The following is an 85,568-nucleotide window of genomic DNA, read 5'->3' on the forward strand; positions in this document are numbered from 1 at the left end:
AATAAAATAATGCAACATAACATCAATAGGTTATGTTTATTTCAGCGTCGACTACCTAGCAATGTACCCCATGTATAAACAACAACTCATTGAACCCATTCACCAGTAATTGGATCCGCTACATCATTTGACCAAACGTATCTAAGTGCACCATAAAAAATCCCCCTTTGCTTCAACACAAAGGGGGATTCCGTAGAACAAACATTATTATATATACGGATCAATAATATCTAGGTAACCTCATGATTGTTCATTCACACCATAGTTATGATACTTTTTAACATCAACAACCCTTGAGAGCCACATAAACGAATCAGCCTGCCAGTACTTTTTGCGCCGCAGCTACTGCCACGCCATGCTGAACCGGTGCTTTCAGCCTGCCTAATACGTCATCCAGCGCGCCGAGGCATATCAAAATATTGCTCTGATTGCTGGCGTAACCCATTAAGCCAAAGCGCCATACCTTGCCTGCCATTACGCCCAAGCCGGCACCAATTTCCAGTTGATAATCGTTTAGCAAAGTAGAACGTACTGCAGCATCGTCCACGCCATCTGGAATGGAAATGGCATTCAGTTGAGGCAGACGTTCAGATTCTGGCACCACAAATTTCAATCCCATTGCTTCCAAGCCGGCGCGCAGGGCGAGGTGGTTTTTCGTGTGGCGAGCCCATGAATTTTCCAGGCCTTCTTCTTGTAACATCACCAATGATTCATGCAAGCCATACAGCGCATTAATCGGCGCGGTGTGATGGTAGGCACGTTTGGCTGAACCGCCCCAATAGCTCATGACCAGATTCAGATCCATGAACCAGCTTTGCACTTTGTGCTTGCGGTTTTTGATTTTCTCCAGCGCGCGCGTACTGAAGCTAACAGGGGAAAGCCCAGGTGTGCAGGAGAGGCATTTTTGTGTGCCGGAATATATTGCGTCTATTTCCCACTCGTCGACCTTCAGTGGCGAACCGGCGAGAGACGTGACTGCGTCAACGATGACCAAACAACCATATTTGTGAGCAAGTGCCGTCAATGTTTTGGCGTCAGACATGGCGCCTGTAGAGGTTTCTGCATGTACAAACGCAACGACCTTGGCATCAGAGTTCGCTTTGAGTGCATCTTCCACTTTTTGCGGGTCAACTGCGCGTCCCCAATCGTCCTGCACCATCACTGCAATGCCGCCGCAACGCTCAACGTTTTCCTTCATTCGTCCACCGAACACACCGTTCTGACATACGATGACTTTATCACCGGGTTCGATCAGGTTGACGAAGCAGGTTTCCATTCCAGCCGAACCTGGGGCTGAAACGGGCATAGTCAATTCATTTTTAGTCTGAAAAGCGTACTTCAACAGCTCTTTCATTTCGTCCATCAAGCTAACAAACATTGGGTCAAGGTGGCCAATGGTAGGGCGCGCCAAGGCTCCCAGTACACGTGGGCTGACATCCGAAGGGCCTGGGCCCATCAAAATACGCTGCGGGGGATGGAACGATTTTACTGCCATACTTTTTCTCCTTGCGGGTTGCGATTCTTTAATTTTACATTTTAACTTTTTTCACTGCTGTCAGTCGCCCCTTGTTGGGAAATAATTGAAGTACACCTCTAAACATCCAATTTTGCGAGCAATCGCATTGCGGCTTGCCTGCTTACCCCGTTTCTTCAACACATTGCTTACTTGTAAAAAATATCGCTTTCATATCGAATATATGCTGCGCTCAAATTTTTTACTTATGCCTTGTCTTGCTTAGGAACTTGAATTTTTAGCGCCGCTCTGCAATAGCTCGATCCAATGTTTCACCGGCAAACGGGCTGCGCTTTCCAAATGTAGCTGGCAACCGATGTTGGCGGTAGCGATGACCTCAGCTGCGCCCTGTTGCAGCGCATTTAATTTATTTTCCAGTAGCTGCTGCGACAGCTCAGGTTGCATCAGGGTATATGTGCCCGCAGCGCCACAGCACAAATGGCTGTCAACGATAGGAGTCAGCGTGTAACCGCATTTTTGCAGGATAGCTTCAACAACGCCAGACAATTTTTGACCATGCTGCAAGGTGCAAGATGATTGGTAAGCGACGTGCACACCTTTGCCGACATCGGCCAAGGCACTCAAATCTTCGCAAATCAAAATTTCGCTCAAGTCGCGTGTCAGTTCGCTGATGCGTGCCGCCTTCGCGGCATAATCTGGATCGTGTTTCAGTGCTTCACCGTATTCTTTCACCATCAGCCCGCAACCACTGGCGCTCATAACAATAGCTTCTGCACCTTGCTCAATATATGGCCACCAGGCATCAATATTGCGGCGCATCATTTCATGCGCCCCATTTATATCAGCCAAGTGCTGGTTCAGCGCGCCACAGCAGCCAGCCTTGGTGGCGCTGATTAAAGATATACCCAGTTTATCCAGCACACGCGCAGCAGCAAGGTTGGTATTCGGCGCACTCAGCGATTGCACGCAACCTTCTAATACCAGCATGCTGCGTTGATGAATCGTTTGCGGACGAGCTGACTGTACCCGTCGTTGAGGCGGGATTTTACGTTGCAAAGTGAGTGGTAACAATGGACGCACCACACGGCTAAGGTTAAGCACCAGCGAAAAACGCTTGGGATACGGTAGCACTGCCAGCAGACTGCGCCGCATAATTTTTTGCCACAGCGGACGCGGTGCGCGTTCCTCAATTATCTGCCGTCCGATATCAATCAAACGGCCATACTGAACACCGGATGGACAAGTAGTTTCGCAGGCACGGCAGGTCAGGCAACGATCCAGATGCAATTGCGTCTTCTCGCTGGATTGATTGTCTTCCAGCATTTCCTTGATCAGATAAATACGTCCGCGCGGGCCATCCAGTTCGTTGCCGAGCAATTGATAGGTGGGACAGGTGGCGTTGCAAAATCCGCAATGCACGCAAGAACGCAGAATTTCATTGGCTTCGGCGATGTCCGGATTAACTAGGTGTTCAGGAGAAATGGCAGTTTGCATATGGTTTACAAATTGGCGTAAATGCGCCCCAGGTTAAAAATTCCGTGCGGATCAAAACTAGCCTTGAGGCGTTGATGAATGACAAGTAAGGGCGCGGCAAGCGGCTGAAATATTTCGCCATTGTTTGCTCCGCCTCGGAACTGGGTGACATGCCCGCCTACTGCAGCGACGCGTTCGCGTATCAACGCAATGGGTTCATCACTCACTAGCCAACGCTGTGCACCACCCCAATCAAGCAACCATTCGCCGGCAATTTCTAAAGGTGGCACGGCGGGCTTTACCATTACGCGATACAGCGGATTCGCAGAACCAAGAAATGGCAGCTGATGTTCGCGTAAGGCGTGCCAGAAAAGCTCTGACTTTTCTATGACTTCGCCGCCTAAATGCTCATGAGCATACTTGACTGCTTGTTCGCTGCCGGACAGGCGCAGGTAGAAATGTCCCGCATGATAACAGGCCGCATCCACCGGCACGGGCTGGGACAGCAAATGACTCATTTTGCTTATAGCTTCTGCTGGAGTGCATTCCTGCATCGAAGTGTGACTCGCCGCTGGGCGCGGCAGCACTTTCAAGCTGATTTCCAACAACACGCCCAGCGTGCCATATGCACCAACCATCAGGCGCGAAACATCGTAGCCCGCCACGTTTTTTATCACCTGACCACCAACACGCAATATCTCGCCCTTGCCATTGATCAGTTTGCAACCCAATACAAAATCACGGGCGGAACCATAAAAAGGACGACGCGGCCCGGATAAACCGCAGGCTATGGTGCCGCCCAAGGTGGCGTTGACACCAAAATGGGGGGGCTCGAATGCCAGCATTTGTCCAGATTCTGCCAACGCAGCTTCAATTTCTTTGAGCGGCGTGCCGCTACGTGCAGTCAAAACCAACTCACGCGGATCATGTTCAACAATGCCGCAATGGGCACTGATATCGAGAGTTTCGCCGTGCGACTCTCGTCCTAAAAATGCTTTGCTATTTCCGCATTCGATCTTGAGCAGTGTCTTATTACCAATAGCCTTTTGCACTTGCTGTTGCAGCGTCTCGCTGATATCGCGCTCTAACATCAGAAACGCTCCAGCTCGGGATGAGACAACTGACCGTGATGAACGTGCATGGCGCCAAATTCTGCACAGCGTTGCAAGGTGGGTATGGCTTTCCCGGGGTTGAGTAAACCGTCGGGATCGAAAGCGGCTTTAACCGCGTGAAACTGGCTAAGTTCAGCCGAATTAAATTGAATACACATCTGATTAATTTTTTCCATGCCGACGCCATGTTCACCGGTTATCGAACCGCCCATTTCAACGCACAGTTGCAAGATACGCTGACCGAATTCTTCGGTGCGTGCCAATTCGCCATCCTTATTGGCATCGAACAAAATCAACGGATGCAGATTTCCATCTCCTGCATGAAATACATTCGCCACCGGCAAGCCATACTCTTCCGACCATAAGCTGATCTGGCGCAATACATGCGGCAATTGACGACGTGGAATCGTCCCATCCATGCAGTAATAGTCTGGTGAAATGCGGCCCACTGCGGGAAAGGCTGATTTACGCCCCTTCCAGAACAGCTGTCTTTCTGCTTCGTTAACGGCAGTGCGCACCTCGGTCGCACCGTTCTGATGTAATATTTTGCGCACTTTCATGACGTGCTCGGAAACTTCCGCATTGGTGCCATCCAGCTCGCACAGCAAAATCGCTTCTGCGTTACAGGGATAACCGGCATGCGCAAAATCTTCTGCCGCTTGAATGGCTACTTTATCCATCATTTCCAGACCAGCCGGAATAATTCCAGCAGCGATTATGGCTCCGACCGCCTCCCCGGCTTTGAAGACATCATCAAATGCCGCCAGCAAAACTTGTGCGCGCTCCGGCTTGGCCAGTAACTTTACAGTAACCTCAACGATTACCGCCAGCATGCCCTCCGAACCAGACATCAATGCCAGCAGATCATAGCCAGAAGAATCCAGTGTTTCAGCACCGATAGTCAGCAATTCCCCCTCTATCGTCACCACTTTCAACATCAGGATGTTGTGAACGGTCAGGCCATATTTGAGGCAATGTACTCCGCCGGAGTTTTCCGCGACATTGCCACCAATGGTGCATGCAATTTGTGAGGAAGGATCAGGCGCATAATACAAGCCATACGCAGCAGCAGCCTCGGAAATTGCCAGATTGCGCACACCCGGTTGCAAAGTGGCCATCGCATTTTCTGGATCGATATGAAGTATGCGTTTAAATTTCGCCAGACTCAGCAGCACGCCATTAGATAAAGGTAGTGCCCCACCGGACAAACCGGTACCTGCGCCGCGCGCCACGACGGGCACCTGCAATGCATGACATAGGCGCATGATGGCCTGCACTTGCGCGACAGTTTCAGGCAACGCAACTACCAAGGGCAGTCGGCGATAAACCGATAGCCCGTCGCACTCGAACGGACGTAGATCTTCTTTGTCGGTGAGTACGGCTTCTGGCGGCAACAGCTTTCGCAGTTTACGGATCAGATCTTCATGCACGTCGCGATTACATGGCAATCCATCTTCTGATACTGACATGAACAATTAATATAAAAAATTAGCAAGATACGGGATTTCATCAGAGTTTGATTCGAAAAGCAACTGGCAAGCAGGTAGTTGTAACCAGATAAAACATTCAAGTGAGGAAGTTCATGAGTTCAGCGAACAACATTTTGCCGATGTTTATGACAGCCTTCGGAATAATGCCAGAACCGAATTCCGCCGTTCAAATAGAAGACACCCTCATTACTGTGGCATTTTGCGTCAATCATGGCTGTCAGCAGCTCGCCTCTCAATTAACCGGACAGTAGTGCTGGCACAATGTGCCCTCATGATATGATCGTTTGAAACATATAGGGGGTTGTATGGCTTGTACACATTTCGATAGTATTCACGAAGTTACACCCTCTGCAGAGGGCTGCGAAGATTGCTTGAAAACCGGAGATTCATGGGTGCAGCTTCGCCTATGTCGCCAGTGTGGCCATGTCGGCTGTTGTGATAGTTCGACAAACAAACATGCAACCAAACACTATCATGCGACCGGCCATCCGATCATGGAATCCTTCGACCCCCCGGAACCGTGGGGCTGGTGCTACATCGATCAGGAGAAGCTTGATCTCAGCGGAAATCAGACCGTACACTTCCACCCTTCTTCGGTTTCTTTCAAGACTCCCGTGATGAACGAAGGCTCTGACGATTTGCTCTCACCAGGGCTGGATCAAGTAGACGACATCTCATCCACCGCGGTAAATAAACCATTGTCTCCCAGCCTAGCATCGCGAAGCGAGCAAACGCATTTCAAACTTGTCCCCGCAGAAATTAATCGCTTACGACGATTTGGCACGGTGCACACTTTGCAGCCCGGCGAAATATTATTCGATCCCAGCACACCCAAACCGGGCATGTGTGTCTTGCTGAGTGGACGCGTTCTGATAACGCGCAAAAATGCCTTGGGTATTGAGATTCCCATAGTTGAAAACGGGCCGGGCAACTTCACGGGAGAAGTTGCCCATCTTTCGGGTCTTCCCGCGCTTGCTACTGGGCGCACCCTTGAGGTAGTCGAAGTATTGGCGATAGATCCGCCTTCCTTGCGCGCAATGGTCGTGGCTGAAGCCGAGCTTGGGGAACGTATTATGAGAGCCTTGATCCTGCGGCGCTTGGGTTTAATCGAAACCGGTGGAGGCGGACCGCTGCTGATTGGCGCCCCCGGCAGCGCCGGTATGGTGCGGTTGCAGGGCTTTCTTTCAAGAAACGGCCATCCTCATCTTGTATTGGATCCGGCACGAGATAGCATCGCGGAAGATGTGATGAAGCTCCACCAGCCGCGTCCAGACGAATTGCCGCTGGTTGTTTGTCCCGATGGAACGGTTGTTAAGTGCCCTACCGAAAGGGAGCTTGCACGTCACCTCGGCTTGTATGTCGAGCTGAGATCTGATCATGTCTACGACATAGCGATCGTTGGCGCCGGCCCCGCTGGCCTCGCCTGTGCGGTATATGCTGCATCTGAAGGGCTTTCCGTGCTTGTGCTCGACGCTCATGCGTTCGGTGGTCAGGCTGGCGCGAGCGCTAGAATTGAAAATTACTTCGGTTTCCCGACCGGAATTTCCGGCCAGGCGCTCGCCGGACGCGCTTATGTGCAGGCGCTGAAATTCGGAGCTGAAATGGTGGTACCCGTTGAAGTGATGTCGCTCGATTGCACACGCTTTCCTCGCGCGCTCCAGCTTGATTGTGGCGGACAGGTTTTGGCAAAAGCCGTGGTTATCGCGACAGGTGCAAAATATCGGCGTCCTGGCATACTCGAACTCAAGAAATACGAAGGTCGCGGCGTTTATTACTGGGCTTCGCCGATCGAAGCCGCGTTATGCGGACAGGAGGAAGTCGTGGTCGTGGGTGGCGGCAATTCGGCTGGTCAAGCCATCGTATTCCTGGCCAGCCACGCAGCACACGTTCATCATTTAATTCGCGGCTCCGACCTGGCAAAAAGCATGTCGAAATATCTCATTGACCGTATCGGATTGCTGGCGAACGTTACGCTACATACAGACTCAGAGATTGTGGCAATCGAAGGTTGTGATGAAGGCGTGAGCGGCGTGCAGTGGCTCAATCGTAAAGACGGCAGCAAACAGACTAAATCCATCCGGCGCATATTTCTGTTCGTGGGTGCCGATCCAAACACCAACTGGCTCGAGAATTGCGGTGTAAAACTTAATGATAAGGGATTCGTCTGTACCGGAATCGATCTATCGCCGGCCAACTACGCGCAGTCCCTGTCGCTTGAAACTTCGATAGCGGGAGTATTTGCAATCGGCGACGCACGTGCCAGCTCAACTAAACGTGTCGCTGCGGCCGTGGGTGAAGGTGCCGCAGTGATCGCCCAGATGCACGCCTGGCTTGCATCGCATGAAAGTGTTCCGGCGCAAGCCACCGAAGATGACAAACCCTTGAGGAGTATTAACTGAATTCAGCCCAGCTTGCTGAGCTGATTCGTTAGGAATTTTACTTGTGAGCTATTGGTTTATCCGTAAACAAATAATCTTTTAACTCTTTATCCAATCTAGGATCTTGTCTTCTGATCCATTCAAGCACCATTGCTGCATGTTCTTTTTCTTCGTCTCGATTATGAGCAAGAATCGCTTTCAAATCCTCATTTTTGCACGCATCAACTCTTTGGTTGTACCAGTCTACTGCTTCAAGCTCTTCCATGAGTGATGTAATTGCTCTGTGCATATCTCTCGTTTCATCTGTCAGTTCATTTATGGGTTCGTGATAGCCTTCATTAGACATTTTTATCTCCTTGAGAAATTATGTTGGGATTGCAATACATATTATATAAGCCATAGTCAGCATGCTGTGCAAGCTACGAGAAACAGTATTTGACACCAAACCAGCAGACTGTCGGGCTTAAAGGAAATCAGCGCCTCTAAACACTCAAGCTTCAAGGTACGTCACGAGTGAAAAATTTTAGCACGGCATATTATGCTGATATGTAGGTGTTAATTTTTTGGAGTAACGCCGTACCATGACAAATTAAAGCAATAAATAACTTATCGAGCAGCCAATCAATGCTAACAATCCCGACAGACACCAAAGTAGCTTGCCTTTGCCAGGCCGATATTGGATGGGAACATCTTTATTAAACATTGCCAGTGTATTCAATATAGCCAGAACGGGTGCCGCTACAAAGGCAATAACCGTTGCTATTTTTACCATTTCACCCATTGATGTCAGATAAAAAAATAATATTGACAGGGTTCCTGCGATAGTGACAAGCAACCAGACCAAATAGGTTGTTTGATTGTTACGATGTGCTACCCACTTGGGAAATAACAATTCAAAGGTTGTGCTAATCGTACGGGGAAAAGCATCTAGCAAAGTAATTGTCGTACTGAACATTGTTGCCAGTGCGGCAACTGCAATAATTGGATAAGCCCAGTTGCCAAGTATTTGTTGGTACATGCCTAAAAACTGTCCGGCAAATGCTGCGCCATCGGGTTCGAAAGATTCGCCGCTGCCATACATGACTAAAGCGCCTAATGTGAGAAAGCACATTGCCAATAAGGCCGTACCGATAAAACCCACTCTAAAATCAAATAATGCCGTCTGCATACTGGTTCGTTTGCCGTCACTTTCATTTTTGCTTTCTGACCATACAGAGTGCCAAACTGATACATCCATTGGTGCCGGCATCCAACCAAGAAACGCTACCAGAAATATCAAATGCGTGGTGTCAGAAAAGGAAAAATCAACAGTTCCTGATGCATAGTGCCCAGGATTGTCAAATAATAAGGTTATGATAGCGGCAACCGATGTAACCGTTAGTACTAAAATAATAAGCTTAACCAGTTTATCCAGCAAAATATAATGCCCACTAACCAATAACGTGAAGCAAAGCAGCAGTAAACCGCTACTGATAATTGCCGCAACAGTTTGAGGGCCATAGCCACCCAGTCCTTCCAACCCAAAGATATTAGTGACTAATCCTGCCGTGACAACGGTAACGGCCGCCTGAATAATGAACATGGTTGATAATGTCATTAACAGGTAAACCCACACGGCCCATTTACCCAATTTTCGGTAACCGTGCAGTATGTTTTTTCCAGTAGCAGCTGTATAACGCGGACCAAATTCAAAAAATGGGTATTTAATTAAATGGATAATGACGATAGCGATCATCAAATCGAATCCAAATATACCGCCAGCTCGTGTTGATTGGACTAAATGTGATACGCCAACGGCCGCACCTGCATACAATAACCCGGGCCCAAGACGGGGAAGCAAGTTATTAACAATATTATGATATATGCGCATCTTCTATTCTTTCGTCAGCTGGTAACATTCTTTTTGTAAGTCCAACCACTCACCACTGCCGACATGCCGACGCACTTCATTTTTTTCACAAGGGCTCACATTTCTGCCCCAGATGCACGGACGGGAATTTCATAAACTTTATTGGCAATACTTGAGAACACCTTGAACAGTTTCAGATCGAAGTAGATACCTGATTCAATCAGCGGGAGCGGGTTTTTGCAGGGGTGTTTTAACAATAGTCAGGTCATGCGGCATTAATCGCGCAAGCACGTCAGAAAATTGGCCCGGTTGCAATGAGGGATTAAATAGCTGAAGCGTCCCCACCTTCACTTGGCTCAAGGCAAAATAAAAGCGTTCGAATACACGTTCGCTATTTTAAAATCAAGCTTTCGCAAGGTTTGGTAAGTCTCTAGCACTTTGTCCTGCTGACCATTGCGGAAATAAGCTTCACCTAAGTTATACCAGACACTTGCATTTTCCGGTTCGATGCGAATAGCTTCTCGAAAGGCGGAAATCGCTTGTTTGTATTGCTTAAGATTGCCGTGAGCGATGCCCAAATTATTCCAGGCAGAGGCATGCTCTGGATCAATGCGTAGCGCCTCCTGATAGGCCTGAATTGCTTGACTGTGTTGTTTGATGTTGTTATGAATATTACCCAGATTATTCCAGGCATCGGCATATTCAGGCTGAATACGTAATGCTCTTCGATAGGCTTTAATTGCCTTCTCATATTGTTGAAGGTTTTTGTGAGCGATGCCCAAGCTAAACCAAGCGTCTGCACTTTCTGGTTCACTTTTAACCCACTTCTGCGAAAGCTTCAACATTCCGGACCAGTTTTGTTTGTCTTCCAAAGCAACCACCCGGTTGAGCCAAGCCAACCCGTTTTTTTTTCCCGCCTCCGGAACACCTTGAGCCCGTTTCGGCAGCTCCCCTATCCAATCTACAGGTAGGGCGAAGTTCAGATTCTGTCCATCCGCGTGATAAAACGTGGTGATACCGATTAATTGACCTTGATCATTGAATAACCCGCCACCACTGGAACCAAGAGAAATTGCGGCGGAGGTCTGGATGTATTCCGCGCCGTCATGAGGGCGCAAACTGGAGATAAGTCCTTCGCTCAAGGTTAGCTCCAGATCTTCCGGTGCACCAATTGCATAAACACGCTGGCCCACCTTGAGCTTTTTGGCAGTGCCCAGGACAGCGGGCGGCGCTTGTAAATCGGGCACATTTAACTGACACAGATCGCGACTTGGATCCGAATATTGCAAGGTGGCTGAGAATTTACTGCCGGATTGCCGTACTCGTTGACTTTTTCCTCTTTTCACAACATGACAATTGGTAATTACCTGGCCAGTGCTTATCACTACGCCACTGCCCTGTCCTATGACTTTATTCTTCGCATCGAAGATATCCACTACCACAACGGAAGGCGACACTTGTTCAAAAATTTGTTCTGGTGTTTTGGCAGCGGCAAGCGAAGAAAGCAAAGCAAGTGATACACCGGCAGTAATCACAGAGTAAAAATATTGAAATCTCATGATTTTCTCGTTTTAAATTCTAAACAATCACATATACAGGAATTGGGCCCAATGATCGCAGTTTGTTTACTTAGCATAAGTTCAGTTTTACCCCTGAAGTTTTTTCGTTTCAACAAATATTGTATAAATTACTAAATTTACGAGCACTCTTAATTATCAACAGCTTGTAGCATTCAGTTTTTTTTCATAGAGCCAAACTCTAATAATTAAAGGCTTAAAAATGAAGTCGTTATTTTAAGTTCATTAAGAGCACAGGCTCTCCCTACGATATATCACTTTAAGACTAAAAGACTCGGTGTTAGTTTAAGCACAACAGGTGGATAAACATTAACACAATCGAATCAGCCACAACCTTTGATTACAAGTCATTAATCATCCCTAATTTTGTCTCTTGCTGGGTATCGCTCAGTAATGCGGGGGCCTTAGCGAGGTTCAATTTTCCATAAATGCTGGGCGACGGACAGCCAAGCGCCTAACCAGCCAAGGTAAGCCGATAACAGCAATAATGTGGTGCTGTCGCCTACAGAGGGCAACAGCAGGGCAAAGTTGCTGGTATATAAATGCGTCAACTCTGAGAGGCTGCTATTAAGCAAATACAAGCTGACAGTAATGAGAACCCACGCTACGGCACCACCCATGAGCCCTTGCAGAAGACCGAAATACAGAAATGGTCGGCGAATGAAAGCGTTGGTAGCGCCAATCAATTTGGATACTTCGATTTCTTCGCGTTGAGTGAGAATTTGCAAACGGATGGTGTTGAAGGTAACGGCCACTAGTGCAACACTGAGCAGTACAGCTAGAAAAAGTACGGCCAACAAACCGAATTTGAGCATAGCTTCAAGTTTATATGCCCAAGCTGAATCCAATTGCACATGCTCAAAGTTAGGCCATTTTTGCAACTCATCGCGCAACGCTTCTAATGCCTCCGCATCAGATGTTTCAGGATAAATAATATAGGCATCCGGCAGCGGGTTCTGCTCCATTCCGCCGATTACATCAGTCAGTCCGGTGGTCTGTTTCAGCTGTTCCAGCGCTTGATCACGCGGCACAAATTTCACCTCATTGATGCCAACGTGCTGCTTTAATTGTTTGCCGATCTGGGTGACTTCGTTCCTACTGGCATCCATACTCAAGAATATGCTGATCTGCTGCGTCCCAACCTCTTGTTCAGCCAGACTTTGTACGCTTTTCAGCAGTAAATACATACCCGCCGGCAAGCTAAGTGCAATGCCGAAAACCAGAATATTCAGGAGGCTGGACAACGGTGTAGTGAGGAAACGGCGCAGAGTAAGCCGCAACACGTGAACATGCGATACCAGTAAGTTTTTCATGGGCACAACATCCCATTTTTTAATGCCAGCACGCGTCCTTTGAACTGGCGCAAAATACTTTCGTCATGAGAAGAAATCAACAGCGTAACGCCAACCTGATGAAACGAGTTGAAGATATTCATGATGTCTCGGGCATAGTCCACATCCAGATTACCGGTCGGTTCGTCTGCCAACAGGATAGAAGGACGGTTCACTATGGCGCGTGCGATGCACAAAAGTTGTTGTTCGCCGCCTGACAGAGCGATCGGGCTGGTTTTTTCATGTTTGAGCAAGCCTACCTTATCTAGCGCAGCTCGTACGCGTTTGGCGCTTTCGCGGTGATCGAAGCCGCAGATTTGCAGTGGCAGCATTACGTTGTCAAACACACTGCGGTCAAACAGTATTTTATGATCCTGGAAAATCAAGCCAAGGTTGCGACGCAAGTAAGGTAATGCCCCACCCTTGATCGAACTGACGTTCTGTCCTTTTACTACAATGCTGCCCGAGTTAGGTCGTTCAATGGCAGCAACAAGTTTGAGCAATGTGCTTTTTCCTGCGCCAGAGTGACCGGTGAGGAAGATCATTTCACCTTCGGTGATCTCAAAACTGACATTCTTGAGTGCTTCATAGCCTCCGGGGTAACGCTTGCATATTTTGCTGAACTGGATCATTCATCCAGCCCCAGTAGTGCCGTAACGAAGTCTTCCGCTACAAATGGGCGCAGGTCATCCAGCCCTTCACCCACGCCGATAAAGCGCACAGGGATGGGATGCGCTTTGGCGATGGCAGCAATTACGCCCCCTTTAGCAGTACCGTCCAGCTTGGTCAGTATCAGCCCAGTGACGGCCAACGCATCATCGAATGCCTTGACTTGGCTCAGTGCGTTTTGCCCGGTGTTTGCGTCCAGTACCAGCAGCACTTCGTGCGGTGCACCAGGTAACGCCTTGGCAATAACGCGCTTGACCTTTTTGATTTCTTCCATCAGATGAACCTGCGTAGACAGGCGGCCGGCGGTATCTGCCAGCACTATGTCTATTTTACGTGCCTGAGCTGCTTGTACAGCATCGAAAATCACCGCTGCGGCATCGCCGCTCTGCTGGGCGATAACCGTAACATTGTTGCGCGCACCCCATTCCATTAACTGTTCGCGTGCAGCGGCACGGAAGGTATCACCTGCAGCCAATAACACGGACTTACCTTGCCCTTGAAAATATTTTGCCAGCTTGCCAATAGAGGTTGTTTTGCCAGCGCCGTTTACCCCGGCCATCATAATGACACAGGGGTTATGTAAGTCGGTTTCCAAAGGCTGAGCCAGGGGTTTAAGCAGTTTAATCAGGTCATGAGCTAATGCGTTCTTTAGCTGAACCACTTCAGTGAGTCGCTGCGCTTTGACTTGCCTGCGCAACTCAGCCAGCAAAAATCGAGTGGCGTCCATTCCGACATCTGCGGTAATCAGGATGGTTTCCAGCTCTTCATACATCTCGTCGTCGATCTTGCCGCCACGGCTAAACAAATCAGACATCTGACTTGACGTACGCGCCAGCCCGCTCTTAAGCCGGCTGATCCAGCCACTTTTTTTAGGCGGCTCTTCGACAGGGTTGGATTTACTTTCGGAAGGGGATTTTTTTAGGAAGCCGAACATTGTAATGAAATTTTTGGAGGTGGCAGAAAGATAGCTAAATAGAGCATAATACACATTCAGTCGTAACGGCTTTAGCCGCCACCGATATTCTATTCTGATTGAGTTGTTTTGGGCTAAAAAAATGCGTATACAAATATCAAAATACCTGCTGACGATTACTATTTTATTGCCTGCGGCACTTTTATTCTCTGCTGAAGCACAAGCGGAGGTATTTGAGAAGACACTCGACAATGGCCTGAAGGTAATAGTGAAGGAAGATCACCGTGCTCCTGTTATCGTTCAACAATTATGGTATCGCGCCGGCAGCATGGACGAAAATGTTGGAATCACCGGGATCGCACATGTGCTGGAACATATGATGTTCAAAGGAACCAAAACCGTGCCGGTTGGGCAGTTTTCCAAGCGCATAGCCGCTGCGGGTGGACGCGAAAATGCCTTCACGAGCAACGATTACACGGCATATTTCCAACAGTTGCACAAATCCGAGTTACCTCTTGCTATGCAACTCGAATCCGATCGTATGGTCAATTTGTTTCTGACGGAGACTGAATTCAGCAAAGAAATTAAAGTCGTTATGGAAGAGCGGCGCATGCGCACGGATGATGAACCGCACGGCCTGATGAACGAAAAATTGATGGCCACGGCTTACCAGGAGCATCCCTACCGTACTCCAATAATTGGCTGGATGAACGATTTGCAGACACTTACAGTTAATGATGCCAAGACCTGGTATAAAAATTGGTATGCGCCAAATAATGCAACATTGGTAGTGGCAGGAGATATAAAGGCAAGCGAGGTATTCGCGTTGGCACAGCGTTTCTATGGCCGCATTCCATCGCGTAGCTTGCCCGCGCGCAAGCATTTCAGCGAACCGCCGCAGTTAGGCTTGAAGCGCATTGTAGTTAAAGCACCAGCAGAACTACCGCATCTGGTAATGGCTTATCACGCTCCTTCGCTACGCGACCCAGAGAATGATTGGCAACCGTATGCCTTGCAAATACTGTCCGGCATTCTCGATGGCAATGCTTCGGCGCGCTTGAACAAAATATTGGTGCGAGAAAAGCAACTGGCCAGTAATGTTGGCGCTGGATATGACGCCACCTCGCGTGGACCAGGCATGTTCGTGATAGAAGGCACCCCCAGCGAAGGCAAAACCGTGACAGAGTTGGAAGAGGGTTTGCGCGAGCAAATAGCGATTCTGAAACGAGACGGCGTGAACGACGAGGAGCTTAAGCGTGTCAAGGCACAGGTGACTGCCAGTGAAGTATACAAACTCGATTCACTGTTTTATCAGGCGATGCAAATTGGACAGCTTGAAAGTATAGGGCTGTCATACAAAGCTATTCCTACTATGCTCAAAAAAATACAAGCAGTAACCGCGCAGCAGGTGCAGGATGTGGCACGGAAATTTTTGCAGGACGACGAGCTGACCATTGCCGTGCTTGAACCACAGCCACTTTCCGGCAAACCGAAAAAAACGAATAAAGAGGTAACACATGCACACTAAATTCTTTGCCGCTGTGATGTTGTTGTTGGCTGGCATCACATCTGCACTCGCCGCACCTCAGATTCAGCATTGGCAATCGTCAAGTGGCGCACGTGTGTATTTCGTGGAAAACCATGATCTGCCAATGCTGGATTTAACCGTTACTTTTGGCGCAGGAAGTAGCTTTGATGTGGCGGAAAAATCCGGATTAGCAGGGCTGACTCATGCAATGCTGGACCTGGGTGCAGAAGGTTTGAGCGAGAACGACATCGCACGAAATCTGGCCGATATTGGTGCACAATTGGGAATGAGTTTCGATGCAGATAGTGCTGGTGTAAGTTTGCGCACATTGAGCAGTCATGCAGAACGCACTCAAGCGCTGGATATTCTGGCGAGTGTATTGCAACATCCGCTATTCCCAGAAAAAGTGTTGGCACGAGAAAAGGCGCGCTTGATCGCGGGTCTGAAAGAAGCTGAAACCAAGCCGGAAAGCATCGTTGCAAAAGCCTTCGGCAAGGCCGTCTTCGGTACCCACTCTTATGGTTTACCGGCGCCGGGTGAAGTCGCAACTGTGGGGAAAATTCAGCGTGCTGACATTGAGGCATTTTATCGTAAACATTATTTTGCCAAAAATTCCGTGATTGCCATTATGGGCGATGTGACGCGTGCCGAAGCTGAAGCTATCGCGCAAAAGCTCACCGAACAATTACCACAAGGCGTTGAGACGGCGCAAATTGCACCGGTGACTATGCAAATTAAAGCGAGTGAGCAGCGCATAGCTCACCCGGCTAGTCAGAGCCATATTCTGATGGGCGCACCCGGAATGGCACGTAAAGACCCGGATTACTTCGCCCTCTATGTGGGCAATCACATTCTCGGCGGAGGGGGGTTTGTGTCCCGACTGATGCACGAAATCCGCGAAAATCGTGGCCTTGCCTATAGTGTCTACAGTTATTTCATGCCGATGAAGCTGCCAGGCGCGTTTCAGATCGGGCTACAAACCAAAAAAAATCAAGCCGATGAGGCGCTGCAACTCGTGCGCGCTACGCTACGTGACTTTATTGAAAAAGGCGTGACAGAAAAAGAATTAAAAGCATCCAAGCAAAACATCATTGGCGGTTTCCCGCTGCGCATCGATAGCAATAAAAAAATCGTTAACTACCTGAGTGTTATTGGATTTTATAACTTACCTTTGACCTATCTAGATGATTTTGTCGAAAATGTTGATAAAGTTACCATCTCACAAATTCGTGCAGCCTTTAAACGTCGAGTCAATCCGGATGCGATGGCCACTGTCATCGTTGGTGCACCGGAAACCAAACAGCCAGATAATAAAGCAGGAGCGGTGCAATAAATCGGGTACGCATTATCGGCGGCAGCCATCGCAGTCGTTGGGTTGAGTTTCCGGACGAGGAAGGTTTACGCCCCACGCCGGATCGCGTGCGAGAAACTTTGTTCAACTGGCTGGGGCAAAATCTTAACGGCATGCGCTGCCTGGATCTGTTCGCTGGTAGCGGGGCATTAGGATTTGAAGCAATGTCACGTGGTGCGGCAGAGGTAGTAATGGTCGAACGTAATCGTACTATCATTCGCGCCTTGCAAAAAACCATCATAAAATTAGACTGTTCTAATGTGTTGCTGCGTTGTGAAGATGGGCTAGAATTCGCGCACCAAAAAAATGGGCTATTCGATGTGATTTTTCTGGATCCTCCATTTCAGAGTGATTATCTGCAAAAATTGCTTCCACTACTTACTGACAAACTAACACAAGACGGGTTGGTATTCGTTGAGAGCGGTCAGATCTTTGAACCTGACCAAACTTGGCAGGTGGTGAGGCATGCTAAATCGAGTACTGTGCATTATCAATTATTGAGATGCGAAAGTGCGCTAAAACATGATTAAAGTTGTTTATCCTGGTACTTTTGATCCAATCACGTGTGGACATGAAGATGTAGTCCGCCGTGCCGCAGGACTATTCGATGAAGTTGTAGTGGCTGTGGCCGAAAGTCGCAGCGTTACATTGTTCTCATTGGATGAACGTGTCGCCATGGCGCGTGAAATTTTCGCTGACTTTGTCAATGTACGAGTAGAAGGTTTTTCTGGATTATTGATGAATTATGTGCGAACGCAAAATGCACGCGTAGTATTGCGCGGTTTGCGCGCAGTATCAGATTTTGAATATGAATTTCAGATGGCGGGAATGAACCGCAGCCTGCATCCGGATGTCGAAACCCTGTTCTTGACGCCAGCGGAGCATTACACCTTTATCTCAGCAAGTATGGTGCGTGAGATTGCCCGCTATGGCGGCGACGTCAGTAAATTTGTGTCTCCATTGGTGGCGATCAAATTGACTGAGAAAAACTTAACTTAATTTTAAAGAGGAACAGTGTGGCTCTGATTATTACCGACGAATGTATTAACTGTGACGTATGCGAACCGGAATGCCCGAATGATGCTATTTCGCAAGGCGATACTATTTATTACATAAATCCTAACAAATGCACCGAGTGTGTAGGACATTATGAAACACCACAGTGTGTGGAAGTTTGCCCAGTAGACTGCATTCCGCTCGACCCAGACCATAAAGAAAGCGTGGAGCAACTTCAAGCTAAGTATGAAAAACTTATGGCGGCGAAGGGTGAGTAGTTGGCAGCCGCCAATAGTTTGTGTGTAACGCGGAAAAATACTAAGGATTAAAAATGAACCAGTTGAATGTATCCACGCTGAACCAGCAATTCGCCATTCCTGGACAACTTGAGTTTACTGAAGATGTAGGCGGATTAATTCTTGCGTGCATTACCAACAAACACGCAAAATCTACCATAGCATTACAGGGTGCGCATGTTATGACCTTTGAGCCGGTGGGCGAAAAACCAGTCATTTGGCTTAGCCCTGCAGCCAAATTAGCACCTGGAAAATCTATTCGTGGCGGCGTGCCAATTTGTTGGCCGTGGTTTGGTGCCCACGCAACCGACAGCACTTTCCCAAGTCATGGATTTGCCCGTACCGCTCCCTGGCAAGTTGTGGCCAGCGAAGCATTATCAGATGGCAGCACGCGTATCACCTTTGAATTTCCTCAGAGCTCAATTCCTCCTGCGCAATGGCCGCACGCTTGCCGAGTTCGAAACATCATTACGGTCGGCAAAGAGATGAGCGTGGAGCTGATCACTGAAAATACCGGCCAAACCATGTTCGAAATTGGCGAAGCGTTGCATACTTACTTCGTTATCAGCGATGTAGATCAAATTCACATCACCGGTTTGGAAGGCTGTACTTATCTTGACAAAGTAGGTGATTGGCAACGCAAAACACAATCGGGCGCAATTACGATAGCCGCAGAAGTAGACCGTCTCTATGTGGATACCGACTCGGACTGTTTGATTGATGACAGCGGCCATAAGCGCAATATTCGTATTGCCAAGCGCGGCAGTCGTTCCACAGTAGTGTGGAACCCATGGGTGGAAAAAGCCGCGAAAATGGGTGATTTCGGCAGCGACACAGGCTATCGCGGCATGGTCTGCGTGGAAAGCGCGAATGCAGCGGAGAATTGTGTTGAAGTCGCAGCAGGCGCAACCCACTCGTTGCAAGTAACCTACAGTATTGAGAAATCACAATAGACAAGATACTGTGATGGGGTCAAGCGATGAAGGCAGTTTATATAACAAATGCTAACTTTGTCCCCATCGATACTTTGTGACGGCGTAATATGATTGATCTTACGTGAATAGCCGACCACCTGAAAATTGTTTGACGTTAAAGACGGTACCTACCACGCTTTCCTTTCAATTCACTAAGTTTGCTCTGACCCGAATGCCACTAAGTTAAGCCCTTTTAGCAAGGTCAGACTATTGTGAAACCCGCGCCAATACTGGCTTAACTTATTGTTTTAGCAATGCCGAAGCCCCTTAACTTAGTGGCATTCGGTTCAGAGTAAATTTAAAGTTTTTGTTATGAAATCTTAAAATTAATCACTTCATTAAATTTACTCTGCCTCCAATTACACTGCGCTTTGTGATTGATAAGGAGCCAGTCCATGAAAATATTGATAACAGGCGGAACTGGGTTTATTGGCCAAACATTATGCCCAGCATTACTGACAGCAGGTCACTCATTAACGGTTTACAGCCGCCACCCTGATAAAGTCAATGCCGTACTTGGCGATCAAGTTACGCCACTCAATTCCTTGAAGACGCTATCTGAGTCTGATTCTTTCGAAGCCATTATTAATCTTGCTGGCGCACCGATTTTTGGTAAACGCTGGACGGATGAGCGCAAACAAGTCCTTCTACATAGCCGCATTGATGTTACTCAGGATCTGGTGAAATTTATTGCGTGTGCGCATATTAAGCCTGTTGTTTTCTTGAGTGGCTCAGCCATTGGCTTTTATGGTGACCAGGGCGACACAATAGTCGACGAAACATCACCTGGCCAAGATGATTTTGGCCGCCAGCTTTGTGTCGAATGGGAAAACGAGGCAGTGGAAGCCAAGGAGCATGGTGTTCGAGTATGTCAATTACGCACAGGCCTGGTGGTTGGCAAAAATGGCGGTTTCTTGCAACCGATGATACTGCCGTTCAAATTAGGGTTGGGTGGGCGACTGGGTAGTGGCAAACAATGGATGCCCTGGATTCATATCGACGACCATGTGGCCATTTGCTTGGCATTACTTAATAGCGCTGAGCTTAATGGCCCATTTAACCTGACCGCACCTAACCCAGTTACTAACCAGGTATTTGCCCAAACACTAGCAAAAACCCTTCATCGCCCCGCTTTTCTACCTGCACCAGCATGGGTTCTTAAGCTCTTACTGGGCGAAATGTCTGAATTGCTACTAGGCAGTCAACGTGTTATTCCCAAGCGGATGTCAGGTACTGGTTATCAATTCAAGTTTACTGAATTGGGTGCAGCGCTACATCAAGTTTTGTGTGAATAGATTATTAACCCAGATAAACCATTAGACCTGATTCGTGCGATGATTTCGCATTCCCCCCTTTAAGAAAGGGGGGCTAGGGGAGATTTGAGCATTGCAGGGACACAAAAACCCCCCTCAATCCCCCTTTTTCAAAGGGGGAGGCTGGTTAAATTGCCTAATGGATTATCCGGGATTAACACAGTGTGGGGGCAGGTTTTCACACAACAACATAACGTAAATCCACTGTGACGGTATCAAACGATGCAGGTAGTTTATATATGTAGGGCACCTCTAAAAAATCAATCCGGTAACGAAATTCAATTCTGTTATAATTCAATGAGTGGTGTTAGGTTCTAGTCTTCTTGCCGCTGTCCATACTGGTTTAAAAACCCATCTATCTGCCTAAGACTGGCGCCATCAACGGCGACAGGCCGATTTTTTTCTAGGAATAATTTATGAATTTTTCAGATCTCGGCTTGTCCGATGAACTCGTTCGCGCTGTTACCGAGCGTGGTTACACTGAGCCAACGCCCATTCAGGCGCAGGCTATCCCTGTTGTTCTGTCCGGCGGCGATCTGCTGGCTGGTGCACAAACCGGCACCGGCAAGACTGCCGGTTTCACCCTGCCTATCCTGCAACGACTTACTGCGCCTGCGAAAGCTGCAACCGGTAAGGCACCGATTCGCGCGTTAGTTCTTATCCCCACGCGCGAGCTTGCTGCGCAGGTAGAAGAAAGCGTGCGCGATTATGGCAAATACCTCAAACTTAATTCGATGACTATGATTGGTGGCGTTAACATCAATCCGCAAATTCAGCGTTTGAGAAGCCGTGTGGACATTTTGGTTGCCACACCTGGCCGACTGCTCGATCACTTGCAGCAGAAAACGGTGGATCTGTCGCATATTGAAATTCTGGTGCTGGATGAAGCCGACCGTATGCTAGACATGGGTTTCATCCGCGACATCAAAAAAATCCTGGCGATATTGCCCAAGCAACGGCAAAACCTGTTGTTTTCCGCCACCTTCTCCAATGAGATCAAGTTGTTGGCCGATGGGCTGCTCAACAAACCGGCGATGATAGAAGTGGCGCGCAGAAATGCGACTGCAGAACTGATTACGCAGAAAATTTACCCGGTGGATCGCGAAAGAAAGCGTGAGTTGCTCATCCATCTAATCAAGGAATACAACTGGCATCAGGTGCTGGTATTTACACGCACAAAACACGGAGCCAACAAGTTAGTTGAACAACTCAACAAGGATGACATTCCAGCGCTGGCCATTCATGGCAATAAGAGCCAAGCAGCGCGCACCCGTGCATTGGCAGAATTTAAAACCGGCAAACTGCAGGTGCTGGTGGCAACTGACATTGCTGCGCGTGGTATTGATATCTCCGAGTTACCGCACGTAGTTAACTTTGAGATGCCTAATATATCGGAAGATTATGTCCACCGCATTGGACGCACCGGGCGTGCGGGTAGCGAAGGTGAAGCAAGTTCTCTGGTATGTATTGACGAGCATAAGCTGCTGCATGACATTGAGCGATTGACCAAGCGTGAAATTCCAGTTGTGCAAGTGCCAGGTTTCGAACCTGATCCGCGCATTAAGGCAGAGCCTATTTTAAACGGCCAAAATCGTGGGCAAGGCAGTAGTAGTGGGCGCGGGCAAGGACAGGGACAAGGGCGTGGTGGTCAGAGCCGTACTCGTGCAGCACCGCGTACGGGCAATGCTCCAAGCCGCACTAATGGTAAGCCTGCAGCTCGCGCATCTGCATCGCACCGTTCCGGTGGATACGGTCGTTAAACAATGTATTCGCCAAGATCTGGAGCTAGCAGTCTGTCCAGCAATTAACCGACCCCGACCAGGCTGATCAATTTTTTTTAAGAAGTTATCAGCCGTATTGGAGAGCATGACTCAACTTTCTAGAACGCCTGAAATGAATATCACAACAGACGAAACAATCATAGCTGCAACCAAACTGTGGTTGGAGCGGGCCGTCATTGGTCTTAACCTGTGCCCGTTCGCCAAGAACGTTCACGTAAAAAATCAGATACGCTATGTAGTGAGCAATGCGACCACACATGAGGACTTACTAAGAGACCTCATGCGTGAACTGGAAGTGTTGGCCGAAACGCCAGCAGTCAAGATCGACACAACTTTGCTTATTCACCCCTATGTGCTGACTGATTTTTTTGAATACAACGATTTTCTCGATATAACTGATGCTGCGCTGGAAGACATGGATCTGGAAGGCGCGTTGCAAGTGGCCAGTTTTCACCCACAGTATCAGTTTGATGGGACGCAACCTGACGATATCGAAAACTACACCAACCGGTCGCCGTACCCCATGATGCATTTGCTGCGTGAAGCTAGTATGGTGCAGGCGGTGTCTGCTTTTCCTGAAGCCGAAAAAATATTCGACAAAAATATTGAAACACTACGATGTTTGGGTCACGCAGGCTGGAATGATTTGGGGCTGGTTCAGCCCACTCCTCCCCTAAAAAATAATGCCTGAAAAAAACAATTTGACGGTAGCATCACCCAATTTCTCTTTACTTACCCCCGATTGTGTCATGAACGCATTGGATAGCCTGAACTGCCGCAGCGATGGCCGTCTGCTCGCGCTTAACAGCTACGAGAACCGCGTCTATCAAGTAGGTATGGAAGAAGGTGCGCCGCTGGTCGCAAAATTTTATCGGCCAGAACGCTGGACAGACCTTGCCATACTCGAAGAGCACGCTTTCGTGCAAGAGTTGGTCGAACGCGAAATTCCAGTGGTACCTGCTTTGGTGCTGGACGGCAAAACACTGCACACCTTCGAAGGGTTCCGCTTCGCAGTTTTTTCCAAGCATGGCGGACGGGCACCTGAGCTTGAAGATCGAAACACGCTGGAATGGATGGGACGTTTTCTTGGTCGCATCCACGCCATTAGCGCGCTCAAACCGTTTCAGCATCGCCCTACCCTTGGTATAGACAGCTTTGGTGTAGAACCACTAGGTTATTTATTGACCAATAATTTTATCCCTGCTGATCTTGAGGCTGCCTATCAAAGCGTAGCCGAGCAGGCACTGGCGGGTGTGCGTCATTGCTATGAGCATGCGGGTAGCAATGTAAAATCACTACGCCTGCATGGAGATTGCCATGCAGGCAATGTACTGTGGACAGATGACGGCCCGCACTTCGTTGATTTTGACGATAGCCGCATGGGGCCTGCCGTGCAGGACTTGTGGATGTTGTTGTCGGGCGAACGTGCTGACATGACGCGACAGTTGAATGATGTGCTGGCAGGATATGAAGATTTTTACGATTTTGACTCACGTGAATTGCATCTGATTGAAGCACTGCGCACCTTGCGCCTGATTCATTATTCCGCTTGGCTGGCACAGCGGTGGGACGATCCAGCCTTCAAACAAGCCTTCCCGTGGTTTAATACTCAACACTATTGGCAAGATCGCATTCTAGAATTGCGTGAGCAGATCGCGCTGATGGAAGAACCGCCACTATTGTCGGCTTGATTGATATGCAAACTCATTGCGCTTGCGACAGCAATAAAAACTTCACAGACTGTTGTGGGTGTTATATCGAGGGCAACGCGTCTGCCCCCAGTGCTGAAGCATTAATGCGTTCCCGCTATGTTGCTTACACATTGGGACGCGAGGATTATTTACTAGCAACTTGGCACCCCTCTACACGCCCCACCACATTGGATATGGTTGATAATATAGAGACCAAGTGGCTGGGATTGAAGGTGAAGCGCCATGAGTACAATCCTCAGGAACCAGACCGCGCGGTAGTGGAGTTTGTGGCACGCTACAAAGTGGGTGGCCGCGCACATCGATTGCACGAAGTAAGTCGCTTCGTGCGGGAAGACGAACAATGGTTTTATGTGGATGGCGACATTCGCTAAATTCAGATTAAGCACCTAGTAGTCTGTCGGAATTGTTTATTTTTTGTAACACTATATTTTCACGAGAACATTCATCATGGAAACGGATTCTGTAACACAGCCTGTACTACAAGCGGTCGACGCACCTGCACCTGTCTCACGTGATTTAAACACGCGCGAAGTGGCGCGCCGTCGCACCTTTGGCATCATCTCCCACCCGGATGCGGGCAAAACCACGCTGACCGAAAAATTATTGTTATTTTCTGGCGCGATTCAATTGGCGGGTACCGTGAAGGCACGCAAGAGTGGTCGCCATGCAACTTCCGACTGGATGGAAATCGAGAAACAACGCGGCATCTCTGTAGCCAGCTCAGTGATGCAGTTCGAATATCGTAACCATGTGGTTAATCTCCTCGATACCCCCGGCCACCAAGATTTTTCCGAAGACACCTACCGCGTGCTCACCGCTGTAGATTCCGCGCTTATGGTTATCGACGCGGCCAAGGGTGTGGAAACACAAACCATAAAATTACTTAACGTGTGCCGCATGCGCGACACGCCCATCATAACTTTCATTAACAAGATGGACCGTGAAACACGCGACCCAGTGGAATTGCTGGATGAGGTTGAGTCTGTTCTTAATATCCAGTGCGCACCGGTGACTTGGCCGCTGGGGATGGGCAAGACTTTTCGTGGTGTCTATCATTTATTGCGCGATGAAATTCTGCTGTTCGCGGCGGGCGATGAACACGCCAATCAAGATGTTGAAATAATTAAGGGTATCGATAACCCACGCCTTGTAGAAATGTTCCCACTGGAAATAGAGCAACTTAAAGCAGAAGTTGAGCTACTGCATGGTGCTTCTCACCCTTTTGATCTTGCCGCGTTTCTGGCCGGCACTCAAACACCCGTATTCTTCGGCTCCGCCATTAACAACTTCGGCGTGCGCGAAATCCTCAACGCCCTCTTGGATTGGGCGCCAGCGCCGAGTGAACGCGATGCGACCGCGCGTGTTGTCGCACCTAACGAGGCGCCGTTTACTGGCTTCGTATTCAAGATACAAGCCAACATGGACGCGAATCATCGTGACCGCATCGCCTTCTTGCGTGTTTGCTCCGGGCACTTTGAACGTGGCATGAAGATCAAACACCTGCGTATTAACCGCGAAATTCGTGTGTCTAACGTTGTCACCTTCATGGCCTCCAACCGTGAGCAGGTAGAAGAAGCCTACGCTGGCGACATCATCGGTTTACCCAACCATGGCAACATGCAAATCGGCGACAGCTTTTCCGAAGGTGAGTTATTGCAGTTCACCGGCATTCCTTATTTCGCGCCAGATTTCTTCCGCTCCGTGCGCATCCGGAACCCAATCAAGGTTAAGCAGTTGCATAAAGGCTTGCAGCAACTTGGTGAAGAGGGTGCGGTACAAGTATTCAAGCCAGTTAGTGGAGGTGATTTAATTCTAGGCGCGGTCGGTGTACTGCAGTTCGATGTAGTTGCCAGCCGTTTGATGGGCGAATACGGCGTGGATGCCGTATTCGACGGTACCAATACCACGAGCGCACGTTGGGTTACTTGTAACGACAAAAGAATGCTCGCCGATTTTGAGAAAGCCTTATCGCACAACGTCGCCTACGATGCCGCTAACAATATGGCCTATCTCGCACCGAACAGCGTCAATCTCAAACTCACCCAGGAACGCTGGCCACAAGTGGTTTTCCACACTACCCGCGAACATGCGGTGAAACTGTAATTAATTTCCGACCATGACAACGTCCATACAACAATTTGAATTTAAACTTAACGGCGAATTTATTGAGCTAAACCAATTACTTAAAATAGTTGGCGTGTGCGATAGTGGCGGCGCGGGCAAGACGCTGGTCGCGGAAGGTGTCGTATCGGTGGACGGGCACTTGGAATTGCGCAAAACCTGCAAAATACGTGCAGGATCAGTGGTAACACTGGGCGATGTACGCATCACAGTGCTTACATAATTTTCATGCTGTATATCTCCCACAACGTTACTATTGCTGACCATGAGATCGAATTAACCGCCGTGCGTGCGCAGGGAGCGGGCGGACAGAACGTCAACAAAGTTTCCAGCGCTGTGCATCTGCGTTTCGACATCAATGCCTCATCGTTACCAGAATCCTTTAAAGCACGACTCCTTGAACTACACGATCACCGTATCACCAAAGACGGCGTGGTAATTATCAAGGCACAAGAATTTCGCAGTCAGGAGAAAAATCGATATGAGGCATTGCGACGCCTGAAAGGGTTGGTGCAGAGCATCGCGGTGTTGCCCACCGTCCGCCGTGCAACAAAACCTACTCGCAGTTCGCAGAGAAAGCGTATGGACAGAAAAGCCAAACATGGCGCAACTAAAAGAATGCGTGGTCGGGTAGTGGAATAATTTGACAGGAGCAAACATGACTCATTTCTGCGTGAGATGGATTCAGGAGTTATATGGCTATTAAAGCAACCATATTCAAAGCCAATCTGCAAATCGCAGACATGGAGCGTCACTATTACCAAGATCACGCGCTTACCCTTGCACAACACCCTTCTGAAACAGATGAACGGATGATGGTGCGGATGTTGGCCTTTGCACTGCATGCTCATGAATATCTGGAGTTTGGCCAAGGAATGACCGCTGATGATGAGGCGGATTTGTGGCGTAAAGATTTAACGGGGGCGATTGAATTGTGGATAGACGTCGGGCTGCCCGACGAAAAACTAATACGTAAAGCCTGTGGCCGCTCTAATCAGGTAATTGTTTACACCTATGGCGGCCACACCGCAGATATGTGGTTCGCGCAACACAGCAGACAATTCGAACGGCTCAAAAATTTGAGTGTAATTAACCTGCCCATTGAAAGTACGCGCGCTATCGCCAAACTGGCTCAGCGCAACATGCAGTTGCAATGCACAATTCAAGATGGACAAGTATGGTTGAGCGATGGGAATGACATCGCGCAGGTGGAACGGGTGCTGCTCAAAGTGCCGTCTACTCGTAAGCATTGAACGCAACTAACAGCCTGTTGGATTTAAAGACTGACTTAATATCAATCACTGCCGCCACAACACTGCACTTTCCCAACTCAACACGGCAAACTTAACCACGCCACCAATCATCAGCGCCAGTGCAAACTAGTGCTGAGCTTTAGGCACTCAGGTAGAAAACTTGACGCATTACCGACAAGCCAGCAACAGACCTGCCGAAAGCTACGTTGTATTGATTTAGGTGGACGGACTTTCATCGTTAGAACGATCGGGCGGATCTGAGGAAGGCGGGTTTTTCTCTTCTAATTTGCGTTGTTTTTTTTCTTCTTGCTTTTTTTTCTTAGCTAGTTCTTTTTGACGCTTTTCGAATTGAAAATTAGGTTTTGCCAATTTGTCGCCTTTTTAATAAGATTGATTTAAATGCCCAATTTACAGCCTCTATTTTCACACATTTACGACTATACATGGGAGTGCTTTTGGAAGTGCCGTGCAAACCGTAAAACTTGACCAAACAAATTTACGTAATAAGAGCGTTCTGCCACAAGCATCGCATGCTAAAAAACACTTCTAAACATTCAATTTTTTGTGCAAGACAAGGCGCGAAACAGTTGCCCACAAAATTGCGACTTGTAGAGGCACCCTGAATTTCAGGTACATTTTGCCTTTCACTCGCATATTGCACAGCGCGAATGCTCTCCAGGTATCAGGAACAAGAACTCAATGCCAGCGCTTGAAACCTGCTCACATTATTCAGCGCAAATGCCTGCGTCCTTCCTTAGGATGATCCAACATCTGGCAAGCGCGACGATAGGCGAGCAAAGTTTTCTGGGCACGGCCCAGTACGCTGTCATATGGATAATTGCCTGTTCCGTTCGCGATACCGATCGGGAAACCGGTAAGCAATTCTATGCCTTCGCTCGCGTGTTCTGCAGTGTAGATATGGAATAAGCCTTTAGCGACGGCCTCGATGACCTTGTGTTCCAGCATCAGGTGTCGGCGGTTACGGTGTGGAATCAACACGCCTTGGCTGCCATCCAGTCCGGCCGTTTCGCAGACACGAAAGTAACCTTCTATTTTTTCGTTAATACCACCGACTGGCAACACTTCTCCATGCTGGTCGACTGCGCCGGTAACCGCTATACCTTGCTTGAGAGGCAAGTTTGACAAGGATGAAAGTAAAACATAAAGTTCGGCACAGGAAGCAGAATCACCTTCTACACCGTAATAGTCCTGTTCGAAAACAATTGATGCATTAAGTGCAAGCGGTGCAAGATGGAAAAATAAGGCAGACACGTAGTTCTGCAAAATGAACACACCCTTGTCATGGATTGGCCCGGACATTTCTACTTCACGTCCAATATTGAGCAAACCGTCTTCACCGGCAAAGGTGCGCGCCGTGATTCGCAAAGGAAAGCCAAAACGGTAATCTCCCAGATCTATCTGGGAAAGACCATTAATTTGGCCTACTTTCTCGCCATGCACCGTAATCAACACATCACCTTCGGCAATGGATTCATGCAAGCGCTGGTCGGGATAATCGTGGCGTGAGATGCGCGCACGAAGTGCATCCTCCACATCCGCTGCCTCGACTATAAGAGCGGAACGAGCACGGCATAGCGCAGCACTTTCCATTACCAGCGCCTCGACACGAGAGAAAATTGCGCTTTGACGAAACTGATCGTCCGTTTCTCGGTGGGAATCCTCTAACAGACGAGCTACGGCAGCGGCGGAAAAATGAGGTAGCCCAAGTTCCAGGCATGTGTGGGCGATAAAAATTGACGAAGCGCGGCGGGTATCAGCACTGGCTATAAAGTTTTCAGCAAAATCGACCTTGACCCGAAAGCGGCGCGCAAACTCCGGGTCGCCCTCCTGTAACTCGTAATACTCTTCACGCGAACCGATCAAAATAATTTTGACGTTAACATTCACGGCTTCTGGTTCGAGTGAAATGGCCGCAATCGGTGTAAGCGCTGTGCTCGGCTCTTCCATTTGCAGCTTGCCACTACGCAACAAGCGCCGAAGCTTCGCCCACACCACTTCATCGGTCTGCAGATCGCGTAACTGCAGCATAAGGAAACCTCCATGCGCCTTGTGCAGGCTACCAGCGCGGATGCGGGTAAAATCAGTTACCAACATATCGTTTTCGGTCTGACATTCAATGCTGCCGAACAGTGAGCGGAATAGTGGATTATCTTCAACGATTATCGGTGCACCGCTCAGGCCACCATTGTCCACTATCAAATTGACCCGGTAACGGGATAATACTTTTCTTAACGCCTCCTGCCGACTTTCCTCATCGTTATTGGAAACCTTGAACAACTCCAGATTTTCGAGCACATCTTGCATGATCTGTTCCAGATATGCACTAAATTTGACGTGATCTTTAATCTCCTTGTTCAATCCATCTCTGATTCCTTGTAATTCATGATTCAATAGCGGCTTCACTACTTGACGCAATAACGCCGCCAAGGCATCGTTCATCACTCGCTCCAGCGGCCGGGTTTTCTCGAAATAGCTGGCAATCTTCTCACGCAATTCCTGCTCGGCCTGCTCTATCTCGGCACGGTGTTCTTTTGGCAAAACAAGCACTTCATCTTCGGTCAACAAGTGCTTTTTTTTACCCAGCAAAGTAAAAACCATGCGCCCGTCCTCACGCTGAATAGCGAACTTGCGGGCTTCGGCAAAGGCTTCAAGTTCAGCGTAACTTTTGCTTTCTTCTTCCTTGTAAGTTTTTTCAATGCGCTCGCTTTCGGCTTTAAAATCCTGACCCACCAAGCATTGCGGAATTTCCGTCTGCAGGGATTTCACCATCCGCAGCATGAGTTGGCGCAGCAGGCGTCCCTGCCCGGCAGGCAAATACAAAGCCTGCGGTTTTTCTGGCACATCAAAATTGTGCAGATAGCATAAGTCGGGTGGCACCGCTTTATTTGCAGCGGCCGCCTGCATTGCTTGCCTGAGCAGCGAAGAGCGGCCACTGCCGACTTCACCCAGCACAAACAGGTTGTAGTCTGGCTGATTCATTCCAAGACCAAAGCGGGCGGCCATTTCCGCACGCTCCTGACCGATCCAGGATAGCGGATACTGTAGCAATTCTGAAGTATCAGAGAACCCAAGCGAATCGGGATCGATAGTGAAGCGAAGATCGGCAGGAGACAGATTTGAGATCAGCATATTTTAACCAAAGAGTTACACAGGATTTCGAATTGTAACCATTAATCTAGTTTACTTAACGCCTGCGTCGAAGTGTTGTTCTGCCACTAACGTGGTTGACAATCTAGTTTAGTGTGGTTCCCGTTCCAGCGCTGTAGCTTCGCTGCTTTATAGACGATGGCGCGCTACTTTATCATCGAGATCAAATGTAGCGAGGTAAAGTAGAAAGCGGGCGAGAGTCTATACTGTACTCTACCCAATTATTATGTAACCACATTGATTAGGAAAGCGACTCGCGATGTAAAGCAAAGTCAGACGCGAGTCGCAGCTTACCGATTTCTTCCGATACTTTCAGCGCATTTTCGGCATGCGCAAAAACAAAATTGGCACGCCCTAATGCTGCCTCTTTCATCGTAACGCTACCCAAATCCGCTAACGTCGACAGGGATTTTTGTAATTTTATTACAACTTCAATGGTTCCTGCACCATCACGTGCAACAGGATTATACGCATCGTCAAACATGTCACTTAACGAAATTTCTGGAATAGCCACTCGGTCAAAATCTACTTGCTTTGGTTCAGCTTGCGTTGAATTCTGAGCGCATTGTGATAGCAACCGGACAAAAGCATCTACAATCCTGATTGCAGTTCCCGGGTCGTTAATGCCAGGTGACAAAGCTCGGCTCGCAATTTCTGACAATACAACAAATCCGAATCGAGGGTCTTCATCAAAAGTTCTGCTACTGCCTATAAAAAAACATTTGGAAATAGCTTTGGTATCAACTTTTTCTGCTAAAACTATCTGTGGCGGTCGGAGATAAGCTACTGGCTTATCCGGAGCTGCAAATTTACCTGGTAAGGATGCAACCTCAACAAATATATCATTTTCCTTAGCAATATTCTGTATTGCATCAACGTCAATTCGTTGAATATAACCAATAGTCTGCGCATATATCGCCACTCCGTCTATGCGACCTTCAGCCTTTAGGGCTCCCAAGGTTGGTTTATTTAAATGACGGCACAGTGCTTTTTCAGTAGCGTCTTCTGTTTTTTTGATAATGGTATCAAGACGCCCTAAGCGAGCAATCCTATCCACCCATCTTATAAAACTAAAAATGACTAACGCAAAAACAAAGATAGTCATAACAAACAAGGTCAATCGTCCGGCCCTTTCGTAGTAACCATTTGTTAAAGCAACTTGAGCAACGATACTAAAAATGAATGCACCAATAAAAGTGGAAAGCGCATTTTGTGATACATCGTCAGCTAGCACTAGCGTGAAAGCACGTGGTGTCGCAGCACTACTGGCCGACTGGTAAGACGACAACATAGCTCCAACGGCAAATACTGCTATCACTAACATGCTGGAGGAAATTGTCGACAACAACATCTTGATTGATTCTGAGGTTACTTCCGGAGCCTTGGGAAATAATCCCATTTGATCGGTTACTTGAGCTAAAAATGCAGCTGCAATGGAAAGCAAGCAAATAAACAGTGGCTTTACCCACAACTTCTCTTTGATACGACTTAGCATAAATCTAATCTGAGCTTGCATTTATCAACCTCCGTCTTCGTTAAATAACGCAATAGGTTTAGTGTGATGGATTAAAACTATGCCGCAATAAATTGTTTAATTTAGCCTTAAATATTACTAAACACCTATAAATCATGGGGTTGGATGTCCAATAGTTAACTAAAAGTCGTTCATAATTACATGATTACCAAGAATCAATAGATAACGACGACATAGCCTAATCTAATCCGTAATTATGAGTGTCAAAAAACTGCATATTATTCACTCCTGACTAACCACTCATCTTGTGAATGAACTACATTTCATAATTTAGATTATGTGGTTACAACAACAGAAGCACTTTCATAATTGATGAAAAATCACGCCACCCTATCTCGATTCTGAATTGACAGTCAAATTCAATCGTAATATCTTTATGCTGCGGGGGCAGCTCTCATGTTGCCCTCCTTTTTGGACTTTGTTGCCACAAAAAACCAAGCACCATATTGGAGGGAAGTTATCTTGAAATATAACTCAGGCCTCACAATTTCTCTTTAACTTCATCGAGTAATCTTAAATATTTTTTACTTAAACCCAGTCTTTAATTCTCATTAAAAAAGGCTGTGCGAAGATATATCAAGTGCAGATCAGGATTAGAAGAACTCCCAGCTTACCAAGTGGATATAATGTTGACTTGAGAATCCACAAGTCTGCCCATATATGTTATTTATGGATGTAATGAACATAATTTGGACATAGCATAATTAAATCTTAGACAAATTCATTAACTTTTAAACTGCTGATATTCGAACCGGATTTGCCTATCGATCAGCCACAAAGACAATAAACACTTATTAAAAAACAACGTTACTACTTCTAAATCAGATTACATGTCAACAATTCTTAACAGCCGTGCACAAGTTTTGCTTAAGACATTGGTGGATCGCTATATTAACAATGGTCAGCCGGTAGGTTCACGCGCGCTACTCGAGTTTTCTGGCTTGGAAATCAGCTCTGCCACTATTCGCAATGTAATGGCCGGTCTCGAAGAAATGGGGCTGGTGAGCAGTCCGCACACTTCCGCAGGACGCGTGCCTACAGCGCGAGGTTACCGTTTGTTTATCGACACATTGATGGTAGCGCAACCGCTGGACAGCGCACATGTGCAACAGCTCGAACACCAATTACAACCGGACAACCCTTCGCGCTTAATAACCCAGGCATCTAATTTGCTGTCAGAGCTCACCCATTTTGCCGGCGTGGTCGCCACGCCCAAGCGTGCCACAATCACAGTGAGCCATGTCGAATTTTTACGCCTATCCACAAAAAGAGTTCTGTTGATCATTGTGATGCCAAATGGCGAAGTGGAGAACCGCGTATTGCTGACTCACAAAGATTACACTCAATCTCAGCTCACTGAGGCCGGCAGTTTTTTAAGCCAGCACTATGTTGACTGCCCGCTCCAGGATATCCACCAACGCGTGCAGTCCGAATTACATCAATTGCAGCACGACCTGACATCGCTGATGAGCGCGGCGATGGCAGCAGGTGATGCGGTAATTGCTCGAAAAAATGAAGACTATGTGATCAGCGGCGAACGCAATCTTCTATATATAAATGATCTTTCTTCAAACATGCAACAGCTGCGTGGACTGTTCAAAGTGTTCGAACAAAAAACAGAGCTACTGCAGTTACTTGATGTCAGCCGTCATGCACCTGGTGTGCATATTTTTGTCGGTAACGAATCCGGGTTACCTGGATTGGGCGAGTGCAGCGTAGTTAGTGCACCTTATACTGCTGACGGTCAGGTTATTGGCACACTGGCGGTGGTCGGCCCCAAGCGCATGGATTACGAAAAAGTCGTCCCGATTGTGGACATTACCTCCAAATTGCTCAGCAATGCGCTGTCTCAAAATTAGCAAAAAACCTCAACATTAGAGGCACCACAGAGAAAAACAATCCAAAATTTTTCAATTGGTATTTTGTTTATTTTTTCTCAGTAGAAAATTTTTTGGATAAAACTTTATGACTTACTCAACTGAACCCACTTACACCCACGGCACTCCTGAAAAATGCGCTGTATTATTGTTTAATCTTGGCACGCCGGACGCGCCCACCGCCCAAGCAGTCAAACCTTACCTGCGTGAATTTTTGAGCGACCCGCGTGTAGTGGAAATTCCAAAAATTGTTTGGTGGTTTATTCTGAACGGCATTATTCTAAACACTAGACCAAAGAAATCTGCCGCTAAATATGCCAGCATTTGGATGCCGGAGGGCTCCCCCCTGAAAGTGCATACCGAACGTCAGACCAGTATGCTAAAAGATTGCCTGGAGGAACGCACCCAAGGTATACCACTGGTAGTGGACTACGCCATGCGCTATGGCAACCCCTCAATTCCCAGTGTGCTGGACAAACTCAAGAAGCAAAACTGTCAGCGTATTCTACTTGTTCCAATGTATCCACAATATGCCGCCAGTGCAACCGGCACTGCATGGGATGTAATTTGTAGTGAACTGACCAAACAACGCAACATGCCCGCACTACGCACTATTAAGCACTTCCACGACAACCCCGGCTATATTGCTGCCACTGTGCAAAACATACGCGATTATTGGACTCTGCATGGTCGTCCGGATAAGCTTGTGATGAGTTTTCACGGTTTACCGCAGTACACACTGGAAAAAGGCGACCCTTATCACTGTGAATGCCAAAAAAGCGGACGGCTGATAGCTGAGGCACTGCAACTTAATGCAGAACAATACGCTGTTTGCTTCCAGTCACGCTTCGGCCGCGCTGAATGGATCCAACCTTATACCACCTCCATACTTAAAGAATTAGGCATGAAAAAAACTAAGCGAGTTGATGTAGTCTGCCCTGGCTTTGTAGCAGACTGCCTGGAAACGCTAGAAGAAATTGCAATGGAAGGTAAAGACGATTTTAAGCATGCAGGCGGCGGCGAATATCACTACATTCCTTGTCTCAATGAACGGCCAGACTGGATACATGCCTTGGCGGATTTAGTGTTGGATAACCTGCATGGCTGGCTGGATAAACCGCAAACCTCTCAACTGGAGCAGAGTCGTTTAAGGGCACTGGCAATTGGCGCTAAGAATTAACTTGTAAGGATGCCTCTTAAAATTCAAGTTTCCAGAAAGGGCAAGGCACAAGAAAAAAATTTGTTCGCGGAATCTAATGCTGAGCTGTAGCGATAATTTTTTGGCGTTACGCACGCCGAATTATTGCGAAATTAAGGTTAGCTGCCAAACGGCTGCTGGCAAAACTGAATTTTAGAGGCGCTTTTTATAACTGGATAAAATGCTCGCGATAATACTTCATCTCATCGATTGATTCGTAAATATCGGCCAGCGCTTCATGCTTACCGTGTTTCTTTATTCCCTGAGCGACCTCAGGCTTCCAGCGTTTAGCAAGTTCCTTCAGGGTGCTTACATCCAAATTTCGGTAGTGAAAATAGCTTTCCAATTGCGGCATCCAGCGCGCGAGAAAGCGTCGATCCTGGCAGATGGAATTGCCGCACATCGGTGAAATACGAGCGGGCACATGTTCCGTGAGAAACGCCAGCATTTGAGCTTCCACTGCCGCAGCGTCCAGCGTAGACGCTTTTACCTTGTCGATGAGGCCAGATTTGCCATGAGTGGATGTATTCCAGCTATCCATACCCTCCAAGACGGTATCTGTTTGGTGAACTACCAAAACTGGTGCTTCAGCAATAGCATTCAAATCGCTATCAGTAATAACCAGCGCTACCTCAATGATGCTATCAGTTTCCGGAACCAGGCCGGTCATTTCCATGTCTATCCAAATCAGGTGGTTTTTATTTTGTGCCATAATTCGCTGCGTTTGTTTATTGATATAACTATCGGGCAGGTATTGTGCCATACCAATACTACAAGCCAATTATTTTTAATTAATAGTACATTTCCCGCACATGTTATAAAATACAATATAAGCAACTAATATCAATTAGTTATTTATATTTGTCTAAACAATCAGAATAAATGAATCCATTCCAATTTTCCGCGTTATTTATCAGTGCACTGTTGTTGACTACTGTCGCCCAAATGTGGCTGGCACGACGTCATCTTATCCACATCCACGCGCATCGTGCTGAAGTGCCTTCTAATTTTAGCAAGCAGATTGATCTTTCAGCACATCAAAAAGCGGCAGACTACACAAGCGCTAAAACGCGGTTAAGTTTGCTGAGCACTCCATTTAATGCGTTACTACTGCTCATATTTACTCTCGGTGGTGGGATACAGTGGATCGCTGACTTGTGGTTGAACATCTTCACCAATTCACTTTTACAAGGCTTAGCAACCATCCTAACGGTGCTGCTACTTTCATCACTGTTAGAAATGCCATTCAGCCTGTACCGTACATTTGTCATTGAAGCACGCTACGGCTTCAATAAAATGACATTGGCAATGTATCTGGCTGATGCCGCGAAAGGGTTGTTGATCGGCGCCATATTCGTCCTGCCATTATTATTCGGTGTACTGTGGCTGATGGATCGCATGGGCGAAAATTGGTGGCTGTATGTGTGGGGAGTATGGGTAACGTTCAATCTACTGCTGCTATTCATCTATCCCTCTTTCATCGCACCGCTGTTTAATAAATTCTCCCCTCTGCAAGATGAGACGCTTAAAATGCGTATTAAGACACTCCTACAGAAATGCGGATTCACCGCACAAGGGCTATTTGTAATGGATGGCTCCAAGCGTTCCTCACACGGGAACGCCTACTTCACGGGCTTCGGAAAATCAAAACGGATTGTATTCTTCGACACTCTGCTGGAACGCCTCGCGCCACCAGAAATTGAAGCGGTATTAGCGCATGAGCTGGGGCATTTCAAGCGTCACCACGTGCTGAAACGCATCGTTTTCACCTTTGCCTTAAGCCTGGGATTTTTATGGCTGCTAGCACTATTGATGGATGCAAACTGGTTCTATGGCGGACTCGGTGTTACCACTCCATCGACAGCACTGGCGTTATTACTGTTCTTTATGGTATTGCCGGTGTTTAGCTTTTTACTACATCCATTTATGAGCTACTACTCACGCAAACATGAATTTGAGGCCGATGCCTATGCCGCGCAACAAACCAGCGCGAATGATCTGTCCAGCGCACTGGTAAAAATGTATCAAGACAACGCTGCAACGCTTACACCGGACCCGTTGTATTCTACGTTTTACGACTCGCACCCACCTGCTCTGATGCGTATTGCACGTCTACAATCATTACAAGGAAATTAATCATGAAGATTTTTTTTGCTATATTTTTATTACTGTGCGGTACAGTACAAGCCAAACCATTTGCCGATGGCCAACCTGAAGCAGGTAAGAAACTGTTCGACAAACACCAATGCAACAGTTGCCACAGCGCCAAAATGGGCGGCGACGGCAATGTCATCTTCACGCGCCCCAGCCACAAAGTAAAAGATTCGCTGCAGCTAGAGGCACAAATTAATGCATGCAGTCTTAATGTAAGTGATGCTCTTTCCGCACAGGACAAACTAGACCTAGCAGCTTATCTCAACAAGCATTTTTATAAATTCAAATAAGCGATATGACAACACTCTGTGATTTAGCAATTAAGAAATGCAAACCTTGCGAAGGCGGTGTTCAACCGTTATCTCAAGATGAAATTAACGCTCTGCTAAAGCAGCTGGATAGCTGGGTGCAGCGCGATCAAACTATCGGTAAAATTTTCGAGTTCAAAAACTATTATCAGACCATGGCATTCGTAAATGCAGTTGCATGGATTGCGCACCGCGAAGACCATCATCCCGATCTGAACGTTAGTTACAACAAGTGCCATGTAGAGTTTTCCACGCATGCCATTCAGGGTCTATCAGAAAATGACTTCATCTGCGCCGCCAAGGTGGATGCCTGTTTTAAAGCTTGAACTCACCTATTCAAGGACAAGTAGTCGCTGCCTTCAGCCGCCAATATACGGTTGAATTGTCTGATGGAAAATTGCTGCCATGTCTTACACATGGCAAAAAAAGTGAAGTGGCATGTGGTGATATCGTACAAATTCAGCGTATAAGCGATGCGCAAGGGGTGATAAAACATATCCTGCCGCGGCAGACCCTGCTGTACCGTTCTGACGCCTACCGCCAGAAACTCATTGCTGCCAACATTACACAAATTATTGTGGTCGTAGCCAGTAGGCCTTCGTTCAGCGACGAACTTCTGGCACGCTGCCTCATCGCCGCGCACGACCAGCAACTTGAAACCCTAATAGTGCTGAATAAGAGTGACTTACTGGAAGCAGCAACGATTGCTCGTGCCCAACTAGCGCCCTACCGCGCCATCGGCTACCGCATACTTGAACTTTGTGCCCAAGAGAGCGCTGCCCCTCTGCGTCCCTTTCTACAAGACCACACCAGCATATTGGTAGGCCAATCTGGCATGGGTAAATCTACCCTGATCAATGCATTACTGCCAGATGCACAAGCACCCACACGCGAAATATCTACCGCACTTAATTCAGGAAAACATACCACCACGCATGCACGTCTTTATCACTTAAATACGGAAAGTCACCTAATCGACTGTCCTGGTGTACAAGCATTCGGGCTACACCATCTTGATTTTGGTGCCATCGAAGCTGGCTTTGTGGAATTTGCAGCATTTCTCGGCCAGTGTCGCTTCCATAATTGTCGTCACACGCACGAACCTGGTTGCGCACTAAAAGAAACAGAACAAAATGGAAAGATAAATACACGGAGACTAAAGCTGTTTCAGGAGATAAGCCAGAATAAGAGTTGACCTTCATCTTTGAAAAAACAGGAGAGGGTGTTTAGCTTATGGGTGCTTTTAAAATTCAAACTTCTAATAGTCTGTCGGACTCAAAAATTGAAGCTAAAATTGAGCTGAGCGAGGGATAATTTTGCGAGCTTTAACCTTGCGGTGAAATGCCTGCTTACCCTACTTGACGATTTAGCAGGGTAATAGTTGTTCTATTGTTAAAACAGTGGAAAACCGCTTTTCGCAAAACTGGATGTAGAGGCGCCCTTATGTGACATCTATCACAAAAAGAGCCAGTGTAGCGGATACGTCAGATCCTCCCTAACGTCGCCAATTGCAGGAGGAACAACAACGCGATCCAGAATACCAGTGCACGCCACACCAAACCTATAGTGCTTTGCATGAAGTCCTCGTCAGCCTCATCCCCTGTTCCCAACTCGGGACGGTCCAGCGGCAAATTTCCCTGCGAAATTGGCGATCCAAGTCTTACGCCAAGTGCGCCTGCGCCACTTGCCAACACAACGCCCGCTTCTGGATCAGGCCAAGTTTTTGCCTGTGTGCGCCAGCAATAAAGGGTGCCTTCAAAATCGCCGACAATAGCAAAAACCATAGCAGTAAGACGCTGTGGAAGCCATTCTATCCAATGATAGGCTTGTCGCGCGAACGCGCTGAATTCGCTGAGTTCGGCGTCATTCTGCTTATCCCAACTCGTATAAATGAACTGTGCCATACGATACAATATTGCGCCGATTGGCCCCAGCCCAAGTGCCATTGTAATCACAAACCACACTATTACACCGAACACATGACGATGCGAGGCCAGCAGTCCTTCTTCGATAGCGACCCGCGCAACTTCCTTGTCATTAAGTTCATCACATGGCATTTCACGCCATGTGGAAAGGATGCTACGCGCTTTGTCCAAATCATTATCAAGTAGCGCTTGATGAATGTCATTGTAGTAATGACTAAACTGGCGGAAACCCATGGTAAGGTACAGCACCAGCACACAGAATGCCCAGGCGAAAACCGGATAATAGAGAAGGGTCGACAACCAATACAGCGCAAATGTACCGCATAACGGTAATAACACCGCAAGTAGCCAAGCAATCTTGCCATGCTTATGCTCACCAGCGTTTAAGTGACGCTGAAAAAAATTGACATAGTCTGTTAGCCAGACGAACAAGGATTTGCGCGAAGTAAGCGGGTGTAATTGTTCCAGCAACAAAGCAGCGATCAAGGAAAACAGGCTCATGGCATCTCAGGGTGCGTAGGCTAAGTTAGCCTGCAAGATACCACACACAGGATTAAGCGACACAATTAACCCTACCGCTTCATTTATGGCACGTACACTTGCTGTCATTTGTTTGTCCGAAACATTTTGTTCAGTCTGATGTACATATCTACACTGCTTCTTTCTAGTATTGAATATCCAACAAATGAAATTCTCCAGAATGGATAGACAGGTTCCTTACCTGATTTTGGCAAGAGCAGCAACCTTTACTCCTTGGGACGGAATCATCGGGGTAGGCAAGGTGACCCGCGTGGATGCGGTCAAGCTTTGCTCTTTCCGCTTAGGGCAATGATGGCGCGGCAGCACGAGTGATACTGTCCCATATAGCTCAACCAGTTCGACCTGCCCAACAATGCCTATGCTGTAATAGATGCGTGTTCATGATCTGCTCTCCATTCCAAACTAACGAAGTAATTTTAGCGCGCTTCATACCCTATGTCGCGGCATTTCTACATGGTCAAACTCTCATCACACTTGATTAAGGCGAATGTTATTAAAATTACTCTAAATACAATTAGGCTGGTCAAATGGATGACAACGTAGATAGTTAAGGAGAGCCGTAAGATGTTGGGCTTCATTGCATTCAGCCAGGCCTACCGAACCTATGAAGACTCGAAATATTCTTAATCACAGATGTCCTACCTTAACAAAAATTACAGTCTCTTTTTCAACATAAGGATCGTGCTGACTCAAATGAGGGCTTCTGAGCCATGTCCCTGTTGGATATCGTCCATGTTCATCGATAAACTCCCCGCTAATTACATAAATTTCCTCTCCGCCAAAATGAGTATGTGGCTGAAAATGTTCTCCCGCTGGCCATTTAACTAGTGCCACTGATTCAGTACCAAATTGGTGGAGTGGCATGACCTGCAATCCACCAACTCCTGGTTGCCAAAGCGATTTATTTGTATCGATACAGACTCGCTGATCATCACCCTGTTGAAACTGATATAGTTTAACGAATATTACACAACCCGCTTTACTGAATGGCGCGTGGCTAAATCCTTCTGGATTTCTAAAGTAAGTACCCGCGGGATAGTCACCTGTTTCATCAGAAAAAATCCCCTCCAGAACAAAAATTTCCTCACCCTTTGGATGGTTATGGCTGCTAAAGTTGGCCCCAGGCATATAACGAACAATACTGGTCGCATGGCCATGTTCTGCATTTTCCCTAGCAAGAGGTTTACGTTCGACACCCGGCATAGGACTATTAACCCAAGGCACTTTAGCTGTATTGATTACTACATATTTTGAAAAATCCATGTTTAACATTATTTTTCCTGGCAGCCTGGCGGACTTAAAGAATCGTAGCAAAAAATGAGCTGAGCGCGGGCAGATTTTGTAATCATGCATTTTTGCAGCGAAGTTTTATCGAGCGCCCTGCTGACAGTGAAAAAATGCACCCCTAAATCGATTGTCGACATCTTTACACATCAGGCTGTCACACTTAGTATGCGCACAATACATACACATGATAGCCAGGGGACAGCTACCATGCTCCTGATTTTTGATGAAGCAGCTTCAAAAAAAGGCAAACAAAAGCTTATGCGGCAAGTGCTTAACAGCTTTGCTATACTTTAATTTTCATTAGCATAAGATAAATCAATATGAAAACAGACGAACAGCTAAAAAAAGACAATCCTGAGCTGTACAGAGTTGCTCGACAAGGAGGTACAGAGCCATCCGGCTCCAGCGACTTATTGCATGCAGACAAAGAAGGTGTGTTTCGCTGTGCTGTATGCAATGCAGCACTTTTTAGTGGAGACACTAAATTTGAGTCAGGCACAGGATGGCCGTCATTCACTGATCCGATCAGTAAAGATGCAGTGAAACTTATCAGCGATAACAGCCACGGTATGCGCCGCACTGAAGTACAGTGTGCAAGCTGCAATGCACACCTTGGACATGTTTTTCCGGACGGGCCAGACCGTAACAAAGATGGCGAGCGAGATTTGGGTCGACACGATCGCTACTGCATCAACGGTATTTGTCTTGACCACAAAGCCACATAGCGGTAGCTCACTAACGGTACATAACTATGCCTACACACAAAAAAGCAGTTCTAGCGGGAGGTTGTTTTTGGGGATTAGAAGACCTTATTCGAAAGCAGCCAGGAGTTGTCGATACTGAAGTCGGCTACACTGGCGGCCAGAATAAAAACCCGACCTATCATAACCATTCCGATCATGCCGAGGCGGTTGAAATCACGTACGATCCAACTCAAACAAACTACAAGAAATTGCTCGATTTCTTCTTTCAGATTCACAATCCAACGACGGTTAACCAACAAGGTAACGACCGCGGCCCTTCGTATCGATCAGCTATTTTTTTTGCTAATGATGAAGAAAAAGCGATCGCTAAAGAAATGATTGGCATTGTTGATAAATCTAAACGTTGGTCTAATCCTGTGGTTACTACTCTTGAACCACTCGAACTTTTCTGGATAGCTGAAGACTATCATCAAGACTATTTGGTTAATAATCCAGGTGGCTATACATGTCATGCGGTGTACTTCGATAGCTATTTAACCGCTGAAGAGACATAGGAAAAAAAAGCTCGGTTATTACCCGCTAGAGAGGAGGACTTGCAGTAACACATATTGCAATGCGCAAAGTTGCCCTTTCCGTTTATTACTGCGATAGATAACGAGCAAAGGCTGGTTGAGTAGATATAGGGGCGCATCTAAAAATTTAATTTTCTATGCAAGACAAGGCGCGAGTCAAAATTCAAGCTAAGAGTAACGCAATATTTTGACGAGACGGGGTAAGCAGGCGAGCCGCAAAGCGGCAGCTCGCAAAATTGGATTTTAGAGCTGCCCATAAGCGAAGACGAGCCATCCTGCAATTTCTGGCTCTGAGATGAAGTCAGTTCGTCAAATCAAATCGAATTCGACCAAAATTTATTTGATTAGAGAGGACTTTCAATAAAAACAAAATATTGTAAATAAATGTAGAGGATATTTACTTGACGCGGATACGCTCCCAGCCTCGAGCGTACATACATTGTTTGGCTAATTTGTTTCTGTTGTGTTTATTTACATCTTTGGTTGAAGTAACACCTGAGGCTCGCCGACCAGTCTTTGTGGTGCAGTTAGTTTGACTGTCGTCGTGGGTGTTTCCTGCGCTTTCGTAAGTCGTCTTGCTGCCGGAGCAGCTTGTGGTTGATGGACCAGAAGATGGTTGTTGTTGAACAATTTGTGTCGGATAAATCATGGCCGCCTCAGCTTGGCACTCGTAGTTATCTTGGTTTAACTCAAGTTGAGTACTGCCTGGTCTTTGCCACTGATGCTGAGCACACCCAGTAAAAAATTGACATAACGCAATACCAAAAACTAAATACGAGATTTTCATTTAACTATATCCTCCAGATGAGTATGGTGCATTGGCCTAACGACTTCAGTTGTATAGCAATATGACTCACGCTTCGCGCAGTATCATAATTTTTAAAATATTGTACAACTAGAGGAGTTAAGTCCTTTAAATATTCAATGACAATAGAAAGGCAGTATGATCCAGCGCGTAACAGCAGGCGTCACTCGTCAGGGCTGGGAATAGAACGCCCTCTGTAGCGTCCAGACAGTATCGAAGATGCCGATACTAAAGCCCAATTAAAATCGTTTGCCTGATACCACACTCATCATATAAATTACATTGAGCGAATGAGCTAATTTAACGTAAAAACTTATATAAATAAAGCAATACAATCAGCACTGTGTGCTTTTTTTTTACGCTGGAACTAATGGCAAATGCCAACAGGCTTGCTTCACTTTCTCAACAACAACGCAATTTGATCGACATGGCAAAAAGAAAAGAAAAAATTGAGGTGACTGAGAAAAAGAACATCCCGAATCCATCTGATGCGTTGGTTTTATTCGGTATGACAGGTGATCTCGTTTACAAAAAAATATTTCCGGCTCTCTATGCAATGGCGAAGCTTGGTGTCCTGAATACACCAGTGGTCGGCGTCGCATCCTCGAAATTGAGTCTGGCACAAATCCGAAAACGGGCAGCAGAGAGTATAAAAAAATCTGGCAAAATAGATGATAAGCAAGCTCTTAGCCATCTTCTCTCTCTGCTCAACTACGTAGTGGGTGACTATAACGATCCGGCCACGTACAAAGCTATCAAGTCGGCGCTGGGGTCCGCCAAACGTCCAACCCATTACCTGGCCATTCCACCCTCGCTATTCGCGGTAGTCATAAAAGGACTCGGTACAGCTGGCCTGGCTGAGAATGCACGCGTCATTGTGGAAAAGCCGTTCGGCCGTGATCTGGAATCTGCGAATAAGCTTAGCGCAATTGCAACATCAGTCTTTCCAGAAGATTCAATATTTCTGATCGACCACTACCTTGGAAAAGAGGCGATCATGAATATCCTTTATTTTCGCTTCGCCAATTCTTTCCTGGAACCAATCTGGAATCGCAACAATGTGGCTAGTGTGCAGATAACGCTAGCCGAAGACTTTGGCGTGGAGGGTCGTGGTGAATTTTACGAAAGTGCTGGATGTCTGCGCGATGTCATTCAGAATCACCTGTTTCAAGTCGTTGCACTGCTTGCAATGGAGCCCCCGGCCTACCAAGGTTTTGAAGCCGTACACATTGAGAAAGCAAAAGTCTTTAAAGCCATGCGCCCTCTAAAGCCCGACGACTTGGTGCGCGGCCAGTATGTTGGTTACCGAAAGGAGCCACGTGTGGCGAAGGACTCAGACGTTGAAACTTTCTGTTCTCTGCGGTTGTTCATTGATTCGTGGCGTTGGGCGGGTGTACCGTGGTACCTGCGATCCGGCAAATTTTTGGCTGCAACGGCGGCAGAAGTGCTGGTCCAGCTAAAACCACCGCCACAACAATTGTTCAACGATTCAGCCCCGACAAATGATCGAGCCAACTATCTGCGCTTTCGGCTCTCTCCTGGTTTCGCAATAGGCCTTGCTGCTCGCGTTAAAAGCGCAGGCAAGGGATTCGTCGGTAATCAGCACGAACTTGATTTGCATTGTAAAAGTCAGAAAGAAGAAACACCCTATTCGCGGCTCCTGACAGATGCCATGGCCGGCGACGGCACGTTGTTTACCCGCGAGGACGCGATTGAGTCCGCTTGGGCGGTGGTAGAGCCAGTTCTTAAAGAACATCACTCCGTACTCCCCTACCAATTAGGCAGCTGGGGTCCGAAACAGTCTGATGAACTGATCGCAGCAGACGGAGGTTGGTTAAATCCCATGCCAGGGCAGGCAGAAAACTGATCTCTGTGGACGAGTTAATTTGATTTTTGGGCTTGGCCTCACTGCCTCATCACGACAGCATCAGAGCTGATATTGAGGATGAGCTTGGCGATCAAAGCCAAGGGCAGTATGGAACTGCTTTGTAAGTTCTCGGCACAAAGCTTACTTTCGACTCCAAGCAAGTCTTTTGCGCGCCAACTGACATAAACGGTGCAATACATTGGCGATCTGACACTTTATATTGCCTCGCATTGCTCGGTGCGATCAATACAATCATACATCACAGGAGAAACCATGAAGCCTACACAACAGCTACATAATCTTGGTCAGCGACTTTGGCTCGACAACATCACTCGCGATCTTCTGACCAGCGGCACATTACGTCGCTATATTGACGAATTATCTGTAACGGGACTCACTTCTAACCCCACGATTTTTGATAAAGCCATAAATAAAGGCGCATTCTATGATGAGTCAATCCGGAAAAAAACACTAGCGGGTAAAACAGACGAGGCACTGTTTTTTGAGCTGGCCCTGGAAGATTTAACCCAGGCGGCCGATCTTTTTCGTCCGATTCACGATGCCACTGGCGGGGTTGATGGATGGGTATCGCTGGAAGTTTCTCCTTTGCTGGCCGGAGACACGACCGGCACCGTCAATGCAGCGATACAGCTCCATGCGCAAGCAAATCGTCCCAATCTTTTCATCAAGATTCCAGGCACTCGTGCAGGAATCCCAGCGATTGAAAAGGCCATTTTTGCGGGCGTACCAATCAATGTCACGTTGCTGTTCTCACGTGAGCAATACATCGCAGCAGCTGAAGCATATATGCGCGGTATAGAAAGACGCATCGCCAACGGCCTTGATCCTGTCGTTAATTCCGTAGCCTCACTTTTTGTCAGCCGCTGGGATGTCGCTATCAAAGAAAAAATTCAGCCTGGATTAAACAATCGACTAGGTATTGCAATTGCCATGCGCACCTACAAAGCCTATCGCGACTTGCTCGCATCACCGCGTTGGCAGAAGCTGGCCCATTCCGGAGCCCGACCGCAACGTCTGCTCTGGGCCAGCACCGGCACCAAAGACCCTGCTGCATCTGACATCCTTTACGTCGAAGCCCTAGCAGCACCGGACACCATCAATACCATACCCGAGAAGACGCTACTGGCTTTTGCCGAATATGGCACAGTGAATGACGCCCTGCCGGTTGATGGCGGCTATGCCGAAAGCGTACTCGACGAATTCACGGAAGAAGGTATTAACGACGAAACACTAGCCGCCGACCTTCAGCGCGAAGGCATCGAAGCTTTCTCCAATTCTTGGGGCGACCTGATGGCTTGCATCAAATCAAAAAGTGATATGTTGACAAAAGGTAGTTAAGCCTTCTGCACATTGCCCTGCGCGGATCATGTAACGAAGGCCTCGAGAGTTACCTGTCACTTACTATCCTGTGACAATTATGCTCATTGCAATTGAACGCTGTAAAAGTCGTTGAATATGGAGTAAGCCATGATCAAACAAACTCAACTCGACCAGCTTTGCATCAACACCATTCGTACACTTTCCATCGATTCCGTGCAAAAGGCACGATCAGGCCATCCGGGTACGCCGATGGGTGCAGCCCCAACAGCTTACTGTCTGTGGCAGCGTTTTCTGCGATACGACCCAGAAGATGCCGAGTGGCCAAACCGAGACCGCTTCGTTCTTTCCGCCGGCCACGCCTCGGCATTGCTCTACAGCCTGCTGTATTTATCCGGAGTCAAGGCAATCAGTCCGAGTTACGAACGGACAGATCGGCTTGCTGTGACACTCGATGACCTAAAAAATTTTCGCCAGGCCGAGAGCCGCTGCACCGGACACCCCGAGTACGGATGGACCTCCGGCGTGGAAACCACTACTGGTCCGCTCGGACAGGGCGTTGCGGTTAGCGTCGGCATGGCGATTGCCGAACGTTGGCTTGCTGCTACTTATAACCGTCCCACTTTCGAACTGTTCGAACATAACGTCTATGCGCTATGCAGCGACGGCGACATGATGGAAGGAATCAGCAGTGAAGCGGCGTCGCTGGCAGGACACCTTAAATTGGCCAACCTGTGCTGGATCTACGACGACAATAACATCTCGATCGAAGGATCGACCGACATAACCTTTACCGAAGATGTGGCAGCCCGATTTGCGGCTTACGGTTGGCTTACTCTGCACGTCAGTGATGCGAACGACCTGACATTACTCACTCATGCCTATGAAACCTTCCTTGCCACTCATGACCGCCCCACGCTAATTATTGTGCAATCTCACATCGGCTATGGGGCGCCGCACAAGCAGGATCGGCGAGAAGCTCACGGCGAGGCGCTAGGAACCGAAGAAGTAAGACTGGCGAAAGAATTTTATGGCTGGGACCCTGACTCACAATTTTATGTGCCTAAGGGTGTTTTGGCACATTTCAAGGCACAGCTTGGCAGTCGCGGAGCAACCACCCATGCCGCCTGGGAGCAGTTGTTTGCGACTTACCGCATGCAATATCCCGATCTGGCAAGACAGATCGACTGCATGCAATTGCGTGGCCTGCCTGAAAACTGGGATAGCGTGCTATCCACGTTTCCGGCTGACCCAAAAGGTATCGCAACGCGTGAATCATCGGGCAAGGTGTTAAATGCGATTGCCGGAAAAATCCCGTGGTTGCTTGGCGGCGCAGCAGATCTTGCACCTTCGACAAAAACAGAATTAAAAGACGAATTCTTTGGCAGTTTTCTAGCGCCCAGCCAAGATGACCATGAAGGGGGTAATTACAGCGGACGCAACTTTCATTTTGGCGTGCGAGAGCATGCGATGTGCGCCATTGCCAGTGGCATGAGCTTGTCAAAACTGCGCCCCTACGCTGCCAGTTTTTTCATTTTTACGGACTATTGCCGTGCGGCAATTCGGCTGAGCGCAATGATGCAAATTCCTGTCATTTATATCTGGACCCATGATTCGATTAGCTTGGGGGAAGATGGGCCGACGCACCAGCCAATTGAGCATCTTGCTTCTTTGCGCGCAATGCCCGGCATGATTGTATTACGGCCGGCGGATGCCAATGAAGTCGTCGAAGCGTGGCGTGTCATTATGCAACTCAAGGATAGTCCGGTTTGCCTCGTGCTGACTCGTCAAGCAATCGTCACTCTGGATCGCACCACTTATGCACTTGCGGATGGTTTAAAACGCGGTGCTTATGTGCTGGCTGATGCTCCAGACCACAAGCCCGACGTACTGCTGCTGGCTACCGGTAGCGAAGTCTCACTCTGTGTTTCTGCTTATGAGCAACTGAAATCTGAAGGGGTTAAAGCACGCGTAATCAGTATGCCGTCATGGGAGTTGTTCGAAAACCAAAATCGGGAATACCGCGACAGTGTGCTACCGCCCGCGATTACTGCGCGCGTTGCAGTCGAGGAGGCATCCACTTTTGGCTGGGAACGCTATACCGGCTTCGATGGAATCATCCTTGGTCTGCGCACATTCGGGCTGTCTGCACCGACCAAGATCGTCGAGCAGCACTTCGGCTTTGAGCCTGCTCAAGTTGTTGCGGCTGCAAAGGCTCAAATTACGCGTAACGCTTTGAAAAAGTAAGCATGGATCTCTTTGAGATAACCCTTAGTGGAATTTTTCCAGTACAGCAGAGACTAAATAAACAACCCAAACTTGTTACTGCCTATTTCAGCTATTGTTTTAGTTATGCTTAAGTCCCTTAACTTAGTTGCATTCGGATCAAACTCTCATAGCACTTGGTTAAGGCAATCATGTTTTTACTTATGGTATAAAAATTTGTAAACATAATTTAGCTGGTTAAATAAGTGATGAAATAGATCATTAAGGTGATCGATGAAATGTTGGGCTTCATTTCATTCAGTCCAATCTGCCGCGCTTTAACCCAATGAAAAGTGGAGTGTGATATAAACCTAAAAAATTATATCTCTAATCACTGTTGAGCATAGCAACTGAAACAATGATCAAATTATTTATGGAGTTATCAATCATGCAGAAAATAGCTTTGCTTGGCTCAATAGCATCAATATGTAGTTTCGTTGTAGCTTGTTCCCCCTTAAACGGAGAACCAGCTAATCAGACTATCAATTCGGGTGCGGGTAACGTTTCCGGCAACATTGTTGGCGACCCCAATAGCGGTATTCAGAATATTGATTCAAGCAATATAGATTCCATTGGTAGGAACATACAAAAAAATACTAATGAAATAATTCAAAGGCTTCCAGAAGATAAGAAAGAAGTGGCAATGGAAGTGTCGAATATTGCCGTACAGCTAATTGAAGCATCTGCAACACAGGATAATAAAGAAATTAAAAACAATATTATTAGCAAGCTTTCCAATATCGCCTTAATCCCATACAGGGTTAGTTCATCGCCATTTATTCCAGCAACTAACAAAACCCAATTGCTTTGTGAAAACGAATTTAATCTTATCTATCATGGAAAATATACTGCAAATAGAAATGATGCCATAGATTATATGGTAAACAATGTTGCGGCTCACCAGGATATTTTTCCTGGAGTAACTCGCTCATACCATAAAAAGACAATGACTTTAGATATTCTATATCTTGAATACGATAAAGAAAAAAAAGGACCAATATTGCATTACGAATGCCGAAAAAAAAGTGAAGGCGAAGTCTAACGAGACAGATTAGATTTTGATGGCGAAGCGAGCTGCAATTTAATCTGACTCCTTAGGTTTTTTCACCATTATTCACCCTGGCAAATGGAAAAGGGCGAACCCAAAACCAGCTCAGAAGAACCAACAAGCCAAATGTGGTGTAGCAAACTATAAAGACCCAAGCTGGCGCTTCAAAGTACAAAAGCTCCCCTAGCCAATGTGAGATAAAAGAACCTGTATACACAACATCACCAGCCTTTGAGCGGAATTCCATTTCCCATATTGTCAGCGGACAGATCAAACCTAGCCATGATTGAAGAACAACAACCACAATACCGGTCAGGTGGATCATTCGAAACCAAGGGTTTCTTACCCATGACCATGAAAGAAATCTGCCAGCCAAAATTAGCAAAAGACCGATAGTGACGAAAGCCACGAATAGAATATGGGTAAATAAAAGTGCATCTGCTGCTGCAAGGTAAATAGTTTTCGATGACACCATTACACCTGACGTCAAAGCTCGGCAGCGGCAATAAAGCGTAGCGGAATTGCCGTCTGGTGCAGCGCCTTGTTAGCCGATTTGTGCCTTAAGCTGCTGTTTTCTATGTTCACCGATTTCATCCCAATGTTTGTCAGTCAAAGCCCCTTCAAATGAATATAGATAGTAACAAACCGGCAATGTTTCATCAGGATGCCTCTCCTTGATCATGCGATGTGCGCCAACAGCGCCCACTCGCCTTAAATCGTCTGCGGAAAATATCCCTACTTCATTCAATCGATCGGCAATTTTCTTACCGATGTTTTTGAGATTTGTGACGTTTTTATTCCTCGACATAATCATCCTGATATTCTTCTGCTGGCTCAAAGGATTGAACGAAGATCCTTAACTGTAAATACGGGAGTTGAGCTTTTTCGTTCGCTTATGTGTAACCCCTCTTTTGTCAGCTAACGTCTCAATCAGCTGCGCGTTATTGAGTCGGCCAGATTGATTTTTTATAAACCCATTTCATTTTTTAAAAATACCCATTTTGATCATAAACACCAAAACCTAGACGAGCAGAAAAAAAGGGGCAGTACTGAGTGGCACTAATTTAGTGCCTTGCTAGCAAGGTTAGACTATTGTTGAACCCGCGCCAATAATGACTTAAGTTATATTGAAATTTATTTAGTGATATTCGGGGCAGTTTTCTTTAAATAATTGTTGCGACAAACCTGCTGAGAATAGCGCGGCAGAAATTGGCTTGACTGAGCTTCATCTGTAGTAAAAAATGTGCCTTTGCCGTAATTTAGCCATTTTCTAGACTGAACTCGCTTGCATAATAATGCTCACGACCTACGACGTGTTGTGGCCATAAATTGGCAGGGTAGTACATTGGAACTATTGAATATGTCGATAATATTTCAGTACAGAGCTTTATTGGTCGCCAGGGTGGTATGGGCCATCATTTTCACAGTGATCTTGTCGAGTGCGGTCAGGGCAGACGACACTGGGGAGTTTGAGGATGAGTATTGGGTGCTTCCAAATTTCATGGTAGGCGACAATACGACGTTGACCACTGAGCAGAGCGATCAATTTGAATTGATAACAGCGCAGATACTTCGCCGGCTTGAGGAAAAAGAATTTAAGGTGAAACGGTGTGTGCGTATTGTAGGTCACGCTTCTACCTGGAAAGATACCCCCGAAGATAAATATTGTCCGCGGTCAGTGGCCCGCGGTAAAGCAGCAGCAGAACATTTACAGAAATTCCTCAGTGCGCCTGAAGGGTATTTTTCCGGGAAAAAAATCAGAAGCAAAATAGTAAGCGAGGACACAGTTGGATTAGGAGAGACCGGAATCTGCGATGGAGCAGCCCAAACTGCTGTTTGCAACCCACTCGACGGTACCGATGTGACTATAGTTTATGGCGGGCGAGCCAATCACGAGCCGCTTTTTAATAACATGCCGACCAGTATATCAAAGGAAGCCCAAGCCAACCGCGCGAATAACAGGCGCGTTGAAATCACCCTACCTGTTGTTCCAATTAGTTGGTGTGAACGCCATAAGCCTTTAGGTAAACGATTGAGCCGGATCACGCTCAAGGGGGAATCTAGAGAACAAATTAGAAAACTAGAAGGCATTCGACGGACTTTAAGGTCTCATTATTTGTGCGATGAAGACTCGTTAGAGCGCGTAAAGCTGTTTAACTTTAACGACGAAGAGTTCAATGAATTTGAAGGTAAGCCGATTATTCGATTTTTCTCCCAAGATTTGTATGAGGCCTTTGAAAATCATGAGATCGCGGTCGCGCTCGACGACAAAGGAAAAGTTATTCCTCTTGGCAATACAGACCCGAAAATCGCTAAGATGGTCATACGCAAATGTAAAAACATCCGGGGAAAGCGCTTGGAATCCTGTCTTAAATGGATCAAAAGTCGAATAGACGGTCATTTGCAGATTCTTGAAAATGAAATTAGCGATTTCAACTTGGAAAGCAGTGGTACGCCTTGGCTACGGCGGAAAACGCTTGAGTGCAAGATCGCGAGAAGGATCTTGAAACAAGAGCATAAGGGAATGCGGACACCCTATGCCGGGTATAAAGCGGAATTGAAAAAGTTGCGTGGGTGGTGCTTCAAAGCCGACGATTAAAATTCCGTGTTGCCTGAGAAGTAGGGACCGTGCAAGTCTCAAGTTCTTCGCATGGGTGTTAGGAAATGAAGATTGAAAGGCTTCAGTGCCGAATGCCACTAAGTTAATGGAGCTTAGCATAGCTAAAGCAACAACTTAAGCCAGTATTGGCGCGGATTTACCAAGAGTCAAACCTTGCTAAAAGGGCTTAACTTAGTGGCATTCGGTACTGCCCCTCATGTCACTCGGTTAAGGGCTCGCTGAGTAGAAATGAAGTCTCTCGCAACTTGCCGGGGCACTGTTAGCCACGGCAGCTTCTTGGGTCATCGTTTTTTTTCGCGTGGCTCAATCCGGTCAGGTCTAAATGGTAACCGCATTGTCGCGATACAGGCAGTTACGGTTGCAATCAGTGTGCGAGTGGCCAGAACAGTAGCACTGACTTGCAGCAGCTGTCGACGTTTGAACTTAAGCATGATTGTATCCCTCGTTGCGGAAGTGCCGCGAATCTCGCGATTGGATCGAGCATCGTGAACGACTCGGGGCAGTCAGGTTGCGGCGACGAGAACGCTACAGCCGATGCCGACTTGCCATTAGCGAGTTTGACTTTCTCTTATCTCGACAAGTAATGTTGATGCCTTACAGGAGCTTTCTCATTCGAAGCGAGATGTCGTGGTTTTCGTAGAGAGCTTGAATAATTTCCGTATACAACGCGGTGAATTGTTTGTTGTGGATGAGATTGCCAAAAACGGGTTCGAGTTTAAGAAATGACAGCGTGTCATCTGGGGTTCTCTTCGCAGCTTGATGCAGTTCGTCTTTCATTGCATCGATAATATCGAGCCGCGCGCCGTGCCGGTCGACGCCCTTGTCGCTATAGAAACACCATGCGGCGATGACCAGGGTGGCATATTTGATGCTGCCGCCGCGCTCCAGATTTGCGGTGATCGTCGGGACCAGGAATACCGGCAGCTTGGCGGAACTTTCCAGGCAGATTCGCGCCAGGCTGTCCTTGATGTTCGGGTTGCCGAACCGCTCGATCAGACTGTCCTTGTAAGCGTCCAGATCGATTCCTTCCACCGGGTCGAGCACCGGGGTCGCCTCCACATCCATGAACCGGCGCAGATAGGTCGCAAACAGCGGATCGGCCACGCAGCCATCGATGGTTTTGTGTCCGTGAATCGACCCAAGCAACCCGAGGACGGAATGCCCAGCGTTGAGCAACCGTAGTTTCATTTTCTCGTACGGCGTGACGTCGGGAACAAACTGCGCGCCGACCTTTTCCCACGCGGGCCGGCCGTTGGAGAAACTGTCTTCGATGACCCATTGGGTGAACGGTTCGCAGGTGACCGGCCATTGGTCATTCAATCCCACTTCGCTACGGAGGTACGCGATATCCTCCGGCGTTGTTACGGGCGTGATCCGGTCCACCATGGCATTGGGGAAGCACACGTCGCTCTCGATCCACCGCGCGAGCTCGGGATCCTGCCTGCCCGCGAATGCCAGCACCATCTTGCGCGTCAGGTTGCCGTTGTGCTGGATGTTGTCGCATGACTGAATGGTGACGGCCGGGAGCCCCTGGGCGCGGCGTTTCTTGAGCGCAGCGGTCAGATAGCCAAACACCGTCTTCGGGGTCTCGGGATGTTCCAGATCATGCCGCACATCGGCATCGCCGAAATCGAACTCGCCCGTAGCGGGGTTGAAGTTGTAGCCCCCCTCGGTGATGGTCAGCGAAACGATCTTGGTGTCCGCGCTGGCCATCTTGTCGATGACGGCGCCGGGATCGTCGCAGCCCAGCTTGAAATCGATCAGGGAGCCGATGACGCAGGTTTCGACCTTTCCTTGGGGATGCTTCACGATCAACGTGTAGAGATAGTCCTGCGCTTTCAGAATATCCCCGATTTTGCGGTCGGCCTCTCGCAGACCCACGCCGCAGATGCCCCAGTCGGACGCCTCGGACTCGTTCATCAGCGCATCGGTGTAATACGCTTCGTGTGATCGGTGGAATCCGCCGACGCCGATATGGACGATGCCGGCTTTGACTTTGCTCCGGTCATAGGATGGACGAGCGATTTCGTCGGTGAGGAGGTGAAGGTTTTCCTGCTTGAGTTGAACGAGTTCCGTCATGACAAACTCCCTATGAACCTTATCGCTATTTTCTCCAGCTGTTTGTTGAGCGCTTTGGCCTGATGCATCACCCAGTGGGCGGAGATGAAGGCGTACTGGTAGAAATTGTCCCGGTTGGCTTCGCAAACCGCCATGTCCGCGATCCAGAACATCAATTTTATTCTATTACTTTTCTTTGTTGCTCACAATTTCTTCAGATGTTCGGGCAGGACCGGGGTTGCACCCTTCTGCGAGCAGACAAACGAGGCGACCCGGTTCGCAAACACATTCACCGTGCTCAGCGGCCAGCCCTTCAGCACGCCCATGCAGAGCGACGCCGTGAATGAATCCCCGGCTCCGACCGAGTCCACCGCAAGCCCCTCCACTCCCGGGGTGTCATCTACTTCAGCGCCCCCTACAAGCACGCTTCCGTCCGGACCGCGCGTGTAGGCTACCAGCCTCAGGTCAAACCGTTCACGCAACTCGTTGAGCTGATCCATTACATTGCCGCGCAGGCCGAAGTAGCCGGCCAGCACTGGAAGCTCTTCGTCGCTGAGCTTCAAAATCGAAGCGAGGCGTAGCGAGGCGTCGACTTGCTCCTTCGAAAAAAAAGACTGTCGCAAATTCACGTCGAAAATCTTCAGCGCCGCCTCCGGCATGTGCCGCAAGAACGTGTGGATGGTTTCGCGCGAAACCGGTGAGCGCTGCGAAAGCGATCCAAAACACACCGCATCCAGGGTCGCCGCCAGCGCCTTGAGCCCGCCGGTAAAAGCAATATGATCCCATGCCACATTCTCGAAAATCCGATAGGAAGGTTTGCCCTCTTCGTTCAGCGTCACCTGCACAGTTCCGGTAGGGAACGTGTCGCTTTCCAGGACATAGCTGGCATCCACCCCCATTTCCCGCAGCTTGTCGCGAATGCCCAGTCCCAGTTCATCGGTCCCCACGCAGCTTACTGGATAGGCCTTCGCGCCGAGCTGGTAGCAATGGAACGCAAAATTGGCCGGGGCGCCGCCGAGACGCTTGTGCTCTGGAAACACATCCCAAAGCAACTCGCCGATTCCCGCCACTGTAAAACCATTACTCATTCTTCATACCCCTCTCCTTAAACCATTCGTCCTCAACGCATCCAGGTGCCAGCGTCGACATTGAGGGGCGTGGTATCACCCCATCCCGGTCGCTGTGGTCACGCGTCCTTAAACTGCGGGCTCTGACGCCCCCCGCACCGCAGCTCTTTGCAGTGCCTTAGAACGCTTCAAATCCCAGTAGGCGAAGACAAAGTAGATCACCGTGCACCAGATGCTAACGTCGTAGAACCGCTCCAGATTGACATAGTAGACATAGATGTCAGGGCTGTGGAACAGAACCCTCCAGGCAAGAACGAATGGAACTGCCAGGCCAATGATGATGTAGATCGCCTTGATCACTTTGGAAAGAATGGAGGCGTCATTGACGGGCTCGTGACTCTCCGTTGCGGCTTGTTGCGCATGAAATTCGGCGACTCTCTCCTGGAACACCCGTTCCGCCTGCTCGCCCTCGGGATAGCTTTCAGCAGCACCGTATTTCTTCGCCAGCACGATATAGGCGGCGATCGAGACGAACCAGGTCGGCAGGAACAGGTAGTAGAACGGAATGATGTTGAGCGCGCCCAGACCAAAACCAAAAACCAGCGAGACCGCCCATGTGCCGATCGCCGGGACGCTGTACTGCAAGCCCTTGAAACGAGCCCAATAGCGGGTAAATCCGATTCTCGGGAAGATATGGTGTTCGGCGAAGACGATACCGCCCACCGGCACGAGAATGAGGCCGGCATAGGTCAAGAGGGGGAGCATGCTTTGGTAAATGAATGGAAAGGCACTCGCGACCACGACCGCCAGTCCAACGAGCAAGGTTACCTTCGTCCTGGGCACGTCGGGAAATACGGCCTGCGCGGCTAGACCGGCGCGGTAAAGGTTCGCATTGGCGGTTGTCCACCCGGCAACGACCACGATCACAAACCCCGATGCGCCCAGGGCATAGAAGGCCACTTCGCCCGGATCGACCACCATGATGCTGGATTTCGTCATCGCCGCGGTCGCCGCGCCCATGAGTCCCGCTGAAATCCAGGCCACGTAGTGTCCGAACATCATGCCCGTACTGGTCGCGAGACCATAACTTTTCTTCTTGGCATAGCGGAGCAGCGCCATGTCGATCAGCCCGAAGTGAGAGAAGGTGTTCGCGGCCCACGCGAAGCCGGCAACCTCGAGCATCCCGATGCCCGGTTTTCCCTCGGCGTTCAGGCCCGTCCAGACGGTTGCTCCGGCTATCTGCACGAAATCGGAAAAGCTGGTCAGGGTGGTGTAGCCAGTGATGAATTCCGAGAGCGCGGGAAGCAGAACCATGCCGCCGACGATGAACATCACCATCAGCCATGGTGCGCAGATGCTGGCAAATTCGGTGACCGCATTGAACCCGAAGACCGCAACCAGAACCACGATGACCGCAACCGCGATAGCCACGATGACGAACAGCACACTCGTCGGATACGGATGCACCTGTGGGGGAATATCGAACAATGCTCTGACAGCCGTTGCCGACACGGTGATCATGGCCGCCGATATGACGCCGAAGATCAAGACATTGGCCACGTTGTAGAGGCGCGACATCGAGTCGCCGGCAATGCGGTTCAAATAGGTGTAGAGGCTCAGCCGGGTATCGACCGCGATCGGCGCGGTGATCAGCCAGAAGCTCAGGATGGCCAGCGTGTTGCCGATCAGCAGACCGATGAGAATGTCCCATATCCCCGCACCCAGTGCCACAAAGGTGGCGCCGATCACGAATTCCGTCGCGGCAACGTGTTCGGCGGCATACAGGCCGGCAAAGCGCCCCCAGCCATGCAGCTTATGCGGTGGGATCGGAAGCTGCTCGTCGTCCATATCGGCTATGGACTGTCCTGGATCGAAAGCTTTATTGGTCATTTTTCGCTCCCCTACTACTGTGTCTTACGTCATTCCAATCAACGGGAAATTTGTCTGCAGAAGCAATAGGCGGTCGACTATCGCCCACCGTCCGCAGCCGGACATGCCGAGTGAGCTTAGCGGCGGATCGCGGGGGGTTCATAGAGCGGAATGACCTTGGAGGAAGCGGGCGCGCTCTATGACCTTCCCAGTCACCCACTGGGCGTTGCCAAGCGCTTCATCGATCGGGATCGTTCCCGACAGCGCCGCTGCGAACCTGTTACCCACCGCGGTGCCGATGCTCTGGAACTCCGGAATCGCGACAAACTGAATTCCGGTATAGGGCACGGGTTCGACGGTCGGATGGTTCGGATCGGCTGCCAGGATCGACGCGAGCGTTGTCCTGGCAAAGGGCGCCGCGTCGAGATACGCCCGGTTCTCATAGAGCGACCTGCGGGTGCCCGGAGGCACGTTCGGCCAGCCGTCCTTCGTCGCGACCAGTTCCAGGTAGTGCTTCGAGGTGGCCCAGGCCACGAACTTCTTCGCCGCATCTTTGTTGTGGGAACTCTCGGGAATTGCCAGCGCCCAGGCCCAGAGCCAGTTTGCGCTCTTGCCCAGGCCCTTGTCCGGTGCGAGCGCGAAACCCACACTGTTGGCCACATCAGAGTCCGCATTGGTCACAAACTGCCCAGCCGCAGTCGCGTCAATCCAGATCGCGCACTTGCCTGCCCGGAACAGGGCCAGGTTTTCTTTGTAGCCCTTGGCCGACGCGTCTGGCGGGCCGACTTCGTTCATCAGCTCGACGTAGTCGGTGATCGTCGCCTTCCAGGCTTCACCGTCGAACTGAGGTTTCCAGTTCATATCGAACCAGCGAGCACCGTAGGAGTTGGCCATGGCAGTCAGGAAGGCCATGTTCTCCCCCCAGCCTGGCTTGCCACGCAGGCAAATGCCATAAACCTCATTGCTTTTGTCGGTCAGCTTGCGGGCAGCGTCCTTGATGAAATCCCACGTGGGCTTCTCGGGCATATCGAGCCCGGCTTTCTTGAACAGATCGGTGCGGTACATGGTGAATGAAGACTCGCCATAGAACGGCACGGCGTACATCTTTCCCTTGAACGACAGGCCCTGGCGGATCGGCGGCAGGATATCCTCGACGTCGTAGTCTGCCGGCAAACCGTCGAGTGTCACAAGCCACCCTCGCTTGGCCCAGATGGGAGCCTCGTAGGTGCCAATTGACAGTACGTCGAACTGCCCACCTTTGGTCGCAATGTCGGTGGTGACGCGCTGGCGTAGCACGTTCTCTTCCAGCACGACCCAGTCGAGTTTGATCTCGGGATTGGCTTTCTCGAACGCCTCCGAGAGCCTCTGCATCCGGATCATGTCGCCGTTGTTGACCATGGCGATGGTCAGTTTGGTTTCCGCCTGCAGTCCCGTGCTTGCCAGGGCCAGAATCGCGGCGCCCGCCACTGAAATCATTCGTAGCTTCATCCTTCTCCCCTCAACGCTTGTCGTTTGTCGATTCTTTCAGCGAGCTGTCATTGGTGCAATTGTATGTTCAAACATGCCGAGCTGCTTTAGAAATTTAGACTGAGTTGCGCGCCTAGCACGGTGGCGTTCGCCACATTCGCCAAGCCATCCGGGTGACGCACATACTGGATGCTTGGCATCACTTCGATGCCTGGCGCCAGCGCAATGTTGTAGTTCAGTTCGACCACGTACTCGTAACGTTGCACACCCACTGCCGAAGCGCCCACGGGCCGCAACTGGTTGTACAGGCGCTGTGCCGCAGTCAGCTTGCTGCTGACTGCATTGCGACCAAGCGCAAGGCCGATACGGTCATGTGGTCGCGAGGCGAAGGGCCCGGTGATAAAGCCACCGATGGCGAGAACCTCGCCAACTTGGCTTATCCTTTTGTCCGGATGAATCATGCTTGCGAACATTCGCAGGCCGCCGCCGGAAGCAGTGCGATACACCTGTATCTCAAGATTGACGTAAAAGGCATGGCTTTCGCTCACGCTTGCGACGGGGGTTGTCGTCAGGCCAGCCGGAAAACCAGCCTCGTCATAAATTTTACTGGCGCTGCTATCGTTTCGAACGACGCCAACGCGATAGTCGCCGTCGATTCCGTTACCGTAATCTGCCTTGTATTCAACCTCGCCAACCAGCATGGTTCCAGTCCAACCACCTGAAGGCCAAAGCCTGAGTCCGTTAGACGTTGAAAGGGCGTCCTTATTGTTGTTGTAGCCACCGGCCTTGAAATACCAGTGCTTGTCCGGCGTGAATGTGACTTGCGCACCAAGCGCGCTCACCGGGTTGCTATACCAGCTGCTGTTGATGAAATTCGATGAACCGCCGCTACAGAAGGTCAGATTCTGAAAGGCGCAACTCATGGCAAAGAAGTCGGCGCTGGGATAAATGCGCCCCACCTTGACCGACAGATGATCGTCGAACAGCTTCTGGGTCAGCGAGAATTGCGTTAGGCGTGTGATGTTCCCGCGCCCGTAAATCTGCTGTGATTGCAACAGAAACGGCATCCCGGCTTCGTTGTTGATCAAGGTGCCGTTGCGATCGGTGATCTCCACCTTGAGCTCCGCGCCGCGCCAACCGATCAACTTATCGAGAACGAAATAGCCTCCCAGAAAAAACTGATCAGCGTATGCCGTCGTATGGCGCTTGCCGCCCGAGGTATTCTTGGCACCCTGGCTGAAGTAGCCGAGTTTGAACGTAACCCCTTCATCAGCGAGCTTCGCCCGCTCACCGCCCCAGTCGCCGGTAATGTACTGGTTGGCCGGAAAACCATCGGCATGTACAACTGTGCCTGTCATCGTTGCCAGGATTCCGAGTGTATACACAATTGACCTGTACTTTTTCATAGTAGACTTCCCCTTCTAAGGCCCAGGCTTTTCCCAAGACTGCGCTTGGGAAAAGAGGTTCTCCTGCGGAGAACAGCCGAGAACTGGGCTGACGGGATGGTGTGATGCATGATGCCCGGATCGGCATTGGATGGCCATGGCCTCGCCACTCGGATAGTGTACGGCAACAATCCATCAAACATGTGCCTTGATCCGTTCGAGCGCCGTATCGACCAGATCGGGGTCGTCGAGAAACGCTTCGTGTACCCGGAAGATGGCTGCGCAGGCAGCGGCGCTTCTTTCCTTCACTTCGTCGTGGAGCTCCCGCAACTGCACCTTGGCCGCCTCGATCGACTGCCGCAAGCAAATATCCTCGCGCGCCGGATCGGTGGCGGTCACTGTCGGCAGAGGCCAAGAAGTCGGCTGCGCCGGCATGGCGTCACCCCATCCCGGTCGCTGTGGTCACGCGTCCTTAAACTGCGGGCTCTGACGCCCCCCGCACCGCAGCTCTTTGCAGTGCCTTAGAACGCTTCAAATCCCAGTAGGCGAAGACAAAGTAGATCACCGTGCACCAGATGCTAACGTCGTAGAACCGCTCCAGATTGACATAGTAGACATAGATGTCAGGGCTGTGGAACAGAACCCTCCAGGCAAGAACGAATGGAACTGCCAGGCCAATGATGATGTAGATCGCCTTGATCACTTTGGAAAGAATGGAGGCGTCATTGACGGGCTCGTGACTCTCCGTTGCGGCTTGTTGCGCATGAAATTCGGCGACTCTCTCCTGGAACACCCGTTCCGCCTGCTCGCCCTCGGGATAGCTTTCAGCAGCACCGTATTTCTTCGCCAGCACGATATAGGCGGCGATCGAGACGAACCAGGTCGGCAGGAACAGGTAGTAGAACGGAATGATGTTGAGCGCGCCCAGACCAAAACCAAAAACCAGCGAGACCGCCCATGTGCCGATCGCCGGGACGCTGTACTGCAAGCCCTTGAAACGAGCCCAATAGCGGGTAAATCCGATTCTCGGGAAGATATGGTGTTCGGCGAAGACGATACCGCCCACCGGCACGAGAATGAGGCCGGCATAGGTCAAGAGGGGGAGCATGCTTTGGTAAATGAATGGAAAGGCACTCGCGACCACGACCGCCAGTCCAACGAGCAAGGTTACCTTCGTCCTGGGCACGTCGGGAAATACGGCCTGCGCGGCTAGACCGGCGCGGTAAAGGTTCGCATTGGCGGTTGTCCACCCGGCAACGACCACGATCACAAACCCCGATGCGCCCAGGGCATAGAAGGCCACTTCGCCCGGATCGACCACCATGATGCTGGATTTCGTCATCGCCGCGGTCGCCGCGCCCATGAGTCCCGCTGAAATCCAGGCCACGTAGTGTCCGAACATCATGCCCGTACTGGTCGCGAGACCATAACTTTAACTGCCTGTATCGCGACATTGCGGTTACCATTTAGACCTGACCGGATTGAGCCACGCGAAAAAATGACGACCCAAGAACTTGCCGTGGCTAACAGTGCCACGGCAAGTTGCGAGAGACTTCATTTTTACTCAGCGAGGCCTTAACCGAGTGGCATTCGGTACTGCCCCTTGTTCTCTGGATGGGTAGCCCTCGCCCCGGTGAGAAGGGAAGGCCGTCTGTATCTTCTGTATGCGACGTTAGGAGAAAATGTGAATGGGGGAGTGCTGACCTTTATTGAGCCCGAACCCTTTTCGCTCAGAGCGCGCCTTTAAACGCGAGACGCCGACCATCCCGACCAGGCCGGGAACCAACAACCAGAGCATGCCGGGAGTGGGTACTGTCGCTACTGCTACCGTTACCAATGGAGCCGAAACGGGATGATTGGCATCAGTACTACTGAATGTCTGGATATTCAGCGGGGCTGACAGATCAACTGTAAGAAATGCGCCCGCACCAAATGGATCATTGGTAGCGATCGGATTGAACGTACTGTCCAAGAGGTAAAACGAGAAATTATCCGCGAATCCTGAGCCAAATAAGTTACTCGGAATATCGATTGTGAAGCTTAGCAAATTTCCCGCTGTGAACGCCTGATCAAATGAATTGAAAAAAATCGTATCCATCAGGGTTACGGTGGAACTCATATCCCCTGATGCTCCTCCTGTGAGATTGGGTGGTGTACCGGTAATAGCCCCCCCACCGAACATAAAGTTGTTTAGGGTTACCGTGTTATTGATAGCACCGTCTCCGTCAATCAAGTCGTACACTAACGAATAAGTTCCGCCGCTGATAGAAGAAGTATCAAGCGTTACATCGTAAATAGCATTGGCATGGGATAGCGCGGTACTTAATCCAAGCCACAAACCAACACCTAGTTTTAGTGCGTGTATCAATCCGTTACTGGTCATAATTAAACCTCATTGTAAAGTTATTAACTCAAATTTATTTATTCTTCGCCAGTTACAGGGGCGGCCTCTTAAGGTTGCCCTTTTGTTGCGCCGTCCAGGACTAGCGAAGATACCTGCCCTTGCATTTTTATCCTGCATTCTGCATTACAACGTACCTGAAAAAACCGCAGGCTTGTATGTAATACTCTGGAACGTCGGATTACTGAATTGGAGCAGAATACTTGTACTTTCACCTGGAGCCAGACCATCACCTCCCGTATTCAAAGTTACGTAAGGAGCCCCGCCGGAATTGGTTCCGTCTAAGTTTGCAAGTGTTACATTCGAGCTCAGATTATCCAGCACAAGAGACACCGGGTCTGAAATAAAGCCTGCAGTGATGTTGGCTACAGTTACCTGTTGTACAAACTGCCCGGTGCGGCGGTCATATCTGATTCCTGTTTGGCTGATCTTGACGTTCGAGGTGACATCGACCACTGTTGGTGGAGCGATTGCAGCCAGTGCGGCATTCGCATCAACCAACCCGTAACCGGTTCCGTAGTCAAAGCCAATGTCAAACCCCGGTGTGCTCGGATCATTCATATCTATCGCCGTGTTTTGTAAAGCGGTATTGATAGCAGCAGGCGTTATTCCCGGTACCAGTTCATTCATCAGCGCGGCAACACCTGCAACATGCGGAGCAGCCGCCGAAGTCCCGAAGAAGTTGGGAAAGCCGTCGCCTTCAAAATCACTTCCGAAAAATGATGTATTGCCACCATCCGGCCCTGTGATCATAGGGTTCTGACGAACATTCGGTGTGGCAAGCCGATTTCCCGCGGTATCAAAGAGTATCGCAGTGCCACCGGCTGACGAGGATTCTTCAATCAGTGGCGGGGTCTGCCCGAACGCAGGCGTTTGCTGATAAAACGCCGCACCGACACCTGATGCGCCGACGGCCAGAGGGTGACCATAGGAGGCACCAGTCTTGGTATCGAATTCATCGTAGGTGAAATTTTCGGATGTAGCGATGGTTTTCATCAGCCCCGGATTAGGGCCACTATACTTCAGAATTACCAAATTGAACGTAGCCTCAGAACCCGGGTTATCAAAACTCAGTATTTCGACTGGATCTGCTCCAAAATTAGGGTTATCGGCAATAGCAAGCGGCGCCGATGTGTTACAGGATGCATCGGTCAGGAGAATATCCAGGTCACTCGCCGAGCCCGGCGCGCCGCTGACGGAAAAGAACGGCTCGTCCCATTGAAAGCTTATGGTTACGCTTGCTCCAGCCGGAATAGTGATCTGCTGGCAAATATCCACTCCGGGTCCCGGATCGAAATCATGCGCCTCCTGATCTCCGTTGCCACTGCCAAGGTTAACGGTCTGACCGCTGGGCCTGAACGGCGCCTCATAAGCCTTGCGGCCAGCATTTCCAGTAGAGGTGAAATAGGATACGCCCTGAGCGGCTACCATATCGATTGCCTGTGAGATGACGCCATCCTGGTAGAACGGCTCCGCATTGTAGCTGATGTCATCGTTGATTACCGTCGCACCATCGGCGGCAAGATCCAGGATGCCTTGGGCAAATCCTGCCTGACCACCAATGAAAGCCGAGCGGAAAGATAGTGCGGCACCAGGCGCGACATCATGAATAATTTCCATCATCGCGCGGCCTTCGTCAGACCCTGGACAGGGCCCCTCCTGAAGGACAGTGACGTCCACGGGCAATTCACCATTTGCCACACCCTCGGCCGCACCACCGAGACAGTTATAGCTGTCTGACAGGGTGCCGACCTTGACACCGGTGCCATCAACTTCGAAGGTCGTACGCGCCATTTCAGATTGCATCGAAAAATCACCCTGGCTAGTGACACCGGCACTGACGGGATGTTTTGTCATGTAAGAAGGACGAACAAGTTGCAGAGAAGGCAGGTTTTTGAGTGCCGGAATTGCCGACAGCGGCAGGCGGCCGGAAACCATGCGTCCGAATACGGTGACGTCTAGTGCACCAAGAGCTTTCAGATCATTTGCCAGAACCTCTGGATCGCCCGATGCTGCGGCGTCGAACACTACCGTATCCGCAGTTATCACCATCCTTGAATTGGGTGGGTTGAAAACGGTACTCAACTTTTGCACGCTTTTCTGTTCCTGATAGCCCTGATACTTCTCGTGCAAATTAAGAAGACTACCGCTCACTTTGCTCATATCCACCTTCGAAGGCCGCTTGTTCAGCGGTGACTCTACGCTTTGAGCCATGACGGGTAAGGCAGTCGCGGCAATTGCAAACGCTCCCGCCCCAAGGACTGAATAGTTAAAGCAAGCCATCCACTTACGATTTAATTTACTCATGACGAATTCCACCACTTTGTTGAAAAATTTTTTGAAATGTGAGAGGTCTACTGCTAGGCTTAAACGGCTTAACTTAGCCTCTACGACGGACTAAGCAATAATCTGACTATAGCAATAGTCAGCTCAGGAAATCAATAAGTATTTAAGTTTCTGCCGAAATATTTCGTAAAGTGCAAAGCCATAATTAGCGCAGATTTCTCAATAGTCTAACCGTGCTCAACGGGCTTAACTTAGTGGCATTCGGGTCAAAACCCTTAAGACTCTTTGCTTGATGGCAATTTGCCAATCTCAGAAAGCCGGTTTTTCGGATTCACGACGATCGGCCTGCCTAATAGCAGATTGTTAGGATAGACGATGACTTCGCGATTCTCTGTCACGAGTTTCATGCTGAACAAATTCAGCTCAGCTATATAGCCCTCGACATAGTTGTCGGTATCTATGATTCTTATGTAGTGGCCACGGCGGAACGAAGGTTGCAGCAGCAAGATGAAGTACGCCGTGACATTGCTAAGTAGCGACCAGCTTGCGAACAGAGCCACACCCAGAAGCGTGATTGTGGTCGACGCAAAAATAAATACAGAGCTGAAGTCCAGACCCCAGATCAGAAACAGAAACAACACGCCAAACATGCCTGTGATCGCGCGAGCAAGCTGAATAGCCTTGTTGGCAGAGCCTTCTTTGAAGCGGCTTTGATCCACGCCCTCCTCAATTTTCGGAGTATTGATTCTGTCGAGCACCAAGTAGGCGACGAATACTGCGAGGGTGACCAGAAGGCGAAAGCCGTGGTCCAGAACCCAACCTAAAAAATCGTTTGTTAATGTTACAAAATTCATGGACTGCTTGTTGTCTCAGGATTACCGGGATTGGAGCGACGGCGAATGGCTACTCGAAGAGAATAATTGGGGTCAGATTAACATTAACAGGCGCTGAATGTTTTCTTTTGTGGTAGCCCTGCCTTTCTTGGTAAATAACTGGGGTCAGAATAAACTTAGTGCATTGATTCCTCAATTTTTCGCTCATCACATTTTTTCTTCGGCTTAACTCTACGAGCATTATATAAACGTTGCTGTAACTAATATGAAATACCCAAAAACCGCGAACCCCCATAGCGTTCCAGCTTTATTGTAACAAATGACAGCCACCACAAAAACGGCAATATCACATGGAAGCTTTGCGCACCAAATATTTTGTTCGTTCAGGAATCACGGGGGCAGGCCTTACATTTGACATTATCCATCCGATTTTCCGCTTGTTTCACTGCTCTGCTCACAGTGGCGTAACTCCCACCAAAATATTCACCCACTTGGGCGAGTGTATAAAAGGTGGTAAAAAATTTAGGCAACATTGTATATATCTCAAATGTCAGGACTGACCCAAATTTTTTGTTCCGCTCTGCTTATTTGGTTTTATCTTTTTCAGATTTTATTCGACCACTTCCCAAATCCCCACTAGATATAGGTGGAAGCTTCTTCTTCGGCTTTGCCGTTTCAGCTTTTATCCGACCACTTCCCAAATCGGTGGAAGATATTGATGAAGTCTCTTTTGCAATAGCAGTTGAATTTGAACATAGTACAAGTGAAGCAATACCCAAAATATTAATTAGTACAAGTTTAATTTTGTTGTACTTTAAAGTTCTCATCATGATTTCCTTTTTATATTGTCTGAAATTTCAGGATAAAAGATTGCAGAATATCATTCCGTGATATTAGTCACAGTTTCTACGTTTAAATTTATATTTTTATTAATTTTTTGGATAATTGGAGATAGTGCAACGAATTATTAATGTTCTTGCCTCACAGAGACTTAACGGGGCTGTAGAAAAATCCTGTTTCCAACGAAAAAATTATTAAATATTACTCTGACCCCAATAGTTTCAGAGAGCGGCGAGAAATATTGTGGTCATGAAATAATGGGCTAGTCTTGGCACAGCGTTAAGCCTGATGCGTGATGTCAAGACTTGACCCCGATATTCTCAATAGATAATTTCGCATATTCGTTTATTAGGCGATTCGAGCGAGTTCATCGGTCGTTTAGTAACCAGAACTCGCACTATCAATGTACCCCATGCACTATACAATGACTGTCACCTATTATGAGCGAAACATATTTGTAACTTAATAGACACCCCTTAAGGTAACTTCCAAGTTTACGTTCATGTTAAATGTCTTAAATTCAACTGATTTTCTAGTTCCATCAGTACTAATTATATAGGTTGTGGTAAATGTGTTATCCAAGCTCCCAAATTGATCATTAGTTGTATTTGAAATTACTAGTTTCGCATTACCATTTAACCCATCACTTAATTGCCACGTTATAGTCGAAACGAAACCATCTTTGTCAGTGTATATTCCGGATGTTCCAGAGTCGCCGATTTTGGCAGTGATTGGTATTGTATTTGTAGTTGCTGACACAGTGGCAACATCGCCATCAACACCAAGAAAGCGTCTGTCACTGGCATTTATTCCAAAATACTGGTTTTGCGTAACTGCAGCAAATCCACCATGTGAAACGGTGAAATTAATTTTTGACTCAATCGGTATTGTGTTTTTACCTAAGAAGGTGGATGTCGTTAATGTTTTATCAGAAGTGTTGCCAGTATAGGTATTGCCATGATTGTCTGAGCCGGTCAAAGTAGTGAATACATCATAAGTAGTGAAATAGTTAGCTGGAAAGAATTTGAATTCTATATTTGTGGGGGTGCTGCTTCCACTGGTGTTGTTTGTCGAATTATCTCCATCACTAGGGGGCGGGCAACTTGTTTCCCCTCCACTAGTCGTGCCGCTTGGCGCGCACATGACTACACCCTCATTGCTCCAGCCGCAAGCCTCCACCTGTTGAATGGATGTCAAGTTTGTCGTGATGCGGTGATTGCTATCAACACCACGAGTAAAACCATTATTATAGGCACGATAAACCGGCGTGGTTCCGCTGGGACAAGCTTGGTTTGTTGCCGGAGTTGAAACAAAATCCAGACTCTCAAAATTCCAGCTCTTCACGGTCAACTTTCGAGGATCACCAATGGCGATTTGTTGATCTTTCAGTCCCTGGCATTCCTCCGAATCAACCGTATAAAAATGCGAGTTGGGACCCGGCGACTGGCTACCGTAGAAACGGCAGACGGAGGCATTGCCACCTGACTCAAATGTATTTCCAGTGCGGCTCCAACCTGGCCCCGCACTTCCGTTGTCTATCGATGCCGATTCACCTGCATCGGAGGTGATGAAATAGTTATCCAGATTGGTGTTGTAAAACTCTACGACTGTGGCCGCCAAGACGAGGGAGGGGGAAATCAAACTCAACAGAATGAATAAACGGATGAAGAGTGAATGCATGAAAAGTCCTTTTTATTGTAGTAAAATCAATCGGCTGAAATATTAATTTACAAACAACACTTCCATTTTAAATTGCTATATCGCAATTAGATGTTGAATTTGGTTTGATAATCGACTAAGCATCTATAAATCATAGGGTTGAATATTTTTGCGATTAACCAAAAATATTTAATAATTAAATTTTTACCAAGAATGAACAGGTAACTACGACATAGCCTTTTTATATGCATGTGCTAACCACCAAGTCACAATCCGTTACACTGAGTCGGCTCTGTTCGAATTGTTTTGCAAATAATGCAGAATTTAATTTTCAATTGCAAGGTTTAATCCACCGGCTTTAGCGTTGCAGAACTAAAGGGGTCAAAGCCGAATGCCACTAAGTCAAGGATATTTAGCACTTATAAAACAATAACTTAATCAAGTATTGGCGTGGATTTCACCACAGCCTAATCGTGCTAAAAGGGCTTAGCTTAGTGACATTCGGGTCAAAGCCCTTTAGACTCGATTTAATCTCTCCATTTCAATTCCCCGCGACCCAATAAAACCCACCAATTAACGAGTCGGCAATAACATGAGCACTTTGCTATAGCCCGCCCAAAAACCATCTACCCAGACAATATATTTATTTCTATTCAACCACTAACCCCAGTCACGTAAGCCGCAGTCAAATCATGACTGGGTGAGTCGAATAACGATTGGCAGCGTCCGAATTCGATCAATTTTCCAACACGCTCTGTCATCCAAAAAAAAGCCGCGTAGTTGGCAACTCGACGCGCCTGAGCAAGATTATGGGTCACGATCACGACTGTATAGCGATTGCGAAGGCGTTGTATGAGTTCTTCAACGACAGCCGATGCAATTGGATCGAGTGCGCTGCACGGTTCATCCATCAACAGAATAGAAGGCTCCAATGCCAGCGCGCGGGCAATACACAAACGTTGCTGTTGTCCACCTGATAGTGCCAGTGCGGGCGCATCCAGTCGGTCGCGTACTTCTTCCCATAAACCAACGTCACGCAAGGCACGTTCGACCCGCTCGTCTATGGCGCTGCGCTGACGCAGTCCATGTTCGCGCAATGGCATTTCGATATTGCGCCGTATTGATAACGGAAACGGGTTGGGCTTTTGGAAGATCATGCCGACTTTACGCCGCAACGCCAATACATCCAGCTGGTGGTCGGTCACGTCCACCCCATCAATATTTATGCGCCCTTGCATGTGGCAGCCCGGAATCAGGTCGGTCAGGCGGTTCAAAGTGGAGAGAAAGCTGGTCTTGCCGCATCCGGAAGGACCGATCAGCGCGGTAATGCAGCCTTTGTTGATGTCAAGAGAGACACCTTCGAGCACCGACTTTCCGTGATATGAAACAGCAAGGTTTTCGACTTGGATGTGCGGAATTGGAACGCAGCATGCCGCGCCTTGTTCAATGTTGCTCAACGTATATGAGGTCGGTAAAACCGCAGAGTGCCATAATTTTTTTGTGTCATGCATCATGAGGTCGTAATCCTTTGGCTTAAGAAACGGTTTGCCAAACTGGTGGCGATGTTATTGATCACGACCAGCAAGATGATTAAAACCAGTGCTGAACCATAAGCCGACTGGTCGCCCCCGGTCACGTTCATGGATAAGTCGTAGATATGCACGGATAGTGCGCGCCCAGAGTCAGAGAGCGAGTCGGGCATACGATCCACATAGCCGCTGGTGAAGATGAGCGCAGCAGTCTCCGCCAGCGCACGTCCGATACTGAGCATCAGCCCCGCTGTGATGGCCGGTGCAGCAGCAGGTAGTAGCACATGCCAGAGTGCGGCCGCTTGGGTTAGTCCTAAAGCAGCTGCGCCGTGTCGCCACTCTGTCGCTACGGCAGACAATCCGGCTTCGGTCGAACGGATAAAGATCGGGAGCATCATGCAGGCCAGTGTCAGCCCGCCGGACAAGATCGAGAAGCCAAGCCCCAGCCAGATGCAGAAAAACGCATTGCCAAATAGCCCGAACACGATGGACGGCACACCGGCCAACACATTGAGGCTCATGCGAATATATCGCGCCATTGCGCCGCTGGTATATTCGCTTAAATATACCGCCGTGCCCAAGCCCAGCGGGATGGTCGCCAACAGAGCCACGCCCAGAATGAGCAGCGTCGAAACCAGGATAGGGCCGATACCGCCATCACGTCCCGCATTCTCCGGCGCACTGACCAGGAAAGACCAGTTGAGTTTAGCGATGCCATGCAAGGTCAAATCGCTCAACAGCCAGAGAAAAGCGCCGACCACCAGCGCAGCAGAAAGCCAAACGGTGATGGTCATCAGCAGGTCGTTCACACGGAAAGAGTTCTTAAGCATTTGAGTGTGTTCCGATCCGACCTGCCAGCCAGGCTAGCACAGTAACAATCAACATCAGCAGTAAACCAGAAGCGAATAGCGCGGCACGATGATCCCCTGCGGCATAAGGCATTTCCAACGCAATGTTCGCGGTCAACACCCTGACCGGATCAAACAGGCTGGACGGTGTTTGCACCACGTTTCCCGCGACCATTAACACGGCCATGGTTTCACCAAGGGCGCGCATCGCGGCAAGCAATGCCCCGGTAAGAATGCCGGCACGGGCCGCAGGCAAGGCCACGCCGAAGACAATACCTGTGCGACTGAGACCGAGTGCAGCCGCGCCCTGCAAGTGAGAAGTGGCGACAGCAGCCAGTGCTGATTCGCTGGTTAGCGCGACCGTGGGTAAAATCATCAGCGCGAGGATCAAGATTGCACTCAGTAAGCTGGCACCGGGCGGTTCCCAATGCGCAATCAGTGGCACCAGAACGGTCAACCCCCATAGTCCGTACACTACTGAAGGGATACCCGCCAGCAATACCATGACTCGGCGCAGTGGCATGACCAGCCAGCTGGGTGAGTAAAAGCGGCTGAACACTGCACTCAAAACGCCCAACGGTACGGCAATAAACAATGCGCCCAAACTTGCCGCCAGCGTGGCCCACAACATGGCGAGCAGATTGAATTGCCCGCTGGATGGAAACCAGCCATCGCCGACGAAGAAACGCGTCCAACCTCCATCAACCAGGACTGGCCAGGATTCCCGGACTAACAACATCAACACCAGAGCAAGCAAAATCACTACCGCCAGTGCGATGCCCCCGGTTACTCTGGCGAGCGTGACATCAGCGCGCGAGGGGGACGAAATATTGTGCCGTGACCAGATCATTGACTGCCGCCGATTGTGCAAACGTTATAAACCGCTTGGCCAAGCCAGTCGGCGCGCCTTTGCTGAGCAGGTTCAATGGGCGAGACAAAGGGAAAAGACCTGCGCCTACGTTGGCTACCGTGGCTGGCACACCGGCCATCGACAACAGTCGGATAGGTGTGCCGTATGCTTCCTCATATTCTGCCGTGCCAATCGAGACATAACCGATTGCACCGACATTGCCCGCCACCGTCTTGATACCCTGCTGGTTGTCACCAATCACAACATGAGCACGTATCTGCGGATTTTTGAGCTGAAAATGGTGCAGGAACAACTCCAGCGTAGAACGCCCCTCGGCCTTGTTGACCACGGTAATCTTGCGATCTTCGCCGCCCAATTGTTGCCAATTGGTGATTTTTCCGGTGAAAATTGCCTTGATCTGTTCATCTTTGAGCAACTTCACCGGATTCTTTTGATGCAGGATGATACCGATGCCATCTGTTGCGATGCGATGCGCCATCAAGCCACGTTCCTCCGGCTTCAACGCGCGTGATGCCATGCCGATGTCAGCCAAGCCCGCCCGTACATCGTTTACTCCGCGTGTCGAGCCGCCACTTTGCACATCAATACGCACGCCGGGGTTTAGTTTTTCAAAACGTTTGCCGATTTCCAACGCAAGCGGGGCAATGGTGCTGGAACCGGTCAACACCAGTTTTTGCATATCGGCCAACGCTGCACTGTTTAACCCCAGCACCATACAGAGCGTTAGTATCCAGCCCCATATTTTTTTAGGGTCACACACTTCGATTCCCATTTTCATTCACACTTAGCAGCAACTGGCAGCGGCAGTATTTTCAGATTGCGCGCTTTCAGATTGTGCAAAGGGCATGTCATTACCGCATCCGGCAAAAATTCCGTAGTGCTGGCTAAAGTCGCCGATGAATTCGAAGTGTTCCCTGAAGCGGGAGTCATGCAGCATGCGCCAGGTATTGCCACATACGGGAAATATTCGGCCGGCTTCTATATCGTGATGGCTGTCGAGAACAAAGCGATGCGGGTAATCGGGTATCGTGCCGCGATAAATTACCGCCTGGCCGTAATCCTCACAGGCGGGCTCCAGACCATCCAGTTTGAACAACCTGTAAGTGGCCGAGAAAAAGCGGATATTACCTACGCTCTTAGCCAGTTTGGCATCAGTAATGTCGAGCGGCTTGTCTTCAACCAGCCTGGGATCAGCAAATTGATGACGTTTGGCAAGATTAATGAAATCGTTCCAATACAACGCGCCACCCAGGCATTCTCCGTACAGCACCGGATCATTACGCACTGCGTCCGGTACTCTGCGGTCAGCATAAACATCCGAGAAATAGAATTCTCCGCCCGGCTTGAGCAAACGATGCACTTCACGCAGCACCGCATCCTTGTCCGGTGAAAGATTGATCACGCAATTCGACACGATGACATCAAAGCTGCCACTTTCCAATCCAAGTTCATCGAGCTTCTCGATGTAGCCTTGTTTGAAAATCACGTTGCCGAAACCGAACGCCTCGGCGTGATAGGCGCAATAACTTTCTGCAATGGCAAGCTGCTCCTCGGTCATATCCACACCGACCACCTGACCACTCTCTCCTACCAGTTGCGCCAGCGCATACACATCGCGGCCGGAGCCGCTGCCCAGATCGAGAATGCGGCAGCCTTCCAGCAGCGGCGGACAAACCAAGCCGCAGCCGTAGTAGCGTGACATCACTTCAGGGTGAATACGCGCCAGCAGTGGCTTGAGCCAGTCCGGCACGCTTGAAGCATCGCAGCAGGCAGAGGTTTTCAGGTCGCCGGTTGTTTGCAGTTGTTTGCCGTAATAGTCTTTAACGATTTCATACATGATCAATGCTCTTATATAAGTTGGGATAAGGTTTAATGCGACTCTAAAATTTCAAACTTCTAATCAAGGCAAGCATAAGTAAAAAATTTGAGCTCGGCATATGTATTATATGTAAGCAAAATTTTTTCGTGTAACGACGTATCGTGACACAACCTGAATTTTTAGAGCTACCCTTTAGTCTTATATTCCAAGCATTCCTTACACATATATTCAAAACACATGCATTCAAACGACATGAAGCAGGGCATTGGAAGAAGTACGTCTAGCTTTTTTCCTGATGCCCACCAAATTCATAGCGTAAGGCAGATAATAATTTATTGCCGTAGTCCGCTTCTCCGCGCGAATTAAAGCGATCAAACAATGCGGCGGTGAGAACAGGTGCGGGGGTACCCGACTCGATGGCGGCAATGCTGGTCCAGCGTCCTTCACCGGAGTCCGACACCTGACCGCCGAACCCATGCAGGTTTGGATCGGCTTGCAAAGCGTGTGCGGTCAAATCAAGTAACCATGAACCCACCACGCTGCCGCGCCGCCACAACTCGGCCACTTCAGCGACGTTGATATCATAGCGGAATGTTTCCGGCTCGCGTAACGGTGTAGTCTCAGCATCCTTCTCGTGCGACTCGCCACCTACATTGGCATGACGAAGCAGATTGAAGCCTTCGGCATAGGCGGCCATCATGCCGTACTCAATACCATTGTGAACCATCTTGACAAAGTGCCCAGCACCCTCGTGCCCACAGTGCAGATAACCGTTCTCGGCCGTGCTTGGTTGACCGCTGCGCCCTTCGGTACGCGGCGCGGATTCCACACCCGGCGCCAGTGCGGCAAAGATGGGTTCCAAGCGTGCAACCATTTGTTGCTCGGCTCCGATCATCAGGCAGTAACCGCGCTCCAACCCATAAGTTCCGCCACTGACGCCCACATCCACATAATGAATAGACTGTGCCGACAGGCTCTTTGCACGGATGATATCGTCCTTGTAATAGGAATTACCACCATCGATGATGACGTCGTCCGCGCTAAGCAGTGGGGTTAGTTCTGCGATGCTGGCATCAACTACCGCCGCAGGTAACATCAGCCAGACGGCACGCGGTGTACTTAATTTGTTTACAAAATCCTGCAAGCTGTCAGCGGGAGTCATACCTTCTTTTGCCAGTGCCTGCACCGCTTCGCTGCTGCGGTCGAACACCACACATTCGTGTCCGGCGCGTCTCAAACGACGAACCATGTTGGCACCCATACGTCCCAGCCCTATCATTCCGATTTGCATTATTCGCTCCTCCAATAAATAAATTTCTACGATGAGGGGTTTGATTCCCGGTTAATGTGATCCAACATACTGCATCCAGACATACGATTAGCGCCAAGATATTCGGCACGGTGAAAGTATTCAGATCAACTCTTTTCCCGTTGTTGTGCGGCGAACAATGCCGGACCATACAATGCTGCGCGATCATTCAATATCACCTTGACCGGCATCGCCGCCAGTACTGGCCGCATTCGTCCTTTATCGAGAAAAGCATCGAGGAATTCACCTGCCTGCATCAGTGGTAATATTTTCGGCGCAATGCCCCCGCCAATATACAAACCGCCACGGCTCATCACCTTGAGCGCCAGATTGCCAGCTTCCGCACCATACAAACTAACGAACAATTGCATCGTTTCCACACATATTTCATCACTGCCTGCCAATGCCGCAGCGGAAATAGCCGCTGCCGTATCCGTGACGCGCATTTCTTCCGCTAGCCATGCCGGTGTCGATACATGCCGGTAGTCAAGTAAAAATGCATACAGATCAAGCAATCCCATGCCGGAAACGGCCCGTTCCCAACTGACATGCCCCCTACCCTCCTGATGATGGTGTTGCTGCAAATAATTCAATAAGGCGAATTCCAGTGCATTGCGCGGACTGAACGTGGCATGTCCACCTTCCGTGGCAAAGGGGCGATGGGACAAGCCGTCCCAATACAAACCAGCCTCACCCAAACCTGTCCCGGCCGCGATCACCGCCTCATTACCCTTCGCACCAGGTGAGCCTGCTTGCAGCGTCAACAAATCTGCATCGTCTAGCGCGGCTAAACCGTAAGCCGTGGCTTCTAAATCGTTCAGTAGATTGCAGCGCAAAAATCCGAAGCGTTGGCGCAGTGCGGCGGCATCGATACACCAAGGTAAGTTAGTTGCTCGCACCACGTTACCCCGTACCGGCCCGGCAATGCCGAAAGCCGCATCATCAACGGTTTTATTTGATGACAAAAAATCATCCAGCAATAGTTCAAAAGCGTCATAGCGCTGGCTGACATAAGTACATTCACGGCAGATCTCAACGTGATTACCTTCCACCTCGACCAGGGCCAAACGGGTCTTGGTACCACCGATATCGCCGGTCAGGAGCTGTCGCATTTCAATAGGCATCGAGCTTGCCTCCTTCCGGATTCAAGGAATGTCGCCAGAACTGATCTTCACGATCGAACAGGCGGTAGGTGCCGCGCGGCCCCCAGCTGCCGGCGGGATAGGTGTTAATGAAGCTGCGCTCCATGGACCACACTTTGATCACCGGATCGACTACGCGCCAAGCCGCCTCGACTTCGTCGATGCGCAGGAACAACGAGTGGTCGCCAAGAATGACATCAAGAAGCAGTCCCTCGTAAGCCTCGAAGTCTTCCTCACCAGCTTTACGATAAGTCGCGTCCAGGCTGATGGTGCGCGTTTCCACATCCAGCCCCGGCACCTTGACCTGTAACTCCATTTTCAGGCAATCGTCTGGCTGGATTCCGAGCATGATCCAATTCGGCTTCGGCGGACCTTTACGGGTGTGGCGCAGCAAATCTTGCGGCGGCTCTTTGAAGCGAATGCAGATCGCCGAGCTACCCTCCGCCAAACGTTTGCCGGTGCGCAAATAGAATGGAACGCCCGCCCAGCGCCAGTTATCGATGAACAGTTTCATTGCGGCATACGTTTCGGTGGTGCTATCCGGTGCAACATTATTTTCTTCCAGATAACCGGGCACGGTCTTGCCATCGATCACACCACTGGCGTACTGGCCACGAAAAGCATGAGCGTGCACGGCGTTCTGGGTGATGGGACGGATGGCTTTCAGCACTTTCACTTTTTCGTCCCGCAAATGCTCCGCCGCCATGCTCAACGGTGGCTCCATCGCCACCAGCGCCAGCAATTGCATAAGATGGCTCTGCACCATGTCGCGCAGCGCGCCTGCGCCTTCGTAATAATCGGCGCGTCCTTCCACACCCAGTGTCTCAGAATGGGTGATCTGCACATGATCGATGTAATGGTTTCGCCACAACGGTTCCAGCAGCAGGTTTGCGAAGCGGAATACCATAATGTTCTGCACCGTGCCCTTGCCGAGGTAGTGATCAATACGATATATCTGCTGCTCATCGAGATGGCGATAGAGACTGGCTTGTAAGATCTGAGCGGAAAGCAAGTCGTAACCAAATGGTTTTTCAATCACCACGCGACGCCAGCCGTTGTGTTGTTTCAACAACCCGACGTTGCCTAGTTTTTCCACAATGCCGGGATAATCGGCGGGGCGCACCGCCATGTAATACACCACGTTTGGTGGAAATTTAGGGTCGTCGTTCAATAAGGTTTGTAGTCGCGTATAAGCATCATCATCACCGACCGGGATGGCGAAATAATACAGGCGTGCACAAAACCGTTGCAGTGCCGCTTCGTCAATTTTCGCACCATGCACTTCACGCAAGATGTCACGTACAAAATCCAACCATTGTTCAGAGGTGTGGTGGGTGATATCGCAACCCATGATGATCAGATGCTCAGGCAGACGTTTCAGAATTTCCAGATGAAATAAAGCTGGAATCAGTTTGCGTCGGCTCAGGTTACCACCGGCACCAAAAAAAACCAGCGTACAAGGATCCAGAGTTTTCATGTAGCCTATCCTTTCATGTGATACGACTTGTAAATCCGGCATGCCGGAACGGGTGATACTGCGCTTCCCTAAAGTTTTTCTGCCAGTTTTTGTTCCAGTTTGATCTGATCCGCGGTGAAACCGCGTATGCCTTCCGCCAGCTTTTCTGTAGCCATGGCATCCTCGTTTATATCCCAGCGGAATGTCGCTTCAGTAATGGCTGGCGGCTGCGGTTCAGTCGCGCCGGTATCATTTAATTGGCGTACCAGCTTACCTTGCGTGGCCTGCAGCTCTTCCAATAAAGGGGGCGCGATGGTGAGGCGGTCGCATCCGGCAAGCGCCACTATCTCGCCCATATTGCGGAACGAAGCACCCATGACAATGGTCTTGTAACCGTGCGTTTTGTAGTACGCATAAATCTTGCGTACCGACAGCACGCCAGGATCTTCTTCTGCCGTAAAGTCACGCCCGCTTTTAGCCTTGTGCCAATCAAGAATTCGTCCGACGAACGGGGATATCAAAGTTACGCCCGCCTCAGCGCAGGCGCGTGCCTGAGCGAAACCAAACAGCAGGGTGAGGTTGCAGTTAATGCCTTCGCGTTCAAGAATTTCCGCAGCGCGAATACCTTCCCAAGTGGAAGCGATCTTGATAAATACGCGGTCATTGGGTATGCCTGCTGCATTGTAAAAACTGATCAGCTTGCGAGCCTTGTTCACCGTGGCTGTGGTATCGAAGGAGAGCCGCGCATTCACTTCGGTCGAAATACGTCCCGGAATGTATTTGAGTACTTCCACACCGACATCTACTGCCAGCCTGTCCATGGCATCCAACGCCTGCTGCTCACGATCATTGCTTTGCGATTTACCCCAGGCGATGGCATTTTCGATGAGCGGAACGTATTCCGGCAGTGAGGCAGCCTTGAGCAACAATGACGGATTAGTAGTGGCATCTTGCGGCTGGTGATGGTGAATCGCCTCGATATCACCGGTATCCGCCACGATAGTGGTCATGGATTTGAGTTGTTCCAGTAAATTGCTCATGTTATTCCTCCTGGTAAGTATTAGAGTGGAATGGATTATTTGTGGCCTGTTGTTGGTCACAATTTATATGGGTCAGAACTTGCTTGCAACATGCTCTGCAAAACATGTCGACTCTTTTTCAATAAACTTAAAATCAGCAAAGCCGGCATGAGCGTTTTCTCCCGTGTTGTCTGTGTCGGATGCGACGGAAAGCTGGACCAACTGCGCCTGCTCTGATCCGAACTCAGTAATCATATCCTGCCGTACATCGTGCCGTGCAACGACCCATTTTCCTGCATTAGTAGCACCAGATTCGGCCACAATCATGCGGGTGCGGTCAGTATAGGCATTTGGCTTGCGCGTACCCACTGGATAACGATTGTCCCACACATAATTTATTGCGGCATCGGGCACCGCATCGCCGTAAATACTGCGCGCCAGCTTGAGTTTGACGCGTGTCATAAAACTCAGCGCAGATGCAGGCATGGCAAATGAGACATACACACGTGCGGCATAATCATCTCCTTCTTTGGTGGCCATGTCGGCCTGGGCTAACGGGGCATCCACGCGCCAGCGCCAGCACAACACTGGCGTGCGGTTCAAGTCGACTTCGACCGGCCGTGCCAGCAGCGCCATACTGTGCTCGGCAGTGGCTTCGATGGCCAATACATCATCCCATCGAGTAACGCTGTATCGAGTGGGCGATACTTTGCTATCGAGTTGCACCACTTGCCACGGAGATGGGACATCCACAGACTCTTTGGTGAAATGATCGAGCCTGACTTCATTGCTCGCTTGAGTTTGTAAAGAGAAAATCGATCCTACCAGCAGTACTAAGTACCGTAATGTCATACAACCTCCATTGTTGGTGATAAATATTTCAAATCCTGCGGCACATCCACATCATGCAACACCTGCCCGATATGCAACGACCAGCCAAGCTGCCCAATGCGCAGGATAGTGGCGCAGGCAACCGTATCAGTGCTCCACGGTATATCGCTGAATAGCGCTGCACGGTAGTGTTTGAGTCCCAGCAGCGCATAGCCGCCATCGGCGGTGCAGTGGATGACTGCATCGTGTTCGACCATTGATTTAGCAGCCTTACGCAGCAAAGCGGCGGACATTTCTACGCAATCTGTACCTATCAATAAAACTGATTCTGTATTTTCGATTGCGCGCTCTGATGCACGTGCCAGTCGCGCACCAAGATCCCCCTTGCCCTGATCGGTAATTTCAATGCCCAGCGGAAGTGTTATATCTTGCCAAGCGACATCGTCAATTTTGGGCGTGATGCATAATTCGACCGTGCCGATGTCAGCGGCCAGCGCTTCGAACAAAGTATTGAACAACATTTTCTGCGCCAGTTCGGCTGCACCTTCTGCCCCCAATGCGGGGATCAGACGCGTCTTGGCGAAACCAGGTTGCGGTGCTTTAGCAAAGACAATGATGCGGATAGATATCATCGATATAACCTCACCAACTCACTTGCATTTGTGCCGCGCCAATACGCCCAGCGCAAACGCCACATCAACAGGATGGTGCGCCACACCCCATGCATCTCCCAACGCCGACCGGAAGTCGTCACGCATTGCTCGATACAGGCCGGACGCGAGAATGCCAGCAATCGTTTGCTTAGTTCTACGTCCTCCATTAGCGGTTGATCAGGAAATCCACGCAGGCTCTCAAACACGGCACGCTGCACAAATATTGCCTGATCACCGGTGGCGATTCCGGTCAGGCGCGAACGCCAATTCATCAAATAACCGACTACGCGCAACATAAAGGGGCGACCTGTAATACACACATCGAAGCGCCCCCAGCAGTTCTTTTTATTGGCCAAAGCTTGCTCGATGTGGCGAGCTGCCCCCTGTGGCAAGCGCGTGTCGGCATGCAGGAACAACAACACATCACCGTTGGCCTGTAATGCACCGACATTCATTTGATTAGCTCGGCCACGAGCAGTGCATAACGCAGTGAATCCGGCCACCTCAGACAGCATTGCTGATCCATCAGTACTGCCGCCGTCGACAAATATAACCTCGCAACCGGCGCGCTGGTATGGCAGCACGTGCGCGAACAATTCATGTAATTGCTCCGCTTCATTGAGCACTGGCACGATGATGGACAGATGCATCGTTCAGCCTCGTTTCCAGGTGTGATAGCGCTTCAGCCAGGCCAGCACTTTTTTCGGCGCATGGGCGCGTTTCCATTCCCCAGCCGCGTATTTGTTCGCTTCAGCCAGAGTTGGATAAATGTGGATGGTGCTGAGTATCTTGTTCAGCCCCAACCCGTGTCTCATGGCTAACACGAACTCGATTAACAAATCGCCAGCATGCTCGCCAACGATGGTGACGCCAAGGATTTTGTCCTTGCCGGGCACGGTCAAGACCTTGACGAAGCCGTACGCTGTGCCATCGGCAATGGCGCGATCGAGATCGTCTAACCCGTATTTCACGACTTCGTAAGCGATGTCTTGCTCGCTTGCTTCCTGTTCGTTTAGCCCGACACGCGCGACTTCTGGGTCAATAAAAGTTGACCAAGGCACCACCGAGTAATCCGCCTTGAATTTCCAGAAGTCACCAAACAGCGCGTTCACTGTCGCATACCATCCTTGATGGGCGGCGGTATGAGTAAACTGGTAAGGTCCGGCCACATCGCCCGCTGCAAAGATGTTGGGGTAAATGGTTTCCAGATAGTCATTAGTAACCACGGTGCGCTGAGTTTCAATCCCCAGCTCTTCAAGGCCATAGCCTTTCAGTCGCGCCACTCGGCCTACAGCACACAACAACGCGTCGAATTCGATACGGCGCGATTTGCCATCCTGTTCAACCACGATGTATTTGTGTCCGCCTTCTTGCTCGCAGCGTACGGCTTTATGGTCGGTCAGCACGGTCACCCCATCTGCAGTGAGCGACGCGCGTGCCAACTCGGAAATCTCGCTATCTTCGCGAATCATGATGCGCGGAGCCATCTCGACCTGGGTGACGTGCGAGCCCAACCGAGCGAAACTCTGTGCTAATTCACACCCAATCGGGCCGCCACCCAACACCACAAGGCGCGCAGGTGCCGTGTTCAGCTTGGCAAACTCGTCCCACAGTGTGTCGCTTGTAAGGTAGCCCACATCATCCAAGCCGGGCAGAGGCGGCACGAAAGGTCGCGCGCCGGTGGCAATGATGATGCTACGCGTGGTGAGTACTTGAGTCGTGCCATCGTTCAACTTTATTTCTACCGTCCACGGGTCGGTAATCCGCGCATAGCCTTGCAACACTTCCACGCCCAGGTCGGTATAGCGTTCTACGCTATCGTGCGGCGCTATGGTACGGATGACCTCATGCACACGCGCCATTACTTTTTTAAAACTGAACCTTGCTTCGCTCGTCTCCAGCCCATAATGATCGGCGTGACGTATTTGATGCGCCAGCTTGGCACTTTTGATCAAAGCCTTACTCGGCACGCAGCCGTAGTTGAGGCAATCTCCCCCCATCTTGTTCGCCTCGATCAACGTCACCTTGGCATTGACTACCGACGCAATGTAGGCGGATACCAGCCCACCCGCTCCGCCGCCGATCACAATCAGATTACGGTCGAATCGTGCGGGGGGACTCCAGTTGGCATAAATGCGACGACGTTGCAGCCAGGACGTAATTTTTTTGGCGATCATCGGAAAAACTCCCAATAGTACAAACGAAAACAATATTCCCGGCGACAGGATGCCGGACAGGCTTTGTAATTGCGCGAGTTGTGTCCCCGCGTTCACAAATACCAATGTGCCCGCCAGCATCCCCAGCTGACTAACCCAATAGAAGGTGCGGGTGCGCATCGGCGTAAGCCCCATCAGCAAATTGACGACAAAAAACGGAAATACGGGAATCAAACGCAGAGTAAACAGGTACAAAGCTCCGTCTTTGGCCACTCCGTCGTTAATCGCTTTCAACTTGTCGCCAAAGCGGCGTTGAACGGTATCGCGCAACATAAAGCGCGAGGCGAGGAAGGCCAGCGTCGCACCAATGCTGGAAGCAAATGACACCATCAACGTACCCATCATCAACCCAAACATCGCACCCATGGCCAAGGTCATGATCAATGCGCCCGGCAAGGAAAGCGCAGCGACGATTACATACAAACCAAAACCGACTGCCGCGACCAGCCAAGGGGACTGCGCCTTGAGGGCAGCAAAATCTTCCTGGCTCTGCTTGAGCGATTCCAGCGTTAAAAAGCGTCCCAGATCGAAGGCAAAGAAGCTGACAATCAGCACGAGAACCAGGAGGGCAAGCAACAAGCGTTTCATTTGGCAAGGCTTTCTTCTTTCAATGCGCCACCACAACTGCTGCCTTGTCCGGCAGTGCAGCCGTAGCAATGTCCGGCAACCTGGATAGGATGATCTTGTAATTCTTGCTGCAGCAGATCACGCAGATGCGGTCGACCTTGGCCGGGGATGGGCAGTTCCAGTTGCTGGTTGAAATCGCAGTCATAAAGAAATCCCTGCCAATCTACGCTAACCAGGTTGCGACACATCACCGTGTCGAGATTGGCAGCAGCAAAGTTTTCTTTCAGTAGGCGCAGGTAATCGTTGAACTGACCTTTGGAGATCAACATTGAACCAAAACGCTGAATCGGCATATTGGTGATGGCAAACAGCTGGTTGAACACGATGCCAAAATGCTCGAACAGCTCGCGCTGATAATCGGCTTGCAACGAAGCCTGATCTGGCGGCAGCGCGGCACCCTGAGGATTGAACACCAGGTTCAACGTCAGGCCGCTGTCAGGCTGCCCGTAACCCAGTGCATTGAGCTTTTGCATGGCGGCGATACTCTTGTCGAACGTGCCCTTGCCGCGCTGCTTGTCCACATTGTCCAGCGAGTAACAGGGCAGCGAGGCGACGATCTCGACCTGCTGTGTGGCGAGAAATTCGGCGAGATCTTCCTGCCCCGGCTCGAACAGTATGGTGAGGTTGCAACGGTCAATCACCTTGCAGCCTTGCGCGCGAGCGGCGCGAACCAGATCACGAAAGCCCTCATGCATTTCCGGTGCGCCGCCCGTCAGGTCGAGCGTGTGCAAATCGCGCGCCGCCAACACCTGTGGAATCAGCGTTAGCGTTTCACTATCCATCATCTCGGTACGATTCGGTCCCGCATTCACATGGCAATGCACGCATGTCTGGTTGCACTTATAACCCAGACTAACCTGCAAAACCTCCAGCGCACGACGACGCAAGGCGGGGAATTCAGTGGCTTGTAACAAAGGCAGGGTGGCGTGCATGAGTTTTTCCTGTTAAATATTTTATCCATCACAACTGCACCAGATCGACAGTGCAATGCGTTCCTGAGTGGTAGTCGTTACAAAAACCAGATTACTTACAAGTAAAACTTTGCAACCTGGCAGGTTAGGCTGAATGATATGAAGCCCAACATTACAGGAGGGTGGGTGAACAGATGCGTTACCGATGTGCAGATGTAGAGGAAAGCACATAAGGCCGGGTACACGCAGCGACTGAAAAGACAAACACTTACCGTGCCTGCCATCAGGTCAAGTGTAAGTGAGACATGCTACGCTCTCAATTGACGGTCGTCATCTGCAAATTCAATGGTAGACCCCATTGAATTTCCTACATTCCTCAACTCTTCCCGTTGCTTCTTATTCTGTAGTGTCGGCTCATCTGGTGCGCTGCCGCGCAGAGAAGATATATGTGGGATGGCGTCACTTGTGTCACTTTACGCAATTTACTTATTGGGAAAGTTTTTTATTTTTTTGTGAATTATAAGTTACAATTTATTTAATGAACACCATCGAACATTATCGCGACAACGCTGGTCATGTGCCTTTTCAAGTATGGCTTGATTCCATTAAGGACAAACAGACCAAGGCAAGAATTGCTTTTCGTCTGGCAAAAGTTGCAGCAGGAAATTTTGGCGACTGCAAACCTTGTCGCGAAGGTGTATGGGAACTGCGCGAGGATTTCGGTCCCGGCTACCGCGTGTATTACGCTCGCAACGGCAAGTCTGTCTTACTGCTGCTGTGCGGCGGAGATAAGCGTAACCAAGCCGTGGACATCAGCCGCGCAGTCGAGTGTTGGAAAGATTACCAACGGAGGAATGCAATATGAAAACGCAAAAATCACATGCCGCCTCAGTTTCACATGAGGAATGGATTCTCGATGCCTTGCGCTCAGACCCGGAGTTCGCGGTTGAATATCTTAAGCAAGCTATGTCGGAAATGAACGAGCCTGATGGTCGAGGTGCTGCGCTGGTGGCCTTGCGCCAGATTGCTGAATCCTGCGGCGGCATTGCCAAGGTTGCCGAAGCGGCGGGAGTCCAGCGTGAAAGCCTGTATCGGGCGCTGTCACCGAAGGGCAACCCGACACTAAACACCTTGCTGGCGGTACTCCAATCAGTCGGCATGAGGCTTTCCGTAGAACCGGAAGATAAAGCGCACGCTTGAATTCTTGTTTCAGCAGCAGTTCACCTAACTTCTCTGCCATGCCAGAGAAGTATGTGGGGTGGTGTCACTTGCGCATTGCACATAGCAGAAAGGGGGTTTAGGTCTCAATACTGTTTGGTTAACCGTTCGTGGTGGGCTTATCGAATCACAAGTCGCTCACCCAGAACCCTTCAACTAGCTCAGGACGAATGGAATTTCTTTAACCGAACAGTATTAAGTTAGGTCTTGCAAACATGCATTTTGCGTTGTCTCGCGAAGTCACATGATACAAACCGCTGGCTAAATCTATTCTGCGTGGTCTTGCCATTAGTGCCAGTATCGCAATTCCTGCCCCTGAAACCTTCTGTGTACCGAAAGATCGAAGACCGGTTTTTTTCTAATCATTAGCAAATGGGCACTCCCACAACCATAACAACTAAGGGGCACCTCGAAAAACCCATTCTCATGAAGCACTTTTGATAAAATTCACCT

General features: G+C 49.3%; 79 protein-coding genes. 33 read left to right on the top strand and 46 right to left on the bottom strand.

Annotated elements, in window-relative coordinates; all coding sequences use genetic code 11:
* Positions 1–313: 313 nt before the first annotated feature.
* The 4 genes from MJ770_RS05505 to MJ770_RS05520 form a co-directional block, all read right to left on the bottom strand.
* Complete coding sequence (locus MJ770_RS05505; protein ID WP_239250606.1) at positions 314–1,495, bottom strand: pyridoxal-phosphate-dependent aminotransferase family protein; 1,182 nt, start codon at positions 1,493–1,495, stop codon at positions 314–316.
* A gap of 240 nt (positions 1,496–1,735) precedes the next feature.
* Positions 1,736–2,968 carry a glycolate oxidase subunit GlcF gene (gene glcF / locus MJ770_RS05510; protein WP_239250607.1) on the bottom strand — a complete coding sequence of 411 codons (1,233 nt, stop codon included), beginning with the start codon at positions 2,966–2,968 and terminating at the stop codon, positions 1,736–1,738.
* Positions 2,969–2,973: 5 nt separating this feature from the next.
* Positions 2,974–4,038 (bottom strand): glycolate oxidase subunit GlcE, encoded by a 1,065-nt coding sequence (glcE, locus tag MJ770_RS05515; protein ID WP_239250608.1) that lies wholly within the window; start codon positions 4,036–4,038, stop codon positions 2,974–2,976.
* Positions 4,038–5,528 (bottom strand): FAD-linked oxidase C-terminal domain-containing protein, encoded by a 1,491-nt coding sequence (locus tag MJ770_RS05520; RefSeq protein ID WP_239250609.1) that lies wholly within the window; start codon positions 5,526–5,528, stop codon positions 4,038–4,040. Before MJ770_RS05520 ends, glcE begins: the two co-directional genes overlap by 1 nt.
* 113 nt (positions 5,529–5,641) lie before the next feature.
* Here MJ770_RS05520 and MJ770_RS05525 point away from each other — a divergent pair, with 113 nt between their 5' ends.
* Together MJ770_RS05525 and MJ770_RS05530 are read left to right on the top strand one after the other, a co-directional pair.
* Positions 5,642–5,800 (top strand): hypothetical protein, encoded by a 159-nt coding sequence (locus MJ770_RS05525; RefSeq protein WP_239250610.1) that lies wholly within the window; start codon positions 5,642–5,644, stop codon positions 5,798–5,800.
* A gap of 54 nt (positions 5,801–5,854) precedes the next feature.
* The gene (locus tag MJ770_RS05530; protein WP_239250611.1) at positions 5,855–7,948 is read left to right on the top strand and encodes an FAD-dependent oxidoreductase; all 2,094 of its coding nucleotides are present in this window, start codon (positions 5,855–5,857) and stop codon (positions 7,946–7,948) included.
* A 37-nt stretch (positions 7,949–7,985) separates the two neighbouring features.
* Here MJ770_RS05530 and MJ770_RS05535 read toward each other — a convergent pair whose 3' ends face one another.
* The 6 genes from MJ770_RS05535 to ftsY form a co-directional block, all read right to left on the bottom strand.
* Entirely contained in the window at positions 7,986–8,273 is a 288-nt protein-coding gene (locus MJ770_RS05535) for a ferritin-like domain-containing protein (protein ID WP_239250612.1), read from the bottom strand.
* Between the two features lie 243 nt (positions 8,274–8,516).
* On the bottom strand, positions 8,517–9,797 hold the full coding sequence (locus MJ770_RS05540; protein WP_239250613.1) for an NRAMP family divalent metal transporter: 1,281 nt from the start codon (positions 9,795–9,797) through the stop codon (positions 8,517–8,519).
* A gap of 335 nt (positions 9,798–10,132) precedes the next feature.
* Positions 10,133–11,335 (bottom strand): tetratricopeptide repeat protein, encoded by a 1,203-nt coding sequence (locus MJ770_RS05545; RefSeq protein ID WP_239250614.1) that lies wholly within the window; start codon positions 11,333–11,335, stop codon positions 10,133–10,135.
* A gap of 422 nt (positions 11,336–11,757) precedes the next feature.
* The gene (gene ftsX, locus MJ770_RS05550) at positions 11,758–12,666 is read right to left on the bottom strand and encodes a permease-like cell division protein FtsX (protein ID WP_239250615.1); all 909 of its coding nucleotides are present in this window, start codon (positions 12,664–12,666) and stop codon (positions 11,758–11,760) included.
* Entirely contained in the window at positions 12,663–13,316 is a 654-nt protein-coding gene (gene ftsE / locus MJ770_RS05555) for a cell division ATP-binding protein FtsE (protein WP_239250616.1), read from the bottom strand. The genes ftsX and ftsE overlap by 4 nt, the downstream gene beginning before the upstream one ends.
* Positions 13,313–14,287 (bottom strand): signal recognition particle-docking protein FtsY, encoded by a 975-nt coding sequence (ftsY, locus tag MJ770_RS05560; RefSeq protein WP_239250679.1) that lies wholly within the window; start codon positions 14,285–14,287, stop codon positions 13,313–13,315. Before ftsY ends, ftsE begins: the two co-directional genes overlap by 4 nt.
* A 121-nt stretch (positions 14,288–14,408) precedes the next feature.
* Here ftsY and MJ770_RS05565 point away from each other — a divergent pair, with 121 nt between their 5' ends.
* The 15 genes from MJ770_RS05565 to MJ770_RS05635 all read left to right on the top strand — a co-directional run bounded on the left by MJ770_RS05565 (position 14,409) and on the right by MJ770_RS05635 (position 27,591).
* Entirely contained in the window at positions 14,409–15,794 is a 1,386-nt protein-coding gene (locus MJ770_RS05565) for a M16 family metallopeptidase (protein ID WP_239250617.1), read from the top strand.
* On the top strand, positions 15,784–17,127 hold the full coding sequence (locus MJ770_RS05570) for a M16 family metallopeptidase (RefSeq protein WP_239250618.1): 1,344 nt from the start codon (positions 15,784–15,786) through the stop codon (positions 17,125–17,127). Before MJ770_RS05565 ends, MJ770_RS05570 begins: the two co-directional genes overlap by 11 nt.
* 11 nt (positions 17,128–17,138) lie before the next feature.
* Entirely contained in the window at positions 17,139–17,675 is a 537-nt protein-coding gene (gene rsmD / locus MJ770_RS05575) for a 16S rRNA (guanine(966)-N(2))-methyltransferase RsmD (RefSeq protein WP_320412219.1), read from the top strand.
* Positions 17,668–18,144, top strand: coding sequence for a pantetheine-phosphate adenylyltransferase (coaD, locus tag MJ770_RS05580; RefSeq protein ID WP_239250619.1), 477 nt, complete (start codon positions 17,668–17,670; stop codon positions 18,142–18,144). The genes rsmD and coaD overlap by 8 nt, the downstream gene beginning before the upstream one ends.
* A 17-nt stretch (positions 18,145–18,161) precedes the next feature.
* The gene (locus MJ770_RS05585; protein ID WP_239250620.1) at positions 18,162–18,419 is read left to right on the top strand and encodes a YfhL family 4Fe-4S dicluster ferredoxin; all 258 of its coding nucleotides are present in this window, start codon (positions 18,162–18,164) and stop codon (positions 18,417–18,419) included.
* A 53-nt stretch (positions 18,420–18,472) separates the two neighbouring features.
* The gene (locus MJ770_RS05590) at positions 18,473–19,390 is read left to right on the top strand and encodes a D-hexose-6-phosphate mutarotase (protein WP_239250621.1); all 918 of its coding nucleotides are present in this window, start codon (positions 18,473–18,475) and stop codon (positions 19,388–19,390) included.
* Between the two features lie 416 nt (positions 19,391–19,806).
* A complete protein-coding gene (locus MJ770_RS05595) occupies positions 19,807–20,706 on the top strand; it encodes a TIGR01777 family oxidoreductase (RefSeq protein WP_239250622.1) in 900 nt (299 codons plus the stop codon).
* A gap of 434 nt (positions 20,707–21,140) precedes the next feature.
* Entirely contained in the window at positions 21,141–22,484 is a 1,344-nt protein-coding gene (locus tag MJ770_RS05600; RefSeq protein ID WP_239250623.1) for a DEAD/DEAH box helicase, read from the top strand.
* A 133-nt stretch (positions 22,485–22,617) separates the two neighbouring features.
* Positions 22,618–23,196, top strand: coding sequence for a DUF1415 domain-containing protein (locus tag MJ770_RS05605; protein ID WP_239250624.1), 579 nt, complete (start codon positions 22,618–22,620; stop codon positions 23,194–23,196).
* The gene (locus tag MJ770_RS05610; RefSeq protein ID WP_445083129.1) at positions 23,189–24,196 is read left to right on the top strand and encodes a serine/threonine protein kinase; all 1,008 of its coding nucleotides are present in this window, start codon (positions 23,189–23,191) and stop codon (positions 24,194–24,196) included. The genes MJ770_RS05605 and MJ770_RS05610 overlap by 8 nt, the downstream gene beginning before the upstream one ends.
* 5 nt (positions 24,197–24,201) lie before the next feature.
* Positions 24,202–24,588, top strand: coding sequence for a YchJ family protein (locus tag MJ770_RS05615; protein ID WP_239250626.1), 387 nt, complete (start codon positions 24,202–24,204; stop codon positions 24,586–24,588).
* A 76-nt stretch (positions 24,589–24,664) separates the two neighbouring features.
* Entirely contained in the window at positions 24,665–26,320 is a 1,656-nt protein-coding gene (locus MJ770_RS05620) for a peptide chain release factor 3 (RefSeq protein ID WP_239250627.1), read from the top strand.
* 13 nt (positions 26,321–26,333) lie between these two features.
* Positions 26,334–26,561, top strand: coding sequence for an RNA-binding S4 domain-containing protein (locus MJ770_RS05625; RefSeq protein ID WP_239250628.1), 228 nt, complete (start codon positions 26,334–26,336; stop codon positions 26,559–26,561).
* Positions 26,562–26,566: 5 nt separating this feature from the next.
* Positions 26,567–26,980 carry an alternative ribosome rescue aminoacyl-tRNA hydrolase ArfB gene (gene arfB, locus MJ770_RS05630; RefSeq protein WP_239250629.1) on the top strand — a complete coding sequence of 138 codons (414 nt, stop codon included), beginning with the start codon at positions 26,567–26,569 and terminating at the stop codon, positions 26,978–26,980.
* 53 nt (positions 26,981–27,033) lie between these two features.
* The gene (locus MJ770_RS05635; protein WP_239250630.1) at positions 27,034–27,591 is read left to right on the top strand and encodes a YaeQ family protein; all 558 of its coding nucleotides are present in this window, start codon (positions 27,034–27,036) and stop codon (positions 27,589–27,591) included.
* Between the two features lie 216 nt (positions 27,592–27,807).
* On the opposite strand, the gene MJ770_RS05640 is transcribed toward MJ770_RS05635, so the two are convergent.
* From MJ770_RS05640 to MJ770_RS05650, 3 genes are all read right to left on the bottom strand, one after another.
* On the bottom strand, positions 27,808–27,960 hold the full coding sequence (locus MJ770_RS05640) for a hypothetical protein (protein WP_239250631.1): 153 nt from the start codon (positions 27,958–27,960) through the stop codon (positions 27,808–27,810).
* A 360-nt stretch (positions 27,961–28,320) separates the two neighbouring features.
* The gene (locus MJ770_RS05645; protein WP_239250632.1) at positions 28,321–30,741 is read right to left on the bottom strand and encodes a Lon protease family protein; all 2,421 of its coding nucleotides are present in this window, start codon (positions 30,739–30,741) and stop codon (positions 28,321–28,323) included.
* Positions 30,742–31,000: 259 nt separating this feature from the next.
* On the bottom strand, positions 31,001–32,275 hold the full coding sequence (locus MJ770_RS05650) for a DUF2254 domain-containing protein (protein ID WP_239250633.1): 1,275 nt from the start codon (positions 32,273–32,275) through the stop codon (positions 31,001–31,003).
* A gap of 857 nt (positions 32,276–33,132) precedes the next feature.
* Here MJ770_RS05650 and hrcA point away from each other — a divergent pair.
* Together hrcA and hemH are read left to right on the top strand one after the other, a co-directional pair.
* Positions 33,133–34,152 (top strand): heat-inducible transcriptional repressor HrcA, encoded by a 1,020-nt coding sequence (hrcA, locus tag MJ770_RS05655; protein ID WP_239250681.1) that lies wholly within the window; start codon positions 33,133–33,135, stop codon positions 34,150–34,152.
* Positions 34,153–34,258: 106 nt separating this feature from the next.
* Positions 34,259–35,350 (top strand): ferrochelatase, encoded by a 1,092-nt coding sequence (hemH, locus tag MJ770_RS05660; RefSeq protein ID WP_239250634.1) that lies wholly within the window; start codon positions 34,259–34,261, stop codon positions 35,348–35,350.
* 184 nt (positions 35,351–35,534) lie between these two features.
* Here the strand turns inward: hemH and orn are convergent, their stop codons facing one another.
* Positions 35,535–36,080 (bottom strand): oligoribonuclease, encoded by a 546-nt coding sequence (gene orn, locus MJ770_RS05665; RefSeq protein WP_239250635.1) that lies wholly within the window; start codon positions 36,078–36,080, stop codon positions 35,535–35,537.
* A gap of 170 nt (positions 36,081–36,250) precedes the next feature.
* On the opposite strand from orn, the gene MJ770_RS05670 reads away from it, so the two are divergent.
* Genes MJ770_RS05670 through rsgA form a run of 4 tightly spaced genes read left to right on the top strand, consistent with a single transcriptional unit; the run spans position 36,251 to position 39,025 of the window.
* The gene (locus tag MJ770_RS05670; RefSeq protein WP_239250636.1) at positions 36,251–37,504 is read left to right on the top strand and encodes a M48 family metallopeptidase; all 1,254 of its coding nucleotides are present in this window, start codon (positions 36,251–36,253) and stop codon (positions 37,502–37,504) included.
* A gap of 2 nt (positions 37,505–37,506) precedes the next feature.
* On the top strand, positions 37,507–37,812 hold the full coding sequence (locus tag MJ770_RS05675; protein WP_239250637.1) for a cytochrome c: 306 nt from the start codon (positions 37,507–37,509) through the stop codon (positions 37,810–37,812).
* Positions 37,813–37,817: 5 nt separating this feature from the next.
* On the top strand, positions 37,818–38,156 hold the full coding sequence (locus MJ770_RS05680; protein WP_239250638.1) for a 4a-hydroxytetrahydrobiopterin dehydratase: 339 nt from the start codon (positions 37,818–37,820) through the stop codon (positions 38,154–38,156).
* A complete protein-coding gene (gene rsgA / locus MJ770_RS05685; RefSeq protein ID WP_239250639.1) occupies positions 38,153–39,025 on the top strand; it encodes a ribosome small subunit-dependent GTPase A in 873 nt (290 codons plus the stop codon). The genes MJ770_RS05680 and rsgA overlap by 4 nt, the downstream gene beginning before the upstream one ends.
* A gap of 289 nt (positions 39,026–39,314) precedes the next feature.
* Here rsgA and MJ770_RS05690 read toward each other — a convergent pair whose 3' ends face one another.
* Entirely contained in the window at positions 39,315–40,256 is a 942-nt protein-coding gene (locus MJ770_RS05690) for a CobD/CbiB family protein (RefSeq protein ID WP_239250640.1), read from the bottom strand.
* Between the two features lie 199 nt (positions 40,257–40,455).
* On the opposite strand from MJ770_RS05690, the gene MJ770_RS15400 reads away from it, so the two are divergent.
* Complete coding sequence (locus tag MJ770_RS15400; RefSeq protein WP_256448801.1) at positions 40,456–40,587, top strand: hypothetical protein; 132 nt, start codon at positions 40,456–40,458, stop codon at positions 40,585–40,587.
* Positions 40,588–40,922: 335 nt separating this feature from the next.
* Here the strand turns inward: MJ770_RS15400 and MJ770_RS05695 are convergent, their stop codons facing one another.
* Positions 40,923–41,567: a cupin domain-containing protein gene (locus MJ770_RS05695; RefSeq protein ID WP_239250641.1), complete on the bottom strand. Its 645-nt coding sequence runs from the start codon at positions 41,565–41,567 to the stop codon at positions 40,923–40,925.
* Between the two features lie 335 nt (positions 41,568–41,902).
* Between MJ770_RS05695 and msrB the strand changes: the two genes are divergently transcribed.
* Both msrB and msrA read left to right on the top strand, forming a co-directional pair.
* Positions 41,903–42,307, top strand: coding sequence for a peptide-methionine (R)-S-oxide reductase MsrB (gene msrB, locus MJ770_RS05700; RefSeq protein ID WP_239250642.1), 405 nt, complete (start codon positions 41,903–41,905; stop codon positions 42,305–42,307).
* Between the two features lie 26 nt (positions 42,308–42,333).
* Positions 42,334–42,840 (top strand): peptide-methionine (S)-S-oxide reductase MsrA, encoded by a 507-nt coding sequence (gene msrA / locus MJ770_RS05705; protein ID WP_239250643.1) that lies wholly within the window; start codon positions 42,334–42,336, stop codon positions 42,838–42,840.
* Positions 42,841–43,255: 415 nt separating this feature from the next.
* On the opposite strand, the gene MJ770_RS05710 is transcribed toward msrA, so the two are convergent.
* The gene (locus tag MJ770_RS05710) at positions 43,256–43,645 is read right to left on the bottom strand and encodes a hypothetical protein (RefSeq protein WP_239250644.1); all 390 of its coding nucleotides are present in this window, start codon (positions 43,643–43,645) and stop codon (positions 43,256–43,258) included.
* Positions 43,646–44,033: 388 nt separating this feature from the next.
* Here MJ770_RS05710 and zwf (MJ770_RS05715) point away from each other — a divergent pair, with 388 nt between their 5' ends.
* From zwf (MJ770_RS05715) to MJ770_RS05730, 4 genes are all read left to right on the top strand, one after another.
* Complete coding sequence (zwf, locus tag MJ770_RS05715; protein ID WP_320412217.1) at positions 44,034–45,530, top strand: glucose-6-phosphate dehydrogenase; 1,497 nt, start codon at positions 44,034–44,036, stop codon at positions 45,528–45,530.
* Between the two features lie 273 nt (positions 45,531–45,803).
* A complete protein-coding gene (gene tal, locus MJ770_RS05720) occupies positions 45,804–46,889 on the top strand; it encodes a transaldolase (RefSeq protein ID WP_239250645.1) in 1,086 nt (361 codons plus the stop codon).
* A 129-nt stretch (positions 46,890–47,018) separates the two neighbouring features.
* The gene (gene tkt / locus MJ770_RS05725; protein WP_239250646.1) at positions 47,019–49,115 is read left to right on the top strand and encodes a transketolase; all 2,097 of its coding nucleotides are present in this window, start codon (positions 47,019–47,021) and stop codon (positions 49,113–49,115) included.
* 406 nt (positions 49,116–49,521) lie between these two features.
* Positions 49,522–50,175, top strand: a complete 654-nt coding sequence (locus MJ770_RS05730; RefSeq protein ID WP_239250647.1) for a hypothetical protein — start codon at positions 49,522–49,524, stop codon at positions 50,173–50,175.
* Between the two features lie 52 nt (positions 50,176–50,227).
* Here the strand turns inward: MJ770_RS05730 and MJ770_RS05735 are convergent, their stop codons facing one another.
* A complete protein-coding gene (locus MJ770_RS05735) occupies positions 50,228–50,656 on the bottom strand; it encodes a DUF2784 domain-containing protein (RefSeq protein WP_239250648.1) in 429 nt (142 codons plus the stop codon).
* A gap of 69 nt (positions 50,657–50,725) precedes the next feature.
* Positions 50,726–50,989, bottom strand: a complete 264-nt coding sequence (locus MJ770_RS05740) for a TfoX/Sxy family protein (RefSeq protein WP_239250649.1) — start codon at positions 50,987–50,989, stop codon at positions 50,726–50,728.
* Between the two features lie 552 nt (positions 50,990–51,541).
* On the opposite strand from MJ770_RS05740, the gene MJ770_RS05745 reads away from it, so the two are divergent.
* On the top strand, positions 51,542–52,780 hold the full coding sequence (locus MJ770_RS05745) for a hypothetical protein (RefSeq protein ID WP_239250650.1): 1,239 nt from the start codon (positions 51,542–51,544) through the stop codon (positions 52,778–52,780).
* 302 nt (positions 52,781–53,082) lie between these two features.
* Here MJ770_RS05745 and MJ770_RS05750 read toward each other — a convergent pair whose 3' ends face one another.
* The 27 genes from MJ770_RS05750 to arsS form a co-directional block, all read right to left on the bottom strand.
* Entirely contained in the window at positions 53,083–53,232 is a 150-nt protein-coding gene (locus MJ770_RS05750; RefSeq protein ID WP_239250651.1) for a hypothetical protein, read from the bottom strand.
* 163 nt (positions 53,233–53,395) lie between these two features.
* Positions 53,396–54,880, bottom strand: coding sequence for a mannitol dehydrogenase family protein (locus MJ770_RS05755; RefSeq protein WP_239250652.1), 1,485 nt, complete (start codon positions 54,878–54,880; stop codon positions 53,396–53,398).
* A 182-nt stretch (positions 54,881–55,062) separates the two neighbouring features.
* On the bottom strand, positions 55,063–55,947 hold the full coding sequence (locus MJ770_RS05760; RefSeq protein ID WP_239250653.1) for a carbohydrate kinase family protein: 885 nt from the start codon (positions 55,945–55,947) through the stop codon (positions 55,063–55,065).
* Between the two features lie 108 nt (positions 55,948–56,055).
* Positions 56,056–57,816, bottom strand: coding sequence for a purine-cytosine permease family protein (locus MJ770_RS05765; protein ID WP_239250654.1), 1,761 nt, complete (start codon positions 57,814–57,816; stop codon positions 56,056–56,058).
* A gap of 138 nt (positions 57,817–57,954) precedes the next feature.
* A complete protein-coding gene (locus tag MJ770_RS05770) occupies positions 57,955–59,283 on the bottom strand; it encodes an ABC transporter substrate-binding protein (protein WP_239250655.1) in 1,329 nt (442 codons plus the stop codon).
* Between the two features lie 86 nt (positions 59,284–59,369).
* Positions 59,370–60,668, bottom strand: coding sequence for a carbohydrate porin (locus MJ770_RS05775; protein ID WP_239250656.1), 1,299 nt, complete (start codon positions 60,666–60,668; stop codon positions 59,370–59,372).
* A 174-nt stretch (positions 60,669–60,842) separates the two neighbouring features.
* Positions 60,843–61,082: a phosphoenolpyruvate-utilizing N-terminal domain-containing protein gene (locus tag MJ770_RS05780; RefSeq protein WP_239250657.1), complete on the bottom strand. Its 240-nt coding sequence runs from the start codon at positions 61,080–61,082 to the stop codon at positions 60,843–60,845.
* A 37-nt stretch (positions 61,083–61,119) separates the two neighbouring features.
* A complete protein-coding gene (locus MJ770_RS05785; RefSeq protein ID WP_239250658.1) occupies positions 61,120–62,010 on the bottom strand; it encodes a hypothetical protein in 891 nt (296 codons plus the stop codon).
* Positions 62,011–62,319: 309 nt separating this feature from the next.
* Positions 62,320–63,030, bottom strand: coding sequence for an NF038129 family PEP-CTERM protein (locus tag MJ770_RS05790; protein ID WP_239250659.1), 711 nt, complete (start codon positions 63,028–63,030; stop codon positions 62,320–62,322).
* Between the two features lie 144 nt (positions 63,031–63,174).
* On the bottom strand, positions 63,175–65,355 hold the full coding sequence (locus tag MJ770_RS15450) for a S8 family peptidase (protein ID WP_305855780.1): 2,181 nt from the start codon (positions 65,353–65,355) through the stop codon (positions 63,175–63,177).
* A 254-nt stretch (positions 65,356–65,609) separates the two neighbouring features.
* A complete protein-coding gene (locus tag MJ770_RS05800; RefSeq protein WP_239250660.1) occupies positions 65,610–66,188 on the bottom strand; it encodes a mechanosensitive ion channel domain-containing protein in 579 nt (192 codons plus the stop codon).
* Between the two features lie 563 nt (positions 66,189–66,751).
* The gene (locus MJ770_RS05805) at positions 66,752–66,997 is read right to left on the bottom strand and encodes a hypothetical protein (protein WP_239250661.1); all 246 of its coding nucleotides are present in this window, start codon (positions 66,995–66,997) and stop codon (positions 66,752–66,754) included.
* Between the two features lie 472 nt (positions 66,998–67,469).
* Positions 67,470–68,687, bottom strand: a complete 1,218-nt coding sequence (locus MJ770_RS05810) for a hypothetical protein (protein WP_239250662.1) — start codon at positions 68,685–68,687, stop codon at positions 67,470–67,472.
* A gap of 632 nt (positions 68,688–69,319) precedes the next feature.
* Positions 69,320–70,180, bottom strand: coding sequence for a phosphate ABC transporter ATP-binding protein (locus tag MJ770_RS05815; RefSeq protein WP_239250663.1), 861 nt, complete (start codon positions 70,178–70,180; stop codon positions 69,320–69,322).
* On the bottom strand, positions 70,177–71,025 hold the full coding sequence (gene pstA / locus MJ770_RS05820) for a phosphate ABC transporter permease PstA (RefSeq protein WP_320412218.1): 849 nt from the start codon (positions 71,023–71,025) through the stop codon (positions 70,177–70,179). The genes MJ770_RS05815 and pstA overlap by 4 nt, the downstream gene beginning before the upstream one ends.
* Positions 71,018–71,893, bottom strand: coding sequence for a phosphate ABC transporter permease subunit PstC (gene pstC / locus MJ770_RS05825; protein WP_239250665.1), 876 nt, complete (start codon positions 71,891–71,893; stop codon positions 71,018–71,020). The genes pstA and pstC overlap by 8 nt, the downstream gene beginning before the upstream one ends.
* Entirely contained in the window at positions 71,850–72,692 is an 843-nt protein-coding gene (locus MJ770_RS05830; RefSeq protein WP_239250666.1) for a phosphate ABC transporter substrate-binding protein, read from the bottom strand. The genes pstC and MJ770_RS05830 overlap by 44 nt, the downstream gene beginning before the upstream one ends.
* A gap of 6 nt (positions 72,693–72,698) precedes the next feature.
* The gene (locus MJ770_RS05835; RefSeq protein ID WP_239250667.1) at positions 72,699–73,751 is read right to left on the bottom strand and encodes a methyltransferase domain-containing protein; all 1,053 of its coding nucleotides are present in this window, start codon (positions 73,749–73,751) and stop codon (positions 72,699–72,701) included.
* 262 nt (positions 73,752–74,013) lie between these two features.
* Positions 74,014–75,024 carry a phosphogluconate dehydrogenase (NAD(+)-dependent, decarboxylating) gene (gene gnd, locus MJ770_RS05840; protein ID WP_239250668.1) on the bottom strand — a complete coding sequence of 337 codons (1,011 nt, stop codon included), beginning with the start codon at positions 75,022–75,024 and terminating at the stop codon, positions 74,014–74,016.
* A gap of 125 nt (positions 75,025–75,149) precedes the next feature.
* Positions 75,150–76,166 (bottom strand): glucokinase, encoded by a 1,017-nt coding sequence (gene glk, locus MJ770_RS05845; protein WP_239250669.1) that lies wholly within the window; start codon positions 76,164–76,166, stop codon positions 75,150–75,152.
* Positions 76,156–77,661 (bottom strand): glucose-6-phosphate dehydrogenase, encoded by a 1,506-nt coding sequence (zwf, locus tag MJ770_RS05850; RefSeq protein WP_239250670.1) that lies wholly within the window; start codon positions 77,659–77,661, stop codon positions 76,156–76,158. The genes glk and zwf (MJ770_RS05850) overlap by 11 nt, the downstream gene beginning before the upstream one ends.
* A 68-nt stretch (positions 77,662–77,729) precedes the next feature.
* Positions 77,730–78,680: a transaldolase gene (tal, locus tag MJ770_RS05855; RefSeq protein ID WP_239250671.1), complete on the bottom strand. Its 951-nt coding sequence runs from the start codon at positions 78,678–78,680 to the stop codon at positions 77,730–77,732.
* 72 nt (positions 78,681–78,752) lie between these two features.
* A complete protein-coding gene (locus MJ770_RS05860) occupies positions 78,753–79,511 on the bottom strand; it encodes a DUF3047 domain-containing protein (protein ID WP_239250672.1) in 759 nt (252 codons plus the stop codon).
* A complete protein-coding gene (locus MJ770_RS05865) occupies positions 79,508–80,122 on the bottom strand; it encodes a TIGR04282 family arsenosugar biosynthesis glycosyltransferase (RefSeq protein WP_239250673.1) in 615 nt (204 codons plus the stop codon). The genes MJ770_RS05860 and MJ770_RS05865 overlap by 4 nt, the downstream gene beginning before the upstream one ends.
* Complete coding sequence (locus MJ770_RS05870) at positions 80,119–80,793, bottom strand: TIGR04283 family arsenosugar biosynthesis glycosyltransferase (protein ID WP_239250674.1); 675 nt, start codon at positions 80,791–80,793, stop codon at positions 80,119–80,121. The genes MJ770_RS05865 and MJ770_RS05870 overlap by 4 nt, the downstream gene beginning before the upstream one ends.
* A gap of 3 nt (positions 80,794–80,796) precedes the next feature.
* On the bottom strand, positions 80,797–82,947 hold the full coding sequence (locus MJ770_RS05875) for an FAD-dependent oxidoreductase (RefSeq protein ID WP_239250675.1): 2,151 nt from the start codon (positions 82,945–82,947) through the stop codon (positions 80,797–80,799).
* Positions 82,944–83,918: an arsenosugar biosynthesis radical SAM (seleno)protein ArsS gene (arsS, locus tag MJ770_RS05880; RefSeq protein WP_239250676.1), complete on the bottom strand. Its 975-nt coding sequence runs from the start codon at positions 83,916–83,918 to the stop codon at positions 82,944–82,946. Before arsS ends, MJ770_RS05875 begins: the two co-directional genes overlap by 4 nt.
* A gap of 517 nt (positions 83,919–84,435) precedes the next feature.
* On the opposite strand from arsS, the gene MJ770_RS05885 reads away from it, so the two are divergent.
* Positions 84,436–84,762, top strand: coding sequence for a type II toxin-antitoxin system RelE/ParE family toxin (locus MJ770_RS05885; protein ID WP_239250677.1), 327 nt, complete (start codon positions 84,436–84,438; stop codon positions 84,760–84,762).
* Positions 84,759–85,097, top strand: a complete 339-nt coding sequence (locus MJ770_RS05890) for an addiction module antidote protein (protein WP_239250678.1) — start codon at positions 84,759–84,761, stop codon at positions 85,095–85,097. The genes MJ770_RS05885 and MJ770_RS05890 overlap by 4 nt, the downstream gene beginning before the upstream one ends.
* Positions 85,098–85,568: the final 471 nt, after the last annotated feature.

Source organism: Candidatus Nitrotoga sp. M5 (genome assembly GCF_927904885.1).
Classification (GTDB): Bacteria; Pseudomonadota; Gammaproteobacteria; order Burkholderiales; family Gallionellaceae; genus Nitrotoga.

What these genes read in the sequence shown, in the direction of transcription:
- MJ770_RS05505 (WP_239250606.1), bottom strand. Translation starts at nt 1,495, where the DNA reads ATGGCAGTAAAATCGTTCCATCCCCCGCAGCGTATTTTGATGGGCCCA.
- glcF (WP_239250607.1), bottom strand. Translation starts at nt 2,968, where the DNA reads ATGCAAACTGCCATTTCTCCTGAACACCTAGTTAATCCGGACATCGCC.
- glcE (WP_239250608.1), bottom strand. Translation starts at nt 4,038, where the DNA reads ATGTTAGAGCGCGATATCAGCGAGACGCTGCAACAGCAAGTGCAAAAG.
- MJ770_RS05520 (WP_239250609.1), bottom strand. Translation starts at nt 5,528, where the DNA reads ATGTCAGTATCAGAAGATGGATTGCCATGTAATCGCGACGTGCATGAA.
- MJ770_RS05525 (WP_239250610.1), top strand. Translation starts at nt 5,642, where the DNA reads ATGAGTTCAGCGAACAACATTTTGCCGATGTTTATGACAGCCTTCGGA.
- MJ770_RS05530 (WP_239250611.1), top strand. Translation starts at nt 5,855, where the DNA reads ATGGCTTGTACACATTTCGATAGTATTCACGAAGTTACACCCTCTGCA.
- MJ770_RS05535 (WP_239250612.1), bottom strand. Translation starts at nt 8,273, where the DNA reads ATGTCTAATGAAGGCTATCACGAACCCATAAATGAACTGACAGATGAA.
- MJ770_RS05540 (WP_239250613.1), bottom strand. Translation starts at nt 9,797, where the DNA reads ATGCGCATATATCATAATATTGTTAATAACTTGCTTCCCCGTCTTGGG.
- MJ770_RS05545 (WP_239250614.1), bottom strand. Translation starts at nt 11,335, where the DNA reads ATGAGATTTCAATATTTTTACTCTGTGATTACTGCCGGTGTATCACTT.
- ftsX (WP_239250615.1), bottom strand. Translation starts at nt 12,666, where the DNA reads ATGAAAAACTTACTGGTATCGCATGTTCACGTGTTGCGGCTTACTCTG.
- ftsE (WP_239250616.1), bottom strand. Translation starts at nt 13,316, where the DNA reads ATGATCCAGTTCAGCAAAATATGCAAGCGTTACCCCGGAGGCTATGAA.
- ftsY (WP_239250679.1), bottom strand. Translation starts at nt 14,287, where the DNA reads ATGTTCGGCTTCCTAAAAAAATCCCCTTCCGAAAGTAAATCCAACCCT.
- MJ770_RS05565 (WP_239250617.1), top strand. Translation starts at nt 14,409, where the DNA reads ATGCGTATACAAATATCAAAATACCTGCTGACGATTACTATTTTATTG.
- MJ770_RS05570 (WP_239250618.1), top strand. Translation starts at nt 15,784, where the DNA reads ATGCACACTAAATTCTTTGCCGCTGTGATGTTGTTGTTGGCTGGCATC.
- coaD (WP_239250619.1), top strand. Translation starts at nt 17,668, where the DNA reads ATGATTAAAGTTGTTTATCCTGGTACTTTTGATCCAATCACGTGTGGA.
- MJ770_RS05590 (WP_239250621.1), top strand. Translation starts at nt 18,473, where the DNA reads ATGAACCAGTTGAATGTATCCACGCTGAACCAGCAATTCGCCATTCCT.
- MJ770_RS05595 (WP_239250622.1), top strand. Translation starts at nt 19,807, where the DNA reads ATGAAAATATTGATAACAGGCGGAACTGGGTTTATTGGCCAAACATTA.
- MJ770_RS05600 (WP_239250623.1), top strand. Translation starts at nt 21,141, where the DNA reads ATGAATTTTTCAGATCTCGGCTTGTCCGATGAACTCGTTCGCGCTGTT.
- MJ770_RS05605 (WP_239250624.1), top strand. Translation starts at nt 22,618, where the DNA reads ATGAATATCACAACAGACGAAACAATCATAGCTGCAACCAAACTGTGG.
- MJ770_RS05610 (WP_445083129.1), top strand. Translation starts at nt 23,189, where the DNA reads ATGCCTGAAAAAAACAATTTGACGGTAGCATCACCCAATTTCTCTTTA.
- MJ770_RS05615 (WP_239250626.1), top strand. Translation starts at nt 24,202, where the DNA reads ATGCAAACTCATTGCGCTTGCGACAGCAATAAAAACTTCACAGACTGT.
- MJ770_RS05620 (WP_239250627.1), top strand. Translation starts at nt 24,665, where the DNA reads ATGGAAACGGATTCTGTAACACAGCCTGTACTACAAGCGGTCGACGCA.
- MJ770_RS05625 (WP_239250628.1), top strand. Translation starts at nt 26,334, where the DNA reads ATGACAACGTCCATACAACAATTTGAATTTAAACTTAACGGCGAATTT.
- arfB (WP_239250629.1), top strand. Translation starts at nt 26,567, where the DNA reads ATGCTGTATATCTCCCACAACGTTACTATTGCTGACCATGAGATCGAA.
- MJ770_RS05635 (WP_239250630.1), top strand. Translation starts at nt 27,034, where the DNA reads ATGGCTATTAAAGCAACCATATTCAAAGCCAATCTGCAAATCGCAGAC.
- MJ770_RS05645 (WP_239250632.1), bottom strand. Translation starts at nt 30,741, where the DNA reads ATGCTGATCTCAAATCTGTCTCCTGCCGATCTTCGCTTCACTATCGAT.
- MJ770_RS05650 (WP_239250633.1), bottom strand. Translation starts at nt 32,275, where the DNA reads ATGCAAGCTCAGATTAGATTTATGCTAAGTCGTATCAAAGAGAAGTTG.
- hemH (WP_239250634.1), top strand. Translation starts at nt 34,259, where the DNA reads ATGACTTACTCAACTGAACCCACTTACACCCACGGCACTCCTGAAAAA.
- orn (WP_239250635.1), bottom strand. Translation starts at nt 36,080, where the DNA reads ATGGCACAAAATAAAAACCACCTGATTTGGATAGACATGGAAATGACC.
- MJ770_RS05670 (WP_239250636.1), top strand. Translation starts at nt 36,251, where the DNA reads ATGAATCCATTCCAATTTTCCGCGTTATTTATCAGTGCACTGTTGTTG.
- MJ770_RS05675 (WP_239250637.1), top strand. Translation starts at nt 37,507, where the DNA reads ATGAAGATTTTTTTTGCTATATTTTTATTACTGTGCGGTACAGTACAA.
- MJ770_RS05680 (WP_239250638.1), top strand. Translation starts at nt 37,818, where the DNA reads ATGACAACACTCTGTGATTTAGCAATTAAGAAATGCAAACCTTGCGAA.
- MJ770_RS05690 (WP_239250640.1), bottom strand. Translation starts at nt 40,256, where the DNA reads ATGAGCCTGTTTTCCTTGATCGCTGCTTTGTTGCTGGAACAATTACAC.
- MJ770_RS15400 (WP_256448801.1), top strand. Translation starts at nt 40,456, where the DNA reads ATGGATAGACAGGTTCCTTACCTGATTTTGGCAAGAGCAGCAACCTTT.
- MJ770_RS05695 (WP_239250641.1), bottom strand. Translation starts at nt 41,567, where the DNA reads ATGTTAAACATGGATTTTTCAAAATATGTAGTAATCAATACAGCTAAA.
- msrB (WP_239250642.1), top strand. Translation starts at nt 41,903, where the DNA reads ATGAAAACAGACGAACAGCTAAAAAAAGACAATCCTGAGCTGTACAGA.
- msrA (WP_239250643.1), top strand. Translation starts at nt 42,334, where the DNA reads ATGCCTACACACAAAAAAGCAGTTCTAGCGGGAGGTTGTTTTTGGGGA.
- MJ770_RS05710 (WP_239250644.1), bottom strand. Translation starts at nt 43,645, where the DNA reads ATGAAAATCTCGTATTTAGTTTTTGGTATTGCGTTATGTCAATTTTTT.
- zwf (WP_320412217.1), top strand. Translation starts at nt 44,034, where the DNA reads ATGGCAAATGCCAACAGGCTTGCTTCACTTTCTCAACAACAACGCAAT.
- tal (WP_239250645.1), top strand. Translation starts at nt 45,804, where the DNA reads ATGAAGCCTACACAACAGCTACATAATCTTGGTCAGCGACTTTGGCTC.
- tkt (WP_239250646.1), top strand. Translation starts at nt 47,019, where the DNA reads ATGATCAAACAAACTCAACTCGACCAGCTTTGCATCAACACCATTCGT.
- MJ770_RS05730 (WP_239250647.1), top strand. Translation starts at nt 49,522, where the DNA reads ATGCAGAAAATAGCTTTGCTTGGCTCAATAGCATCAATATGTAGTTTC.
- MJ770_RS05735 (WP_239250648.1), bottom strand. Translation starts at nt 50,656, where the DNA reads ATGGTGTCATCGAAAACTATTTACCTTGCAGCAGCAGATGCACTTTTA.
- MJ770_RS05740 (WP_239250649.1), bottom strand. Translation starts at nt 50,989, where the DNA reads ATGTCGAGGAATAAAAACGTCACAAATCTCAAAAACATCGGTAAGAAA.
- MJ770_RS05745 (WP_239250650.1), top strand. Translation starts at nt 51,542, where the DNA reads ATGTCGATAATATTTCAGTACAGAGCTTTATTGGTCGCCAGGGTGGTA.
- MJ770_RS05750 (WP_239250651.1), bottom strand. Translation starts at nt 53,232, where the DNA reads ATGCTTAAGTTCAAACGTCGACAGCTGCTGCAAGTCAGTGCTACTGTT.
- MJ770_RS05755 (WP_239250652.1), bottom strand. Translation starts at nt 54,880, where the DNA reads ATGACGGAACTCGTTCAACTCAAGCAGGAAAACCTTCACCTCCTCACC.
- MJ770_RS05760 (WP_239250653.1), bottom strand. Translation starts at nt 55,947, where the DNA reads ATGAGTAATGGTTTTACAGTGGCGGGAATCGGCGAGTTGCTTTGGGAT.
- MJ770_RS05765 (WP_239250654.1), bottom strand. Translation starts at nt 57,816, where the DNA reads ATGACCAATAAAGCTTTCGATCCAGGACAGTCCATAGCCGATATGGAC.
- MJ770_RS05770 (WP_239250655.1), bottom strand. Translation starts at nt 59,283, where the DNA reads ATGAAGCTACGAATGATTTCAGTGGCGGGCGCCGCGATTCTGGCCCTG.
- MJ770_RS05775 (WP_239250656.1), bottom strand. Translation starts at nt 60,668, where the DNA reads ATGAAAAAGTACAGGTCAATTGTGTATACACTCGGAATCCTGGCAACG.
- MJ770_RS05780 (WP_239250657.1), bottom strand. Translation starts at nt 61,082, where the DNA reads ATGCCGGCGCAGCCGACTTCTTGGCCTCTGCCGACAGTGACCGCCACC.
- MJ770_RS05785 (WP_239250658.1), bottom strand. Translation starts at nt 62,010, where the DNA reads ATGGGCGCGGCGACCGCGGCGATGACGAAATCCAGCATCATGGTGGTC.
- MJ770_RS05790 (WP_239250659.1), bottom strand. Translation starts at nt 63,030, where the DNA reads ATGACCAGTAACGGATTGATACACGCACTAAAACTAGGTGTTGGTTTG.
- MJ770_RS15450 (WP_305855780.1), bottom strand. Translation starts at nt 65,355, where the DNA reads ATGAGTAAATTAAATCGTAAGTGGATGGCTTGCTTTAACTATTCAGTC.
- MJ770_RS05800 (WP_239250660.1), bottom strand. Translation starts at nt 66,188, where the DNA reads ATGAATTTTGTAACATTAACAAACGATTTTTTAGGTTGGGTTCTGGAC.
- MJ770_RS05805 (WP_239250661.1), bottom strand. Translation starts at nt 66,997, where the DNA reads ATGATGAGAACTTTAAAGTACAACAAAATTAAACTTGTACTAATTAAT.
- MJ770_RS05810 (WP_239250662.1), bottom strand. Translation starts at nt 68,687, where the DNA reads ATGCATTCACTCTTCATCCGTTTATTCATTCTGTTGAGTTTGATTTCC.
- MJ770_RS05815 (WP_239250663.1), bottom strand. Translation starts at nt 70,180, where the DNA reads ATGATGCATGACACAAAAAAATTATGGCACTCTGCGGTTTTACCGACC.
- pstA (WP_320412218.1), bottom strand. Translation starts at nt 71,025, where the DNA reads ATGCTTAAGAACTCTTTCCGTGTGAACGACCTGCTGATGACCATCACC.
- pstC (WP_239250665.1), bottom strand. Translation starts at nt 71,893, where the DNA reads ATGATCTGGTCACGGCACAATATTTCGTCCCCCTCGCGCGCTGATGTC.
- MJ770_RS05830 (WP_239250666.1), bottom strand. Translation starts at nt 72,692, where the DNA reads ATGAAAATGGGAATCGAAGTGTGTGACCCTAAAAAAATATGGGGCTGG.
- MJ770_RS05835 (WP_239250667.1), bottom strand. Translation starts at nt 73,751, where the DNA reads ATGTATGAAATCGTTAAAGACTATTACGGCAAACAACTGCAAACAACC.
- gnd (WP_239250668.1), bottom strand. Translation starts at nt 75,024, where the DNA reads ATGCAAATCGGAATGATAGGGCTGGGACGTATGGGTGCCAACATGGTT.
- glk (WP_239250669.1), bottom strand. Translation starts at nt 76,166, where the DNA reads ATGCCTATTGAAATGCGACAGCTCCTGACCGGCGATATCGGTGGTACC.
- zwf (WP_239250670.1), bottom strand. Translation starts at nt 77,661, where the DNA reads ATGAAAACTCTGGATCCTTGTACGCTGGTTTTTTTTGGTGCCGGTGGT.
- tal (WP_239250671.1), bottom strand. Translation starts at nt 78,680, where the DNA reads ATGAGCAATTTACTGGAACAACTCAAATCCATGACCACTATCGTGGCG.
- MJ770_RS05860 (WP_239250672.1), bottom strand. Translation starts at nt 79,511, where the DNA reads ATGACATTACGGTACTTAGTACTGCTGGTAGGATCGATTTTCTCTTTA.
- MJ770_RS05865 (WP_239250673.1), bottom strand. Translation starts at nt 80,122, where the DNA reads ATGATATCTATCCGCATCATTGTCTTTGCTAAAGCACCGCAACCTGGT.
- MJ770_RS05870 (WP_239250674.1), bottom strand. Translation starts at nt 80,793, where the DNA reads ATGCATCTGTCCATCATCGTGCCAGTGCTCAATGAAGCGGAGCAATTA.
- MJ770_RS05875 (WP_239250675.1), bottom strand. Translation starts at nt 82,947, where the DNA reads ATGAAACGCTTGTTGCTTGCCCTCCTGGTTCTCGTGCTGATTGTCAGC.
- arsS (WP_239250676.1), bottom strand. Translation starts at nt 83,918, where the DNA reads ATGCACGCCACCCTGCCTTTGTTACAAGCCACTGAATTCCCCGCCTTG.
- MJ770_RS05885 (WP_239250677.1), top strand. Translation starts at nt 84,436, where the DNA reads ATGAACACCATCGAACATTATCGCGACAACGCTGGTCATGTGCCTTTT.
- MJ770_RS05890 (WP_239250678.1), top strand. Translation starts at nt 84,759, where the DNA reads ATGAAAACGCAAAAATCACATGCCGCCTCAGTTTCACATGAGGAATGG.